The organism is Sabulibacter ruber, from assembly GCF_017355955.1.
In the GTDB taxonomy this organism is placed as follows: domain Bacteria; phylum Bacteroidota; class Bacteroidia; order Cytophagales; family Hymenobacteraceae; genus Nibribacter; species Nibribacter ruber_A.
Genome location: NZ_JAFFID010000001.1, coordinates 115,343 through 230,685, shown reverse-complemented (window position 1 = coordinate 230,685; position 115,343 = coordinate 115,343). Strand labels below are relative to the sequence as shown.

Annotated in this window: 93 protein-coding genes (2 of these 93 running past the window's edge); 39 read left to right on the top strand and 54 right to left on the bottom strand. The window is 51.6% G+C overall.

Translation table 11 applies throughout. From position 1 onward, the window contains the following. Window positions 1-1,152, bottom strand: partial view of an alpha-amylase family protein gene (locus JT719_RS00935; protein WP_207430189.1) — the 5' portion only. 498 nt of this gene lie to the left of the window's left edge; only the first 1,152 of its 1,650 coding nucleotides appear in the window; it begins with the start codon at window positions 1,150-1,152; the stop codon falls past the left edge of the window. A gap of 236 nt (window positions 1,153-1,388) precedes the next feature. Here JT719_RS00935 and JT719_RS00930 point away from each other — a divergent pair, with 236 nt between their 5' ends. Continuing rightward, window positions 1,389-2,285: an aldo/keto reductase gene (locus JT719_RS00930; RefSeq protein ID WP_207430187.1), complete on the top strand. Its 897-nt coding sequence runs from the start codon at window positions 1,389-1,391 to the stop codon at window positions 2,283-2,285. A gap of 102 nt (window positions 2,286-2,387) precedes the next feature. Here the strand turns inward: JT719_RS00930 and msrA are convergent, their stop codons facing one another. Both msrA and JT719_RS00920 read right to left on the bottom strand, forming a co-directional pair. Further along, window positions 2,388-2,939 (bottom strand): peptide-methionine (S)-S-oxide reductase MsrA, encoded by a 552-nt coding sequence (msrA, locus tag JT719_RS00925; protein ID WP_207430185.1) that lies wholly within the window; start codon window positions 2,937-2,939, stop codon window positions 2,388-2,390. 169 nt (window positions 2,940-3,108) lie between these two features. Continuing rightward, window positions 3,109-4,959 (bottom strand): serine hydrolase domain-containing protein, encoded by a 1,851-nt coding sequence (locus JT719_RS00920; RefSeq protein ID WP_207430183.1) that lies wholly within the window; start codon window positions 4,957-4,959, stop codon window positions 3,109-3,111. A 280-nt stretch (window positions 4,960-5,239) separates the two neighbouring features. Between JT719_RS00920 and JT719_RS00915 the strand changes: the two genes are divergently transcribed. Beyond that, window positions 5,240-5,725, top strand: coding sequence for a DUF4126 family protein (locus tag JT719_RS00915; RefSeq protein ID WP_207430181.1), 486 nt, complete (start codon window positions 5,240-5,242; stop codon window positions 5,723-5,725). 50 nt (window positions 5,726-5,775) lie between these two features. Here the strand turns inward: JT719_RS00915 and JT719_RS00910 are convergent, their stop codons facing one another. The 5 genes from JT719_RS00910 to JT719_RS00890 all read right to left on the bottom strand — a co-directional run bounded on the left by JT719_RS00910 (window position 5,776) and on the right by JT719_RS00890 (window position 9,904). Beyond that, window positions 5,776-6,633 (bottom strand): MBL fold metallo-hydrolase, encoded by an 858-nt coding sequence (locus JT719_RS00910; protein ID WP_207430179.1) that lies wholly within the window; start codon window positions 6,631-6,633, stop codon window positions 5,776-5,778. Window positions 6,634-6,773: 140 nt separating this feature from the next. Continuing rightward, a complete protein-coding gene (locus tag JT719_RS00905; RefSeq protein ID WP_207430177.1) occupies window positions 6,774-7,811 on the bottom strand; it encodes an SDR family oxidoreductase in 1,038 nt (345 codons plus the stop codon). Between the two features lie 154 nt (window positions 7,812-7,965). Further along, window positions 7,966-8,667, bottom strand: a complete 702-nt coding sequence (locus JT719_RS00900) for a LuxR C-terminal-related transcriptional regulator (protein WP_207430176.1) — start codon at window positions 8,665-8,667, stop codon at window positions 7,966-7,968. Window positions 8,668-8,944: 277 nt separating this feature from the next. Next, the gene (locus JT719_RS00895; protein ID WP_242693037.1) at window positions 8,945-9,577 is read right to left on the bottom strand and encodes a pseudouridine synthase; all 633 of its coding nucleotides are present in this window, start codon (window positions 9,575-9,577) and stop codon (window positions 8,945-8,947) included. A 126-nt stretch (window positions 9,578-9,703) separates the two neighbouring features. Continuing rightward, complete coding sequence (locus tag JT719_RS00890; protein WP_207430174.1) at window positions 9,704-9,904, bottom strand: hypothetical protein; 201 nt, start codon at window positions 9,902-9,904, stop codon at window positions 9,704-9,706. Between the two features lie 23 nt (window positions 9,905-9,927). On the opposite strand from JT719_RS00890, the gene JT719_RS25610 reads away from it, so the two are divergent. Continuing rightward, window positions 9,928-10,113: a DUF3667 domain-containing protein gene (locus tag JT719_RS25610; RefSeq protein ID WP_423227966.1), complete on the top strand. Its 186-nt coding sequence runs from the start codon at window positions 9,928-9,930 to the stop codon at window positions 10,111-10,113. 449 nt (window positions 10,114-10,562) lie between these two features. Here the strand turns inward: JT719_RS25610 and JT719_RS00880 are convergent, their stop codons facing one another. Together JT719_RS00880 and thpR are read right to left on the bottom strand one after the other, a co-directional pair. Beyond that, window positions 10,563-11,081: a hypothetical protein gene (locus JT719_RS00880; RefSeq protein WP_207430171.1), complete on the bottom strand. Its 519-nt coding sequence runs from the start codon at window positions 11,079-11,081 to the stop codon at window positions 10,563-10,565. An 86-nt stretch (window positions 11,082-11,167) separates the two neighbouring features. Further along, the gene (gene thpR, locus JT719_RS00875; protein WP_207430169.1) at window positions 11,168-11,719 is read right to left on the bottom strand and encodes an RNA 2',3'-cyclic phosphodiesterase; all 552 of its coding nucleotides are present in this window, start codon (window positions 11,717-11,719) and stop codon (window positions 11,168-11,170) included. A 522-nt stretch (window positions 11,720-12,241) separates the two neighbouring features. On the opposite strand from thpR, the gene JT719_RS00870 reads away from it, so the two are divergent. From JT719_RS00870 to JT719_RS00840, 7 genes are all read left to right on the top strand, one after another. After that, a complete protein-coding gene (locus JT719_RS00870; RefSeq protein ID WP_207430167.1) occupies window positions 12,242-14,332 on the top strand; it encodes a DUF4331 family protein in 2,091 nt (696 codons plus the stop codon). Window positions 14,333-14,402: 70 nt separating this feature from the next. Continuing rightward, on the top strand, window positions 14,403-15,743 hold the full coding sequence (locus JT719_RS00865; RefSeq protein WP_207430165.1) for a tetratricopeptide repeat protein: 1,341 nt from the start codon (window positions 14,403-14,405) through the stop codon (window positions 15,741-15,743). Between the two features lie 12 nt (window positions 15,744-15,755). Continuing rightward, window positions 15,756-18,029, top strand: coding sequence for a TonB-dependent receptor (locus JT719_RS00860; protein WP_207430163.1), 2,274 nt, complete (start codon window positions 15,756-15,758; stop codon window positions 18,027-18,029). A 274-nt stretch (window positions 18,030-18,303) separates the two neighbouring features. Further along, window positions 18,304-19,191, top strand: a complete 888-nt coding sequence (locus tag JT719_RS00855; RefSeq protein WP_207430161.1) for a helix-turn-helix domain-containing protein — start codon at window positions 18,304-18,306, stop codon at window positions 19,189-19,191. 75 nt (window positions 19,192-19,266) lie between these two features. Continuing rightward, window positions 19,267-20,034 (top strand): MBL fold metallo-hydrolase, encoded by a 768-nt coding sequence (locus JT719_RS00850; RefSeq protein ID WP_207430159.1) that lies wholly within the window; start codon window positions 19,267-19,269, stop codon window positions 20,032-20,034. Between the two features lie 171 nt (window positions 20,035-20,205). Continuing rightward, window positions 20,206-20,433, top strand: a complete 228-nt coding sequence (locus JT719_RS00845) for a hypothetical protein (protein ID WP_207430157.1) — start codon at window positions 20,206-20,208, stop codon at window positions 20,431-20,433. 239 nt (window positions 20,434-20,672) lie between these two features. Then, window positions 20,673-21,524 carry an SDR family oxidoreductase gene (locus tag JT719_RS00840; RefSeq protein ID WP_207430155.1) on the top strand — a complete coding sequence of 284 codons (852 nt, stop codon included), beginning with the start codon at window positions 20,673-20,675 and terminating at the stop codon, window positions 21,522-21,524. Between the two features lie 95 nt (window positions 21,525-21,619). Here JT719_RS00840 and JT719_RS00835 read toward each other — a convergent pair whose 3' ends face one another. The 5 genes from JT719_RS00835 to JT719_RS00815 form a co-directional block, all read right to left on the bottom strand. After that, window positions 21,620-22,156, bottom strand: coding sequence for a DUF2911 domain-containing protein (locus tag JT719_RS00835; protein ID WP_207430152.1), 537 nt, complete (start codon window positions 22,154-22,156; stop codon window positions 21,620-21,622). A gap of 92 nt (window positions 22,157-22,248) precedes the next feature. After that, entirely contained in the window at window positions 22,249-26,481 is a 4,233-nt protein-coding gene (gene treY, locus JT719_RS00830; protein ID WP_207430150.1) for a malto-oligosyltrehalose synthase, read from the bottom strand. A 618-nt stretch (window positions 26,482-27,099) separates the two neighbouring features. Then, window positions 27,100-28,938: a malto-oligosyltrehalose trehalohydrolase gene (treZ, locus tag JT719_RS00825; protein ID WP_207430149.1), complete on the bottom strand. Its 1,839-nt coding sequence runs from the start codon at window positions 28,936-28,938 to the stop codon at window positions 27,100-27,102. After that, window positions 28,935-31,085 carry a glycogen debranching protein GlgX gene (glgX, locus tag JT719_RS00820; RefSeq protein ID WP_207430147.1) on the bottom strand — a complete coding sequence of 717 codons (2,151 nt, stop codon included), beginning with the start codon at window positions 31,083-31,085 and terminating at the stop codon, window positions 28,935-28,937. Before glgX ends, treZ begins: the two co-directional genes overlap by 4 nt. Window positions 31,086-31,573: 488 nt before the next feature. Then, window positions 31,574-33,226, bottom strand: coding sequence for an NADP-dependent glyceraldehyde-3-phosphate dehydrogenase (locus JT719_RS00815; protein ID WP_207430145.1), 1,653 nt, complete (start codon window positions 33,224-33,226; stop codon window positions 31,574-31,576). A gap of 551 nt (window positions 33,227-33,777) precedes the next feature. Between JT719_RS00815 and JT719_RS00810 the strand changes: the two genes are divergently transcribed. Further along, window positions 33,778-35,064 carry a citrate synthase gene (locus JT719_RS00810; RefSeq protein WP_207430143.1) on the top strand — a complete coding sequence of 429 codons (1,287 nt, stop codon included), beginning with the start codon at window positions 33,778-33,780 and terminating at the stop codon, window positions 35,062-35,064. 122 nt (window positions 35,065-35,186) lie between these two features. Here JT719_RS00810 and JT719_RS00805 read toward each other — a convergent pair whose 3' ends face one another. Further along, the gene (locus JT719_RS00805; RefSeq protein ID WP_207430141.1) at window positions 35,187-35,672 is read right to left on the bottom strand and encodes a toxin-antitoxin system YwqK family antitoxin; all 486 of its coding nucleotides are present in this window, start codon (window positions 35,670-35,672) and stop codon (window positions 35,187-35,189) included. Between the two features lie 64 nt (window positions 35,673-35,736). Next, window positions 35,737-36,237 (bottom strand): toxin-antitoxin system YwqK family antitoxin, encoded by a 501-nt coding sequence (locus tag JT719_RS00800; RefSeq protein ID WP_207430139.1) that lies wholly within the window; start codon window positions 36,235-36,237, stop codon window positions 35,737-35,739. Window positions 36,238-36,393: 156 nt separating this feature from the next. Between JT719_RS00800 and JT719_RS00795 the strand changes: the two genes are divergently transcribed. Then, window positions 36,394-37,767: a PhoH family protein gene (locus tag JT719_RS00795; RefSeq protein WP_341350724.1), complete on the top strand. Its 1,374-nt coding sequence runs from the start codon at window positions 36,394-36,396 to the stop codon at window positions 37,765-37,767. Between the two features lie 255 nt (window positions 37,768-38,022). On the opposite strand, the gene JT719_RS00790 is transcribed toward JT719_RS00795, so the two are convergent. Continuing rightward, a complete protein-coding gene (locus JT719_RS00790) occupies window positions 38,023-38,547 on the bottom strand; it encodes a DinB family protein (RefSeq protein ID WP_242693036.1) in 525 nt (174 codons plus the stop codon). 84 nt (window positions 38,548-38,631) lie between these two features. Further along, on the bottom strand, window positions 38,632-39,312 hold the full coding sequence (locus tag JT719_RS00785; RefSeq protein WP_207430137.1) for a hypothetical protein: 681 nt from the start codon (window positions 39,310-39,312) through the stop codon (window positions 38,632-38,634). 420 nt (window positions 39,313-39,732) lie between these two features. On the opposite strand from JT719_RS00785, the gene JT719_RS00780 reads away from it, so the two are divergent. Beyond that, window positions 39,733-40,170, top strand: coding sequence for a YkvA family protein (locus JT719_RS00780; RefSeq protein ID WP_242693035.1), 438 nt, complete (start codon window positions 39,733-39,735; stop codon window positions 40,168-40,170). Window positions 40,171-40,391: 221 nt separating this feature from the next. Beyond that, the gene (locus tag JT719_RS00775) at window positions 40,392-42,665 is read left to right on the top strand and encodes a S46 family peptidase (RefSeq protein WP_207430133.1); all 2,274 of its coding nucleotides are present in this window, start codon (window positions 40,392-40,394) and stop codon (window positions 42,663-42,665) included. Window positions 42,666-42,719: 54 nt separating this feature from the next. On the opposite strand, the gene JT719_RS00770 is transcribed toward JT719_RS00775, so the two are convergent. Both JT719_RS00770 and JT719_RS00765 read right to left on the bottom strand, forming a co-directional pair. Next, window positions 42,720-43,181: a type II toxin-antitoxin system RatA family toxin gene (locus JT719_RS00770; protein WP_207430131.1), complete on the bottom strand. Its 462-nt coding sequence runs from the start codon at window positions 43,179-43,181 to the stop codon at window positions 42,720-42,722. A gap of 3 nt (window positions 43,182-43,184) precedes the next feature. Continuing rightward, window positions 43,185-44,075, bottom strand: coding sequence for an SDR family oxidoreductase (locus JT719_RS00765; RefSeq protein WP_207430129.1), 891 nt, complete (start codon window positions 44,073-44,075; stop codon window positions 43,185-43,187). Between the two features lie 212 nt (window positions 44,076-44,287). Here JT719_RS00765 and JT719_RS00760 point away from each other — a divergent pair, with 212 nt between their 5' ends. Then, window positions 44,288-46,255, top strand: coding sequence for a tetratricopeptide repeat-containing sensor histidine kinase (locus tag JT719_RS00760; protein ID WP_207430127.1), 1,968 nt, complete (start codon window positions 44,288-44,290; stop codon window positions 46,253-46,255). Here the strand turns inward: JT719_RS00760 and JT719_RS00755 are convergent. Continuing rightward, on the bottom strand, window positions 46,244-47,740 hold the full coding sequence (locus JT719_RS00755; RefSeq protein ID WP_207430125.1) for a phytoene desaturase family protein: 1,497 nt from the start codon (window positions 47,738-47,740) through the stop codon (window positions 46,244-46,246). The two genes, JT719_RS00760 and JT719_RS00755, sit on opposite strands and share 12 nt — an antisense overlap. A 66-nt stretch (window positions 47,741-47,806) precedes the next feature. Here JT719_RS00755 and JT719_RS00750 point away from each other — a divergent pair, with 66 nt between their 5' ends. The 3 genes from JT719_RS00750 (at window position 47,807) to JT719_RS00740 (ending at window position 50,534) form a co-directional block, all read left to right on the top strand. Then, window positions 47,807-48,634, top strand: a complete 828-nt coding sequence (locus JT719_RS00750) for an SDR family oxidoreductase (RefSeq protein WP_207430123.1) — start codon at window positions 47,807-47,809, stop codon at window positions 48,632-48,634. A gap of 55 nt (window positions 48,635-48,689) precedes the next feature. Next, window positions 48,690-49,934, top strand: a complete 1,245-nt coding sequence (locus JT719_RS00745) for a BaiN/RdsA family NAD(P)/FAD-dependent oxidoreductase (protein WP_242693034.1) — start codon at window positions 48,690-48,692, stop codon at window positions 49,932-49,934. Between the two features lie 234 nt (window positions 49,935-50,168). Continuing rightward, window positions 50,169-50,534, top strand: a complete 366-nt coding sequence (locus tag JT719_RS00740) for a hypothetical protein (protein WP_207430121.1) — start codon at window positions 50,169-50,171, stop codon at window positions 50,532-50,534. 61 nt (window positions 50,535-50,595) lie between these two features. Here the strand turns inward: JT719_RS00740 and JT719_RS00735 are convergent, their stop codons facing one another. Next, window positions 50,596-52,473, bottom strand: a complete 1,878-nt coding sequence (locus JT719_RS00735; protein WP_207430119.1) for a DEAD/DEAH box helicase — start codon at window positions 52,471-52,473, stop codon at window positions 50,596-50,598. Window positions 52,474-53,276: 803 nt separating this feature from the next. Between JT719_RS00735 and JT719_RS00730 the strand changes: the two genes are divergently transcribed. The 3 genes from JT719_RS00730 to JT719_RS00720 all read left to right on the top strand — a co-directional run bounded on the left by JT719_RS00730 (window position 53,277) and on the right by JT719_RS00720 (window position 58,320). Continuing rightward, window positions 53,277-56,642, top strand: a complete 3,366-nt coding sequence (locus tag JT719_RS00730) for a UvrD-helicase domain-containing protein (RefSeq protein WP_207430117.1) — start codon at window positions 53,277-53,279, stop codon at window positions 56,640-56,642. A 282-nt stretch (window positions 56,643-56,924) separates the two neighbouring features. Beyond that, complete coding sequence (locus JT719_RS00725) at window positions 56,925-57,755, top strand: hypothetical protein (protein ID WP_207430115.1); 831 nt, start codon at window positions 56,925-56,927, stop codon at window positions 57,753-57,755. 103 nt (window positions 57,756-57,858) lie between these two features. Then, on the top strand, window positions 57,859-58,320 hold the full coding sequence (locus tag JT719_RS00720; protein WP_207430113.1) for an HAD family hydrolase: 462 nt from the start codon (window positions 57,859-57,861) through the stop codon (window positions 58,318-58,320). A 9-nt stretch (window positions 58,321-58,329) separates the two neighbouring features. Here JT719_RS00720 and JT719_RS00715 read toward each other — a convergent pair whose 3' ends face one another. After that, window positions 58,330-58,683 carry a hypothetical protein gene (locus tag JT719_RS00715; protein ID WP_207430111.1) on the bottom strand — a complete coding sequence of 118 codons (354 nt, stop codon included), beginning with the start codon at window positions 58,681-58,683 and terminating at the stop codon, window positions 58,330-58,332. A gap of 478 nt (window positions 58,684-59,161) precedes the next feature. Between JT719_RS00715 and JT719_RS00710 the strand changes: the two genes are divergently transcribed. Together JT719_RS00710 and JT719_RS00705 are read left to right on the top strand one after the other, a co-directional pair. Next, on the top strand, window positions 59,162-60,523 hold the full coding sequence (locus JT719_RS00710; protein ID WP_207430109.1) for a T9SS type A sorting domain-containing protein: 1,362 nt from the start codon (window positions 59,162-59,164) through the stop codon (window positions 60,521-60,523). A 128-nt stretch (window positions 60,524-60,651) separates the two neighbouring features. Continuing rightward, window positions 60,652-62,160: a malate:quinone oxidoreductase gene (locus tag JT719_RS00705; protein WP_207430107.1), complete on the top strand. Its 1,509-nt coding sequence runs from the start codon at window positions 60,652-60,654 to the stop codon at window positions 62,158-62,160. A gap of 50 nt (window positions 62,161-62,210) precedes the next feature. Here the strand turns inward: JT719_RS00705 and JT719_RS00700 are convergent, their stop codons facing one another. From JT719_RS00700 to JT719_RS00690, 3 genes are all read right to left on the bottom strand, one after another. Continuing rightward, the gene (locus JT719_RS00700) at window positions 62,211-62,876 is read right to left on the bottom strand and encodes a metallophosphoesterase family protein (protein WP_207430105.1); all 666 of its coding nucleotides are present in this window, start codon (window positions 62,874-62,876) and stop codon (window positions 62,211-62,213) included. A 171-nt stretch (window positions 62,877-63,047) separates the two neighbouring features. Beyond that, entirely contained in the window at window positions 63,048-63,713 is a 666-nt protein-coding gene (locus JT719_RS00695) for a metallophosphoesterase (RefSeq protein ID WP_207430103.1), read from the bottom strand. Window positions 63,714-63,742: 29 nt separating this feature from the next. Further along, entirely contained in the window at window positions 63,743-64,414 is a 672-nt protein-coding gene (locus JT719_RS00690) for a metallophosphoesterase (RefSeq protein ID WP_207430101.1), read from the bottom strand. Window positions 64,415-64,591: 177 nt separating this feature from the next. Here JT719_RS00690 and JT719_RS00685 point away from each other — a divergent pair, with 177 nt between their 5' ends. Beyond that, window positions 64,592-67,507, top strand: coding sequence for a PD-(D/E)XK nuclease family protein (locus tag JT719_RS00685; protein ID WP_207430099.1), 2,916 nt, complete (start codon window positions 64,592-64,594; stop codon window positions 67,505-67,507). Window positions 67,508-67,686: 179 nt separating this feature from the next. Here the strand turns inward: JT719_RS00685 and JT719_RS00680 are convergent, their stop codons facing one another. From JT719_RS00680 to JT719_RS00665, 4 genes are all read right to left on the bottom strand, one after another. Beyond that, window positions 67,687-68,322 (bottom strand): hypothetical protein, encoded by a 636-nt coding sequence (locus tag JT719_RS00680; protein ID WP_207430097.1) that lies wholly within the window; start codon window positions 68,320-68,322, stop codon window positions 67,687-67,689. A gap of 61 nt (window positions 68,323-68,383) precedes the next feature. Beyond that, window positions 68,384-68,857, bottom strand: a complete 474-nt coding sequence (locus tag JT719_RS00675; RefSeq protein WP_207430095.1) for a DUF4920 domain-containing protein — start codon at window positions 68,855-68,857, stop codon at window positions 68,384-68,386. Window positions 68,858-69,133: 276 nt separating this feature from the next. Further along, complete coding sequence (gene cypC / locus JT719_RS00670) at window positions 69,134-70,438, bottom strand: CYP152 family fatty-acid peroxygenase CypC (protein ID WP_207430093.1); 1,305 nt, start codon at window positions 70,436-70,438, stop codon at window positions 69,134-69,136. A 224-nt stretch (window positions 70,439-70,662) separates the two neighbouring features. Then, window positions 70,663-71,163 carry a DUF2062 domain-containing protein gene (locus tag JT719_RS00665; protein WP_207430091.1) on the bottom strand — a complete coding sequence of 167 codons (501 nt, stop codon included), beginning with the start codon at window positions 71,161-71,163 and terminating at the stop codon, window positions 70,663-70,665. A 377-nt stretch (window positions 71,164-71,540) separates the two neighbouring features. On the opposite strand from JT719_RS00665, the gene JT719_RS00660 reads away from it, so the two are divergent. Then, a complete protein-coding gene (locus JT719_RS00660) occupies window positions 71,541-72,908 on the top strand; it encodes a DNA recombination protein RmuC (protein WP_207430089.1) in 1,368 nt (455 codons plus the stop codon). A gap of 120 nt (window positions 72,909-73,028) precedes the next feature. On the opposite strand, the gene JT719_RS00655 is transcribed toward JT719_RS00660, so the two are convergent. The 4 genes from JT719_RS00655 to JT719_RS00640 form a co-directional block, all read right to left on the bottom strand. Continuing rightward, entirely contained in the window at window positions 73,029-73,826 is a 798-nt protein-coding gene (locus JT719_RS00655) for a hypothetical protein (RefSeq protein ID WP_207430087.1), read from the bottom strand. 447 nt (window positions 73,827-74,273) lie between these two features. After that, entirely contained in the window at window positions 74,274-75,584 is a 1,311-nt protein-coding gene (locus JT719_RS00650) for a zinc dependent phospholipase C family protein (protein ID WP_242693030.1), read from the bottom strand. 179 nt (window positions 75,585-75,763) lie between these two features. Further along, window positions 75,764-76,480: a pirin family protein gene (locus JT719_RS00645; protein ID WP_207430085.1), complete on the bottom strand. Its 717-nt coding sequence runs from the start codon at window positions 76,478-76,480 to the stop codon at window positions 75,764-75,766. Between the two features lie 153 nt (window positions 76,481-76,633). Next, window positions 76,634-77,395: a LexA family transcriptional regulator gene (locus JT719_RS00640; RefSeq protein ID WP_207430083.1), complete on the bottom strand. Its 762-nt coding sequence runs from the start codon at window positions 77,393-77,395 to the stop codon at window positions 76,634-76,636. A 350-nt stretch (window positions 77,396-77,745) separates the two neighbouring features. On the opposite strand from JT719_RS00640, the gene JT719_RS00635 reads away from it, so the two are divergent. Further along, complete coding sequence (locus JT719_RS00635) at window positions 77,746-78,942, top strand: S8 family serine peptidase (RefSeq protein WP_207430081.1); 1,197 nt, start codon at window positions 77,746-77,748, stop codon at window positions 78,940-78,942. Between the two features lie 116 nt (window positions 78,943-79,058). Here JT719_RS00635 and recQ read toward each other — a convergent pair whose 3' ends face one another. The 12 genes from recQ to JT719_RS00575 form a co-directional block, all read right to left on the bottom strand. Next, entirely contained in the window at window positions 79,059-81,197 is a 2,139-nt protein-coding gene (recQ, locus tag JT719_RS00630) for a DNA helicase RecQ (protein ID WP_207430079.1), read from the bottom strand. Between the two features lie 128 nt (window positions 81,198-81,325). Then, entirely contained in the window at window positions 81,326-81,658 is a 333-nt protein-coding gene (locus tag JT719_RS00625) for a phage holin family protein (RefSeq protein WP_207430077.1), read from the bottom strand. Window positions 81,659-81,679: 21 nt separating this feature from the next. After that, on the bottom strand, window positions 81,680-82,771 hold the full coding sequence (locus tag JT719_RS00620; protein WP_242693029.1) for an agmatinase family protein: 1,092 nt from the start codon (window positions 82,769-82,771) through the stop codon (window positions 81,680-81,682). 1 nt (window position 82,772) lies between these two features. Beyond that, window positions 82,773-84,059: a polyamine aminopropyltransferase gene (gene speE / locus JT719_RS00615; RefSeq protein WP_207430075.1), complete on the bottom strand. Its 1,287-nt coding sequence runs from the start codon at window positions 84,057-84,059 to the stop codon at window positions 82,773-82,775. Window positions 84,060-84,253: 194 nt separating this feature from the next. Next, window positions 84,254-84,877 carry a chemotaxis protein CheC gene (locus JT719_RS00610; RefSeq protein ID WP_207430073.1) on the bottom strand — a complete coding sequence of 208 codons (624 nt, stop codon included), beginning with the start codon at window positions 84,875-84,877 and terminating at the stop codon, window positions 84,254-84,256. A gap of 37 nt (window positions 84,878-84,914) precedes the next feature. Further along, complete coding sequence (locus tag JT719_RS00605; RefSeq protein WP_207430071.1) at window positions 84,915-86,546, bottom strand: chemotaxis protein CheA; 1,632 nt, start codon at window positions 86,544-86,546, stop codon at window positions 84,915-84,917. Then, window positions 86,543-87,676 (bottom strand): chemotaxis protein CheB, encoded by a 1,134-nt coding sequence (locus JT719_RS00600; protein WP_207430069.1) that lies wholly within the window; start codon window positions 87,674-87,676, stop codon window positions 86,543-86,545. Before JT719_RS00600 ends, JT719_RS00605 begins: the two co-directional genes overlap by 4 nt. A 33-nt stretch (window positions 87,677-87,709) precedes the next feature. After that, window positions 87,710-88,090, bottom strand: coding sequence for a response regulator (locus JT719_RS00595; protein WP_207430067.1), 381 nt, complete (start codon window positions 88,088-88,090; stop codon window positions 87,710-87,712). A 24-nt stretch (window positions 88,091-88,114) separates the two neighbouring features. Continuing rightward, entirely contained in the window at window positions 88,115-88,615 is a 501-nt protein-coding gene (locus tag JT719_RS00590) for a chemotaxis protein CheW (protein WP_207430065.1), read from the bottom strand. Then, window positions 88,615-93,774: a HAMP domain-containing protein gene (locus JT719_RS00585; protein ID WP_242693027.1), complete on the bottom strand. Its 5,160-nt coding sequence runs from the start codon at window positions 93,772-93,774 to the stop codon at window positions 88,615-88,617. The genes JT719_RS00590 and JT719_RS00585 overlap by 1 nt, the downstream gene beginning before the upstream one ends. Window positions 93,775-93,903: 129 nt before the next feature. Further along, window positions 93,904-94,653 carry a ParA family protein gene (locus tag JT719_RS00580; protein ID WP_207430064.1) on the bottom strand — a complete coding sequence of 250 codons (750 nt, stop codon included), beginning with the start codon at window positions 94,651-94,653 and terminating at the stop codon, window positions 93,904-93,906. 124 nt (window positions 94,654-94,777) lie between these two features. Continuing rightward, complete coding sequence (locus JT719_RS00575; RefSeq protein WP_207430062.1) at window positions 94,778-95,254, bottom strand: SixA phosphatase family protein; 477 nt, start codon at window positions 95,252-95,254, stop codon at window positions 94,778-94,780. 151 nt (window positions 95,255-95,405) lie between these two features. Here JT719_RS00575 and topA point away from each other — a divergent pair, with 151 nt between their 5' ends. Both topA and JT719_RS00565 read left to right on the top strand, forming a co-directional pair. Then, window positions 95,406-97,817, top strand: a complete 2,412-nt coding sequence (topA, locus tag JT719_RS00570) for a type I DNA topoisomerase (protein ID WP_207430060.1) — start codon at window positions 95,406-95,408, stop codon at window positions 97,815-97,817. Between the two features lie 164 nt (window positions 97,818-97,981). Next, window positions 97,982-98,671, top strand: a complete 690-nt coding sequence (locus tag JT719_RS00565; RefSeq protein WP_207430058.1) for an SIR2 family NAD-dependent protein deacylase — start codon at window positions 97,982-97,984, stop codon at window positions 98,669-98,671. Between the two features lie 136 nt (window positions 98,672-98,807). Here the strand turns inward: JT719_RS00565 and menC are convergent, their stop codons facing one another. Further along, the gene (gene menC / locus JT719_RS00560; protein ID WP_207430056.1) at window positions 98,808-99,884 is read right to left on the bottom strand and encodes an o-succinylbenzoate synthase; all 1,077 of its coding nucleotides are present in this window, start codon (window positions 99,882-99,884) and stop codon (window positions 98,808-98,810) included. A gap of 198 nt (window positions 99,885-100,082) precedes the next feature. Between menC and egtD the strand changes: the two genes are divergently transcribed. From egtD to JT719_RS00540, 4 genes are all read left to right on the top strand, one after another. Then, window positions 100,083-101,084 (top strand): L-histidine N(alpha)-methyltransferase, encoded by a 1,002-nt coding sequence (gene egtD / locus JT719_RS00555; RefSeq protein ID WP_207430054.1) that lies wholly within the window; start codon window positions 100,083-100,085, stop codon window positions 101,082-101,084. A gap of 139 nt (window positions 101,085-101,223) precedes the next feature. Next, on the top strand, window positions 101,224-102,318 hold the full coding sequence (locus tag JT719_RS00550) for a pyridoxal phosphate-dependent aminotransferase (protein ID WP_207430052.1): 1,095 nt from the start codon (window positions 101,224-101,226) through the stop codon (window positions 102,316-102,318). Window positions 102,319-102,588: 270 nt separating this feature from the next. Then, window positions 102,589-103,923, top strand: a complete 1,335-nt coding sequence (locus tag JT719_RS00545; RefSeq protein WP_341350723.1) for an MATE family efflux transporter — start codon at window positions 102,589-102,591, stop codon at window positions 103,921-103,923. A 134-nt stretch (window positions 103,924-104,057) separates the two neighbouring features. Next, window positions 104,058-104,534, top strand: coding sequence for a DUF922 domain-containing protein (locus JT719_RS00540; RefSeq protein ID WP_207430050.1), 477 nt, complete (start codon window positions 104,058-104,060; stop codon window positions 104,532-104,534). A 146-nt stretch (window positions 104,535-104,680) separates the two neighbouring features. Here the strand turns inward: JT719_RS00540 and JT719_RS00535 are convergent, their stop codons facing one another. After that, window positions 104,681-106,219: an FAD-dependent oxidoreductase gene (locus JT719_RS00535; RefSeq protein WP_207430048.1), complete on the bottom strand. Its 1,539-nt coding sequence runs from the start codon at window positions 106,217-106,219 to the stop codon at window positions 104,681-104,683. A gap of 140 nt (window positions 106,220-106,359) precedes the next feature. Here JT719_RS00535 and JT719_RS00530 point away from each other — a divergent pair, with 140 nt between their 5' ends. After that, window positions 106,360-106,698 carry a tRNA-binding protein gene (locus tag JT719_RS00530; protein ID WP_207430046.1) on the top strand — a complete coding sequence of 113 codons (339 nt, stop codon included), beginning with the start codon at window positions 106,360-106,362 and terminating at the stop codon, window positions 106,696-106,698. On the opposite strand, the gene JT719_RS00525 is transcribed toward JT719_RS00530, so the two are convergent. After that, on the bottom strand, window positions 106,695-107,099 hold the full coding sequence (locus JT719_RS00525; RefSeq protein WP_207430044.1) for a DUF4296 domain-containing protein: 405 nt from the start codon (window positions 107,097-107,099) through the stop codon (window positions 106,695-106,697). The two genes, JT719_RS00530 and JT719_RS00525, sit on opposite strands and share 4 nt — an antisense overlap. Before the next feature lie 54 nt (window positions 107,100-107,153). On the opposite strand from JT719_RS00525, the gene JT719_RS00520 reads away from it, so the two are divergent. From JT719_RS00520 to JT719_RS00500, 5 genes are all read left to right on the top strand, one after another. Then, window positions 107,154-108,035: a DUF58 domain-containing protein gene (locus JT719_RS00520; protein ID WP_207430041.1), complete on the top strand. Its 882-nt coding sequence runs from the start codon at window positions 107,154-107,156 to the stop codon at window positions 108,033-108,035. Between the two features lie 214 nt (window positions 108,036-108,249). Next, a complete protein-coding gene (locus JT719_RS00515) occupies window positions 108,250-109,098 on the top strand; it encodes a hypothetical protein (protein ID WP_207430039.1) in 849 nt (282 codons plus the stop codon). After that, window positions 109,079-110,128 (top strand): VWA domain-containing protein, encoded by a 1,050-nt coding sequence (locus tag JT719_RS00510; protein WP_207430037.1) that lies wholly within the window; start codon window positions 109,079-109,081, stop codon window positions 110,126-110,128. Before JT719_RS00515 ends, JT719_RS00510 begins: the two co-directional genes overlap by 20 nt. Next, the gene (locus JT719_RS00505; RefSeq protein WP_207430035.1) at window positions 110,128-110,814 is read left to right on the top strand and encodes a YggS family pyridoxal phosphate-dependent enzyme; all 687 of its coding nucleotides are present in this window, start codon (window positions 110,128-110,130) and stop codon (window positions 110,812-110,814) included. Before JT719_RS00510 ends, JT719_RS00505 begins: the two co-directional genes overlap by 1 nt. Window positions 110,815-110,830: 16 nt before the next feature. Further along, on the top strand, window positions 110,831-111,208 hold the full coding sequence (locus JT719_RS00500) for a DUF423 domain-containing protein (protein WP_423227973.1): 378 nt from the start codon (window positions 110,831-110,833) through the stop codon (window positions 111,206-111,208). Between the two features lie 89 nt (window positions 111,209-111,297). On the opposite strand, the gene JT719_RS00495 is transcribed toward JT719_RS00500, so the two are convergent. From JT719_RS00495 to JT719_RS00485, 3 genes are read right to left on the bottom strand one after another with little or no spacing between them, the layout of a single operon-like run. Next, a complete protein-coding gene (locus tag JT719_RS00495) occupies window positions 111,298-111,744 on the bottom strand; it encodes a DUF1573 domain-containing protein (RefSeq protein ID WP_207430031.1) in 447 nt (148 codons plus the stop codon). Between the two features lie 60 nt (window positions 111,745-111,804). Then, the gene (locus JT719_RS00490; protein ID WP_207430029.1) at window positions 111,805-113,232 is read right to left on the bottom strand and encodes an ATP-dependent DNA helicase; all 1,428 of its coding nucleotides are present in this window, start codon (window positions 113,230-113,232) and stop codon (window positions 111,805-111,807) included. Window positions 113,233-113,246: 14 nt separating this feature from the next. Continuing rightward, window positions 113,247-113,690: a PaaI family thioesterase gene (locus JT719_RS00485; protein WP_207430027.1), complete on the bottom strand. Its 444-nt coding sequence runs from the start codon at window positions 113,688-113,690 to the stop codon at window positions 113,247-113,249. 38 nt (window positions 113,691-113,728) lie between these two features. On the opposite strand from JT719_RS00485, the gene JT719_RS00480 reads away from it, so the two are divergent. Beyond that, the gene (locus JT719_RS00480) at window positions 113,729-114,214 is read left to right on the top strand and encodes an NUDIX domain-containing protein (protein WP_207430025.1); all 486 of its coding nucleotides are present in this window, start codon (window positions 113,729-113,731) and stop codon (window positions 114,212-114,214) included. Window positions 114,215-114,656: 442 nt separating this feature from the next. On the opposite strand, the gene JT719_RS00475 is transcribed toward JT719_RS00480, so the two are convergent. After that, a protein-coding gene (locus tag JT719_RS00475; RefSeq protein WP_207430023.1) for an aldo/keto reductase crosses the window boundary here: on the bottom strand, window positions 114,657-115,343 show its 3' portion. Its footprint extends 264 nt past the window's final position; the window shows 687 of its 951 coding nt (coding positions 265-951); its start codon lies off the right edge, out of view — the gene reads right to left on this strand; its stop codon occupies window positions 114,657-114,659.

Sequence of the window (115,343 nt, the reverse complement as noted above, 5' to 3'; positions counted from 1 at the left end):
CAGGTTCTCTCCCATCCCAATTTCGTCTCCGTACCTTATCACGGGCGTACCCGGCAAGGAGAACATGACACTATACGCCAGCTCCAGCTGCTGCCGGTTTCCCAGCATAGAGGGTAAGCGCCGCCGGATGCCCCGCTCGTACAGCTGCATGTTCTCCTCGGGACCAAACCGGGCGAATACTTTCTGGCGTTCTTCCTCGGTTAAACGGCCTAAGTCCAGCTCGTCATGGTTGCGCAGGAAAACGGCCCATTGCGAGGTGGGGAATTTGATACGGGTGGCTTCCAGCGCTTCCTGTAGCTTCTGGGTTTCGCCTGTGGCTAAGGCATAAAAGAGGTATTGATTCACGTAGAAGTTGAACATCAGGTGAATGCCCTCGCCGCTTTCGCCAAAGTAAGGCTGGGTCTCCTCGGGCAGCACGTTGGCTTCTCCCAGCATGATGGCATCGCCCCTACGCCATTGCAGAAAACGGCGCATTTCTTCCAGAATCTCGTAGCGCTGCACCTTCTGTTTATCGCCTGGTTTCTGGGTTTCTATCACAAACGGAACGGCATCTACCCTGAACCCCGCCACCCCCAAGGCCAGCCAATACCCCATGATGCGCTTGATTTCTTCCCGCACATCGGGGTTGTCTATGTTCAGATCTGGCTGGTGGGAATAGAACCGATGGAAATAGTACGCTTTGGCTTGCTTGTCATAGGTCCAGGTGGCTTTCTGCACGCCCGGGAAAACCATCCCTTCGTCCCAGTCAGAAGGTTTTTTCTGGGACCAGACGTACCAGTCGTGGTACGGGGCATCCTTGCCGAAGCGGGCACTCTGAAACCACGGGTGCTGGTCTGAGGTATGGTTCACCACCAGGTCAATGATCACCTTTATGCCCCGTTTGTTGGCGATGTGCATGAACTCCACAAAGTTGCCGCTGGAGCCGTGCCGCGGGTCTACCCCATAGAAGTCTTTGATGTCATATCCATTGTCTTTGTTGGGCGTGGGCTGAAAAGGGGCCAGCCACACAGTATCCACGCCCAGGGCATGCAGGTAATCCAGCCGTTGCGTGAGGCCCTCAAAATCGCCTACGCCATCGCCGTTCAGGTCCATGAAAGTTTCCAGGTCAAGTGAGTAGATGACGGCATTTTTGTACCAGAGTTCTTCTATCATGGGTAAGCTAGTGAAGGAGTGAATACGTATTAACGTCCGCAGGACCAGGTAACAAATACGGGTATTTTGATATTATGGTGCAACCGGAAACGCTGGGTCTAGTGAAAGAACTGTCACACCAGTTTTTCGGCTGGTTCTTCCATAATAGGCCAAAAGCGGTTTCCCTGAAGAAAGAGGCTTTTCACAACTTCTCAGAGCTAAACCGGTACAAGTGAGAACCATCAAATCAGAAAACCATGGCAGATACACCAAAAACATTCCACCCGACCTTTAGCATTGGCGGAGACCTTACGGTAAACCGGATGGGCTACGGGGCCATGCGCATCACGGGCGAAGGCATCTGGGGACCACCCAAAGACCGTGAGGAAGCCATCAGGGTGCTGCAAAGAACCGTGGAACTGGGCATCAACTTCATTGACACCGCCGACTCTTACGGGCCCTTTATCTCAGAGGAACTCATTGCCGAGGCACTGTATCCCTACCCAAAGGAACTGGTAATTGCCACCAAAGGCGGCTTGTTGCGCACCGGCCCAAACCAATGGCCCATCAATTCTAAGCCAGATCACCTGAAGGAAGCCCTAGAAGGCAGCTTGCAACGCCTGAAACTGGATCGCATTGATTTGTACCAGTTGCACCGGGTTGATCCTGAGATTCCGTTTGAGCAAACGCTGGAGTTCCTGCAGGATGCCCAGGAACAAGGCCTGATCAAGCACATCGGCTTGTCTGAGGTGACCATTGAGCAGATTCAGATGGCGCAGAAGTATGTAGAGATTGTATCGGTGCAGAACATGTACAGCTTTGACAACCGCAAATGGGAAGCCGAACTCATGTACTGCGAAGACAATGCAATGGCGTTTATTCCGTGGTACCCCTTGGGTGGCGGAAACCTGAAAGCCCAGGAAATTATTGAGCAGGTAGCCCAAAAATACGAAGCCACCCCTCACCAGGTGGCCCTGAGTTGGTTGCTGCACCGTTCACCCTGTATTTTGCTCATACCGGGTACGTCAAAGGTGAAACACCTGGAAGAAAACTACCAGGCGGCCTCTATTCCGCTTACCGAGGAAGACTACGTGACCTTAGACCAGGTAGGCGCCAGCACCTTCACCAAGGGAGATTCCTCAGCCTCCGGGTAAGTTAAAGCTGTATTTGAGCTGAAATCAGAAAATCACTTCTAAAACAGAATCTTAATCCGTAACAAATAAAAGAGGAGCCTGCCGGGGCTCCTCTTTTGCTTGTTACGCTTGATTCCAATGCCGCTCCAGGAAACCAGCCCTGCCCGACCCAACAAAGTACCGGTTGTAATGGCCAGGGTTCTTTTTGTAGTAGTCCTGGTGGTAGGCCTCGGCGGGGTAAAAAGGTGCCGCCGGAATGATGGGCGTGATGACAGGCGTTTCAAACGGACCCGACCGCTGCAATTCTTCCTTAGATTTCTGGGCCTGTTCTTTCTGTTCCTCGGTATGGTAGAAGATAGCCGTTCTGTAAGAAGAGCCTCGGTCGCCAAACTGCCCACCGGCATCAGTAGGGTCAATGGATTGCCAGAAAATAGTCAGGAGTTCTGGGTAGGAAATCACACTTGGATCATACGTAACCTGTACGGCCTCATAGTGGCCGGTGGTTTCTGAGCAAACCTGCTCATAGGTAGGGTTGGGCACATGGCCGCCGGTATACCCAGATACCACGCTGATGACGCCATCATACTTATGAAATGGTTTTACCATGCACCAAAAGCAACCGCCCGCAAAGGTGGCTACTTCATATTTATCGTTGGGTTGAGTGGTCTCTTCCATAACTCAATTGAGGAATATCAGGATTTATACCTAGTGTAAACTCTTTCTGTGGGGTTTTGTTTCAGGCTCCGTTTTGGTCAGCCATTTCTAGTAATGGCTTAGGAGGCTAATTTCATTTCACCTCCGTTTACCGCCCAACTAGCTAAAACAAGTCATAATCGGTGGTACTTTAGTTGCCTTTAACCGCCGCTACTTTCTCTGACTGCATAGAGGAATACACCGCATCTAAAACACGCTGGCGGGTTCTGAGCGAAAGCAATTTGTTTGAAACCTTGGGATGCACCCGGTTTGAGAGGAATACGAATACCAACTTGCTTTTAGGGTCTACCCACACGCAGGTTCCGGTGTAGCCTGTATGCCCGTAGGTCTCAGGTGAAGCAAGTTTAGCCGGATATCCTTTCACACTGTCGGCGTCCCAGCCGTCAAAGCCCAGTCTTCTCCTGCTCACCGCCGACTGTTTAGAAGTAAACAACTGCACCGTCTGCGGCTGAATGTATTGTTTACCGCCATAGCTGCCGCCGTTGAGCATCATCTGGTACAGAATAGCCAGGTCATTGGCGGTGGCAAACAACCCGGCGTGCCCAGAAACGCCTCCCATGCGGGCAGCGCCCCCATCATGCACGTATCCTCTGAGCAGGGATTTCCGGAACGTACCGTCAAACTCGGTGGGTACAATGCGGCTCTGCGGGAAGCGGTTCAGGGGCAGGAAACCGGCCGTCTGCATACCCAAAGGCAGGTAGAACTGGGAGGAAACAAATGAATCAAGGGGAACCTTGGCCTGGCGCTCTACGGCTTCTTTCAGGTAATACATGCTCACATCGGCGTACACGTACTTGTTTTTATCGCCCATTTTGGCGTTCAGCATACGGGGCCAGATCACATCCTGAAAGTAATCGCTGCGCAGGTACGCGCTGTCTGATACTTTAATGGTGTATTTAGGGGTTGAAACCAAACTCACATCTTCTTTCTGCAAGGGCAGGAACACGCCGGCCGGTAAACCAGATTGATGCAGCAGCAGATCCTTTACCTTTATATCGGCTTTGTTGGTGTTCCTGGCCGATGGCACGTACTGCCCGAAGGTAGAATCCAAGCCAATTTTATGCTGGTCATACAGGTTCATCACCGCCATGGTGGTAGCGGAAACCTTCGTCACAGAAGCCAGATCAAAGATATCGGTGATCTGGGTAGCCTGGGTTTTGTCATAGGTATGCGATCCGTAGGCTTTGTTGAACACCACTTTGCCGTCTTTGGCCACCAACACCACCGCGCCCGGTGTGGCCTGCTGTTGAATGGCCTCGTTCACAATGGCGTCCACGGATTGGTGCAAGGTCTCGCTTTTGATGCCTACTTCCTCGGGCACGGTGTACTTCAGCCGGGTAGGGGCCGTCTTGAAACCTGTTCCTGTGGTGTATTTGGCAGACAAGGCTTTGTCTAAGGTAGCCGTAGCCGGAACCCCGCCAAACACCAGCTGCGCCGCGTAGTTAGCGGTAACGGGCGTTTCTTTCTCAGACCAAATGATCGGCATAGTCAAGGCATCGGCAAACTCCAGGTTTGACACGTTCCCGAAAGCGGCCACAATTACCTGCTTGGTATGTTGCAGGTTTTCCAGAAAAGCAATGGTACGATGGTCTTTCAAAGCCGATGTCTTCACCTGAACAATCACCGTGGAGAAAGACGCAAGGTCCTGGGCCAGGCGGCTGTAGGTAGCTTTCTGGTCGTACACCGAGGCCGGGAACGCGGTCACGCTGGTGTATTTGTTCAGCAAACTGTCAAACTGGGCAGCATGCTCCACTTCAATAGAAACGCTGGCAATTTTCTGTTGCAGATCCTGCAATGGCACTAAACCAGACTGGTTGTTCAGCAAAACAATGCTTTTACCTGCTTCTTTATGCTGCTGCAGCCAGGACTGGTTTTGTTTGTTTTCGTTTCTCTGCGCAAAAGTGCTGCAGGAGAAGGCGGTTAAAACTCCCAGGCACAGGCAAAGCTGCACCATTTTAAGTTTAATTTCCGAGGAAGACATGCGGGCGGAGGATAATATAAAAGACTTGACCATTGTTCAGAAACAAATAGCCCGGGCGTTAATAAAACCCATGGCTACTTTGGAAACGTCAAGTTAAGCAAAAATCGTTCTTGGGAACACCATTTGCCCTGAATTGCCCTATCCGGAACCTCTCCCATCTCACCCTTCCTGTACAGCAATAAGCGCGGACTTACCACAAATTAGCGGCGAACCCGATTTTATTCCTGTACTTTTTACGTATGTAGTATATGTGACAAACAACAGACAAACAGAAGACACTATGAACCTGACAAGCACCTCCACTACCCATCAGAAAGCGCTGGCTTTGGGAGCCATTGCCGGCATGCGGGCCATGACCGCCCCCGCCCTGGTCACCGATCATTACGCCAAATCGCCTACCTTTTTCCTGGAAGGTACCGGCCTTAACTTCCTGCAAAACAAAAATGTATCTACCAGTTTAAAGATACTGGCGGTAGCGGAGTTGATTGGCGATAAATTTCCGCAACTGCCTAACCGGATAGCTCCGCTTCAGTTGCTCCCCCGGGTGGTCTCTGGCGCCCTGGTGGGTGCTACCGTGGCCGAAGCGGAAGGCGAAAGCAAAGTCACGGGTGGTTTGCTGGGGGTAGTGGGTGCCCTGGTCTCTTCTTATGCGTTCTATTTCCTCCGGCAGAAACTTGGCAAACTCACCGGTTTACCAGATGCCACCTTTGCGGTGATGGAAGACGCGTTGGCCCTGAAGGTAGGAACCGCCGTTCTAAAACAATAACTTGGGATAAAGGAAAAGGGAGCGCAGTTGATGGCTGCCCTCCCTTTTCTTTATTTTTTGCCTTGCACAAATTTACCGTGGTCTGGTATGGCAATGATTTGAAACTCTTCTACCAGCCTGCGCAGGCCTCTGGTTAACGCCTCGCCCTGCATATACTGCCCGTGGCCCGGAACAATCAGATCCGGCCTTAGGGCTTCCAGTTTTCTCACCGATTCCCAGGCCGCCTGCCAGTCGGTGGTGAGGTAGCGGGGTGGCCCCTGTACTTCCTCGGTTTGCATCAGAACCTTATAAAAAGAGTCCTGCTTAACGGTAATCACCGCATCGCCGGAAATGAGGGTGCGGTCGGCCTCCCGGAAAAGTGCCACGTGCCCCGGTGAGTGGCCCGGAGTAAACACCCAGCCCCAGCCCGGCATGCCGGGTACGGAGCCGTCTTCGGGCAGCAACTGTAAATTAGCGGAGCTGATGTCAATGGGTTCATGCGGGTAAATGGAAGAAATCTTGGCCAGCATGCCACCCTCTACCGTCACATCTGGCTCCGGGTAGGCCATTTTGCCCGTAAGGAAAGGAAACTCCAGCGGGTGTGCGTACACCGGCACGTGCCAGGCCTCCAGAATACCGGCCAGGCCACCCACGTGGTCAAAGTGCCCGTGCGTCAAAATAATGGCCGCTGGTCGCGCCATGCTCCCGAAGACACCTTTGGCAACGTCCATGATTTCCTGCGCCGATTTTGGCATGCCCGCATCTACCAGCACCCAGTGTGAGGCATTCCCTACCAGGGCAAAGTTCACGATCTGGTTTGTGTAATAGTAGACATCTGGCCGTACCTGTTTGATCTGGCCGGTGGAGATGGACGTCATCGGGATGAACTTGTCATCTTTGCTTTGGTGTAAATGCGGGTTAGTTGCCATAGCCTTCAGTATTTCTTCTATGCTTAGCACGAAAACTTTAAAAGAAAGTTACCTATGACCGGCAGACCGAAGATGGGAAGGTCCTGTTTTGGGGCCGATTCCTGGAAAACAGCCCCGAAACAGGAAGCTAAAAATGTACTTTAAGCAACACCTGGTTTGGCGTTCACTTTGCGGTTGGCGTTCCAGGCGGCAGCCGCTAGGCCTATTCCGGCAATGGTAATCCACCAGGTAAGCGCCGGATGCTTCTGTACTTTCACGTATAGGCTGCGCGGGCGTTTCCAACCGGCGTTAGTGCCCCGCTCCTGCAACCCGTAACCGGCATGGTACAGCGCGTTGTCTTCCACGTCTCTGGAGGGGCGCTCGTCATGCTGGGTGGGGTAATCTACTTTTTCCATCAGCTTATCGGTGAACCGCGGGGCAATGCCGGCCAGTTTCACAAAGAATTTCGCCTGGAAACCCACGTACATTTCGCGTTTGGGATGGGCGGCACAAAACAAAATGGACTCGGCCACCGAGGCGGGCGGGTACACCATTCCCTGGTGCGACGGCTGCTTATCTAAGTAGCTGCGGGCGTGTTCATTGTAAGGCGTGTCTATGCGGCCGGGTTTGATGAGCGATACTGTGATGGGGTCTCCGGCGGCTTCCAGCTCCATGCGCAGCATGTCATTGTAACCGTGTACCGCATGTTTTGCCGCGGCGTAGGTGCCCTGCACCATAGGCGCCCGGTCCCCGAACAAAGTACCCACGTTCACAATGGCTCCCGGTCCGCCCCGCTCCCTGAAGTGCGCTACCGCCGTGCGGCAGCCGTACACCACTCCCCAGAAGTTGGTGTCAAACATGCGCTTCATGTCTGGGATGCTCACCTCCAAAGCCGACCCGAAGATGGAGATTCCGGCATTGTTCACCCAGGTGTCAAAGCCCCCGAAGGCTGCCACTGCCGCTTCCCCTATGCGTTTTACGTCTTCCTCTACCCCCACATCGGCCACTACAAACTCGGCCCGCCCCCCGCTAGCATTGATCTCGTTCACTAAATTATGCAGAGCCTCCCGGTTGCGGGCGGCTACCACTACTTTGGCTCCCTTTTTGGCGGCCATGCGGGCGGTAGGCAGCCCAATGCCGCTGGAGGCGCCCGTGATTACAATAACCTGTTCTGAAAGGGGTTTCAGTTTTACTGCCATAAACTTTGCTGGTTAAATGAGAAACGTTTCTGCGGTGTTTTTCAGAAAAGAGCCCAAGCCCAGGTTGTTTTAACGACTAGTAAACCGTACCGTTCAGCAGGAGTTGGAATTAAGACGGATTACCACGGAAAAACCGTATTTACCCGGAAATGGATCAGCCCAGGCCGGCCTCTTTGGCCAGGGCCACCATATCGGCCACGTTGCTGGTGCCCAGGCGGGTTTGGATGTTGCGCCGGTGGGTGGTGATGGTATGGAAGCTCAGGAACAGCTTGCCGGCAATCTGCTTGGAGCTCATGCCTTGGCACACCATGGTAAGAATCTCCAGTTCGCGTTTGCTCAGGCTGTTGATGAGCAAGCGGTTTTTCTGTTTCAGGTTCTCTTGCAGGGCGGTAATCAACTGCTTCTCAGTGTTCATGCGCGGACTCATGTCTACATCCACGCAGAGCAGTTCCTTCACCTCTCCGGCGTCTGATTTGGAAAAGGCTTTGGCCCAGCCCATGAACCACTTATAGTCTGGCTGGTCTTTGTGCCTGGCCCGGAAAATGCCGCCGTATTCGGGTCCGGTGAACTCCTGGTAATGGGTAATGCTGTCATCCTGTACGCAATGGTCCTCGGGGTGCACAATCTTCCGAAGATACTCCAGGCCGCCCATTTCCTGGATTTCCTCCAGAGAATAGCCCAGGGTTTCTTCGTTGGTTCGGTTGCACCACACCACCCCTTCCTGCAGGTCAGATATATAGATATTGGCGGGCACCTCTTGCACTACTTTCTCCAGAAAGGCACACTTCTCTTTCAATGCCTCCAACTGCCGCTGCAGCTTCTCCACTTCTTCTGTTTGGGTAGAGATCACCTCCATAATATTTCTTTAGGTAATTACCTGATGCAGGAAGATACTGAAAAAGAACTGAATTTTACCTTGGTTTGCCCTAAAAACAAGCTCATCCAGGGGATTTCAGGTGTAAAATAAACCACCTGTTTCTGTTTTCAGGCTCCTTTTTAGGAATGTAGATTGAAAACAGTCAAGCCCTCTTCAACATCGCTACCCTCATTTGAGATAACTTGGGGAGTACTGTCACTTAGAAAAGCTGTTGGATGCTGCTTACCTGCAAAAGAGGATTAGAGCCTTAAGGTGACTACTCAACCGAAACCTCAGCCGGGGACAGGGTAAATTCCTTTACTTCTCTTACTTCGCCGGGTGCCATTTCCCCTAAATAGATCTCCCCAATGCGCACCCTGATCAGGCGGAGCGTAGGAAAACCCACGGCGGCGGTCATTTTCCTGACCTGGCGGTTCTTGCCTTCGGTGAGGGTGATGGAAACCCAACTGGTGGGGCCGTGCCGGTCATCGCGGACCCGTCGTGACCTTTCCGGGAAAGCGGGCGCGGGATCTAAAGCGGTGGCTTGGCAGGGCAAAGTTCTGTAGATCTGCTTCTCGTGGGCAATTTCAATACCGCCCTGCCGCAACCGGTCTATTGCCTCCTGGGTGATGATACCATCTACCTGGGCGTAATACTCCTTTTCTACCTTGCGGCCGCGTACGTACTCGCTCATCTTCCCATCGGTGGTCAGCAGCAGAATGCCCTCACTGTCCTGGTCCAGCCGCCCGATGGCCATGGTTCCGGCCGGGAAATCGTACAGATCGCCCAGCAGCTTCTTTTTGCGAGCATCGGTGATGAACTGGCTGAGGTAGCCGAAGGGCTTGTGCAGAATAAAATGGCGGTGCGGAACGGCTGGGCTGGTCAACGGAATACGGGTGTTTTGGGGCAAATTTCCGGAAAAGGGAACAGAAATGGAAATCAGACTTCCTGGTATTCTCCGCCTTCCTTTTTGGGCCTCTCAGACCTTTAAGGTTTATCCTCTTTCCGCTTAGCTATAGCATCTACTTTGTAATACTTAACCCATATTATGTTTTTTTCCTTCTTCAACGCAGGAAAGATGGAAACGCTCACCACTTCGGTCACCAAAACATGCCTGAACTGTTCTGCGCAGTACCAGGAACATCAGCAATTCTGCCCTACCTGCGGACAAAGCACGCACACGCATCAGCTTAGCATAGAGCACATTCTGCATGAGCTCTTCCATGCCTTCACGCATATACAGACAAGAGTGTTTTCGGGTTGATCGGGAGCCTCCTTACCCGCCCAGGCTACGTGGCGCGGGCTTATGCAGAGGGTAAACGGAAAAGCCTATACAACCCCTTCAACTTCCTGGTAGTGATGGTAGCGCTCTCCATTATCTTGCTGAATCTCTCTGGAGTGGATTTGTTTCAGGCTAAATCTGCAACCCTATTGCGGCCCAGATGACGAAACACTTTAATTTGGTCATCTTCTTTACCGTGCCTCTCAGTGCTTTATACACGTTCCTGCTTTTAAAAAAAAAGGAGTAAACTTTCTGAGTGCGGCGTTCTGTCCTCCTATACTGCCGGGGAACGGACCGTTTTCTTTCTGGTGCTGATCATTCCCTGCCTGATGCTTTTTCCGCAGCTTCACCTTTGGATCATTCAGGGTTATCTGCTGCTTTACGCGCTATATTTCGCCATGGCCTGCTTGCAGTTCACGGGCCAGAAGACCGTCTAGGGCTTTGTGAAGGGTCTGCTTTCCACGGTGTTCCTGCAAGCCACCTTCTGTGCTGGTGTTCCTGGGCATAATGCTGTATTACGCCTTGAAATAGGCAATTACAGGTTTTAGGGCAAGAGCCGTTTTACGCCTTTCTTCCGCAAACCAAGCCTAAAACAGCAAACTTGTTTTGCTGCCTACTCTTTCTGCCGCCTGAAGACAATTGCCCCACCTCTTCCTAACTCCCTAAAAGATAGGTTTTCCTCAGAAAGCCCGTTGATCTCATAGCAGGTTTTCTCCTGATCGGCTTGATTGGAAAGTTGTAGGTAGCTGGTGTTTTCCTGAACGGTGACCGGCAACTCACACTGAGGCGAGGTGTTGGATAAGGTGAAGGCATCTGTCTCAGTAAGCTCGGCTTCGTAGTACTGCAGGCATTGATGATCTTGGGTGAACACCATTTTCCATTTTGGATCTTCCTCAGAAACCCAGGTTCCTATGATGCTCGCCTCTTCTTCCACAACAGGTACAACCGGATTTCCTGCCTCTTTCTGGGTTGAAGTTGGAAGATGTTGTACGGCTTCCTTCTGAGGTACTGCTTGAGGTGTGACTTCTGAAACTGTTGTCTTAGAAGCGATTTCCTCTGATTGCTGGTTCTGGCAGGAATACCAGCACAGGCTACTGCCAACTAGCGCGGCAATCAAAAATTTTCTGAGCATAAAAATGGAGGGTCTGACTGGTCTAAAATACAGCCAAAACTAACTCCCACCATAAGCTACTTCTAAATACTCCAAAAATTAAGGTACTACTGACTGCCCAAGGGGAATTCCTCCACCACCGTGTAGATGGGGTGCGGCGAGGCCAATTGCGATTGCCACAAGGCAATAGACTGCACCGGGTAAAGAATTTCTTCTTCTGGCGTAATGACCGACAGGTTAAACCTAGCCCTGACGTCTTGCCGGAAACGGCTCACGGTAACATGCGGAATAAACTTCTCCTGCTTGGGTGGTGCCGGTGCCAGGGCCTGGGTCAGTGCTTGGCTGAGTTGATTGAACGCTTGGTGCTGCTCAAAGCGGGCCCAGATTAAGCGGGGCGAGCTGGGTTTGGGTCCGGGTTCCAGTTGTGCTAAGGTCAGGGTGAACGGCTGATGCTGCTGCGCCACCTGCGCCAGTGTCTGCCGGATGTAGGTATCCTCGGTGGCAGGTACGTTCCCGATAAAGTACAGCGTAAGGTGCAGGTTTTGCTCTGGTACCGGCCGGATATTTGGGTCCCCATAAGCCTCCCGCGCCTGTACCAGGTAGCGTTTCAGTTCCTCAGGCAAAGCTGCCGCCACAAATAAACGGATGCTGTCTTTCATTGCTCTGTTCCAGAAGTTATTTCTAGCTTACTAGCAACGGGCCAAAGTTGTTTTGCCTTACTCCCTTCTTCGTGTGGTTCGATGAACGAAAACCTTTCTCTATGTATCGGGCCAATTCGTTTAAAAGGATCAAGAAGTAACTACCTATTTTCTATTTTCCTTGATCGTTAAGCCTTGATAGCGAATCTGATTTAAGCCCCCATATTGCCACTATCTCTGCAGGAAAACCTTCATCATGGCTTCGCCTAAGCTATTCCGGCTCACTACGTCTCAATGGTTTAATCCTATTCTGGCAAATTCAGGTTGTAAACGGGAAGATCTATAATCTTTTAGAAACAGGTGCTTGCTATTTACGCCTTCAGCAATATAAGCAGCTAAATACAACATAAACTTTCAAATATCTTCATTTAAACACCTTATCTATTAACATTTTCAAAATCCGGTTAACATAAGCTTGTCGTAGGTTTTGGTCTAAAGCTTACTGGGTAGTAAGTGGTTTTCATCACCTAACATTTCAAGCTTATGAAAATTTTTACCGGATTAAGACCAAAGATTTGGGTAGTAGGCCTGGTAATAGCTGGCCTATATGCCGCAGGTGTCACCAGCAATTACCTGGAGTCCTCCAGTCACCGGGAAGCTCCTATTATTGCGAACGATCCACTGGCCGATAACACCGATGTGTACGCCTTCCGGAGCCCTACCAACCCGGAAAACATGGTGATCATTGCCAACTATGTTCCGTTTCAGCTGCCGCACGGCGGACCTAACTACTACAACTTCGGGGAGGATATTGCCTATGATATCCATATCAAGAACAACGCCCGCACCATGCATGATGACATCATTTACCGGTTCGAATTCAAGAAGGTGAATGAAGACCCCAGCACCTTCTTCAAGATCAGGTTAGGCAAAGAAAACCAGAAAGCCACTTACACGGTGAAGAAAAGCCTTGATGGCGGAAACACCTGGGAAACGATTCTGGGCAATGGCAAGGTGGCGCCTTACAACGTTGGTCCCCGGTCTATTGAAGGAGCAGTTGGGTTAAACTCAAACTATGATGCCCTGATGAGAGCCTCCATCATGAATACCTCTGATAACTCCAAGGTGTTCTGCGGACCGGTAGACGATCCCTTCTTTGTAGACGCGGGCGGAATCTTTGACCTGGGCAACATCAGGGCACAGGCTGCCCCAGATGGCTTAGCCAAGCTGAATGTGCATACCATCGCCATGGAGATTCCCTCCTATCGCTTAGCCGATTACAAAAGAAGCGTGAACCGGGCCTTCAACATCCTGGATCAAAGGTTCATCATTGGAGTCTGGGCCTCTGCCAGCCGCCGGCAGATGACGGTACGGGAAGCCAATGGTACCGTGACCAGCTCAGGACCGTACGTGCAGGTTTCCCGCCTGGGTATGCCGCTGACCAACGAGGTGATTATTCCCATTGGCCGCAAAGACGAGTGGAACGCCACCCCTTCTACCATGGACAAGAAGGATTTTGAGCAGTATTTCGTGAACCCAGAGCTGGCCCTGTACATGGACGACTCTAAGTTTGGAGCCGCCGTACCGGGCTTCGCCCAACTGCGAATCCAGTCTAATTCACTGGGCCAATTTGACTTCCGGAACGGCAGACCGGGGTTATATCCGCTGTTGGGCAATCCGGCTACTAAAGGCACCGCTCTGGACCCTAAACTGTTCGGGAATTACCTGCTGCGGCCCAACCAACCCCGTTCGGTTGACTTGCTGCCAATTTTCATGACCGGGGTTCCTAACCTGCCACCATACCAGTTGGCCACCGGTAAAGGCGGTAATCCACTGGCTAAAGGCAAACCCTTCATCAACAATTTTCTGCCTACTTTTGGCGACATGCTGCGGGTGAACATGGCCGTACCTCCTACCCCACGCAATTCCCCGGATTTCAGCAGCCTGGGATTGGTGCAGGCCGCCGTGCTGGGGTTAACAGATCCACGGTTCAATCAGAACACCAACCTGGAGTTCATTCCCAACATGGATGGTTTCCCCAATGGCCGTCGGTTAGAGGATGACGTTACCCGCATTGAATTGCAAGCGGTGAGCGGCGTTGTGTTAGCAGCCATTGGTTTGTGGTACGATGACTATGTACCGGGCGGCAGCCCAGTCACCCAGGACCTGGTAGACGTGCTCAGCTTTACCACCGGCGTTGAGAAAAACGACAAGCCGTTCCAAACTACGTTCCCGTATGTGGCAGAACCCTGGAATGGCTTCTCAGACGGGCACATTGCCATCAACTGCGACATAAACGGCAACCCCATGCCCACCTCGCTTAACACCCAGAGCCTGGGTAGCCTGAACCTGGGTGCTCCGGAAAACATACTGCAACGGGTAGAGAACTTCCCGAACCCCGCCAAAGACGTAACTACTTTCCGGTACCGAGTGGGGCAACCCGGTGAAGTAAGCCTGCAGATCTACAATGAAACCGGTGTGCTGATGGCCAATCCGCTTAAGAAAGAGTACCGGGCCGCTGGCACCCACGAGACGGTAGTGGATGTGAAAGGGCTTAAAAACGGCTTGTACTTCGCGCGCCTCCAGACTGGTGAGAATTCTTACCAAACCATCAAATTCATTGTCAATAAATAAGGATTGCAAAAGGCCGGCAGCACGGTTGCCGGCCCTTTTCCCTTCAGTTTCACCCTCAACCATCAAGACCATGAAAAAAATTTACCTATACACTTTTGTCCTGGCGGCATCATTTCTGGGAGCGTATGGTTTTTTCCATGTACAAAAAGGAACGCCGGAAGCATTTCCGCCGCTCAAGGAACGTCATGGGCCTATTTCCACCTCCAGTGAGTGGCTAAACACCAAAGCGGCCATCCATGGCTTGCAGAGAAAACTGCGCGAAAACCCCGATGACCTTAGGAGCAAACTGTTCATGGCACTGGCCTACATGCAGGAAGCCCGCGTGACCGGGGACCACCCCTATTATTTTCCGGCCGCCCTTCAATTAGTAGACGAGATCTTGGACGAGGAACCAGAAGACCAGGTTCTGCTCTATGAAACCACCGTGGCCAAAGCTTCTATTCAGCTCTCCCTGCATCAGTTTGACAAAGCTTTGGAAACCGGCCAGGCTGCTCTGGCCATTAACAACCGGGGAGCGGCGGTGTACGGGGTGCTCTGCGATGCGTACGTGGAACTGGGCCAGTACGAGGAAGCCATTGCCATGGCCGACCAGATGACCGCCCTGCGCCCCGATCTGAAATCTTATTCCCGTATTTCGTACCTGCGCGAAATACACGGTGATTTACCCGGGGCCATAGAAGCCATGCACGCGGCCGTGAAAGCAGGATTCCCCGGCCTGGAGCAAACCGCCTGGAGCCAGGTGACCCTGGGTTCTCTGTATGAAAAGACCGGAGATTTAACAAAGGCTGCCTACTACTATCAACAAGCCTTAACGGAGTACAGGCAGTATGCCTTTGCGGTAGGTGGCATGGGCCGCTTGGCTTTAAAGAAAAATCAGGTAAAAGAGGCCCAAAACCTGTTCACGCAAGCCGCCAACACTATGCCGGAGTTGTCCTTCCAGGAAGAATTGGTGCGGATTTACCAGAAACAGGGCCAAAACGCAAAAGCAGAAGCAGCCCTGGAAGACTTACTGGAAGGCATGGAAGAAGACCAGGATGCCGGGCACATCATGGACCTGGAACTCGCCAACATACATCTGGAACTGAAGAAGGACTATCCCAGAGCTCTCAAGTACGCCCTGAAAGAATATGAGCGGCGGCCCGATAATATTGACGTGAACAAAACCCTGGCTAACATCTATTACCACCAGCAGAACTACCAAAAAGCCGCCGCCCACATCCAGAAAGCTAGCCGCACCAACAGCCAGGACGCTGATCTGCTTTGCCTGCGTGGTCTGATTGATTACCGCTTAGGGAAACTGGCCGATGGTCAGAATCTGATTAAGAAATCATTCACCATTAACCCATATCAGAACACCTCCCTTAGCTTTGAAGGAAAAAGTCTCTTAGGTTCTTCTATCTCCAAAATATAAGAACCCGTTCCTATGAAAAAGCTTTGGTTGCTCCTGCTGCTTTGCCTGCATCTGGTAGAGGTGGCGCACGGCCATGAGGTGTCCATCAAGGGGGTGGTGTACAGCCAAGGCACCAACACGCCCTTGGAGGGAGCGGTGGTTTCCATCCCTCTTCTGGAGAAAATCTCCATTACTGACCGGTTTGGGAAGTACGCCTTTCACAACCTGAAAGAAGGCCAGTATGAGTTAAGAGTTTCTTACCTGGGCTTTCTGCAGGAGGTGAAAACCGTATCGGTGAGCAAGGGCATTCCGGCTACATTGACCTCGCACCTGGAGACCAGTAACCTGGAACTGCAGGAAGTGTCGGTGACGGCACGCAGGGAGAACCCGCTGCACCTGATCAGCGCCGTAGATGCCCAGTTGAGGCCCATCCATAATGCCCAGGAGATGCTGCGCATGATTCCGGGGCTGGTGATTGCGCAGCACGCGGGCGGCGGCAAGGCTGAACAGATTTTCCTGCGCGGCTTTGACATAGACCACGGCACCGACATCAGCTTAACCGCCGACGGGGTTCCGGTAAACATGGTCTCGCACGCGCACGGTCAGGGGTATTCTGATCTGCATTTCCTCATTCCCGAGACCATTGAAACCGTAGATTTAGGGAAAGGACCTTATAAGGCGGAACGGGGAAACTTTGCCACGGCCGGCTACGCCGATTTTAAGACGAAGACCGCGCTGGACAAAAACCTGCTAAAACTGGAAGCCGGACGGTTTGATACATACCGTGCCGTAGGCATGGTGAACCTCTTGGGACAAAACGCCCGCAGCAGGCAGCAGAACGCCTACCTGGCAACGGAGTACCTTTTCAGCAACGGCTATTTTGAATCGCCGCAGGGGCTGAACCGGTTCAACGCAATGGGCCGCTACCAAGGCCTTTTCGGGAACAATACAATTCTACAAGCCTCGGTGGCGGCGTTCCGGAGCAACTGGGATGCCTCCGGCCAGATTCCCGAAAGAGCCGTATCCGATGGCAGCATCAGCCGGTTCGGGGCCATTGATGACACCGAAGGCGGCTACACCTCGCGCTACAGCGCCAACGTCAGTCTGGACAAAACTTTTGAAAACGGGGCCATTTTCCGGAACCAGGCCTACGCCGTAGATTATAGCTTTGAGCTGTACTCCAACTTCACCTTTTTCCTGAATGACCCGGCGAACGGCGACCAGATCCGGCAAAAAGAAAACCGCCAGATCTACGGCTACCAGGGCAGCTATGAGCAGAACCAAACGTTTCTTGGTTTGCCGCTGCGCCACAAAATAGGCCTCGGATTCCGTTATGATGACATCCATGATTCGGAGCTCTCGCGCACCAAAAACCGGAGTACCACCTTAACGCAGGTGCAGTTAGGCAACATAGACGAGCTGAACGCTTTTGCCTACCTGGACGAAACCTGGGAGCTGTCCTCCCGCTTTACCGTGAACGCCGCCCTGCGCGCCGATCGCCTGTTCTTCACCTACCACAATGCCTTAGCCGGGGAAGGTTCCGTTATCCGGCAGAGAAATGCGCAGACCCGCCTGAGCCCCAAGCTGAATTTTTCTTACGCCCTGTCGCCTGTGTTGCAGGTATATCTGAACTCCGGACTGGGCTACCACTCCAATGATACCCGCGTCTCGGCGGGGACTACCGGCCGGGAAGCACTGCCCGTAGCACGGGGCACTGACATGGGCTTTACCTTTAAACCCGGCAACCGCTGGCTGGTGAATACGGCCTTCTGGTATCTGGACCTGGATCAGGAATTGGTGTACGTGGGCGACGAAGGCGTGGTGGAACCCTCGGGCAAATCGCGCCGGGTGGGGGTAGATGTCTCAGTCCGGGGGCAGTTGTCTAACTCCCTGTACCTGGATACCGATGTGAACTTGGCCCGGCCCCGCGCCCGGGAAGAAGAAAGCGGCCAGAACTACATTCCCCTGGCGCCCACGTTCACCAGCACCGGCGGCCTGAGCTACCAGGGCGGCAAAGGCCTGCGGGGAAGCCTGCGCTACCGTTTCCTGGCTGACCGCGCCGCCAATGAAGACTACAGCCTCACGGCAGACGGGTACTTCCTGCTGGATGCCGTGGTAAGCTATACCCACAAAAACCTAGAGTTTAAACTCAGTGGCGAAAACCTGCTCAACAGCAACTGGAAAGAAGCCCAGTTTGAAACCGAGTCCAGGTTAGCCCATGAAGTAGACCCCGTTTCTGAGATCCATTTCACGCCTGGTACGCCTTTCTTCGTCAAGTTTGGATTGGCGTACACCTTCGGTCAATAGCCATAACAACTTACACGTTTCAGAGCCATTTTCCCGTAAATGGCTCTGAAACGCATTCTTCCTGGTTTCAGGTCAACGCCTCTCTACTTCAACAGCTCAACCCAACATAAACTCTTAAAATGCTGTTGACAAAGCTTTGGAAAAAGGTTAATCCTTAACTTGAATCTTTTTAGAAAGACAGTGGCGGCTTCTAAAAACAAACAAGCTTAGCTGAGGAAGCGCTAAAACCTGCTAGCTTTGGGGCATCATCCAAAGGTTTCAACCTGAAGCTGGCTTGAAAAACATCAGATTCAATAAAACGGAGTGCGGAGTTGAGTTACTGCTCAATGTGGTAACTGGGCAGGAGCTGCTGGCAATTCACCCGGGCTTCAAGGACCAGGATACCAGCGTGTATACCACTGACTCCTTTGAAATCTACTTTTTCAAAAAGGCGAGCGGATCCCTGGTCTTAAACCAAAGGAAAATTCAGGTAACGGATAACACCATCCTGTTTCTATCTCCTTTTCAGAAAAGACAGTGGAAACTGGAGGCTGATCCTTTGGAGTACACGCTTCTGATCTTCCAGGAAGATTTCCTGAATGACTTCTTCGCCGACAAATTATTCACCTACCGTTTGCTTTACTTCTACCAACTGGATTATCCGCTGAACCTGGCGGTGCAAAGCGAGGAAATGGATAGTCTCTGCGAAAAGCTGACCGAGATCAAAGCAGAACTGGTACATCCTAAATTAGACAGTGAGCACATAGTCCGGTCCCTGTTGTATTACCTGCTCCTGAAACTCAACCGGAGGTATGCCACCCAGAACCAGCTGCCCCTGGAAAAACCCGAAAACAACTATGCCTACCAGTTCAAGAAACTGATAGAACAGCACGTAAAGGAAAAGCAGCGGATCAACGAGTATGCCACCCTGTTGGGCATCAGCAGGGTTACTTTGAACAAAGCGGTGCAGGCGCAATTCAATGTCACGGCCACGCATTTGCTTAAACAGCGGTTGGTTTTTGAAGTCAAGAATTACCTCATCCATGAAAACCTTACCGTTCAGGAGATAGCAGACAGGCTTCATTTTTCAGAGGCCAACCACCTCGTGCGGTTTTTCAAATCCCAGACCGGCCTCACTACCACTGAGTTTCTCCATGCTTATCAAAATGGTAGCAGTTCCTGACCTTTTGGTAGCTAACTGCTGCGCCCCTGCTTCTACTTTTGTGCCCGATGTTCAACATTGCACCATAAGAAACAAATGGAAACAAACGCCACCATACAGTTAGTCAGAAACGCTACCCTGGTTTTGAATTATGCCGGCCATCGGCTATTAGTAGACCCTATGTTTATGCCCAAGGGAGCGATGGACCCGTTCGTGGGGAAAGAGAGAAACCCCACTGTGGAGTTACCCATGGCAGTAGAAGACCTAACCCAAGGCATTGAAGCGGTGTTGGTCACGCATACCCACCCAGACCATTTTGATCCGGTGGCTAGTGAGGTGTTAGATAAATCCATCAAACTGTTCCAACAACCGGCAGACGAAGCCTACTTCCAGAATGCCCATTTCACCAATACCGAAACGGTACAGGATTCCACGGTTTGGCTCAACATTACCATTCACAGAACGGGTGGCCAACACGGCAGCGGTGAGATCCTGAAGCGAATGGGAACCGTCTCCGGCTTTGTATTACAGGCTGAAAACCAACCCACCGTGTACCTTGTAGGCGACTGCATCTGGACCGAAGAAATTGAGCAAACCATCCAGCGCTTTCAGCCCGATGTGATTGTGACCAACTCGGGCGGCGCGGCTTTCCCGGGATTTGAAGCCACCCCCATATTGATGGATGAAGCGCAAACCATTGCCTTGATACACCAGAGCGGGAATGCCAAAGTCATTGCGGTACACATGGATGCCCTGGACCACTGCCTTACCACCCGGGCAAGCTTGAGGCAAGCGGCGGATGAAAAGAATATCAGCAGGGAGCAACTTGTCATTCCTCAGGACGGCGAGACAATCGTTTTGTAGGAATAGGTAATCACAAGTAAAGAAGAGGCTGGCAGGAGCACGCACAAGGGCGCTTCCGCCGGCCTCTTCTTTTTGCTGGATCGGTTGGTTTCGTGCAATCCTAACTACTGGCTTTCTCTGCCGTAGAAAGAGAATCCTTTCAGGAAAACACATAATAAACCGACTTGAACCATGGAACAGGAAAATAAAAATAACCAGGACCCCAACCCAACCACCGGCAAGAAAAGCGAGGCAGATCCGCATGCCACGTACCAACCAGATTCTGAAGAACTGAGAAACAGCGCCTCCACGTCTACTTACGATGCGGGTTCATCGGGCAACACCGGGCATGAGGGCTTCCTATCCCGCCAGGACGAGGATGATCTGAAAAGCCGCACCAATGAGCCTGAGAACAGATAAGCCGCTTTAGTAAATGGCTACTATTTGAAGTACCTAATTGACCCCAGGAGCAACCGTTGCCCTGCCGGTGAGTTAGGTACTTTCTTTTTAGCGCCTCTTTGTTTGAATGTATCCGCTTTCCTGAGTGAAACCAGTACGGGTGAGCGGTTCATCCGTAAAAACTCTACCTTACCGCGGAAAAGAAATTGTTTTCAGCCTCAAAATCCTAAAACGACCCTAAAACACTAAAGAACCACAGCATGAACATAGGAATCTCAGCCGCTACCGGCCAACTGGGCCGCATTGTGGTAAGCAAACTCAAAGCCAAAGGAACAGAGCACAACATTGTGGCGCTGGTACGCAATACGCAGAAAGCGTCTGACCTGGGCGTGGAAACCCGGGAAGCCGATTACAGCAAACCAGAAACCCTGGAGGCCGCTCTGCCCGGCATTGACACACTGCTGCTCATCTCGTCCAGCGAGGTAGGCCAACGCGCTACCCAGCACCAGAACGTGATCGCCGCCGCTAAAAAAGCGGGCGTTAAACACATTGTGTACACCAGCCTGCTGCACGCCGATACCTCCTCGCTTAGTCTGGCCGAGGAGCACCTGGCCACCGAGGCTGCCCTAAAGGACTCGGGCATCCCGTACACCCTGCTGCGAAACGGCTGGTACACCGAGAACTACACCGGTTCTATTGGCGGAGCTTTGGCCGGAGGTGCATTCATTGGCAGTGCCGGTGAAGGCAAAATCTCAGGCGCTACCCGCGAAGACTACGCCGAAGCCGCCGTGGCCGTATTGACCTCCAGCGGGCACGAAGGCAAGGTCTACGAACTGGCCGGTGATGAAGCGTTTACCTTACAGGACCTGGCCGCCGAAATCTCCCGCCAGACCGGCAAAGACATTCCCTACAAAAACTTACCGGAAGCAGATTACGCCGCGGCACTGGCCAGTTTCGGAGTACCAGAAGGCTTCGCCCACGCCATTGCCGGCTGGGATGTGTCTGCTTCTTCCGGCGACTTATTCGATGACAGCCACCAACTCTCTGGCTTAATAGGCCGGCCAACCACTCCCCTTTCCAAGGCGGTGTCGCAGGCCCTACAGGGAGCTTAATCTGTTTCAAGCTTCCTTTCCCGAGAATTGCCCTAAAACAGAAAAGCCTGCCCCAATTATCTAGGGCAGGCTTTTCTGTGTAAGATAGAGTCTGGCTACTTGATAGCTACCGGCACTTCCAGGTTCTCCCACAGCAGCGAGAAACCTTTGTTGTTGATGGCGTACTTCAGGCTTTCATTCATCTGGGCAGATTTCTTAGGCTTCACGTTCACGGTAAGCACGTTGTTAGCCGGATCAAAGTTGGCTCCCTCGCGGTTGGTGCCCCACTGGCCGGTCTGTGAGTTGAAGATGATTTGCCATTGTGCCTCACCAGGCACCATGAACACGCTGTACTTGCCCGCCTTCAGGGTTTTGCCCTCTACGGTAATGTCTTTGTCGGTGGTGAAGGTAGTAGCCTCGTTGGCTCCTGCTCTCCAGGCTTTGCCATACGGCACCAGACCACCCCAAATGGTACGGCCTTTCACTGATGGGCTGCTGTAAGCAATAGAAATGTTAGCGGCCCCTACTTTTCCTGTTGCCGTTTGCGCCGGGCTAGCTTTCGGTTTAGGAGCATCTTGCGCGAAGACTGAAGTGGTGAGGGTGAGCAGGAAAAGCACTGCTACCAGTAAGAAGTTGTTTTTAGGAGTGTTCATATGAAGTTCTGATTTGTTTATAGTGTTAAATATATAAAAAGCCATGGAAGCATCGCTCCCATGGCTTTACTTTTTATAGACTAATCAAAAGCTTAATCCCGGTTATACAACTTCGTCCATTCCCGCAACTGATCCTCGGTTTGCTTGTTGATCTGACCGGGCATCAAGCGCCAGCCCCAGTTGCCTTCGCCTTTGCCGGGGGTGTTCATGCGGCCCAGTTCGTCAATGCCCAGCACGTCTTGCAGCGGCAGAATGGCCGTTTTAGCTACGGAGGCGTAGGCCAGGCGGGCGAAAACCCACCAAATATCGTCTTCGCTCAGTTCGCGGCCCACGTAGTGCTCAATCTGCTGGTGGTACTCCTTGCCTTCGTTGCGGTACCAACCCAGGGTGGTGTTATTGTCGTGGGTACCAGTGTAGGCGATGAAGTTACGGGCGTAGTTGTGCGGCATATAGGCGTTCTGCGGCATCTCATCGCCCCACGCAAACTGCAGGATCTTCATTCCCGGCAGGTTGAAATCATCGCGCAGTTTCAGCACCAGATCATTGATCTCGCCCAGGTCCTCGGCAATGAACGGCAGGCTGCCCAGCTCCTTCTGCACAAAGGTGAAGAAATCGGCGCCCGGTCCCAGTTTCCACTCGCCTTGCTTGGCCGTGGTTTCGCCGGCGGGTACTTCCCAGAAATCGGCGAAGGCCCGGAAGTGATCCAGACGCACCAGGTCAAACAGCTCCATGTTCTTGCGCAAACGCCCGATCCACCAGCTGTAGTCCTGCTCTTTAAGCACATCCCACTTGAACACCGGCATGCCCCAGAGCTGCCCATCTTCTGAGAAATCATCGGGTGGTACACCCGCCACGCCCGTCATCTGGCCTTCCTCATCAATGGCGAAGATCTCGCGGTTGCCCCACACGTCTACGCTGTCATAGCTGATGTAGAACGGCATGTCGCCAAACATCTGGATGCCGCGGTTGTTGCAGTACGTGCGCAGGCGTTTCCACTGTTTGTTGAAGATGAACTGCACCCACTTGATCTTGTCTACCGCATCGGCGTTGTCTTGGGCCAGTTTCTCCAAGGCCGCAGGGTCGCGTTGCTTGTATTCCTCGGCCCACTGGAACCAGGCGCTGCCGCCGTTCTGCTCTTTCAGGAGCACATACAACGCGAAGTCATGGAGCCAGCTTGCCTCGGTGCCGCAATAGTCAATGAACTGCTGCTGCAGCGTTGGGAAATCGCCGGACTTGAAGGTCTGCCAGGCTTGCTCCAGCAATTCATCTTTCACGCGCTGAGCCTGCACATAGTCCACGTTGCCGGTTTGCGGCAGATGATGTTGGCTCAGGTCTGCCTCGTTCAGCAAGCCTTCTTTGGCCAGCAGCACCGGACTGATGAGCAATGGATTACCCGCCCGGCTGGAGATGGAACTGTACGGCGAGTAGCCCTGCCCCGCCTCAATGGGGTTGAGCGGCAACAGCTGCCAATATTTCTGGTTGCTGGCCTGCAGGAAATCAGCGAATTTACGCGCCTCCGGTCCCATGTCGCCAATCCCGAACGCCGAGGGCAACGAGGTGATGTGCAACAGGATACCCGCGCCGCGCTCGTTCTGCGCCTGAAGTTTTAATAAGGCCAGCGGGAAAATCCCGAACAGATCGGCCACGCTCAGTTCATGCGCGTAGTTGCCGTCGTTTTTGATGAAGGTGTCCTGCCAGTCTTTGGGCGCATCTTCCGGAATAATCACCTTGGTGTCTTTCCAGTCAATGTCCTGCAGGGTTTCTACGCCTTGTTTCTTGGCTAGGGCTGCCAGGTGCAACGGCACCGCCACTACGTACCAGGTGCGCAGGTGCTGCCGCGCGAAGGCCAGCACGTGGTCTTTGTGTTCGCCCTCTATGGCCAGCGGCAGGTATTTGCCCTTGGCGAAAAGATCAGCGTTGTTCTTGCGCTCAGTGAAGAGCGTACGGGTAAGCCAAAGCTTGATGCGGGCATCATAGCGGTTCTCCCACAGGTCTTCCCAAAGAGCTTCCAGGCGACGAAGATCGGTGCTGTCCAGGTCTTCTAGCCAGGCCTGACGCTTCTCGTAGTCTACCGGACGGCGGTTATCTGGGTCTACCAGACTGAAGTCCCACAGTTCGGTGCCTTGGTACACATCCGGAATGCCCGGCGCGGTGAACTTGAGCAGCACCTGGCTCAGCGAGTTCACAATGCCGAAGTCGGTGGTTTTAGTTCTGAATTTCTCAAAACTGGCCCAAAACGGACGGCTCTTGTCCAGCAGCTTCACGGCGAAAGCCTTGGTTGCGGCTTCGTATTCTTCGTTAGGGGTGGTCCAGTTGGAGTTGATCTTGGCTTCGCGCAGCGCTTTCTGCAAGTACTCCTGCACGCGGTTCTCAAAGTCATCTTCGTCCTGGCCCGGCATAGGGTACGCGCCCAGCAGGGTCTGGTAGATGAGGTATTCGTCGTTTACCGTAGGCGCATCGTTCTTCTTTAGGTCGGCGTTGAGTTCACGCCACTCCTGCACGGCGGTGGTCCAGTCCTCGGCCAGTTCGGTGAGCACATTCAGGCGGGCCCGCACGTCTTCGCCGCGCTTGGTGTCATGGGTAGAGGTTCCGTTCATAGACAGCGGCCAGTTGGCCTGGCGGTCCTGCATGATCTGGTGGAACTCCTCAGGGCTGGTACCGAAAGCCTCCGGCGAATCTCCCACCTCATTGTGCCCGATGAAGCGGTTGAAGGTGTACATGATGGTGTCTTCCACCCCCTTGGCCATGAGCGGTCCACTGAACTGCATCAGGCGCTGGTAAAATTTCTGCGCCCGTTCCAGGTAGGTGTCGTCTTCGCCCTCGGGGGCGGCGCCCAGCAAAGCTCTTTCCAACAGCTCCACGGCCCCTACCATTTCCGGCTTACTTTCCCTGATGCGGTTAAAAATCAGCTGTACCGCCTCGGCCTCTTCGCCGTCCAGCGGCATCTGGTTTCCGTAGTAGCGGTACACCGGGCACTGGATCAGGAACTCCCCAATGGCGCTTTTAAGGGTTTCCGGCTCTACGCTGCTCAAAACCTCTTCGTCTACCAGGCGCTGCTCCAAGAAGTACCTGTACAGGTTCTCGCGCTCGCCGCGCATGTTCTCGTTCAGGATGTAGGCTTTCTTCTCATGGATCTGCTCCTGCACCTCGGCTCCCTCGCCCACCAATTGGTGGTACAGGTGGTCAAAGGCTTCCTGGCCGGGTTTGTAGGTGAACAGGTTGTTCACAAACGACAGGAAATCATAGCCGGTGTTCCCCTGGATGGGCCACTGCTTGGGCATGGGTTCGCCGGGCTCCAGGATCTTCTCCACGGCAATATAGGTTTCCTCGCCGGCCAGTTCGCGCAATTGCTGCAGGTACCCGGTGGGGTCATACAAGCCGTCTACGTGGTCAATGCGCAGCCCCTGGAAAACGCCCTCGTCCTGCAGTTGCTTGATGTACTGGTGGTAGGTAGTGAAGACGTCGGGGTCCTGGATGTTGAGGCAGATGAGCCCGTTCACCGTAAAGAACCGCCGGAAGTTGATTTGGTAATCGGTTTCCTGCCAGTGGCACAGCTGGTACACCTGCTCTTCGGCCAACTGCTGCACGCGCTCCGGTTTCTCATTGATGGCCTGCAGGCTTGCCTCTACCGATGCCTGCACCACGTCGTTCTTCATCAGAGACACCAATTGCTGACGGAACTCCTCCCACTTCAAGGCCAGGCTAACCGGCTCTTCGGTCTGGTGAATCTGCTCCAGTTTGTCCAGCAACTGCGAGATGGCCTGGTTGGGCTCGCCTTCTCCGCGCAGGATGGTCTCATAGGATTTCAGGTTCAGCGGATAGGCGCTGTCATAGTATTTGAACACCAGCCGCTGCTGCTCCTCGTCAAAGGCTACTTTCAGCTCACCGTTCTGGATCACTTCTTCCAGCTTGCCGCCCAGGAACGGTACCATCACGCGCCCGTTGTACACTGAGCTGGTCCAGCCGATGTCAAAGAATTTATGGTACTGGCTTAAAGGGCCTTTCTCCAGCACATCCATGAGCCAGGGATTGTTGGGATGGAAGGCCATGTGGTTGGGCACGATGTCCTGCAGCCAGCTCACCCCTTGCTCTTTCAAGGCCCCGGCCAGCGTTTTCAGCTCTTCCTCGGTCCCAATCTCAGGGTTGATACGGTGCGGATTCACCCCATCATACCCGTGGGTACTACCCGGAGTAGCCTCAAAAATGGGCGAAGCATAGATGGTGCTTACCCCCAGTTTCTGCAGATATGGTATAATGCGCTCAAAGTCCTGAAAGGTAAACTCCTTATGAAACTGCAAGCGATACGTCGCGACAGGGTTATGCATAGTTTTATGTTGTTTGTAGAGGTGGTATAGGAATAGGGTTGTAGTTGTTTCCTCTTGTTCTTCTTATATCAATGAGTGAAGCGTACAGGTTGTGTTTTAGGCCGTTTCTACGGAAAACCGGCAGAAAACGTGGTACTATAAAGGTGATTATTTATTCTTTTAGAAACTCCTTTCGCTGGCGCGAGCTTCCAGCTCGTGTCCGCACGCATTCCTGAACCGGCATTGCAGTAAAGGTTAATTCACCTTGAGAAGGCACGAGCTGGAAGCTCGCGCCAGCGGTGGGCATTACCACCTGGAAGATACCGTTGCAAACGTGGAGACAAGGCAATGCCTTGTCTCTACATTCCTTTGTTTTTGGATTCATTTCTAGCCTGTTTTTGAGAAATCAGGCTGGAAACAACTTTATGCCCGGTATACACAGACATGCCGCAAGTTTGAGCGCAGCGGTAACTTGTGGCTGCCTATGATGCCAGTTTGTAACTGGCCTGGTGCAATACCTGGTCACGTGTTTCGCCAGTTACAAACTGGCGGTCATTTGTACTCCAAGTTACCGCTGCGCTCAAACTTGAAGTAGGTTTTATTTCAGGCCTGTTTCAAAGAAAACATGCCTGAAATGATTTATGCTTGGTACACTACAATACTCTCCGGCTGCAGGGTCACTTCTGCTCCACCGGCTACCGATGTTTCAGCGGCTTGCGGGCCTTTCCATTCCGGGGAGGCGGAGTCCAGCACCAGTTGCAGGTTTTTGGCTCCTATGGGTAGGGTCACTTTCTGTGGCTGCTGGGAGAAGTTCATCAAGGCGATAACCTGCTGGTTTCCTTGACCGCGCTGGAGGATCAGGGTTTTCTGGGATTCGTTGGCCTCGGCTTGCACGGCTTTGCGGTCCAGGTTTTTGAGGGCGGGCAGTTCGCGACGCAGGCGCAGGAGGGTCTGGTAGTAGCGGAACAGGGTCTGGTGTGGCTCCTGCTGTACCAGGTCCCATTGCAGCTTGGAGTTGTTGAACGTCGTCTCGGCCATGGGGTCCGGGGCTTCGCCTTCCGCGTGGAAAGCGGCGAACTCTGCTTTGCGGCCCTTGCGCACGGCTTCGGCCAGGTCCGGATCGGTGTGGCTCACGAAGTACTGGAACGGGTTGGGTTCGGCGTACTCCTCGCCCATCCAGAGCATAGGCAGGTACGGGCTCAGGAGCACAGCTCCGGCGGCTAGTTTCTGCATTTCAAAGCTCACTAAAGCCCCCAGTCGCTCGCCCATCATGCGGTTGCCCACGTGGTCGTGGTTCTGGGTGAACACCACGAACTGCTTGCCGGGGTTATTCTCGGCCTTGATCCCGAAGACCTTTTTGCGGTGTTCTGAGAACTGGCCGTCAAAAACGTAGGCGTCCTGGTAGGCTTTGGCCAGGTGGCTGATGCCCGAGAAGTCTGAGTAATAGCCGGTCTGCTCACCGGTGATGGTCACGCGCAGGGCGTGGTGGAACTCGTCAATCCACTGGGCGTCCATGCCGTAGCCTTGTTGTTCCAGCGGATTGATGAAGCGGGTGTCGTTGAGGTCCAGTTCCACGATCATGTAATGGTTGCGGCCGGTTTCCTCCATGAGTTGGTTGACGTGCTGCTTCATCTCCCGCAGAATGTGGTTGGGGCTGAAGTCTTTGATGGCATGCACGGCATCCATGCGTACGGCATCAATGTGGAAGTCCCGGAACCACATCAAGAGGTTCTCCGTGAAGTAGCGGCGTACGCCATCGCACCAGACATCGTCAAAGTTGAGGGCCGGTCCCCACGGGGTGTTGTATTTGTCAGTGAAGTAGTGGCCGTAGACACCAAGGTAATTGCCCTCGGGGCCCATGTGGTTGTACACCACGTCCAGCACCACGCCAAAGCCTTTCTGGTGGCAAACGTCTACCAGGTGCTGCAAGCCCTTAGGACCGCCGTAGGTGTTTTGCGCCGCATACGGGAAAACCCCGTCATAGCCCCAGTTACGGTCTCCGGGGAACTGCGCCACCGGCATGATCTCAATGGCGTTCACGCCCAGTTCTTTGAGGTAGTCCAGCTTCTGCTCCAGACCGGCAAAGGTGCCGTCTGGCGAGAAGGTGCCCGTGTGCAGTTCGTACATGACGTACTCTTCCAGGGGCAGGTTCTTCCAGTGGTCATCCGTCCACTTGAATTTGTCTACATCAATGGCCTGGGACGGACCGTGCACGCTTTCGGGTTGGGACAAAGAGGCCGGGTCTGGGTATTCCTGGTCTTCGTCTATCCTGAATTTATAGGTGTCGCCGGGCTCCACCTGGTCGGTGGTTTCGTGCCAGTAGCCAAATTCGCCTTTGCGCAGCGGAATGATGGTGTTTCCGTTGTTCAGGCAGATCTCCACCTGCTCGGCTTTGGGTGCCCACACCAGTATTTCGGCGAGCCCTTGGGTGTTAAAGGTAACGCCCAGGGTTCTTTTGCTGACGTCTATTTTATTCATTCGGGATTATGAAAAATAGGGTTCTTCAATACTAAAACGGAGCGACCCTCCACGTGGAAGGATTCACCGGGTTTGTACTTGGTAGGGTTTTCAGGCTCCACCAAATCACGGAAGGTATCTACCACTACCTGCCACTCCTCCCCGTACTTGGCGGGCGGAGCGTTGAAGATGAGGGAATCATGGTAGGCGTTGAAGATCACGTAGAACGAATCATCCAGTACCACTTCACCCTGCGGACCGCGGGAATGTACCCCACGCCCGTTCAGGAAGATGGCCAGTGATTTGGCGTGGTCCTGCTCCCAGTGTTCGTATTCCATTTCAGTGCCGTCTGGCAGGAACCACTGGATGTCTTCCAGTCCGTGCCCTTTGATGGGCTGGCCCTGGAACCAGCGGCGGCGGCGGAATACCGGGTGGTTTCTGCGGAAGTGCACCAATCGTTTGGTGAACTCCATCAGGCCCTGGTCAGCGCCCGGCCAGTTGATCCAGGAAATCTCGTTGTCCTGGCAGTAGGCGTTGTTGTTTCCATTTTGGGTGCGGCTCATTTCATCGCCGGCCACCATCATCGGTACGCCCTGCGACAGGAATAAGGTTGCCAGGAAGTTGCGTTTCTGGCGGTTACGCAAGTCAATGATCCACTGGTCATCAGTGGGGCCTTCAGCTCCGCAGTTCCAGGAACGGTTGTGGTCATCGCCGTCTTTGTTGTCCTCGCCGTTGGCCTCGTTGTGCTTCTCGTTGTAGGAAACCAGGTCATGCAGGGTGAAGCCGTCATGGGCGGTAATGAAGTTGATACTGGCCGTAGGGCGGCGGAAGTCATCAAAATACAGGTCTGAGGAACCAGTGAAGCGGTTGGCAAACTCTGCAAGCATGCTGTCCTCCCCGCGCCAGAAATCACGCATGCAGTCGCGGTACTTTCCGTTCCACTCGGTCCAGCCCGGAGGGAAGTTCCCCACCTGGTAGCCGCCCTCTCCCACATCCCAGGGCTCGGCAATGAGTTTCACCTGGGAGATGATAGGGTCCTGGTGGATGATGTCAAAGAAAGAACTCAACCGGTCTACGGCGTGCAACTCGCGGGCCAGGGCCGAGGCCAGATCGAACCGGAAACCGTCTACGTGCATCTCCAGAATCCAGTAGCGGAGGCTGTCCATGATGAGGCGGAGCACGCTGGGCAGGTTGGCGTTCAGGGTATTTCCCGTGCCGGTATAGTCCATGTAGTAGCGCTTGTCATCTTCTACCAGGCGGTAGTAAGAGGCGTTGTCTACTCCTTTGAAAGACAAGGTCGGGCCTTTTTCGTTTCCTTCGCCGGTGTGGTTGTACACTACGTCCAGGATCACCTCAATACCGGCTTTGTGCAGTTGCTTCACCATGTTCTTGAACTCAGTGACCTGCTCGCCCAACACGCCGGTGCTGGAGTAGCGCACATCCGGGGCAAAGAACCCGATGGAATTGTAGCCCCAGTAATTGGTGAGGCCTTTGTCCTGCAGGTACCAGTCTGTAATGAAATGATGCACTGGCAGCAACTCAATGGCGGTAATGCCCAGGTCTTTCAGGTACTGAATGGTGGTAGGGTGCGCAATACCGGCATAGGTTCCCCTGATTTCTTCGGGAATATCCGGGTGAAGCATGGTAAAGCCTTTCACGTGCGCCTCGTAGATGATGGACTTATGGTAAGGGATTTTAGGGGCCTTGTCTCCTTCCCAGTCAAAAGTAGGATCAATCACCACCGATTTAGGGATGAACGGGGCACTGTCCATCTCAGAGAAGCTAAGGTCGCCGTCTTCGTGGCCAAACTGGTACCCGAACAGGGACTCATGCCATTTAATGGTACCCGAGATGGCCTTGGCGTAAGGATCAATCAATAACTTGTTGTGGTTGTACCGATGGCCGTTCTCTGGTTCATAAGGCCCATACACCCGATAACCATACAATTGGCCGGGCTCCAGTTCAGGCACGTAGGTGTGCCACACCTGGTAAGACCGTTCGGTCATTTCAATGCGGGCCGTTTCAACTTCATCGGTGGCTTGGGAAAAGAGGCATAACTCCACTTTGGTCGCATTATCGGCAAACAGGGCGAAATTCACCCCATTGCCATCCCAGGTGGCACCCAAAGGGAAAGGACTGCCCGGATAGGTAATTACTGTAGTAGTCATTTGTTTCAGTAGAGCGTCTAGCTAAATAGTTTCTGTTGTTTGCGTGCGTCCCCTATACGGTGAAATTGTACAGAGGTCTAGATTTTGTGATAGACTCCTTGGAAAAGAAATATTGGCTAGGACGAATTTTAGGGAGGAGCGGTTACATAAGTTTATCTGAGAGGTGCATTTTCCTCCTTTTCACCGGAATATAGAAGCATTCAAAGAGAAAACCGGTAGTTGGCCTTTTCCGGATACCAGGGTTCTGTCAACTAAAAAATACAGGAAAGACAGCCGGATAGACCGGCGTTTATGGGGTATTTTCCTTAAGAAGAGACAAAAACAGGTAAAGAGTTTGAACGGGGTTTCCCTAAACCGGACTGAAAACAGGTCGCCCCAGAAGGTATTATGGAAAGATGATCATGTTAGTAAACCTTACCTGCTAAGAAAGAAAAAAGCCGCCCGGGCATTCACCCAGGCGGCTTTGTATTGGCATAAAAAAGACTCTTCTAGAAAATGAATTTGGTGCTCAGGAAGTTTGACTGCCCCTCTGAGACAATCTGGTTCAGGAGCTGCTTGTTGTTCTCGTTCATCTTGGTGGCTACCAGCGAGCGGATAGAGAACGAACGCAGGGCATCCACTACCGAGAGGGTTCCTTCGGCGCTGTCTTTACGACCGGTGAACGGGAACACGTCTGGCCCGCGCTGGCACTGGCAGTTGATGTTCACGCGGCTCACCTGGTTCACCAACGGATCAATGAGCGATGCCACCTCGGCGGCATCCTGGCTGAAGATGCTCACCTGCTGCCCGTGGGTAGACTCTATTAAATATTGGATAGGCTCCTCCAGGTCATCATACGCCACCACCGGGATGATGGGCCCGAACTGCTCCTCGCGGTACAGCTTCATTTTCTCGTTCACAGGGTAAAGCACAGCCGGGTACACAAATGATTCAAAAGCGGTTCCGCCTCCGGGGTTCACCACCTGCGCGCCGTGAGCCAGGGCATCGTCAATGCACTCTTTCAGGTAGGCCGGTTTGTGCGGCTCGGGCAGCGGGGTCAAAGACACGCCTTTCTCCCACGGCATCCCGAATTTCAGTTTGCCCACTGCCTCCGTTAAATTCTCCAGGAAGGCGTCTACTTTGCTGCGGTGCACGAAGATGATCTTGAGCGCCGTGCAGCGCTGTCCGTTAAAAGACAAGGCACCTAACACCGTCTCCTCTACCGAGAGTTTCAGGTCGGCGTTCTGGGTGATGATGGCGGCGTTTTTGGCGTCTAATCCTAGAATGGCACGCAAACGGTTCACCTTGGGGTGCAGCTTCTTCAGCTCGTCGGCCACCTTGCTGGACCCGATGAGGGTGAGCACGTTCACTTGCCCGGATTTCATCAAGGCCGGCACAATGGCGTGGCCCCGGCCGTAAATAGTGTTCACCACCCCTTCGGGGAAGGAATCGCGGAAAGCCTCCAGCAAGGGGTAGAACAGAAGAGTACCGTGCTTAGGCGGCTTGAACAGGATGGTGTTGCCCATGATGAGCGCCGGGATGAGCGTGGTGAAGGTCTCGTTCAGCGGGTAGTTGAAGGGACCCATGCAGAGCACCACGCCCAGCGGCGAACGCCGAACCTGCGCCACGATGCCCTGCTCAATCTCAAAGCGGGAACTCTGGCGGTCCAGGTTCTTAAGGGCGTCAATGGTGGCGTAAATGTACTCCACGGTGCGGTCAAACTCCTTCACCGAGTCGGCCCAGGATTTGCCTATTTCCCACATGATGAGTTTCACCACCAGGTCTTTCTGGGCGATCATCTTCTGGGTGAACTGCTCCACGCATCGGATGCGGCCGTCCACGCCCATGGTGGGCCAGGCTCCGCGCCCGTTATCATAGGCAGCAACGGCGGCCTCCAGGGCTTCCAGCGCTTCTTTCTCGGTACACACCGGGTACGTCCCGATGAGTTGGCGATGGTAAGTGCCGTCTGGCTGGGCCACGGCCACCGGTGAGTACACCTCATGCGAGGCGCCGGACCACTCCTTCAGGAACCCATTGGAAAGGTATTCCCGCTGGTGCACCGCTCCGGGCAAGGCAACTTCTGCCGGAATCTGTTCCTGGGTTGGGAATATGGTGCGCAAAATTTCGGTGGTCACCGGTGCCTTTTGATCTTTTACTTCCATAAATCTCTATATGAATAATGAACTTAACTACATGGAGTTCACCAATCTTAAAGATTATTATCAAACTCTCAAAATACTTTTTCTTCAATTAGTAAAATTTCATTTAAACAACTATTATTTTAAACAATAACTTTTAAAAATACTTTTATTGTGAAATTTTCAAACATTATTCTACTAACAGATGTTTGTTTATCAGAATTGCAAAACCAGAAAGGAAACTACCTGATAGTAAGCCGATAGGAAACACGGGCGGAAAAAAAGGAAAAAAATTGTTGGTACAGAAAAGATAGCCTGTCTATATTAACAACCAATTTAGCGGCAGGAGAGTTAGTATTTATTCAGGAGGCGTTCATGCAACAGGTACAAATTGCCTCTCAGTGATGGCACTCCTCAAAGCCAGCGGAACGTATTGTGCAACTTTTGGGCAAATGCTGTGCAACAGCAGGCGCCAGGGCCATTCAGTATGTCTGCCTAACACTTTTAATATTATAGCTCTTTTGGCTAACTTCGCCGCGAGGCGCTACAACCCATAAACACACTTAAAGAACAATATGTCTGATTTTGCTGAACTAACTCTGGAAGGCAAATCGCTCCAGCTCCCGGTAGTAACGGGTTCTGAGAACGAGAAAGCCATTGATATTAATGCTTTACGCGCACAAACCGGTTACATCACCTTAGACTCCGGGTACAAAAACACCGGTGCTACCACCAGCGCCATCACGTACCTTGACGGGGAGCAAGGGATTTTGCGCTACCGCGGATATCCTATTGAGCAATTAGCGGAAAGATCAAACTTCATTGAAGTAGCCTTTCTTCTGATCTACGGCCACCTGCCTAGCCAGGCCGAGTTAGACAACTTCAGCTACCAGATCAAAATGCACTCGCTGGTAAATGAAGACATGCGCAAGATCCTGGATGGTTTCCCTTCTGCGGCGCACCCCATGGGAATTCTTTCTTCCCTGGTAAGCTCCCTGACAGCGTTCTACCCAGACTCTCTGCACCCTAACCCTACCAAGGAGGAAGTTGATCTGACCATTATCCGTCTGATCTCTAAACTGTCTACCATTGCGGCCTGGGCGCACAAGAACTCCCAGGGTCACCCTAAAAACTACCCAGACAACAGCTTAGACTATTGCTCTAACTTCCTGTACATGATGTTCGCCTACCCTACTGAAAAGTACCAGGTGAACCCGGTGGTAGTAGATGCCCTGAACAAACTCCTGATCCTGCACGCCGACCATGAGCAAAACTGCTCTACCTCTACCGTGCGTCTGGTAGGTTCTTCGCACGCCAGCTTGTATTCTTCCGTTTCTGCGGGTATCAACGCCTTGTGGGGACCTCTGCACGGTGGCGCTAACCAGGCGGTGATTGAGATGCTGGAAGCCATTAAAGCCGATGGTGGTGACTCTAAAAAATACATTGAGAAAGCGAAAGACAAGAACGATCCGTTCCGTCTGATGGGCTTCGGGCACCGCGTGTACAAAAACTTTGACCCACGAGCTACCATCATCAAGAAAACCGCCGATGACGTGTTGGGTGCCCTGGGCATCAACGATCCGGTATTGAACATTGCCAAAGAACTGGAGCAAGCCGCCCTCACAGATCCTTACTTTGTGGAGCGCAAGCTGTACCCTAACGTAGACTTCTACTCTGGTATCATCTACCGTGCCATCGGTATCCCAACCGAGATGTTCACTGTGATGTTCGCCCTGGGTCGTCTGCCCGGCTGGATTGCCCAGTGGAAAGAGATGCGCGAGCAGAAAGAGCCAATCGGTCGTCCGCGCCAAATCTACACCGGCGAAACCACCCGCGACTACACTCCTATCAACGAGCGCTAGGAAACAAGTCATAAAAGCAAAAGCGAAGGTCAGGTTGAAAAGCCTGACCTTCGCTTTTTTCTGATTTACCCTTACTTTCCTGTAAATAGGGCAGATACAGAAACGCTCCCGCTTGCTGAAAACTACTTCTTGCCTTCAGGGGCTCGGTTGGTTTTTATAGGCTCCGGTGACATGGACAAACCCCGGCTGAAGGATTTCCATCCGCGCCACACGCCAGTTGAGTCATAGTAGTGCCAGTCGCCGTGCCACTTGTACATCAACAGGTTCTTCTCCTGGAACAGATAAGCCATGCCCTGGTGCGAGACCTTGCCGTTGGGGTGGTAAAAGGTGGTTTTGATGCGGTTGAGCCTGGGTTCATACTTTTCCAGGCGCTCCAGCTTACCGTTTTCAGAGTAGGTCTTCCAGGTACCGGTTTCCTTGCCTTTTTTGAACCGGCCTGTGTACATTAGCTGGCCGGGTTTATGGTCATAGTAAGCGCGCCACCTTCCCTTTCGGTTTCCGTCTTTGTCTACCTGGTTCCACTTCCAGGGCCAGACAGCCCCACCACTCTGGTGCGGAGCCACAAACCATAAAGCTATCAGTAAAGAGAGCAATTCTTTTCTACCCATAAGCAAGGAGTTTCTGTTTATGGGCTAATTATAAGGAATTGCCATCAAACCAAATGGGCTTGGCTTATTTTTTTCTGTTGCTGCTTAGCACCGGGGTATTGGTTACCGGGTCTCCCTTCACAAAGGTCTTCACGCCCAGCGGTTTCCCTTCCTGGTCAAAGTATTCCCAGTCACCGTCCCAGAAGTATTTCACGCCCCCGTTCTCGGCATCGCGCAGGTACGCCAATCCTTTGTGCGATACTTTTCCGTTGGGGTGGTAATACACCGTTTTGATGTCCTTTTTCAAAGGCCTGATCCGCTCCCTGAAGTACAGTTTGCCATCTGGGGTGTAGGTTTTCCAGATGCCTCGCTCCTTCCCGTGCTTGTAGCGGCCCTGGTAATGCACCACTTTCATGTCGGCGTCATGGAACACGCGCCAGCGGCCGTTTCTGAGTTCTTTTTTATCGTAGCGGTTCCACTGCCAGGGCCAGGCATTGCTGGGTTGGCTCAGCATCAGAAAGGAAAGCAGCAGGAAAGCGGCTCCCGTTCTCTGCAGCTTTTTGGAGGAGGTATATGCCTTATCCATGGTATTGCCTCATTTAAATGGATGAATGATAGGTTAGTTTGGGGTGAAAAATATTCGTCTTAATTTTCTATTTCAGAACGAAATATTCCCCATATTAGGTACACCGGTGCGTGGTCTTTGCGCGCGGCTTTCTATTCACTCTCAACCCTTTTTCCTGTGCTGAAAACCCCAACCCGCAAGCGGGCAGCCAAAGCGGTAGCTGAAGCGCCTAAAGTAAAGAAAGCCTTTGTGCTGGATACCTCTGTCATTCTCTATGACCACAGCGCCGTAGAGCATTTTGGGGAACATGACGTGGCCATTCCCATTACCGTACTGGAGGAGCTGGACAACTTCAAGAAGGGCAACGACATCAAGAACTTTGAGGCCCGTGAGTTCATCCGGTACATAGACAACTTGTCTTCTGAGCACATGCTGCAAACCTGGATTCCGTTGAAGGGCAGCAACAAAGGCCGTTTCAAGGTGCTGATGGGCAACGGAACGCCCATTGATGCCGAAAAAATCTTCAACGAAGACAAAGCCGACCACAAGATCCTGAACGCCACCCTGGCCCTGCAGCACGAGATGCCCGACCACAAGGTAACGCTGGTCACCAAAGACATCAACCTTCGGCTGAAAGCCCGGGCGCTGAACCTCTCGGCGGAGGATTACGAGACCGGCAAGATCCAGAACGTGACCAACCTGTACCGTGGCAATGACCTGGTAGAAGACATTCCCCAAGCGGTGATCACCAAGCTGTACGACGAAGGCGAATGCCCGGTAGAAGAAGCGCTCTCCAATCCGCCGTCAGACAACCATTACTTTATCCTGCGCAGCAATAAATCCTCTGCCTTAGCCTATTATAATCCGCAGGACCGTATTCTGGAGCGGGTAGACAAGCCGCACGCGGTAGGCATCAAGCCCCGCAACGCCGAGCAGACGTTTGCCCTGCATGCCATTTTGCACCCCGATATCAAACTGGTTTCCATCCAAGGCGTGGCGGGGACCGGCAAAACCTTGCTGGCCTTGGCCGGAGCTTTGGAGCAGCGCGAGGTGTACCGGCAGATTTACCTGGCCCGGCCCATCGTGCCCCTGAGCAACCGCGATCTGGGCTTCCTGCCTGGTGACGTAAATTCTAAGATTGGGCCTTACATGGAGCCGTTGTGGGATAACCTGAAATTCATCCAGAACCAGTTCCCCGAGCACAGCCGCGAAAGCAACCGGATCAAGGAAATGGTAGAAGATGATAGATTAGTAATCACTCCCCTGGCCTACATCCGGGGACGCAGCTTGTCTAACATCATCTTCATCGTAGACGAGGCCCAGAACCTGACGCCGCACGAGATAAAAACCATCATTTCAAGGGCGGGCGAAAACACCAAAATCATCTTCACCGGCGATATTTACCAGATAGACACCCCCTACCTGGATACCCAAAGCAACGGCCTTTCTTACCTTATTGACAAGGTAAAAAACCACCCCTTGTATGCCCACGTGACCCTGCAGAAAGGCGAACGCTCTGAACTAGCCAACCTGGCAAACCAGCTTCTTTAAAATTGCTGATTGTTTATTGTTGGCTTACAATAAAAGCGCCCGTTTTGAGGCTGTTTCTACAAAACAGCTTCAAAACGGGCGCTTAGTGTTTTATCTATTTTTAGCAGTTTCAGAGTAAAACATGCTGTAAATACATAGTGTCAGGTGTTTTCACCAGACCAAATATTTTGGCTATGCCTCTCACAAAAAAGGCTGGGGCTAACTAATGCATCAATTAGCAACTAGCAATCAACAATCATACATCCAGCAACTAAATCAAAGCTTAACCAGGTACCGTTCCTTCAAGATATTGAGGTGGTGCCGTTCATGGCCAGCAATGATAAAGGCCAGGGCTGCCACGGAGATGGGGCTTCCGTTAGCGTTCCCTACTCTTGGGTAGGCAGCGGCAGGCAAGGTATCAAACAGCGCAATGGTGGCCTCTCTTACCACCTGGTGCTCCTGCAGAAGCCCCGCCAGGGTGCGTTCCTCAAAGCCGGCGTTGGTTACGTATTCGTTTTCATCAAAGCCCGGCAATGGGCTCTGCTCGCCTCTGGCAATACACAGGGCCCGGTAGGTCATGATGCGCTCGGTATCGTTCATGTGCCCCAGCAGTTGCTTGATGGACCACTTGCCGGGGGCATAGGCAAAATTAGCTTCTGCTTCGCTTACCCTCCCAAAAAGCTGGGCTACATCATACCGCTGCTGGTGCAGTACATCCAGGACATCGGCCTGGTCAGAGATACCTTGGATGTACTTCTGGTAATACTCATGGTACTCTCCGGGTTGGGGCTTTGGAATCATAAGGATACAAACTGTTGCGGGGACCAAGTACGCAAGCGCTTCGCTCAAATGCAAATGCCACTGTTGCGGAGAAACTATAGCTTCTTATTTGTCCTGGGAGGTAGTGAACAGGTCATAGGACTTGTTCTCGGTTTCCTTTTCTTTAGAGAACTTGTCTTTTTTGGCCAGAATGTCTAACCGCAGTTTCTCCTGTTTGTCAAGGTACACTTTCAGCTCTTTGCTGGGTTTGAAAGAAATCTGCTGCACCACAGAAGCACCGTCTGATACGTCTACTTTCTCTATTTCACAGCGTATTGCTTTCAGTTCGCGCAATACGGCGTCAAACTTACTGAGCGAGTTGGTGAACTTGATGGTGTAAAGTTCTTCCTCTCTGGAGCCGTAGCGCACATAGGCCCCGGCTATGAACGAGTACTTTTCTACGTCTTCCTTAAATACCTTGGGCTTTAAGGTTCCTACGTAAACCTTGTTTCCTTTGGGGTCGGTTTCTTTGTTCCACTTGAACTCATAGGCTTCATTCACCTTCTCAGAAAGCCGGGTAGACAGCAGCCGCTTAAACTCGTGGCAGTAAAAACAGTTGGGCTTTTCCCATTTCACGAAAGTGGTTTGCACTTTGTCATAGGAGCGCCTGTTTTCTTCCTTGATAAGCAGATCCAGGTACGTGTACAGGATGTTTTCGGTGGCATGGAACTTATCAATGAAAGTACTTTCATTAGGATCATCTTTAATCCATTTCCGGCCCTGGTAATCATCTACTAATCCTATCACGTAGGATTCTACATTGATTTTTTGACAGAAACCAGAAAAACACGAGCACAAAAAAACAATCAGGAGTAACAGTTTTTTCATAGAAGAGCCTGAAGAATAAATTTTAACGGTTTATGAATGGAATGTTCTGATTAAAAGGAACAGATCAAACAAACAAGCTGAAAGCATTAACACATAATCACTTATCAAAATAATGCGTGTAAGAGTCTTAAAGCTTGGTGGCTTACTCGTTTTCTTTGGTTTAGATATAATTTAAAATCCTTTTCAAGTTAATATATAATTTTAATATATTCCAATAGCACTATTAATGTGTTTACAACCTCTATTTCAGAAAACAGGGCAAAAACAAAGAAGGGCTTATCCGCAAGTACTCAGGAAACGTATATGCTGCATGAATCACGGACTAAACGTACCAAGCATATGAGCTCACTTGCAGATAAAGGATTAAACATCTCAAAGAACGCGTTCTTCAATTTCATGATCTCCAAAGCCTCGGGGCTCATGAAAAAACCAGTCAAAATTGGTTTGCTGCTCACCACCGCCTATGAAAAGTTACAGGATGCCAACAGCAGCGAAAGCGGACTGGACCAATTGAAAGATATCATGTTCCGGTTCATCAGACTGGTGAAGGCGTATTACAACGGCACCTACCGCCAGGTCAATACCAAATCTATGCTGCTAGGCATAGCGGTACTGCTCTACATTGTTACTCCCCTGGACATAGTTCCGGACTTTATTCCTATTCTTGGCTTCGCCGATGACCTCAGCCTGATGGCCTGGTTCATCAATGCCTTCCAGGAAGAACTCCACAAGTTCCAGGTGTGGGAAGAATCCTCAGTGGCGGTGGGCCATTCGTGAGGCGAATCCCCTAGCACCTAGTAAGTAGCACGACTTAAGAGAACCGCTGGGTTTCGGGCCTGTTTACAGAAAAACAGCCCCGAAACCCAGCGGTTCATTTTTTGTTAGTACGGGATCAGTTTGCGCCCTTACGTGCCCTGTGTCTTGCTACCTGCTACCATATACGTGATACTGAATACCATAAATTTGTACTTTTGGGATTCACAAACCAAAACGAACATATGTTTAACAGCAAACAACTCTGTCTTTGGGTGTTGCTGGCCATCAGTTCTTTCAAAGCCTCAGCCGATGAGGGCATGTGGCTTCCGATGCTGCTCAAGCAGCTCAACGAAGCCGACATGCAGAAAAAAGGGATGCGCCTCTCCGCCGAAGACATTTACAGTGTCAATAAATCTAGTCTGAAAGATGCCATAGTGCAGTTTGGGGCGGGCTGCACCGGCGAGATCATCTCCAATCAAGGCTTGCTGCTCACCAACCACCACTGTGGCTACGGCCAGATCCAGTCCCACAGCTCCGTAGAGAACGATCTGCTCACCAACGGCTTCTGGGCCATGACCCGTGAGCAGGAGAAACCCAATCCGGGGTTGACCGCCACCTTCATTGTGCGCATGGAAGACGTGACCAAGCAGATTCTGGGCGATATTCCGGCTGGATTACCGGAGGCGGAACGCGAAAGCCGCGTGCAGGCCAACATCAAGAAGGTACAGGCGCAGGCCACCGCCGGTACGCACTACGGCGCCATCATCCGCCCGTTCTTCTACGGCAACGAGTACTACATGTACGTGACCGAAACCTTCAGAGACATCCGCCTGGTAGGCGCTCCGCCGGAAAGCATCGGGAAGTTTGGGGGCGATACTGATAACTGGATGTGGCCGCGCCACACGGGAGATTTCTCTTTGTTCCGTATCTACGCCGGCCCGGACAACAAACCCGCCGACTACTCTCCTAACAACAAGCCCTACACCCCTAAACACCACCTGCCAATCTCCTTATCGGGCATTAACCAGGGCGATTTCACCATGGTGTTCGGGTTTCCGGGCCGCACCACTGAGTATCTGCCCTCGCAAGCCGTACGCGAGATTGCCGAGATTTCAGACCCCGCCAAGGTGAAAATCAGAACCATGCGCCTGAACCTGCTTGACCAGGACATGAAAGCCGACCCGAAAGTGCGCATCCAGTATGCGGCCAAGTACGCCAGCGTGAGCAACGCCCACAAGAAATGGATTGGTGAGATGCGCGGCCTCCGCAAGTTAGATGCCATCACCAAAAAGCAGGAACAGGAAAGACAGTTTGCCGCCTGGGTGGCGCAGGAAACCGGCCGTAAGAGCCTCTACGGACAGGTAATGCCCCAATTTGAGCAGAACTATGGGCAGTTGGCCAACGGCATCACCCTGGCCCGCGATTACTACATGGAAGCTGTTTTAGGCGTGGAATTGCTAAACCAAGCCCAAAACTATATGGCGCTGTCTGAACTCCTGCAGAAAGGCACCGAAACGCAGCAGAACCAAGCCGACATTCAGGCCCAGGTTAAAAAACTGAGCGCCGCTGCCCCGGGTTTCTTCAAGAACTACAACCTGGCCACCGATAAGAAGGTCTTTGCCGCTTTGCTGGAGATGTACTATAAAGACGTAGACCCTAAATTCCACCCGGCTGCCTTTGCGCGGGTAACCAAAGACAAGAACTTCAGCTGGAAAGCCTATGCCGAAGAGGTGTACGCCAACTCCAACCTGGTGTCTGAAGAGAAAGTACAGGCTTTGCTGAAACTGGCACCGGCAGCGCTAAAAGTAAAATTACTGACTGACCCTGCCGTGACCTTGATGCAGAGCTTTATGAACACCTACCGCCATCAGGTGCTGCCGGTGTACACGTCTCTGAACGACCAGAACACCTTGCTGAACCGCACCTACCTGCAAGGCCTGCGCGAGATGCAGAAAGACCGCAAGTTCTATCCAGACGCTAATCTTACCTTACGCGTTTCCTACGGCCAGGTAGACACCTACAAACCCGCCGATGGCGTGACTTATGACTACTACACCACCCTGGAAGGCATCATGGAGAAGGAAGACCCCACCATACCTGACTACAAGGTGCCGGCCAAACTGAAGGAACTGTACCTGAAAAAGGACTACGGACCTTACGGGGTAAACGGTACCATGCCGGTGGCCTTTATCGCATCTAACCACACTACGGGTGGTAACTCCGGCTCGCCGGTGATCAACGCCCGCGGCGAACTCATCGGGACCAACTTTGACCGCAACTGGGAAGGCACCATGTCAGACATCATGTATGACCCGGAGCGCGTACGCAACATCAGCATGGATTCCCGCTATTTCCTGTTTATCGTAGACAAATTTGCCGGGGCCGGTCACCTGGTGAAGGAGATGACCCTGGTGAACAACGGTCCGCAGCAAGCGGCTACTCCTGCCACTAACGTGAAGAAAGCAGAAGTGAAGGTGAAGAAAAACAAAGCTAAAATGGAAGTGAAAGCAGACTAAGGCTGTTTTAGTCCTGTTTTAAAGAAAAAGGTCCGGAAACGCTCCGGGCTTTTTTTATGCCTTGATCCTACCTGTTTCTACGGCATCCTTGAAGTACCTGAGCCGGTTGGAGATATCCGCCTGCAGCAACCAACGGATGATAGGAGTAAGCACCAAAGCGCCTACTTTCCCAAACTTTACCTGAAAGTTGTACCGGAAGTAAACCCGGGTAAGTTCCTTTTCTTCAGCCTTAAACCGCCAACTCCCGGAGAACTTCTGGAATACCCAGGGGCCCTGCGTCATCTCCATGGCTACCTGCGTGGGCGGATGAAAACTGATGTAGCGAACGGTCATGCCTATGCCTTTCTTGCTCTCACAGTAGGCCTCCACTCCTTTGGCTGCCTGCGTGGCGCCATGTTCCAGCCGGGCTACTGCCAGGTAGTTGTCCCAGTGCAGCCGTTGGGTATAATCCTGGGAGAACCAGAACAGGTCCTCGGGGGTGCCTTTCACCAGTAAAGAGCCTTCCAGCGTTGGCATAGGCTATTCTTTTTTGTCTTTGCCCTTACCCCGCACCGCTTGCTCAATGGAATCCCACATCTCGTGCGGCACCTGGTCCAGGTAATTGAATTCGCCGCCGCCGTAAAGCCACTCACCGCCGTCTATGGTAATGACCTCGCCGTTCACGTAAGCCGAATAGTCTGAGATAAGGTAAGCCGCCAGATTGGCCAGTTCCTGATGCTCCCCGTAGCGCTTCACCGGAATGCGGTTCAAAGGGTCCAGTTTCTTAGCCAGATTTTCCGGGAACAACCGGCTCCAGGCACCCTCGGTGGGGAACGGTCCCGGGGCAATGGCGTTGGACCTGATGCCGTATTTGGCCCATTCAGAAGCCAGAGAACGCGTCATGGCCAGTACCCCCGCTTTAGCCGTAGCAGAAGGCACCACGTAGCCAGAACCGGTCCAGGCGTAGGTGGTCACAATGTTCAGGATGGTGCCGGGCTGCTGGTTATCAATCCATTGTTTCCCTAAGGTAAGCGTACAGTTGTAGCTGCCTTTCAGGACGATATCCACGATCACGTCAAACGCTTTGGGCGAAAGCCGCTCGGTGGGGCTGATGAAATTTCCGGCCGCGTTGTTCACCAGGCCGTGCACGGCTCCAAACCTTTCCAGGGTTGCTTGCACCATGGCCTCTACCTCCAAGGGTTTGCGCACATCACAGGCAACGGGCAGTACCTGACCGCCTGTCTGCTCCGCCATTTCCTGGGCCGTTTTCTCCAGAACCTCCATCTTGCGGCTGGTGATGACCAGATTGGCCCCAAGTTGCAGGAAGTACAGGCCCATGGATTTGCCTAAGCCGGTTCCGCCCCCGGTTATGATGATGGTTCTTCCGTTCAGGGCGCCGTCGCGCAGCATGGGTTCTGAATAGTGTGGCATAGTATGGGTTTTCTTTGCCTGAAAGATAGGGTTTCTAGCTTATTTTTTAGAAAAAGGCAGAAAAACAATATATTTAGGTGTTTATCTAAAATTGAATAAGAAAAAGCAAAAACGCCCAGCAAAATACCTACAAGTAGGTATTCCGGAAATCGCCTGATTTCGCTAATCTGACCCCGTAGCCCCCGTGAGAGTTTTTTGCCAATCTTGACTGTATGAAAAAGCTATTTTTTCTGTTTCTCTACTTCAGTCTGGCAGCCTTCCCCCTCTTCGGACGCTCCCCTGTGGTGTTAATGCAGGAGCTCAAACGGGCCACCTCTCCCCACAGGCAGGTAGAGCTGTATAACCTCATCAGTGAATATTACCGTGAGGTGGATCCTAAGCAGGCAGTGTTGTACGGGCAAAAAGCCGCCCAGGTAGCTGTCAGAATCAATGACCGGAAACAACTGGGTGCGGCGTATAACAACATCAGCATAGGGCACTACTGGCTCAATAACCTGACCGAAGCGTCTGCCTATACCTACAAAGCCCTGAAGATACGCGAGGAGCTGCATGATTCCATCGGGATGGCCTCCAGCTACAATGCGTTGGGCAACATCCACCGGGGCCAGGAGAACTTTGCGCAGTCTATTTCCTTCTTCCAGAAAGCACTGGCCATTGGGCAGAAGATCAAACGCAAAAAGACCATCAGTACCTCGCTTAACAACCTTGGCGCTACCTATGAGTTGATGAACCAGCCCGAGAAAGCCCTGAACTACTATCTGCAGGTACGGGAGCTGACCAAAAACGAAAACGACCAGTATGACCAGGCCCTCAACGACCTGAACATTGGAAACGTCTATTTTCTGCTGGGTCAGAAACAGAAAGCCTTGACTTACCTGCACCGGGCCCTTTCTACCAGTGAAGAGATCAGAAACGAGATCAACAAGATTTACATTTACCGGGCGCTCGCCAACATCCATCTAAAAGACAAGGAATACGCTAAGGCGGCCCAGCTGGCCTTGCAAAGCCTCCGGATCTCGCTTAAGGTGCCGTCACCGGAGGGTGTGAAAGAAGCCTCCATGCAGTTGAATGAAATCTACCTGGCTCAGAAGAACTACCAGCTGGCGCATAAATACCTCATGCTGCATACGGCTTACAAAGACAGCCTGCAGAACCGCCAGCAAGCCGAGGCTCAGGCCGAGATGCACGCTAAATATGAGTTAGAAAAAAAAGAAGCCGAAAACCACCGGCTGCGGGTAGAGAAAGAACTGCAAAAAGAGAAACTGTGGCAAAAAGAACTCATTCAATATGCTACGGGTATCTTGCTGTTTATGGCTTTGGTGCTGGCCTATGTTTTCTTCAAAGGTCGGCGGCGCGCCAAACTGGCCCATGAACAATTGTCTGAATACAATCAGGTGATTCTGGAGAAGAACGAGGACATTCAGGACCAGAAGGAGGAACTGGAGAAACTCAACCACCAGAAAGACCTGCTGTTCTCCATTATTGCGCATGATCTGAGAAGCCCATTGATCTCGTTGCAGTCTTTGCTCCAGCTTCTGGCTATGGGTAAAGTTCCGCAGGAGAAACTGGAAAGGTTTGTGAAAGAACTGGATACGCAGCAGCAGAACACCTTAAGCTTGTTAGACAATCTGCTGGTTTGGGCTAAAATCCAGATGAAAGGCGTGAAACTGGAACCTGAGCCCCACCTCTTACGCGATCTGGTAGAAGTGAATTTCAATCTGCTGATGCCTCAGGCCCGCAAGAAAGGGATCATCCTGGAGAACAACGTGTCGGAGGACCTGTGTGCCCTGGTGGACGGCGAAACCATTAAACTGGTTTTCCGGAACCTGCTTTCCAATGCCATCAAATTCTGCAATGAAGGTGACGTGGTGTATGTACTGGCTGAACCCTTTGACGATGACCAATTGGTGGTGACGGTGAAAGACTGCGGAGTGGGCATCAGCCCGCAGAACCAACTGAAACTGTTCGGGCCAAATAACTTCAAGGAAAAAGGCACGGCCAATGAGAAAGGCAACGGGCTTGGCCTGATGCTCTGCAAAGAGTTTATTGAGAAAAACGGCGGTGATATATGGGTAGACAGCGAAGTTGGAGTAGGAACCCAGTTCCACTTCTCGGTGCCTAGCTACCATGTACCTGAATCAACCCGAGCTTATTCCCCTGAAAAAGAATCATTGGTGTAGTACGTTTACTTTCTCTTTGAAGTGATCTCTCAGGAGTTTATGGGCGGCAATGATCCCGCTCAGGCACACTCCCGGAATTCCCTGGCCGGGATACACCGTATCACCACACAGGTAGGCTTTGTGCCCGTCTAAACGGGCATCTTTCATCTGCCACGGTTTAATGCCCTGGTATTGCGGATAGCCGCCCACCTGCCCCCATTCCCTGCCGGTCCATTCAATCCAGGCTCCGGGTGTGGCAGCCTGCACAAATTTCACCTGATCTTCCAGAAAGAAGCCCTGAGAAGCCAGAAACTGCACTACCCATTGCTCCAGCTCTTTCTTTTCCTCAATCCATTGTTCTTTGGGCCGGGCTACGTGGGTACTCACCGAGGCCACACACATGTCAGGAGCCGCTCGTTGATGGTCCTGCGGGTGACTCAGGCTAACAAAGATACTCTCGCTTCCAATGAAAGGCACTTTACCCGGAACATGGATCTGATGGTGCAGCACTTGGGGTGTTGAAGAAGAACGTTCAAAAACCAGGCCCCAGGTAAGGGCACCGTTCACGTCCTCGGGAGGCAAGAGGTACCTTTCCAGCTTCTTCTTAGTATCCGTGCTTTGAAACAATTGGTGCACATTGTTCAGAGGTAAGCCACAAACTACGAACTCCGCCTCTACTAATCCTTTTTCGGTGTCAATGAGGTAATTACCGCTTTCTGCAGGGGTGATCTGTTTCACAAACCGGCGGTACAGCATCTGCCCGTGGTGTTGCTCTAGGTACTCCACCAGGCTTTCGCTCAGCTTCCGCAAACCACCCAGCACATAATAGTTTCCATACAGCGTGTAACAAAGCGCAGTAGCCCCGAACAAAACATTGACTTCCTGGTGGTGATTCTGCGCCGTAATCAGGAGTTGCTGGTCTACAAAGGACACAAAACGCTTATTGTGCAGTAAACCATGCTGCGCCAGAAGATCCTTTACCGTCTGGAAAGCCTTAGGTACTAGCCCAAGCTGTTCCCAGCGCACAGCGGTGGCCGCTTGCCACAGGTCACCCAAAGAACCGAACGGAAAGCTTAGTTGCTTCAGAGACGTGCGCCACACCTTTTGGCTGATCTGGAAACAGGTTTCCCAGAATGGTCGTTGCCCCTGCCCACCAAACACCCGTTCCGCTTCCCGTATCCAGTCTTCCAGATCAGGATAGCGGGTGAGAAGCGTCCCGTCTGAGAGCCGCACCTGCATGGGTGTGTCCAGGTGTAGAAGGGGCAGTTGAATACCGGTTTGCTCCAGCAGGTAGTGCAAGGGCATTTCCTCATCCAACCCCACCAGAGTGGTAGCCCCGGTTTCAAACCAATAGCCCTTACGTTTGTAAGAAGAAGCGCATCCGCCTGGGTAGTTGTTCTGTTCCAGCACCGCCATCTGTAAACCCGTCTTGGCCAGCAAAGAGGCTGCTGTTAATCCCCCAAACCCAGACCCGATGACGGCTACCTGTACCTTCTGTGTTTCCATGTACTGCTTGAACCATTTCAAGGGGCTTTTGTTGCGGCTCACTTCTTTTAGGGCGTTCTTTGCGGCATGGGTACTAAAACGATAAGCGTAATGGGCTGCGGCTGGCTGGGTTTGCCGCTGGCTGAGGAATTGGTGCGGCTAGGCTACCGGGTGAAAGGCTCCACCACTACTCCCGGCAAACTACCTCTGCTGCAGGAAAAGGGAATTGAACCGTTTCTGATCTCTTTCCCCGAAAACAGGTCAGAATCAAAGCTGCAAGAGTTCTTAGACGCGGAGGTGCTCCTATTCAATCTTCCTCCTTCCAGATCCTCCACAGACACAAACTCTTATGAGGAAGTTCTTCAGAAAGTACTTGAAGCAGCCCCTGCTCGCCTGAAAAATGCGGTGTTTGTCTCGTCCACCTCGGTTTACCCAGACCTGAACCGTGACGTGACCGAAGAAGATGCTATCCCTGCTGCAGAGGCGTCTTCGTTATTGCTCCGCTGTGAGTTCTTAGTCCAGCAGACTTTTCCCGATGCGTCCACCATCGTTCGGTTTGGGGGGTTGATGGGCGGCAACCGAAAACCCGGCCGTTTTCTGGCGGGGAAGACTGATGTACCTCAGCCCGAGGCCCCCGTCAACATGATTCACCTGACCGATGCAGTGCAGGTCATCACCCAGATTCTGGAACAGGAGAAATGGGGATTTGTCTTCAACGCCTGCGCCCCAAATCATCCCTCCCGAAAGGAATTCTATACCAAAGCCGCCCAATTATTAGAGCTTACCCCACCCCAATTCCAGGAGCAAGGAGAACTCACCTTTAAGCGCATCAACAGTGATTTCCTGCGGCAGGAACTGGGTTTTACTTTCCGGTTCCCTGACCCTCTAGTGTGTCTTTCTGCTCCTGAGTTTTAGGCTATCTAGGCAGTGAGCCAAAGGAAGGCTGCTGTTTTTTGCGTATTTTTGTAAAATGATGGGAAATCAGAAGAGAGAAACGGTAGTGGTAATTGGTGGTGGGGCGGCCGGATTTTTTGGGGCAATTACCTGCGCGGAGGCTAACCCCGGTAAAAAGGTTCTTCTACTGGAAAAAACCTCTAAACTGCTTTCTAAGGTTCGTGTTTCGGGCGGCGGACGCTGCAACGTAACGCACGCCTGCTTCCAGGCATCGGCTTTCGCTCAGAACTATCCCAGAGGACAAAAAGCGTTGAAGAAACTGTTGCCGCTTTTCGGGGCGCAGGATACGGTGGAATGGTTTGAGAAAAGGGGCGTCAAACTTAAGACCGAAGCCGATGGCCGTATGTTCCCGCAGTCAAACTCCTCTGAAACCATAATTGACTGCCTGATGCAGGCGGCCAGAAAAGCGGGCGTGGAAATAAGAACCAGCCTGGGAGTAAACCAGATCACCGTTCAGGACGGAACCGATGAGCGATTTGTCTTAACCTTAACCAACGGAGACAAACTTTCTGCGTCAAAGGTGCTGGTGGCTACCGGTGGCAATCCCAAAACCGAGAGTTATCATTGGCTGAAGCAATTAGGCCATACCCTGGAGGACCCAATCCCTTCCCTTTTCACCCTGAATGTCCCCCACTCTCCTTTTAAAGACCTGCAAGGCGTAGCCGTGCCCAAAGCCAGGGTGAAACTGACGGGCCAGAAACTAGAAACCGAAGGCCCCTTACTCATCACGCACTGGGGATTAAGCGGTCCGGCTGTGCTGCGTTTCTCTGCCTGGGGTGCCAAGCTGATGTTCGGGTTAAATTATACGGGCACTGCTTTAGTGAACTGGGTACCTGATACCTCCGAGGAACAGGTTCGTCAGCAACTCATGCAAACAAGGCAAACCTCGCCGCGCAAAACCGTCTTCACCAATCCTCTCTTCCAATTGCCCAACCGGCTCTGGCAGCGCCTCTGCGAACTGGCCGAAGTGCCTGATGGAGTTAAGTGGGCCGAGTTAGCCGGCAAAGCCCAGAACAAATTAATTGAGCTGCTTATCAGGACCCCGTTTGAGGTGAAAGGCAAAACCACCTTCAAGGAAGAATTTGTCACCTGCGGCGGTATAAAATTAGACGAGCTGCAGTTGGAGCGCATGGAAAGCCGTTTGGTTCCTGGTTTGTTCTTCGCGGGTGAAGTGGTAGACATTGACGGCATTACCGGTGGTTTCAACTTCCAGGCCGCCTGGACGGGCGGTTACCTGGCCGGGAAAGCCATGGCCGAGTAAAGTCAGGATATTTTTCCCTCTATTTAATAGAAACGCAATTACCCATTTCTGGCTCCCACCGCTGGCGCGAGCGTCCCGCTCGTGTCCGCAAGCATTCCTGTAGATATTTTACACTTTCTCTTTTTTGTTATCCTGAAAGGATCTTGGGCACGAACGGCATATTCGTTTTTTCAAAGCTTTTCTAGTCCGCCCACAAGATCTTTCCAAGATGACAGGATGATGGGTTGTTAAGCAATGGGAAGAAGCCAGAAAACAAAGTTCAAAAAAGTAAGGCAAATCAAACTCAGCCATGCGTGCGGACACGAGCAGGACGCTCGCGCCAGCAATCTTCAATCATGGCTTACTATGCCAAGGTTAACTTCCCGACTTTCACTAATGTTTGGAGGCAAGAATAAGGATGAAAATCCGATAACTGCCATAAAAGCCAAACCTGTTTTTAAGCTTTCTTTAAGAAATCAAGCAGTAAAAGCCAATTATGTATTTAGGCTACTTTTCAAAAATCAGGTGGGAATCGGATGGAGTAGGTACCAAAAAAAATCGCAGTCTCTTCTGGACCGCGATTTTTTTAAAACAGATACTAAACCCTTTATTAACTTTTAAGCTCTGTCCCTCATTTAAACGGGGACTTCAGGAGCAGGGTTACGTTTTTCTGAAAAATATTTTAGAAATCTCTTCTTTTTCTTTCCCGGAAGCCACCGCCACCGCTGTTTCTGTCACGGTCACCACGTCCGCCGCCGAAGCTTCTGCCTCCACGGTCGCCGCCCCGGTCTCTGTCCCCGAAAGAACGTCCACCTCTGTCGCCACCACGGTCACGGTCTCCGTAACCGCCGCTGCGGCTGCCACGACCTCTGTCGCCACCGGCACCACCACCACGGTTGAAAGCTCCTTCATAGAACTTCTTGCGTGGGCGCTCTTCCAGTTCATCCAGTTCACGGCCACCGTTTGCTGGGTCTAGTGACTTCTTCTCAGCTTTCTGGAACTTCACGGTCATGCCGTTGATCTCAGTAACCGCTAAGCGGTCCAGGATCTCAGCAGTGTACTCAGTAGGTACTTCCACAAAGCTAAATCTGTCATAGAGATCAATGTCTCCCACTTTACCCGCCGGAATGCTGGTGTAGTCGGTCATGATGTCAACCAGGTCTTTCGGGTGCAGACGGTCTTTTTTGCCTAAAGTCACGAAAAGACGGTCAAAACCTGCTTTAGGGCCACCTTTGCCTTCAGCGGCTTCGGCGCTCTTCTCTTTGTTTTTGGTGTCTTTCATCACCAGTTTCAACAAAGCCGCAGCAATGTCAATGGTAGTGAAATCCTGGTCTACCAGACGCTCAATCTTCAAGATGTGCTTAGACAAACCACCTTTTTGGATTACTTCTTTCACCTGATCTAATACCAGGGTAGTGCGTACTTCGGCCACGTCTTCATAGGTAGGCACGTTCTGACGAACGATCTTGGCCTTGGTGAAGCGCTCAATGTCACGAAGTTTATATAAGTCTCTACCAGCTACAAACGAGAACGCTTTACCAGACTTACCAGCCCGACCGGTACGGCCGATGCGGTGTACGTAGTTTTCTTCGTCCTGTGGCAGATCATAGTTGATCACGGCTTCCACGTTGTCCACGTCAATCCCGCGGGCGGCTACGTCAGTGGCTACCAGGATCTCCAGGGTACCGGCTTTGAACTTGTTCATCACGTTGTTCCGCTGGTTCTGGTTCAGGTCACCGTGCAGACCATCGGCAAAGTAACCGCGGGCTTGCAGGTTGCTCACCAGCTCGTCTACCATGCGTTTGGTGTTACAGAAGATGATCACCACTTTAAAATTGTACATGTCAATCAGGCGGGTGGTCACTTCCATCTTGCCTGAGCTGCGTACCTCAAAGTAGATCTGCTCAATGTTGGTCACGGTCAACTGCTGCTGCGTTACCTTCACAATCTCAGGATTGGTCTGGTACTTGCGCGTCAGCTCCATGATGGGCTTGCTCATGGTAGCCGAGAAGAAGATGGTTTGTCTGTCTTCCGGCATGTGGCTCAGCACGAACTCAATGTCCTCTCTGAAGCCCATGTCCAACATTTCGTCGGCTTCATCCAGGATAATTTTCTTCGTGTTCTCCAGTTGGAGGGTTCCTCTCTCAATGTGGTCCATCACGCGGCCGGGCGTCCCGATCACGATCTGTACCCCTTGTTTAAGGGCGCGTAACTGGCGCTCATACGGCTGACCACCATAGATAGGCACTACACTGATGCCTTTTTTGTATTTTACTAGTTTCTGAATCTCTTCAGCCACCTGAATAGCCAACTCACGAGTGGGGCACAGGATCAACGCCTGCACGTCGCGGTTGTTGGGGTCAATGGCTTCAATGGTTGGGATAGAGAAGGCAGCGGTTTTACCGGTACCCGTTTGGGCCTGGCCGATCACATCACGGCCTTCCAGCAACACCGGAATAGCGGCGGTCTGGATTGGAGAAGCTTCTTCGTAACCTAAATCCACGATCGCACGCTGGATTTCTTCCGACAGAGGAAGCTCCTGGAATTTAATTCTTTCCATCAATTATGTATGTATGATATATAAAGACAATACACCTGCCCTAGGGTATTCGTCATTTATCAAGATTTCGTTGCGGAGAAAGCCGCACAGAGGATTGCTTGAGAAGTGCCTTTGCCAAAAATGAGACCAACTCGGGGCCTCGGCGTGTATTGTAGTACAAAGGTACGGAAAATTATAGAAGAGTCCTAATATAGAAAAGTAACTAACGTAATAATGGGTAAATTAATTGTATAATTCTGGATGGTGTCGGAATGATGGTGACTGGAGTATTAAAGTAGCTTAAAGTTTACTGCTGATGCTGGCGATTTGACCGCTGATCCAATGACTCATGAGCTTAGTTGTTTCATAGGTAGCGATATGCGCTCACGGCCGCGGGGCCCAGTCTTCCGCGCTCGCGCTGTGCCAGCTTCCTTTGCTCCCTGGCGGTCGCAATGCCTGTCGGCACCGGAACCTGCTAAGGCGCTCGCCCGAAAGACTGGAATCGGGGAAAGTAGCGGAATTGGTGATGGTGATGATGGAATCGTGGGATGGTGGAACCCTGTAGAGACAAGGCACCGCCTTGTCTCCTGCACGCCATTGCCTTTGCATGGTTCAAGTCTGTGACTTGGACCTACCATGATGGCAGTTTGTAACTGCCGAGAGATAGAAGCTTTGTTGAGGGCATTGGGAACCAAGATTACTCCTTAAGCTCACCCACTCTCCTGTTTTTTGTCTATTTTCGTGGAAACTGCCCAAAAACAGAAAAGCATTTCGGCCTTGCCGAATTCCTAATTCTTAATTCCCAATTCTTAATTAAAAAGAGAGTGCCTGCTTCCTTTAAAATATACTCCTCCTCTGCCGGATCTGGTAAGACGTATCAGTTAACCAAAGAGTACCTGAAACTGGCGCTCCAGAGCGAAGACGCCTCTTACTACAAGAACATCCTGGCCATTACGTTCACCAATGATGCTGCGCAGGAGATGAAGACGCGCATTGTGGAAGCACTTCGCGGTTTCAATGATGGTCACCTCCCTGAGAAGGAGAAAGCAAAGAGCGACCTGCTTTTACTTAACATATTAGAAGAGATTAGAGAAGACTATGACCAACCTCTGTTAACCGAAGAGCAGTTGCGGGCACGGGCTTCCAGAGTGTTTGACCATCTGCTTTTCCACTACTCTGAGTTTGCCGTGAGCACCATTGACTCGTTCGTGAACCGGGTAGTGAGCGCCTTTACCACTGAGCTCAAGCTGCCCCACAAATTTGAAGTGGACATGGATGCTCAGACCCTTCTGAGCACCGCCGTAAGTCTGCTTTTGAACAAAGTAAATACCCAACAAGAGAACCGCCTGCTGGCCGAAACCCTGCAACAGTACGCCCTAGACAAAGCCGAGGAAGGCAAAAGCTGGAATGTGCTGCCCGATGAACTCGCTGATTTTGCCCGCAACCTCCTGAATGAGCAGACCTATGAACATCTCCTTGACATTGGCCAGCTTACCTTGCAAGATTTTAAGAAGATACGCTCTGAGCTATACACCCAAAAGGTGGACGTAGAAAAGCAGATACAGACGCTGGCGCAGGAGGCCTCTGACTTGATAGATCGGCACGGCATTATGCCCGAGGAGATGTCTTACGGTAAGAACGGCATCTACTCTTATTTTAGAAAATGGAACAGCGGCTTTGACATTACTATCGCCAACAGCAACGCCGCCAAAACGGTGAACGATGACAAATGGGCGAGTGCCAAAGCTAGCACCGGTGCCAAGGTAGCGCTGGACCAGATCAAACCCCGACTGGCGCAGATATACCGCGCCATTGAGGAGCTGAAAGAACGCGAGACGCAGAACCACATCCTCATCTCAGCCATGCTGCCGCACCTATATAAGTTGAGCGTGCTGAGTGAGCTGGACCGCTGTATCCAGGAAATTAAGCTGGACAAGAACCTGGTGCACATCTCTGAGTTTAACAAGCGCATCACAGAGATTGTGCTGCAGGAGCCCATTCCGTTTATCTATGAGCGGTTGGGCGAGCGGTACCAGCACATCCTCATTGACGAGTTTCAGGATACCTCGGTGCTGCAGTGGAACAACCTCTTGCCGCTGGTAGAAAACGCCCTGGCCAGCGACAACTTCAACATGGTGGTGGGCGATGCCAAGCAGGCCATCTACGGTTGGCGCGGCGGCGAGATGGAGCAGATCCTGCACCTGCACCGCAACCAGACGCACCACCTGTACCAGAACTCCCGCTTTGAGGAGAACGTGGCTCCGCGCTATGACACCCTGCGCTGGACCCTCACCCCGGATAACCTGAACACCAACTATCGCAGCGCTCCGGAGATCATCCAGTTCAACAATGAGTTGTTTGAGTTCATCAGTCAGGCCAATCCGCAGTTCCCGCTGTTGCAGGCCATCTACGATGCTGATTTCAAGCAGAATTCGCCAGAAGGCAAAGAAAACGGGAAGGCTCACTTACAAGTGCTGTTCACGCAGGATGAGGTGCCGCCTTACCAATTCGATTTAGACACCTGCCGCCCGACAGAGGAAATCTACGAGGGCTACGTTCAGGACGACCTCCTCTCCTACCAGGAAAGCACCTTGCAGCTGGTGTTGCAGATGGTACAGCAGGCCCAGGCAGATGGCTACGCGCCGCGCGACATTGCCATCCTGAGCCGCACCAACCGCAACAGCAAGCTGGTGGCCAATTTTCTGAAGCAGAAGAAATACGATATCATCTCGCAGGATTCGCTTTCGTTGCAGTTTGCCGAGGTCATCAACCTCATCATCGCCTTTTTCCGGATTCTGAACCAGCCCGCCAACAGCCTGGCGCGGTCCCAGGCCTTGTACCTGGTCTACAAAGTGGTGCACCAGGAGCTGCCCGACAATGCGACCACGGGCAAGATAGCCGCCTTGGCGGTAGAGCCCAGCATTGATCCGTTCTTCAGGTTTTTGCAGGAGCAGGGTTTTGATCTGGCGTACCGCGATGCGGGGAACCTCTCTATCTACGAACTCACTGAGAAACTGATAAGGGTGTTTGATCTGTTAGGCAAGAACAACGAATGCGAATACCTGTTCCGCTTCCTGGATCTGGTGCTGGAGTACACGCTCAAGTACAGCAACAACCTCAATAACTTCTTGCAGTATTGGGATTTGCATAAGGAGAACTTAAGCATTAATACCCCTAAGGATCGGGATGCCATTACCATCACCAGCATCCACAAAAGCAAGGGGCTGGACTACCCCGTGGTGATTGTGCCGTTCTGCGACTGGAGCCTGGAACCGCAGACTTCGTCGTTGCTCTGGGGCACACTGCCGGAGAGTGTGGCCGCGGGCGGAAAACTGCGCACGGCAGTAGTCACGTTGAACAAAAAGCTGGAGCAGACCGCCCTGCACGAGCAATACGCCCAGAAACTGGAGAAGACCTTTATTGAGAACCTGAACATGCTGTACGTGGCCCTCACCCGCCCCGTGGACCGTTTGTACCTCATCGGTAAGGCGCAGGATTTCAAAAAAGCCAATTCCCAGAAAAACGTGAGCTACTGGCTGTACCGCTACCTGGAGAGCAAAGAACTCTGGCAAGAAGGACAGTTTTGCTACCAACTGGCCAAAGGCGCACCACAGGCGGTGAGCCATAAAGCTATCACAGAGGATATCTACGTACTGGACAAATTCACCTCAGCGGACTGGGCCCAGAACCTGAAACTGAAGCAGCACGCCAACAACGTCTTCGATTTTGAGACTCAGCAGGAACACCGCCGCTGGAACCGCAAACTACATTACGCCCTCGCCCGCATCACCTACGCCGAGGAAGCGCCCAAAGCCCTCCGGCAATTGGTGCACCAAGGCATCATCTCGCAGCGCGAACTGCCCATCTTAAAAGAGATGGTAGACCATGTACTCCACCACCCGCAGATGCAGCGCTACTTCAGCAGTGCCGTGACCGTGGAGAACGAGCGCGAGGTGCTGGACGTGCGTACCAACCGCTACAAACCAGACCGAATCGTATTCGGGGGAACCGGCGACGTGACGCTGATTGACTTCAAACTCCCTCCTGCCAAGGAAGAATACCGGGATAACCTGAACTCCTATGCCGCGCTGTTCCGGGAGCTGGTATTCAGCAAGATTACGTGCGTGGTGTACTATTTTGAAGAGGAACGCGTGGAGGAGTGGGAGTATGTTGGTGAGACAATAAATTAGCCACCAAAATAGGTGCTGGGTGTTTTAACCTGTTTTAGTGAAAATGAGCTAAAAACACTCAGCAACTGAAATATTCACTTCTGGCAACCCATCAGTTTACTCAATAAAAGTTTATACTTTACTTTTCTATCATTATATTCATTAAAATAATTGAATATAATGATGTTCTTGAGAAGACTACTCCCTCTGCTTGTTTTTATCTTTTGCTTTCAGCTTTCGGCAGTTGCTGAGACGTGGGACGAACCTTGGCAGAAAGAAATCCTGCAAAAGGCTGACTTTTTCGTGTTAGTCAAAGCTCTGACCGAAGAAGACACGCCAGTAGCAGAGGTAGAAATACTCAAAAGCTTTGGGGAGAGCAATCTTTCGGGAAAAATTGATATCAATGGGTTTTACATGCTGGATTTAACCAGTTCCTCGGGGCATGGCCTGCATCTGCCTTTTGAGAAAGACAATCTGTATTACCTCTTCCTAAAGAAGAATGAAAAAGGCGGCTACAGTTTACCTACCCCTACTTCTGGTTACGCCAAGGTTGAAGATGGCAACGTATCTGCTACCTACCGTCACAGTTACCACCAAGCTTTGTTGCCCCAGGAAATATATGAGCAAACTTTCACGGAGATCTGGAGCTTCTTTAAAACAGGCAAATACAATGAGTCAGCAGTAGTTAATTTCATTAATGCTAATTTATCCAAGGCACCCGCAGGCTTTGGGGAAAATGAAATTGCTACATTCTTCCTTCAGCATGCCGCCCTGGAAACCGCTTATTTGTTGAACCGAAAAGTAGAACTTTCCACCCTGAAAAAGTTCGTGGAGACCGATAACTTCCATTCAACTGTTTCTGCCTTGCGATTACTTGGGAATAACAACTCTAAAGAAGTAGCAACTTACCTGCTTCAATTTATTTCTCAGAAAGACAAAGACAACTTTACAAAAGTCATTGCCATTAAAGCGCTTTGGGCTACTGGTGATACGGAACACCAACAGAAACTTTTGAGCATGAAAGGAAAGCTCTCTGAGAAATCTGAAGGATTTGGCGGGAACATCATGGATCCAAGAGTAGGAACGCACTTTCCCAGCCCCAGACAGGCCGTAGAGGAATTAAGTAAACAATAGGCACTTTTCACTAGTATCAATCTGCATTGCTATAAACGCTTATGAAGTTTCACTGTTTTCTACCTAATTTTAGGAAAACAGGCCTGAAACAACCCATTTCTGCATGACCATCTCCTTTGATCTGGATGATACTCTGATTCCCGGCACCAAGCGCTTTCCTGCTGAGAAGCAGAACCTACTCCAAAAAGCGTTTGGCATGGAGAAAATCAGGTTAGGCACGGTGCCGTTGATGAAGAGACTGAAAGCGGAGGGGCATCAGGTCTTCGTGTATACCACTTCTTTCCGATCGGCCAGTTACATCAGGTGGCTTTTTCTATCTTATGGTATCTGGATTGACGGCATCGTTAACCAGCGGCGCCATGACCGTACGTTACTGGCAGAGGGCACAAGGTATTCCAAATATCCTCCCGCCTTTGGCATTGATGTGCACGTGGATGATTCCAGAGGAGTAGAAATGGAAGGACAGCGGTTTGGCTTCAGAACCATCATTATTGAGGAAAAAGACGAAAACTGGACCCAAACCCTGCTCATCACCCTGCAATCTGCTTTCACCTCAAGGAAGTAATTTACTTCCTTATCTCTCCACTTTCCGCTTCAGCAGGTAATGTCGGTTATCAACCCTCTGAGTGGGGTCCATGTATCTTTCTACCAGTTCCCACCCCTGGGCATTCATGTAATGCAGCACCTCAATGGGTGAGTTAAAAAGCATAGGCTTGCCCTTATCATCCTTCACACTTTCACGGGCAATCTTGGGGTCTTGCCCATAATCAATGCTGATGGCAACTTTATGGCCCATTCTGTCAATGATAGTAACATCGCAATACTCTTCGGTTCGCTTCACCGGTGAGTTTTGGGTAGGTAAATCCTGGGCATAAGTGGTAATACAGATCAGGCCGGTGAGCAGCAGAGCAGACAATATCTTTTTCATAGGGCTGTTAATTTAAGTGGTCCAAAAAACCAGAGAAGAAAATAGAGACTTCTATTATTAGTGGAGTGCACAATAATTAAGCCGACTTAGAAACCCTAATCTAAGCACCAAGGCCTATCTACCGAATGGATGGCTTTAACAACCCGCGTATTGGTTCATATATCGCAGGCATATTCCTTTTGACCTTTCACTGAGTTTTTGGCTTTGGCTAAGAAAAGCACCAACTCCATTTTCCTGGTAATTGGCTTCTAAGTGTGAATAGCTTCTCCGGACGTATTAGAATATCACCACCTTTTCTCCTACCATTCATCGGGCAAAATCCCGAATTCACGGTTTAATAGGGTTCGTTCCTCCCCTTTTGGCACCTGTTCGTCCCTCAGAAGTTTCGCTTTATCGAATCTCCCCATTTATACATGTAGGTACATCTACCTTTGCATTGTCATACAACACAGAGATTAAAGCATACCGAGTACCAAAAATGAGAACTTTTCAACCCGCCACTTGCACTTTTCCAATCTACCAACAATTCACCCAAGGTGCTAACCGGATCGTTCTTCATTTAACCTTTTTGTTCCTGATTTCGGTTCTGGTTAGTTCTTCTGCATTTGGGCAAACCATTACGTTAGATTGCGAACGTACCAGCCAGGACTTTGACATCACCTACGTCAATTTTTCTAAAAACAGCAACAACACCGTTACCCTGACTTTTACACTACAAACCAACGGGAACAGAGCCTTGAGCCACGTAGCTTTTGAACTACCAGCCGGGGCCAAAGCCACTAATCCAAAGCATACTAATACCAAATTCTCCTACTCCACCGAGAATGGCACTAATACCCCATTCTATGCCCTGAAATTTGAGGCAATCAACGCAGAGGGGTTCAAGAACGGAGTTTCTGAGAGTTTCTCTTATACCCTTTCCTGGGCTGAATTTTCCAAAATGACCACCATCCGGGTAGAAGCCAAAGCCTCTACTACCGTGGGCTTGGTGTCCTTTAAAGCCCAATCTTGCCAGCCAGAGGTACTGGTCATCAATGGTCCGTCAATGATTGAACTGAACAGCACCGCGGTGTACACTGTACCAGCCACCGGTGACAATACCTTTGCCTATGAATGGTCTGCTCCTGCCGGCTGGGAGATCATCAAAGGGCAAGGCACCAACATGGTTACCGTAAAGCCAAACCGTAAAGGTGGCTTTATGACCGTGAAAAAAGGAAACCAAAGCGCGGGTATGCTTGCCGTGGAAAGCTATGAATTATCGCCTATCACCCTGCCTGTTTCCTTGACCTCCTTTGAAGCGAAAGTAAAAACCACCGGACAGGTACAGCTTACCTGGGCTACCGCTTCAGAGAAAGACAACAAAGAATTTGTTGTGGAGCGCAGCACAGATGGCAAGAACTTCACTCCTGTGCAGTCAGTTGCCGGGGCGGGCAACAGCAATGTACTCCTGAATTACACGTTCCAGGATGCTCAACCAGTAGGCGGGGTTTCTTATTACCGCCTTAAGCAGGTTGATTATGACGGCACCACAGAATACTCAAAAGTAGTAGCGGTTAAAAACCAGTCTGCCGCCGCCAAAACCACATTGAAGACTACTGCCTTCCCTAACCCGTTCCAGGGCATGGTTTCGTTGCAGGTAACCCAGGCCCAGGCAGCCGAGATACGGGTGAACCTGGTGGATCTGGCAGGAAACGTACTTCAAACCAAAGCGGTACAGGGCCAGCTGGGAGAGCAAACCATTTCCCTGGAGAACCTGCAAAACATGCCCGCAGGTATCTACTTTCTGCGAGTATACCAGGGAAATGAGGTATCGGTGCATAAACTGGTGAAAAACAGCTAAAAAGAAGAAAAAAGCCCCAAAAAAGCCAATGCACCGCCATTGGCTTTTTTCATTAAATATTCTTGGAATTTGGGCAAAACACTTTCTGTTGGTTTATTCGTACTCTAGGAAGTATCTAAAAGTAAATCATGGACAAAATAGTAACTGAACCTGATGTTGTGCTGATAGGTGCAGGTATCATGAGCGCCACCTTAGGCGTGATGCTGAAGCAGCTGCAACCAGATCTAACCATTGAGATATATGAGCGCTTGGATGAAGTGGCCGCCGAGAGTTCCGATGCCTGGAACAATGCCGGTACCGGCCACTCTGCCTTTTGCGAACTGAACTATACCCCAGAGAAACCAGACGGTTCCATTGATATTTCCAAAGCCGATGTCATTGCCGAGTGGTTTGAGCAGTCGCGCCAGTTTTGGGCGTTTTTGGTAGAAAGAGGCATCATTAAAGATCCTAAGGACTTCATCCGCAGCGTACCGCACATGAGCTTTGTGTGGGGCGATAAAAACGTGAACTTCCTGCAGAAGCGCTACAAGGCCATGACCAACTCCCCGCTCTTCCAGGGCATGGAGTATTCAGAAGACGTGGACCAACTCACCCAATGGATGCCTCTGATCATGGAAGGCCGCGATGACCAGTGCAAAGTGGCCGCCACCCGCATGGAAGTAGGTACCGATGTGAACTTCGGTTGCCTTACGCGCCACTTGTTTGATTACCTCAAAAAAATGGGCGGCGTGGAAATGCACCTGAATCATGAGGTACGCTCTTTCCGCCGCAAAGCCGATGGCTTATGGCGCGTTCGGGTGAAAAACATAACCACTGGTCAGAAGCGCACCGCCCGTACCAAGTTTGTTTTCATTGGCGCCGGTGGAGGCTCCTTGCCCCTGTTGCTGGCCTCTGGAATACCAGAAGGCAAAGGCTTTGGCGGTTTCCCGGTAAGTGGTCAGTGGTTGAAGTGCACCAACCCAGACGTAATCGCGCGGCACCAAGCCAAGGTGTACGGAAAAGCTGCTGTAGGTTCGCCGCCCATGTCGGTACCGCACCTTGATACGCGCGTGATCAACGGAGAGAAAGCGCTTCTGTTTGGGCCTTATGCGGGTTTTACGACTAAATTCCTGAAAAAAGGTTCTTTCTTTGACCTGCCTTTATCCATTAAGGTAAACAACCTGCGCCCTATGCTGGCCGCCGGGTACACCAATATTCCGTTGACCAAGTACCTCATCAACCAGGTATTGCAGTCGCCGGAAGACCGTATGGCCGCCTTGCGCGAGTACGTGCCTACAGCCCGTGCCGAGGATTGGGAGCTGGAGATTGCCGGTCAGCGTGTACAGGTGATCAAGAAAGACCCTAAACGCGGGGGTGTGCTGGAGTTTGGAACCGAAGTGGTAAGCTCCGCCGATGGTACCATTGCCGCCTTGCTTGGAGCATCTCCTGGTGCCTCAACCGCGGTATCCATCATGGTAGGCCTCATCCATAAGTGCTTCCCAGAAAAGGCGGCTACCTCAGAGTGGCAGAACAAGATCAAGGAAATGATCCCGTCTTACGGTTTGTCACTAGCCAAGAACCCGCAACTCTGCGAAGAAACCCGGGCCTATACCGGCCGCGTGCTGCAATTGCACGAGCCGCATCCGGTGCAACGCTAGCCTATAAAAAAAGCCTCAGAAGTAATTCTGGGGCTTTTTTGTGGCTGTTGCTACTCCATGTACTTGACGGTATGCAACTCCAGGGTGTCTAGATTCAAAGCGGTGAGGTAACCAAACTTATCCTTGAAGACGCAACCGCCGTCAATGTTGATCACCAAGGCAGTAGGGTCTTTGATGGCAGCCCTCATGCGCTCCAGCGGAATGGGGGTATGCCCGTGCACAATCTTGCGCCTCCCCAACTTGCTCTTGTCAACTTCAAACGTGCGCGACCACATAAGCGTGTGCCTATCTGCGGCCGGGTCTGGGGCGGCAAAGTTAAAGCCGGCGTGCACCAGCAGGTAATCGTCCAGTTCTATAAAGGGCTCCAGTTCTTCCATAAAGTCCCAGTAAGTGAACCGCACGTCTTTGATGGTCTCTGCCCTAAAGCTTTTGAGGGCTTCTTTGCCTCCGTTGAACATCCAGGAAGTATGGTAAATAGAGTTGTCTCGGGCCTTCATCATCATGTCCTCATGGTTTCCGCACAGGGTATACACCCGGTAACTGTCTTTCTTAAGTTTCATGATGTAGTCCAGCACGCCTTTAGAATCGGGGCCCCGGTCAATATAATCGCCCAGCAGGTAAAGCCTGTCGCGGTACTTTAGCTTGATTACCTCTTCTACCATGTATCTGAAGGTTTTAAGGCACCCGTGAATGTCTGAAATGGCGTAGCGACTCATGTATGGATCTTAGCTTAAAAGCGCCTTATACGGCTTGGGTGAATATGGATCTGAATAGCTGATGGAAGTTAATTGATTCTCTTTTTTCTCCTACCATTTTTGGGGTGATTTCTGAAAAACAGCCTAAAATCAACCCCAAGGTTAGTTTGCAGAAGTATTTCAAGAAAGCTGCTACTCCATGTTCCGGAGGGTGTGCAGTTCCAGGGTATCTAGGTTAAGAGCGGTGAGGTACCCTAACCGCTGTTTGAAAACACAACCTCCATCAATGTTAATGTCTTTTATTCCTTCCCCTTGGAGCGAGCTGTAGATTTCATCCAGGGGCGTAGGCGTATGCCCGTGCACCAGGCTCCGGTTGCCTAAAACGCTTTCGTCAAGGTCAAAGTCTCTGATCCAGATCATGCTTTCAGTGTCAGTGAAGGGATCTGGGGCGGCGAAGTTAAACCCGGCGTGTACCAGAATGTAGTCTTCCAGTTCAATGTAGAACTCCAGTTCACTGATGAACTCCCAGTACTTATCTTCAATCTGGTCTAGGTCTGCCGCCTTGAAACTCTCCAGGGCGGCATCGCCTCCGTTCACAAGCCATAGGATAAGACTTTCAGGATCGGCTTTCGCGGCCATGAGCATGTCTTCATGGTTGCCGTACAGCGCCCTAAGGTTAAAACCTCTTTGTCTTAAATCCAGGATGAAATCCAACACTCCTTTAGAGTCGGGCCCACGGTCTATGTAGTCGCCCAGCAGGTACAGTTCGTCATCGGGCTGCAAACGGATTACCTCCTCCACCATATGCCGGAAAGTTTTAAGGCACCCGTGAATATCTGAGATGGCGTAGCGGCTCATGGGAAATAATTATATCGTTTAGTGGCGGTTTAGTAGTCTTCTCTGTTCCGTAAAGCATGCAGTTCAAAGGTGTCCAGGTTCAGGGCGGTCAGGTATCCTAACTGCTGGGTGAAAACGCAGCCCCCGTCAATGTTGATGACAGAGGAAACCGGGTCTTCCAGAAAGAACCCGATCTGGCCCAGAGGAATGGGCGTATGGCCGTGCACAATTCTTCGGGTTCCCAGCACGGTTTTATCTACCTCAAAATCCCTGATCCAGAGCATAGACTCCCTGTCAGCAAATGGATCTGGGGCCGCAAAATTGAAACCGGCATGCACCAGCAGGTAATCGTCCAACGCAAAATACCATTTCAGGTCCTCCAGAAAGGTCCAGTACTTGACCGGGATCCCAAACAGATTTTCCACCCCAAAACTCTTGAGCGTGGCTTTGCCGCCGTTCAGAAGCCAGTTCATGTTGTAGGCTGAGTTATCACGGGCGTGCAGCATCAGGTCCTCGTGGTTGCCGCAAAGGGTATGCACCTGAAAGCCCTTCTCCCGCAGTTCCATGATAAAGTCCAGCACGCCTTTGGAATCGGGGCCGCGGTCAATGTAGTCGCCCAGCAGATACAAGGTGTCTGAAGGTTCCAGTTTTATCTCTTTCTCTACCATAAACCGAAAGGTTTTACAGCATCCATGAATATCTGAAATAGCGTACCGGCTCATAATCCCCACCTGAAGTTAAAATTTCTTATTACGGTTGTAAAAAGATTATTACCAACGCATTACACAGAAAAACATCTGCTTAAACAGCCTTTACAGCAGTTTTAGGCTCCTTTTCCTGAAAACAGCCCCAAAACGTAGTATCTTGCTATTCTTTTTCGCGCTACTTGACCCTGAATCATGCAATCCTTTCTTCGGCAAACCGCTGAACATATCTACCAAACCTACGCTGAGCGCCTGAGCGATCTGTGCATAGTGCTACCAACCCGCCGGGCTACTTTGTATTTCAAGAATGCCCTGGCCCAGGTGGCGCCTACGGGTATCTGGTCGCCGCAGATTTACTCCATGGAGGACTTTGTCTGCAACATGGCCAGCGTGGAGGTGTTGGAGCCGCTGCACCTGCAACTGGATCTGTATGACCTCATGCTGCAGTATGATCCGCACCTGGATTTTGACCATTTTGTAGGCTGGAGCGCCACGTTGCTGGAAGATTTCAGCCGCATGGACATGGAGTTGGTGAACGCCCACGAGGTGTTTGACTACGTGAGCGAAGCCAAGGCCCTGGAGCGCTGGGACCCTGCCAAACCCGGCAGCAGCGTGCCCACGCCCAACGTGAAGCAGTACTTCCAGCTCTGGGCCAACCTGGAACGCACCTACCACGCCCTGCAGAAGAAACTGAAGAAAAACCATCAGGCGTATACAGGGATGGCCTTCAGGATGGTAGCTGACCGCATCAAAGACATTGCTAGAAGCGAGGAAGGTTGTTATAAATACATTTTCATCGGGTTGAACGCCTTGTCCCGGGCCGAGCAGAAGATCATCCAGACCTTGCTGGAGGCCGGCAAAGCCGAGGTGTTCTTTGACTCCGATGACTATTACATGGCCTCTGATTCTGACAAGCGCGCCGGGCACTTCCTAAAACGGTACAAAGCCAAGTGGCCCCTACCTGAGTGGAACTGGCAACAGAACCTGCTGCTTACTTCTGAAAAGGAGGTCAACGCTATTGGCGTGGCCAACGCCAGCATGCAGGGCAAGATTGCCGGTCAGCTGTTGCGTGAAATCCGGCAAAAAGACCCTGCTGCGGAGATTGCCATTGTACTCCCCGATGAGACCCTGCTCCTGCCCGTGCTGCACTCCATCTCAGACGAGGTATCAGATTACAACGTGACCATGGGTCTGTCGTTTAAGGGCACTCCCCTGTTCAACCTCATTGATCTGCTATTTGAGGTGCACCTCACGGGCGTGGTGCAACCCACCGACACCGGGTACAAAGTGAACCGTTACCATCACCTGGCGGTCACCAAATTGCTGCAACACCCCTTTCTGCGCCGCTACGAGCAGTACCTGAACGACATCGCCGAACGCGAGGCCGACCTGGACCTGTTTCAGCACGTACTGGACGAGATGGTGGCCCGCAACAGCGTGTTGCTCACCGCCGAGGAGATCATCCAGCTGGGCCGGGAGCATCCTATGTTCATCACGCTCTTCCGTACCTGGAACGACTGCACTGATCTCATTGACACGCTCTACCAGCTGGTAGATGCCCTGGGCCGCATTTACCGGGTAGAATCTGAAAATCCCATTGAAACCGAGTACCTCTACATCCTCTACACCATTGTTAAGCGGCTGGACACTTTGTTCGATTGCCGGGAGCACAAGATCTCGGTGCGGAGTTTCAAGAAGTTCCTGTACGAGCAGATAGGCAATACCAAGCTACCGTTCAGCGGGGAGCCGATCTCTCCCACGCAGGTGATGGGGATGCTGGAGACCCGCGCTCTTGACTTCGAGAATCTCATCATCCTGAGCGTAAACGAAAACGTGCTACCCCAGCCCAAGAAGCAGCACTCCATGTTCCCGTATGATGTGCTGCGCACCTTTGGCTTGCCTACCTACGCTGAACAAGAGAGCATTACCTCTTACTACTTCTACCGTTTGTTGCAGCGGGCCAAACGCGTGAACCTGCTGTACGTGCTGCCATCAGACACCTACGGGTCAGGGGAGAAAAGCCGCTTTATCCTGCAGATTCAGCATGATTTGGCCATGCGCAACCCCAACCTCAGGTTCCGGGAACTCACGGCGGTGGTGGAGCAATTGGACACCAAGGAGTACGAGCCCGACATCATCATCCAGAAAGACGAGGAGGTGCTGGGCAAAATCAAGGAGCAGCTGCGGCGCGGTCTGTACCCTTCGCACCTGAACCAGTACGTAAACTGCACCCTGCAATATTACTTCAGCCGCATTGCCAAGCTGGAGGAAGTAGACGAGATAGACGAAACCGTGGGCGCCGATACCTTCGGGACCATTGTACACCAGGTGCTGGAAGACTATTTCAAGCCGTTCGCCGAGGAAGGTCGGCCCATTGAGAAACATGATGTAGAGAAGATGCTCGCCGGTCTGCCGCAGAAAGTGCAGCAGGAGTTCAAGCGCGGCACCCTGGGCAACTTGCCGGAGCAAGGCATGAACCTGATCCTCTACAAAGTGGCGGTGCAACTGCTCACCCGCTACCTGGAGAGCCTGCTCACCTCAGAGGAACTGCCGCTGTACATTCTGCAACTGGAGGAAACGCTGCTCACCGACTTGGACGTGAAGCTGCCCTCCGGCGAAAAGGTGCCCGTGCGCATCGCCGGTAAAGCTGACCGCATAGACCTGAGCGGCCGAACCCTGCGCGTGATCGACTACAAAACTGGTAAAGTAGAAGCCCGCCACCTGAAGGTGAACCCCGAGGAACTGGAAACCACCCTCCTGCACGACCGTCACCTGGACAAAGTGCGCCAGCTCTGGATGTACCGCTACATCCTGGCCAAGGAGATTCAGAAAGGCAGTCTGCTGGAAAGTAAGGTGCTCAACCTGCCCAAAGCCATGTATGATTTTGAGGCGGGCATTATCTCGTTCCGCAACCTGGGGGCCGGCGTGCTTACCTCAGAGCTCCCCTTCGTGGAGGCAGATGGCCAACCCGCCGATTTCACCAAAACCTCTGAACGGCTTTTGAAAGACCTGGTGCTGCACATGCTCAACCCCGAGGAACCCATCCGGAAAACGAATGATCTGGAAACCTGCCAGTACTGTCCTTACAAGAGTATTTGCGCCAGAGGTTAAGCAAAACCCCGTTTACCGGCTGAATTCCAGAAAACAGGCGGTAAACGGGGTTTCTCTTAAAGTGCTTCTTGAAATGAATTAGCTGAATTGTTTTCACTCAGCCATAGTATGCTGGGGTAAAAGGAGCCTCATCAAGGCAATTGAATACACTATCAGACGCCTGATGTGAAGGAACCAACCTACTGCGCTGCCAAAACCTTAAGAGCTTCTACTGTGGAGGTTTCTTTCCGGAAGTACTGTGCCATAGCTACTCCCATGCACACCCAAAGGATGGCCGGAAACATGAAGTGCATCTCAAACAAGGCGTACTCGGGTAGCAAGGGTTTCAGTTTGGGCAAGGCAAACCCCAACGGAGCCGTAAACAGCCCAAAGGCCAGAAAGCCTAACCGCACCCACATCGGCAAAAGTCGCGCCCGCAGGGTAGCCACACTCAACAGAATGGCACTGATAAACATAGAAAGGCAGGCCACCGGCATCACGTACGGCACCATGTTCCCAATCAGAATGGCTACAAACCCGGTCATGGCGCACAGGAACGCCACTACCCCAAAGAATAGGACCCCGAATTTGATGGCATTCAGTTGCCGGTAATAGGCCATGGCTATCGCAATCAGCGTAAGGTCTATGGTGGCGAAAGAGGCCGTGAAGACCGGTCCGTCAATGCGCCCCAGCGGACTACCCATGGCATCCCACAGGATTTTGCCGGTTTGCAGGCCAAAGGCCAGGTGAAGAAAGTAATGGATTGCCAGAAGTGCTCCTCCCAACATAGCGGTAACCGGAATTACCCTCAACAATTTAAAATTCTGTGCTTGCATATAGATAGAAATAATAAGGACATTTCATCTCCACAGAACACTTGCCAGCACCCCTGGGCACTTACTTCACTACCAGCACGCCATCGGCCACTATCTCAATGTCTCTTTTGGGCTGGGTGATCTTGGCAATTTCCTCTTTGCTTTTACCGGCGTCTTCGGCGAAGTGCTGCAGCCGCTCCACCGATGTTTCTTTCACCTTAGCAGTACCTTCCACCACCACTGTTTTCCCTACAATATCCTGGGGCATGAAAAAGGCGTAATCGGTGAATTTAACCATAATGGGGTCGCCATTCTCCCGGGCCAGTTTCATGAAGCAGCCCTTCTTTTTGCAGACCTCTACCACTTTTCCTTCAATTTTGCCGGAAAAGGCAGAATCTGCACTTAGCTTTTTGGTGAGAGCCGGTAACTGAACCGCTTTTTGGGCGGTTACTTTCTTACCGTAGGTGGCGCCAGGCTTGGCAGAGGGGATTGTGTTTTGAGCGAAAGCAACGGTACTAGTGGCTACTACCACTGCCAGAACTGCAAAAATTTTCATAGAGTTGGTTTAACAATCGTAATGAAACATGAGGTCTAAATCTGACCTCAATATACAGGAGAGTGAATACTTTGTTTTATAATTCTGATGTCTTTTCTTCTTAACTGACATTCATTTAGGCCTTTTACCCTATGCCTCCTGATAATTTTTCAGCTTACGCAGTTGAGCGGCCTGGCCAGAAAACGTTTCGGGCCTGATTTCAAGAAACCAGGCCCGAAACAAACAAAAACTATGAAAGTAGCTTACAACAGGGTAGAAAATGGTAGGCTCAGCTTTTTAAGCGTGATGGAACGGGCATTTAGACAAGGCATTGACATCGGCCTCCACCGGCTGTTCGGTCCCTTTTACATGGCGCATAATGAACTTGCTTCTGGGGTACGTAGGCATGCGTACCAGGCTGAAACCTAAATCCTGCGGCGGCACCTCGTACTCCATGTACCGGGAAAGAAACACCATAGAGACTTTCATGGCTTCAATGGTCACCCACTCGCCGGCGCAACGGTGACCCGTGAAATGGTCGCCTCCGCCCTGCGGGATGAAGTTGTAAGGGCTGCCGTCCCAGTTGCGGAAGCGGTAAGGGTAAAATTCATTAGGGTGCTCCCAGATCTGCGGATCATGCATGGTGCCGTACATATCCAGAAACACCAGCGTGCCTTTCTTGAAGTGGTGCCCGCCCCAATGGAAATCGTTTTTCACCCGGTTTCCCAAAAACGGCCCGAAAGGATAATACCGCCGCACCTCCTGCACAAACAGCTCCACGTAGCCTTCCTCGCCCTTGGCGATTTTCTGGCGGGCTACCGGGTGCTCATGCAGCGCCACAGCCCCAAAGGTGATGTACCAGGCAATGGCCACAATGGGCCGCAAGAGATTGATCAGTTCCACCGCGGCCATGTGCACGTCCAGCAGTTCGCCTTCCACATCGCGGTGAAAGGCGATGACGTGGGCCGGGGAGTTTTCCTGTACCTGCAGCTTCCCTTTCCTGATCTTCCTGATGATTTTGCCAATCCATTTCTCGGCGCGCTTACGGGCTTTTCTGCCGCGCCAGTGCCGGGGCCCTACCGCGCCAAAGGCATCTACCATGGCGGCGAAATCCTGGGCCCTGAGGCGTACTTCCTTTTCTTTCAGGGGAACTCCGGTCCAGGCGCAGGCCACCCGGCAAAGCAAATCCTGGCTTTCCTCAAAGAGCACCACTTCCTCCATCTGCTCCCACTTCTTAATGTAGGCGTGCCATTGCTGGGTCAGTAAATGGTTCAGCTTGTATAGCATACTGGGGGTCATGAGCGACATGAACATGGCTTTGCGGTGCCGGTGCCCTTCGCCGTCCATGGTCTGGATGGCGTCTTTGCCCATGAGCGTGCGCTGAATTCTGTTAGGAATGGCCTGCCAGCGCATGAATTTATCGGGGTCATAGAAGATCTTGGTAGCTTCTTCCCCGTGCATGCAGATCACGTTCTGAAACATGATCCTGGTCTTGAAGATATTGGATTTGAAGCGCTCCACCCGGTTCTGGATAAAGGGAAACCCTTCCAACAGCAGGCGAATAGAATTGTCCAGTACTTTTTCCTGTGGGATAGTAGACATGGCGAATAGGATTACGGATGATGGTGCCCTTACCGCCACTGAGTGACCGCGTTTAAGGCAGGTGGTTCATTCAGGTAATCCGTACGCACATAAGGAGCTGGCGTTTAGCCCAGCTTTCCTTTTGAGGCAAATTGGGTATTAACCACAGGTACTATCAGGAATTGCGCATTGAAAAGAAGAAAAGAGAGTTTCAGGGCCGTTTTACCAGAAACAGCCCTGAAACATCAGGCTAACTGCCGAACAGGAAGCACCCGGTGCAATACCTTCCGGCTGGAGAAATACATGACCAACCCGAACGGAACGAAGCAGAGCATCCAGGCCACAATGCCCAGCAGATTGGCGAACCCCAGTTGCTGAAGGGCATTCAGCCAATCGGTTTTGAACATATTGGTTAGTTGATCCAGCGAGAACGGGATGGGCTTCACCGGGAACATATTCTGCCCCAGATCCACAAATGGCACGTACAAGGCCAGTTGAACCGGCTGCATCAAATACCCGATGAGAATGGTGAAGGCCACGTTCAGCCGCAGGCGGAGGGCCCAGAAGGTACAAAGCACCGTGGTCAGGCCGATGAAAGGAATCATCCCAAAACCGGCACCCAGGGTGATGGTAAGCGCTAACTGGTGCGGCGTTAACCCTTGTTTGGCCATTTCCAGAACCGGTTCTACCAGTTTGCGGCGCAAATAAGATTTAAATCCTTTATTTTTAAGTAAAAACACGTTCATAGTATCATTGTCAACTTTGGGGGTTCCAGGCAGAACCTTACCTAAGGAACGCCAAAAGTTGGTATAAAATCCACTCCCGCAAAGGAATTTCACTTTCCTTCAGGAAACCCAGGTTTGCTGTTTTCGGGCTTGTTTTCGCAGAGGACGTTTCATCCGCTAAAATTCACCCAACTTTAAGAACACCAAGGTATTCCTTAATACTGAAAACACGCAGAAGTAACCATAGGCTTTGGTTAATATTGTGTTACTTCTTCTGCTTCCGCTCTAAAGACAGGAAAACCACTTGCTAACCCTATTACTAATTGCGAAAATTTTTAGGAAAGGGCACTTAATTTGTACCTTTAGGTGTTCCTTCTCCTGATTCACACTACTTGCTTATGGATATCACGTTCGCCCTTCTGGCTTTTCTGGTGGGAGCCATTCTTTCCTACTTCCTGGTTCAGGCCAAGCTCTCCTCTTTGCGTTCCGTTTTACAGCAGCAGGAAGGAGAGAAAGCGTTTGCCCTGAAACAACAGGAAGCCGCCCAAGCCGAAATGCAAAAGCTGCAGGAGCAGTTGCGCCGGGAAAACAGCAAGGTGATGGAACTGCACGCCGAAGTTACCCGCGCCGAGAATGACATCTACCACCTGAAGCAAAAGCTGTCTGATGAACGGGCAGAGCTTTCCCATCTCCGGGAAACCTTCATGCAGCAGTTCACCCAGGTATCTAACCAGGTGCTGGTAAACAATGCCGAACACTTCCGGAAAACCTCGGCCGAAAACCTGGAGCAGGTGCTTTTCCCTTTAAAGGAGCGCATCAAGGAATTTGAATCAAAGGTGGAGCAAACCTACGAGAAAACGCTGAAAGACACCACTTCTTTGAAGGAGCAGATTGCCTACATGGCCAACCTGAACCAGCAGATGAGCCAGGATGCCCTTAACCTGACCAAAGCCTTGCGCGGCGAGAAAAAAGCCCAGGGCAACTGGGGCGAATACCTGCTGGAAAACCTGCTGGAGAAATCGGGCCTGGAGCGCGATGTACACTACCGTCGCGAGCAGGTGTTGCAGCACGATGATGCCAAGATTTTCCGCCCGGACGTGATCATTGACCTACCTGACAACAAGCACCTCATCATTGACTCCAAAGTGAGTTTGGTAGCCTATGACGCGTATTGCAACTGCGAGGATGAACTTCAGCAGCAGATCCACCTCAAAAGCCACATTCAGTCTTTGCGGACGCACTACACCGACCTAAGCCGCAAGAACTACCAATACCTGCACGGCATCAACTCCCCGGATTTCGTGCTGATGTACATTCCCATTGAACCAGCCTTTAACTTGGCCATTCAGCAGGACCGTGATCTATTCCTGGAGGCTCTGGACCGCAACATTGTCTTTGTGACCACTTCTACTCTTCTGGCCACCCTGCGCACCGTAGCCAGTGTCTGGAAACAGGAAAACCAGAAAAGAAACGTTCTGCGCATTGCCGAGGAAAGCGGAAAACTGTACGACAAGTTTGCCAATTTCCTGGAGGACCTGAAGGACATTGGCGTAAACCTTGACCGCAGCCAACAAAAGTACCATGCGGCCATGAACAAGCTGTCTGAGGGCAACGGAAACCTTCTGAAGAAAGTAGAACTCCTCAAACAACTGGGTGCCCGCACCAGCAAAACCCTGGAAACCCAGTGGTTGCAAAACACTCCAACTGTAGCTGGCACCTTAACTGAGGCGCAATTCAGAGAAGCCGAAAACCTGGAGGAATATTAGAAAAAGGCTTAAAGGGTGAATTCACCTTAGACAAACTGGTACAACGTTAATCTATCATCATAAAAAAAGAGGCAGCCAAGATCATTTGACTGCCTCTTTTTTTATGAAAAAATGGATTTATCAGCCGCCAGTGGTGCCGCCAGTTGTTCCACCGGTTGTACCAGTTGTGGTTCCGGTAGTTCCAGCAGTTGTGCCGGTAGTAGTTCCGGTTGTTCCAGCTGTAGTACCAGTTGTGGTGCCAGTAGTTCCCGCGGTAGTACCAGTCGTTGTACCGGTAGTACCGGCTGTGGTGCCAGTAGTGGTTCCTGCGGTAGTAGTACCGGTGGTTCCAGCGGTAGTTCCGGTTGTGGTACCAGTAGTTCCTGCGGTGGTACCGGTAGTGGTGCCCGCAGTAGTAGTTCCGGTTGTACCGGCGGTGGTACCTGTGGTAGTGCCGGCAGTGGTTGTACCAGTTGTGCCTGCAGTTGTACCAGTAGTGGTGCCGGCAGTTGTAGTACCGGTGGTTCCAGCAGTAGTGCCGGTAGTAGTTCCGGTTGTACCAGCGGTGGTACCGGTAGTAGTACCGCTAGTTGTTCCAGTGGTAGTACCAGTAGTTGTTCCAGTGGTTGTTCCGGTGGTAGTACCAGTAGTTGTTCCGGTTGTTGTACCAGTAGTAGTTCCTGTGGTGGTACCAGTTGTACCAGCCGTAGTGCCAGTAGTTCCGGTTGTGGTGCCCGTTGTAGTTCCGGTGGTGGTACCGGTAGTAGTTCCAGTCGTTGTGCCGGTAGTGGTACCGGTTGTACTAGTTGTTCCCGTTGTTGTTCCTGTAGTGGATCCTGATGGGTTCGCAGTCGCGTCATCATCGTCGTCGCAAGACACCAATGATACACCGGCTACGAAAACGGGGGCCACCAGCAGTGATATCCATTTCTTTTTCATAGTCTTTTAAAATTAATATTTTAAAAAGTGATAACAGTCTCTTTATACGGGCTCAAAAAATTAAGTATCAGATATGAACAAAAATTTAATACTAATTTTCATCCGTATTAAACCAACTTCAAGCATCAGAATAGTTACATACCACTATACTTTATAACCTTAATATTTTAATATTCCTATTCAAAAAACCTGGATTTACCACAGGTATAGATTACTCATATCGGTAACTTTAAGACATTGGAATACACCTCCAAACCCCATGAAAACTCATTAATTATTAGAGGTGGGAAGACACAAAAACAACCAGAATAGCTTAAAGCCTAGCAATTGTCAAGTCATATTCAGGTAGTATTTTTTTGAGCGGAATTACTCAGATCTATAATAGAGAGTTACTACAAGAACTCTTTAGAGAGAGGATAACATCAAGAACGGTATAAAGGGCACTAATTAGCCATTGACTTTTAGTTTAGCTAGCAACTCCTTGGTCTTCTCCCACTCTTCCCTTGCTTTTGCATCCTCGGTTTTGGGTGGTTTGGCTTTCTGGTAGAAAGACAAAATGTTTTGCCTAATCTTAGGGTCTATCTGATTTACTTCCTGCTTAGACAGCTTTTCCAGCCACTGCGCATAGGTTTTATCGGCTTTGCCGTAATTTCCTGGTTCGGTAAGGTGCCCGGTATCCAGATCCCGGTTAGAGATAGTATCCAGCAGTACCGTCAACCCTTTGATGCCCTCGGCATATTTCTGGGAAGTCACGTTGAAGCTTTCCATGAAGAACTTCTCGGCCTCAGGGGTTGGTGGCTTGAACGCGAACGTCCGATTAGGACCTATTTTTGGTAAAACGCGCAATAACCAGCTTAAGCTTTTTTGAAAAAGGGTGGGTCTCTGGTACTCCCTTCCCCACTGCTGATGGTACTCGGTTCTCCTGATCTTATATAGATATTGTCTGCGCGTTACACTTGGCCTGGCGGCTTTGATCTCAGAAGCCTTTAGATTCCAGGCTGCTTTGGTCAAACTAGGCAGAAGCGTGCTCACTGATCTCCTGAAAGACCCGATGGTGAGTTTCAGATTCAGGAACAGGCTACCCAGTTCCAGGCCATACGTCTTCTTGAAAGCCCGCTCTAACACCTCCTGACTGACCTCAAACCCGATAAAGTTGCGGTAAGCCTCTGGGGCGTAATTGCCTCTGGCCACCTGCAGTACATCAAACCCAAACTCCATCTTTATATGCGCCACGGGGTTTTCTTCATAGGTCACGGTAGGCCCGTGCTCTGCTTTCAACTCTGGGTACACCAAGGGCACCGAACGGTTGGTCCCAATGGGGTGCCCATAATTATCGGCGTAGTAATGCGCCAAAGCACCAATCGCGAAGGCATACTCATCCAGGGTTTCAGACTCTGCCACCAGGGCAGCGATAAAATCCCCGCTTCGCACATAATGCGTCAGGTCCGTGAAAAAGGTGTTTCCGAAGGGATAATAGCCCATGTCCTGAATGATGGCTCCTCCGTAGGCATGGGCATGGGCTTTGATCAGGTCAGCCTCTGAAGCTCTGGGAAATCTCTTCTTCAGGGTCGGTTTAAGGTAAGGCTCCCAGGCAACATCAATGATGGCCTGGTGCGTAAGCACTCCATATGCTTTCCCGCATAGCGGAAACAAGAGTAATAACAACCAAACCGCTCCAGCCAGCAAAACTGCATTTCTTCTATTAAACTCCCGTGTGTTCCGGTTCAGCCAGGTCTTGTTCATAGGGGTGCCATTCATAGTTTTCTCATACGGTTTATACGGATGATTGATCTAGCCCCTTTTTGTCTTACTAGGAGATGCGCCAAAGCCAAGGCCCTTCCTGAAGCGTTTCTGGCTTAAAAACTCAAAAACCGCCTGAAAACAAAACAGGCACGTTTACCACGTGCCTGTACCTATATAGATGAGTGTGAGGGTAATCAATAATTAGCTTCCACGCCGGGCAAATCAATCAAAATAAAGGTACTGTCGGCGGTGGCGCTGATGCGGAGGGCGTCCACATCGGCGGATCTTACCTGATCGTTCTTCTGCACCTGTATCCCGTTCACGAACAACTCACCGGTGGTAACATACAGGAGCCCTTTCCGGATAGGGAACGTTTTGAAGTCTATTTCTTTTCCTTCCTTCAGGTTGGCGTAGTAAATAGTAGAATTAGAATTGATGTACACCACATCTTCCAGTACTTTCTGACCTGTGACAATAGGAATCAGTTCGTTTTTATCGTCCAGGAAATCGATGGCTTTTTGCTCGTAGCTGGGCTGCAACCCTTGTTTGTTTGGTAAAAACCAAAGTTGGTATAAATGCAGGTCCTGGTCTGAATGGTTGTGCTCAGAATGCCGAACGCCGGTACCGGTACTCATCCGTTGCACCTCACCTGCTTTAATGGTGGTATTGTTGCCCAAGCTATCTGTATGCGTTACCTCTCCCTCCAGCACAATGGTCACAATCTCCATTTCAGAATGTGCATGCTCCGGGAAACCGCTGTTCCCTTTAATGTAGTCATCGTTAAAGACGCGGAGAGGTCCCCACTGCACATTATTGTGGTCAAAATAATCTGCGAAGGAAAACAGGAAATATGAATCAAGCCACCCGTGTGAGGCATGATGTCTATCTGAAGCTGGAATCACATTGATCATGGGAAAGGGCTTTGTTGGTTAAGGGTAAATACGTACCTGCGCCACTTGGGTTTATTACGGCTTTCCCAACAAAACATAAGGCCCGATTCTGACCTGTTTACGGGAAAACAGGTCAGAATCGGGCCCGAATGATAAATGCCTAAGTGGCGGCTTTTATTTAGCGGTCTTCAGTTTTTTCACTTCCTGCTGCAGATCCAACACCAACGAGGTGAGTTTATCCAGTGAAATCTCTGCCATAGGAAAGGTGGTGCTGATGTAGGCTTTTGCCTCCCAGATCTCTACCACATCCTCCAGGGAAACCTCGTACGGCTCATAGCTAGGGTTGTCTGAGTGCAGGCGCAACGCAGACTGCCGCTGTTGCTGGTATACGCGCTTAAAGACAATCCCTTCCTGCAGGCTCACCACAATGCAGGGTGTTCCGTCTTTTATATCCTGCCAGCGCTCTACATACCTACCCACAATCACCGTTCCCGAGGGAATGGGCAACATGGAATCTCCTTTGATTTCAAAGGCGCGGTATGTGCCCGGCGTCTGGATCATAGGTAATCTGAACTTCGGAAGCTCTTCCATGAACTCAGGGTCAGCGTACCCGTTTAGGTAACCGGCACTGGCTTTATACGGCACCAACTCTATGTTCTCACGGTTCTGGGCATCCACAGTGATGGAAAGCACCTTCACGTTGGATTGCTTTTTAGCCGCCCCGGCTTTCAGGGTATTAGGCAGATCTGGGTTGATCAACTCATCTACTGAAAGCCCGAAAACCTGTGCCATCTTCATGAGAGTGGCCAATTTAGGCTCAGCCCTCCCCTCTTCGTAGGCACCAATCAAGGATCGCTTAATCTCCAGCTTTTCGGCCAACTGCACTTGCGTAAGATTGAGTTGCTTTCTTAGATATTTTAGGTTGGTACTAAGCATAGAATTGTCTGTTGAATGTATTACTTAGTAAAAGTACTAATTCTTTAGCAAACAACTAACATTATTGGCATTCTAAATTTATTTTTTCTTCTTTTTCTTACATTAAAACCATTCTTGTTTAGCAAAGCCTTGTATAACAGCTAGATACCTTTTTAAATATATTTATAAATACATTCATATAATTATATATAACTACCTTTTATTCAACAACTTATTTATAAATCCTTTTGCAGATCAATTGTATTTTTCATTACATTTGGAAAGATATCTGCTCTAATTGCCTTTGTATAAAGAAGAGATATCAGGCTAATTATTAATGGTATGATTAACTTTTACTAACCCATTTGCCTATGAATACAGCTACGTTCAAGAAAGCCGTGTCTTTCTTTGCCTTGGCCTCTGTGTTTTCCATGTCTGGTTGCCAGAAAGAAGAATTGGTAGAGGAAACACCTGCTCTTCCTTTAGAGCCCACCTCCTCGGCTAAATCCATTGAAGGAAAATTCATTGTGGTGCTAAAGGACAGCAACCCCTTAAATGGAAACTCATTACGCGAGCGCATCCTTAAAAGAAACGGTTTTGAGAGCAGCCGGATTAGGGATATCTTCCAGGGTGCCTTCAATGGTTTCTCAGGCACTTTCAGCAAAGAAGAAATTGCCCGTTTAAGAGAAGACGAGAACGTAGCCTCCATTGAACCAGACCAGGCAGTCATGCTGGGCAGTGTTCAGAAAAGCGGCACAAAAACGCCTACCACCTCTTCCACTACTACCACCACCACTTCCACTACCTCCACCCAAACCCTTCCGTGGGGAGTAACCCGCGTGGGTTACGGTGACGGAACCGGGAAAACCGTTTGGGTCATTGACTCAGGGGTGAACTCCACCCACCCAGACCTGAACGTAGATAAGGTGAGAAGTAAGTCTTTCATCTCTGGGGTTACTTCCTGGGAAGACGGGTACGGCCACGGTACAGGTGTAGCAGGTATCATTGGTGCTAAAAACAACAATATTGGAGTTGTGGGAGTAGCCGCAAACGCCACCATTGTAGCTTTGCGCGTGTTTGACGATACCGGTTACGGTACCCTTACCCGTATTTACTCTGCTTTGAACCACGTGTTCCAGAACGGCAAGCCTGGCGATGTGGTGAACATGAGCCTTAGAGTGAATGGCTCCACCATGCTGGATGACCTGGTGAAGAAAACCGCTGCTCGTGGGATCTTCATTGCGGTGGCCGCCGGAAACAGCTACATTGACTGCAAAAACGACTCTCCTGCCCGCGTAATTGCGCCTAACGTATTTGTGGTGTCTAACATGGATTCTTACGGAAAATTCAGCTCCAGCTCTAACTTTGGTGCTTCCGTGAGATTCGCAGCTCCAGGCACCAATGTGTACACCACCTGGAAAGGCGGTGGGTACGCAAGTGGAAGTGGCACCTCTTACGCCGCTCCGCACGTAGCCGGAATCCTGGCCTTAACTGGAGGCAAGGTGAACTCCCAGGGTCTGGTAGTGGGTGACCCAGATGGCAAAACTGATCCAATCGCCTTGAAATAAGGTGTCTATCAATAAAAAGAGAGGGCCGGTCAATCTGATCGGTCCTCTCTTTTTTTTATGGCTTTAGTATGAAGATTTTGATCCTGATTTCTGAAAAGTAACCTTAAAATAAACCTCTAAGCAATGTTGTTCTCGCGGTTGTATCGGCCAATCCCTAACCTTATCTTCAGGTAATCAATTTCACCCTCCAGGTACTCAAATATGGGTTTCATGGCGGCCGTTTGGTTGGTGCGCAGAATTCCTTCTTTTACCCGGCTGTACTCCCAATCTGATAGGTACGGCTTAAGGTCTACATCATACCCCTGCTGGTATAAGGTGGCAATGTGCGAGTAAACTGTATTGATCTGCACCTGGCGCTGTTCAGAAATTTCTTCAGGGGTTTTCCCTTGGCGCAGCAGTTCATAGGTAACCAAATGGGTAGTTCCCTTCAGACGGGCCTGGTTTTGATCAGCTTGCTGCGCCAGAAACGTCAGGATGGAGTTGATGAAGATTTCCCCGTATTGTTCGTATTTTGCCTGCGCCACCCCCGAAATAGCCAGAAAAGCAGGCCTGTTGGTGGGCCGCTGTTCGGCAATTTCCTGCAAGGTACTATCAGTGAAAACCACATAAGGCGGAATGTTGCGCTCATTGGCCAGCTGCTTACGTAACTGCCGCAAGTGTTCAAACAAGGCCGTTTCTACGCCGCTTCTGGTTTTCTTCTGCTTTTTCTCTTTCTCCTCTTTGGGGCTCAGCTGCTGGAATTTCACCAGCTCCACCTTTCTCCCTTTGAACAGCACATCCTGGCTGGAGTTGGTGAGTTTAAGGGCACCATGCTCGTCATACGCCACCTCCAGAATTCCCTGGTTGATCAATTGGTGTATGTACCGCTGCCAATCCTGCGAGGGTACATCGCGGCCTGCCCCAAAGGTTTTCAATTGGTCATAGCCGCGGGACAAGGTCAACTGGTTACGGGAACCGCGCAGAATGTCCACTACCTGGGCCGAGGCCACGGTTTCTTTGGTTCTTGCTACCGCCGAAAGTATTTTCTGGGCATGTTCAGTGCCATTAAAAGAAGTGGGCGGATTATCGCAGATATCGCAGTTGCCGCAATCGGTGGGGTATTCCTCCCCGAAGTAGTGCATCAGGGTTTTGCGGCGGCAACTGGTGCTCTCGGCGTATTGTTGCATCCGGTCCAGCTTGGCTAAGGAAAGGTTCTGCTCTTTGGTGCTTTCTCCTTGTGTAATGATGTCCCGCAGGGTCATAACATCAGCCAGGCTGTAGAAAAGCAGCGCCTCGGCAGATGCTCCGTCCCGGCCGGCCCGCCCAATCTCCTGGTAGTAACTTTCCATGTTCTTGGGCAGATTGTAGTGGATGACCCAGCGCACGTTGGATTTGTCAATTCCCATCCCAAAGGCAATGGTGGCACACATAATCTGCACGTTGTCCTGCAGAAACCGTTCCTGTACCCGCTCCCGGTCCCGCGCCGACAAACCCGCATGATAAAAATCAGCGTTGTAGCCTTTCTCCTTCAGCTTGGTTGCCAGCGACTCCGTGGCTTTCCGGCTGAGGCAGTAGATGATGCCAGGTTTAAAAGGGCGTTCCTCCAGGAAATCCAGAATGGCTTCCATGCGCTTTTGGCCCGGTTGCACCTGCAGGTAAATATTGGGTCTATCAAAGGAGGAAATGAAAACCTTGGGATCTTGCAGATACAGTTGCGTGAGGATATCGCGCTGGGTGAGCCGGTCAGCAGTGGCGGTGAGGGCGATGATGGGCACCTCGGGGAACTGCAGTTTAAGGTTCTTCAGTTGCAGGTACTCTGGCCGGAAATCATGGCCCCACGCTGAAATACAATGCGCCTCGTCTATGGCGAACAGGTTAATCTGCAAACGCTTCAGGAAAGAGAAAAAGCCAGATGAAAGCAGCTTCTCCGGGGAAACATACAGCATCTTCAGCCTTCCGTCAAAGCACTGCTGCTCTATCAACTGCTGTTCTTTGGCAGATTGGGAGCTGTTCAGATACCCCGCATTCACGCCGTTGCCTAGTAGCGCCTCTACCTGGTCCTTCATCAAAGCAATCAGGGGAGATACCACCACGCTTAGGCCGGGCATGACTAACCCCGGCACCTGGTAACACACAGATTTACCGCCCCCGGTAGGCATGAGCACCACCGTGTCGCGTTTCTCCAGTACGTTTGTGATAATATCTTCTTGTCCCGGTCTGAACTGATCGTAGCCAAAATAAAGCTTCAGCGCTTCCCGTGCTTCCCTAATCCCCATTTTCTAATTCTTTTGACAAAAATACGCCAAAAACGTCTTTTTTCCTTTAACGCCTGAGCCTATAAACAAGAATAGCCCGGAAAAACTCCCGGGCTATCTAAAAAGATTAGCAATATTGCTAAAGAATACTAGAAAATTGCATCTATGATGGCCGTGGCCACCGCAAGAGCCAGGCTAAACAGAATAGCGGAAATTACGCTGGTCACGTCAAACCCATCCAGAATATAATCGGCCATGTACAGAATGATGGCATTGATGACCAACAGGAAAAGCCCCAAGGTCATGAAGGTAACCGGAATGGTCAGGAACACCAGAATGGGCCGAACTACCGCATTTAAGACGGCCAGCACCAAGGCGAGTAGAATTGCGCTGGTGATGCCGTCAATGGTAATACCCGGGAAGAACTGCGCCAGCACCAGGGCCACAATTCCGGTCACGATGATTTTCAGGATGAATCCCATAGTCTTCTTTTGTGTAGTTTTCTATAAAGCGGCTTCTAATCTTTTCTGCGATACGGCCATCCAGTTGCAGAGTTTATACAGCAGGCGGGCTCCAACGTTGCCGTTCCACTCGCTGTCACCGGGAGCTACCTCACAAAGGTCAAACCCGATGATCTCCCTGCCTGATTTCACCAACGCCTTGATCAGGTACACCGCTTCTTCAAACTCAAACCCACCGGGTACCGGCGTACCCGTGGCCGGGCAAAGCTTAGGGTCCAGTCCGTCAATGTCAAAGCTGATGTACACCTTCTGCGGTAGCTGCGCGATGATCTTCTTGCATTGCTTTCTCCAGGATGTGCCTTCAAACATCTTGGATTTGATCTTGCTGTCATAGAAGGTGGTAATGCGGCCGTTGGATTGATCCACCAACTCGGCCTCGGCCTGGCAAAGATCCCGGATGCCTACCTGCACCAGTTTCTTCACCTGCGGCAGTTTCAGTGCATTGAACATGATGGACGCGTGCGAATACGTGAAGCCTTCGTAGGCATTCCGTAAATCAGCGTGGGCGTCTACCTGCAGAATCCCGAACTCCTCGTGCTTTTCGGCCAGGGCGTGCATGAACCCGAGCGGGGTGCTGTGATCGCCGCCCAGAACGCCTACCAGTTTCCCTTTCTCCAGGTACGCCAACGTTTCTTTTTTAGACCACTGCAACAGCTCCTCGCCTTTTTGGTTTACTTCTGCCAAAGTAGCGTCAAACTGGGAGGCATCGCCCTGGCTGCCGCCCTCCAGCCACTCAATGTAGGCTTCGGTTTTCTCGCGCAGCCGCTCGCTTTCCCGGGCCCACTCCTCGGGAACCACCGGCATATGAATACCCAGGTGCCAGGCGTTGGGCAACTCCGGGTCAAACAGATCCAGCTGCGGGGAGGCATCGCGCACGGCGGCCGGACCTGCGGCGGTGCCGGCGTTATAGGACACGGTCACTTCCCACGGAATGGGGAAAATCACTACTTCGGACTCTTCCTCGGTAAACGGAAGCCCGAAAAGGCCACTGCCAACTTCTCCTACGCCATTCTGGTCAAACGACGCTATTTTCTTGTGCTTAGAATCGCACATGGTGGGCATGGTCATACTCATACTATAAAACTTTAGAGGCTAATAAATCTTTTACAAAGTTTGGTAAGGCAAAGGCGGCCACATGGATGTCTTCATTGTAGTACCGCAAGCCTTGTTCCCGGGAGAAAGCCGCGGCGACTTCCTGATTGAATTGTTTAGGATGCACGTTTCCTTTGGAGCAAAAGGAGAAACTCCAGGTGCCCGTTGGATAGGTAGGGATAGCCGCCAGGTAGCAATGCACCTTGTCTTGCCCGAAGATGCCTTTGTAGGTATCAAAAATCTCTACGAACACATCGGTGTTGAACCTGGGCGATTCACTCTGGGTGATCATCACTCCATCAGAAGTCAGGCAACGGTAGACCTGGCTGTAGAAATCGGCGGTGAACAGACCCTCGCCCGGGCCAACCGGATCAGCGGAATCTACAATGATCAAGTCGAAAGACCCATCGGGTGTATCCTGGATGTACTTAATGCCGTCTTCAATGAGCAGCTTCAGCTTCGGATGACCAAAGGCACTGGCGGTTTCCGGCAGATGCTGCTTGCAGGCTTCAATCACCAGTTCGTCAATTTCTACCAGCACCACTTCCTCAATGCTGTCGTGGCGCAGCAGCTCGCGCACCGTACCACCGTCGCCGCCGCCAATCACTAAGGCCCGCTTGACGTTTCCGTGGCTGAGCACCGGCACGTGCGTGATCATTTCGTGGTACACGTACTCGTCTTTCTGGGTACACATCACCATGCCGTCTAGGGTGAGCATGTTGCCGTAAGCCAAGGTCTCAAACACCTCTACTTTCTGGTACGGCGACTGCTTTTTGTAAAGTTGGTTTCCAGAGTGTTTTAACGAAAGGGCGATGTTTTCGTCGCGCTCGGTGAACCATACATCGCGGGTGATGGAGGGGATCGGTCTTACCGGCTGGCCTGAGTCGCGGGATTCTACAGTGAAATTGGTGCGCTTCAGCAGGCTTTGCTGGCCTCTACGGCACTCCATAGAAGAACCATGGCTGGCTTCAAAGGCTTCTTTCAAGTAATTGTAGGAAACCCACGGATCCACAGAATCACCGCAGGTGAAAAGGTCAACCGCCGCATACCCGTATTCTGGCCAGGTATGGATGGCCAGGTGGCTCTCCTGGATTACCACCACCCCAGATACGCCATAAGGAGAGAAGTGGTGAAACGTACTGTTGATGACCGTGGCACCGGCTGTCTCAGCGGCAGCCACCATGCTGTTCTCAATATGTACTACATCATTCATTAATTCTGGAGAACAGTTATAGAACTCCACCAGAATATGTCTTCCTAAAGCGTCCATAAGCGGGTATTTAAAATCGGTTTTTGTTTCAGACGCGCAAAACAACAAAAAAGATACTGTAATGGAAAGTTAAGCCTTGGTTCCGTTTTGAAGCTGTTTTGCAGAAATCTGCCTCAAAACGCCTTTTTGGCACCTCACATAAAGCAAAAGAGCCGCACGGGGCGGCTCTTTTGCTTTGAAAAAAGATGGTATTCTTATTTGGTAAGGAAATTATATGACCTGATGATTTCCAGAATTTTAATGAACGTAGAGGTATCAAAAAACAGGAGCAGCGGCAATTCCACCATTTTAGAGTTGTTGGTGAACTGCGTGATCACCGTAAATACCAGGGGCTGAAACAGCGGATGGTCTGTGAAAATACCTTTCAACGACTCAGCAATATCATGCTTGGGAGCTACCGGCGGTGAACCGTAGATGTTTGACTTGAGGATATTGGCCAGCTGAGTCACCAGAGCGCCCGTGATGATGTTACTCACCTCCAACAGCAAGGATTCCTGCATCTCAGTGAGCGGCTCGTTTCCTTTCACGGTCATGCGCAGACACACATGGGAAAGTTGCTCCACGTGCCGTTCAGAGAACAGCATGAGGGTGGAACCGTTTAATTCCCCTTTGATATCTGACTGTATGATCACGTGCGAGTTTTCGTAGGCTCTCACAATTTTCAGTAGCTCTTCGGCCTCCATTAGCTGCAGATCGGGTACTTTCAGCAGTACACGGTCCTTGGCAATGACAGCAAACGAGTCTGCTGCCCGGGCTAATCCTATATTCAGGATTTCCTTGATGATATCCCGCTCTAGTTCATTTACTTGAAGCTCCATGAATCAGGCATTAAAAGGTTTTCTTTCCTACCAGCACTTACCTTCTGGCTATAAAGTAGCGGGTAATGGCGGCCACATCCAGTACCAGGCATACTTTACCCGATCCCAGAAGGGTTACCCCCGCGTATATATCAATTGTGTTGACCGGCCGCGCCAGGGCTTTGATCACGATGTCTTGCTGTCTCAGCAATTTATCTACTATCAAACCTAACTTCCGGTTGTTGTAGCTCACAATGATGATGTTCTGCACATCATTATCTAAATCTTTTTTCTTGACGCTATACTCTCTTATGTCATTGTTGAAGAGCTCGCGCATAGATACAATGGTGATGGTTTCTCCATTAATATCGGCTACAAGCAAATCACCTACTTCATGTAACTCCTGTGTTGGCCAGGCCACTACAGAATCAGTATGCATCAACGGAATGGCATAGAAGTTTTCCTCTATCTGGCAGAGCAAAGCTCCTTTTACCGCGATAGACGTTGGCAGGAAAAGCGTGAAGGTAGTGCCTTCCCCTTTCTTTGAGTCTACCCGTATTCTTCCGCCAATGGAGTCAATGGCGTTTTTCACCACGTCCAGGCCAACGCCCCGGCCCGAAACTTCCGTTACTTCCTTGGCCAAGGAGAAACCCGGCTCAAACAAGTAAGAAAGTACCTCGGTCTCCCGTAGATCTTTTACGGCATCGGCCGTCAGGAATCCCCGCTGCACAATGGCCCGCTTCACTTCTTCCTGGTCAATCCCTTTGCCGTCATCGGTCAACCGAAGGATCACCGTATCCCGGTCATTCTGCGCCGAGAGCGTCACGTTGCCGTGGGGCGTTTTCTTTGCTTTTTTTCGAACATCGGCCTTTTCTATCCCGTGCGAAATAGCATTCCGCATGAGGTGAAGCAAAGAATCTGTGATGATCTGCAGAATGTTCCGGTCAATCTGGATATCCTGCCCGGAAATCTCCAGGTTGATCTCCTTCTTCTCGGTCACCGCAATGTCCCGCACAATACGCGGGAACTTGTTGAACAAGGAACCCACGTTTACCAGGCGGGCATCCATGACACTGTACTGCAACTCATCTGTGATGCGGTACAGGTGGGCGCTCACGTTCTTGAGATCATCGTTGTCCAGTTCTTTACTGATGGACAGAATGCGATCCCGGTCAATAATCAACTCCCCTACCAGGTTCAGCAGATGGTCCAATTTCTTGATCTGGATGTAAATCAGATCAGAAAGCGACAGGTTCTTAGAGGTATAATACTTCTGAACCTTTGACAGCTCAGTAGTATTATCAGATAAGGTATTGACAATGATGTCAAGGTTCCGCAGCAAGGCAGGACTTGGTTCCACTTCGTTAGGACCGTCTATGCCCGAGATCATCTCTCCCAGCATGTCAATCCCATCAAACAGAACCGTCACTACTTCATCTGTGAAGCTTAGTTCTTTGTTTCGGATCAGTCCAAAAGCCGTTTCCAGCTTGTGCGAGACGTCTCCAATGGTGGTATAGCCAATGGCTTTGGCATTGGCTTTCAGGTTATGGAGCAACCTGAAAATCTCCGCTAAAAGCTGTTCGTCTTCCGGGTTTTTCTCCAGTTCACTGATGTGCCGGTTCAGCGCATCAAAATACTCGAGAGCCTCGGCTATAAATATTTCTTTATATTCCTGATCTCTCGATTTCATCCTACGAATTTACGTTGGAGCGCATGGCTCATGTGTCGGTCTGCGGCAAACCGGTTTATGATGGAATTGATTTGGCCTAAGGCAAACACTCCATGGACTGCCCCATTTTCTATGGCCGATTTCGCCATCCCGAAAATGGTGGAAGATTCTTCATTCTGGGCTATTACTACTCCCCCTCGTTTCATGATCTCTCTGGCACCGGCAGTACCATCCTGGCCCATTCCGGTTAAGATGACTCCCAAAACCTGGGAGTTGGCACACTGGGCGGCAGACTCCATCAATATATCCACCGAGGGTGTATCCATGGCAAAAGAAGGTTCCAGGTCAAGGGTTAGCTGATCTGGTCGCAACGTCTTTTTTCTAACCCGCATGTTTTGTCCGCCGGGCGCTATCACTATGGTTCCGGCGCTCAGCTTCATACCTTTAAAACCTTCTTCCACACGCCACCTGGTCAATTTCTGTAGTCGGCGCGCCAACCGTTTGGTGAACTTATCGGGCATGTGTACCGCCACCAGAATCACTGTAGGATAGGGTACCGAGAGGCTTCTTACGATAACCTCAATGGCCGCAGAGCCCCCCGTAGAAGCACCAATCACCACTACGTTCAAAGGACCATCCTTTTGAGTAGGTGTACTAAGCAAGGCTCGGCTCCTTCTAACAGAGGTGTCTGTTATGACCTCCCTTCTCCTGATAGGCTGTGCCGTAGAAGAGGTGTCTGAGAACCTACCTACAAACTCCCGTAGGGTAGACATCAGCCCAGCCTTGGAAGCTACAACATTTGTGCTTCTTCTCTCTACAGAAGTGGTCTGCTGCCCCTGGCTTCTGTACCTCCGAGGGATATAAGAAATTCCTTCGGCCATTTCCTGGGAAACCATCAACAGCAAAGAAGAATCCTGTCCATACACAGGTTTGAACATGGGCAAAGAGCCACTCATGGTCAATCCCTGGTGGGCAACTATCAGGTCAGGTTTGGCAGACATGGCCTTGAAGATCAACTCTTCTCTGGATCGGGCAGTATCCACCACTTCCAGCTGGGGCTCGGCATCTATCAGGCCGGACAGCACCAACCGGGAGCGTACGGACGTATCTCCTATCAAAACCCTGATTTTAGCTTGCTGCGTCTGCTGCACTGGTGAAAGTGAGTGGCGGTAAATGTATTTGTTCTATTCTTCTTTGAAGGCGTTGTTCAACGCTTCCAGCACTTTGTCTTCTGAGAAAGGCTTGATGATGTACTGGAACGCCCCGTATTCAGCAGCCTCGTTCATGATTACCTCTTGCCCAACGGCACTTACAATCACTACTTTGATGCCTGGGTTGTCACCCTTGATTCCTTTCAGCACATCCAAACCGGTGTTGTCTGGCAGGATCACATCAAGCGTAACCAGGTCTGGAACCTTTTCTCTAGCCAGTTGCAAGGCGGTTTTGCCGTCCGGGGCTTCCCCCACCACGTCATACCCTGCATCCAGCAGCATGTTCTTCAACATAGTGCGCATGTAGAAGGAATCATCTACAATCAGTATTCTTTTTTTATCAGTAGTTTCCATAAGTAAAAAGGTCAATAATGAGCACTATGACTTCAACTGCAGAATCTCATCTGAGGTTAGTATTTTGTACATGTCCAGCACAATGATGAGCCGGTCTTCATGCTTGCCAATACCCTCAATGAAGTTCTCATTGATATTAAGATCCTGTATAAAAGATGGAGCCTTGTCTATACTGGAGACGGGCAGGGTAAGTGATTGAGGAACCTCTTTCACAATAAAGCCCATGGTATAGTCTTTGGCCTCCATCACCAGAGTATAGGTATGCTGTTCTGGGTTCCCGGAAGGGCGCTCAATTCTGAAACGCTCTTCCAGGTCCATGATAGCGATAATGTCTCCCCTGATGTTGGATACCCCTTTTATAAAGGAGGGCGTTTTGGGCATGCGGGTGATCTCTGGCGTGATGGTCACCTCTTTCACCTGATCAATGCGCACCCCGTACTCTTCACTGCCTAGTTTGAAGACAATCAAGTGTACTCTTTCCTCTACATTAGGCTCTTTTTTATCCCTAACACTCTGAGATTCCATTATTCCTGTCCTCTGGATTTAGTATTCTTTTTACCAGCAAGTTTCTTGAGGCCTTGATCATCGGTAAGGTCACCTCCCATGAACGAACGGTTACGGGACGAAATACCCGGGGTGAATCTGCGGTTGTTGCGGTTAGGGTACACGATGTTACCGTTAACCAGCTTGAAGGCCGAGATACTCACCTGCAGGTCTTCTGCAATGTCATTCAGGCTCTGGCTGGAAGAAGTCAATTCCTGCATGGAAGTGGAAAGCTGTTTAGCAGTTCCTGCTACCTGTTGCGTACCAGATGCCGTTTGCTCGGCAATGGCTACCACTTCTTCCACGTATTTCACCACGTCGCCGATGGAGGTTTTCTGAACTTCGGTAGACACCAGGATGTCTTGTGCACTGCGCAGTGTTTCCCCGCTGGAAGTCGCAATGTTTTTGAAGGCCCCGGAAGCCTCAAACGTGGCATTCTTTCCTTTCAATACACGGCCTTCCATGGTAGCAATCGCGGCAGCGGCAGAAGAAGTATCTTTCTTCACGTCTTCTACCAGGGTAGCGATCTCACTGGCTGATTTGCGAGACCCTTCGGCCAGTTTCCGGATTTCCTCGGCTACCACCGCGAAACCTCTACCCGCTTCACCAGCACGGGCCGCCTCAATGGCTGCGTTCAATGCCAGCAAGTTTGTCTGAGCCGCGATGTCGGTAATCACCCCAAGTGACTTTGAGATTTCCTGGCTACGGGTACTCAATACTTCAATGGTTTTAGCTGTTAGAGCCGCAGAAGAAGAAATCTCCTCCATGTTGCGCACCACCTCTGCCACTGTTTTAAGACCCAATTGAGAAGTTTCCTCCCCCATCACTGCTGAACGGTTCACCACATCGGCTTTGTTCGCAGTCTCTTTGGTAGCCTTCATGATTTCTTCAATCAGTTTGAAGGCCTGGTCTGTTTTCAAGGCTTGGTTCTGGGCACCTTCCGCCATTTGTTGCATGGCTAAGGCTACATCTACCGTAATGCGATTCATCTCCAATCCTTTGGCAGCCATTTCCTCAGAAGAGCTACCCACAATGAGTGAGGAATCGTTGATTTCACCTAATAGGGCATTCAGGTTATCTACCGCCAGGTTCAAGGCGTTAGACATAGCCAGAATATCACCGGCGGTCTGGATTTCTACTTTCTGGGTTAGGTCACCTTCGGAAATAGAGCGTACTACGCGAGACACTTCCAACACCGGAGTTACGATGGACTCTAACAAGTCATTCAGCGTATCTACCAGTTCTTTCCAGCTTCCGCTTACACCTGGTACTGAGGCACGTTCGGTCAGTTTTCCTTCCACCCCGGCTACTCTGGCTACCCGGCTTACCTCACCCGCTAAGCGGTTCAGGTCTTCCACCATGCTGTTGATCGTGTCTGCCAGATCTGCTAATTCTCCTTTTGCCTGTAATGTCAGTTTTTGGGTCAAGTCACCTTTAGATACCGCGGTTACTACCTTCACGATACCACGCACCTGAGTGGTAAGGTTAGACGCCATCACGTTCACATTGTCGGTGAGGTCTTTCCATACCCCGGCTACGTTTGGCACTTTGGCCTGGCCACCCAGTCTACCTTCGGTACCTACCTCGAGCGCCACACGGGTTACCTCGCCGGCGAAGATGTTCAAGGAGTCCACCATCTGGTTGAGGTTGTCCTTCAGCTCGGCTAATTCGCCACGTACCCCAACGGTCACTTTCTGAGTCAAATCCCCTTTAGCTACCGCAGTCGCTACGTTGGCGATGTCACGTACTTGCAGGGTAAGATTGGAGGCCATGGTATTTACATTGTCAGTCAATGCTTTCCAAACCCCACCTACATTCGGCACAGCCGCCTGGCCACCAAGTTTACCCTCAGTACCTACTTCCAATGCCACTCTGGTTACCTCGCCAGCAAAGATGTTAAGCGAGTCCACCATTTGGTTTAATATATCTTTCAGTTGAAGGATTTCACCCTTCACATTTACTGTCATTTTCTGGCTCAAGTCACCCTTCGCTACCGCAGTTGCAACGTTGGCGATGTCACGTACCTGCGAGGTGAGGTTAGACGCCATGGAGTTCACGTTGTCAGTGAGCATCTTCCAGGTACCGGCCACATTTGGCACTGCCGCCTGTCCGCCCAGTTTACCCTCAGTACCCACTTCAAGCGCCACCCGGGTTACCTCACCAGCGAAAACGTTTAGTGAGTCCACCATCTGGTTTAAGATGTTTTTCAACTCCAGGAGCTCTCCGTTAACATTCACCGAGATCTTCTGGGTCAGGTCACCTTTCGCTACGGCAGTCGCTACATTCGCAATATCGCGTACTTGCAGCGTCAGGTTAGAGGCCATTGAGTTTACATTGTCGGTCAACTCTTTCCAGGTACCACGTACTTTTGGCACGTTGGCCTGGCCGCCCAGTTTTCCTTCGGTTCCCACCTCTCTTGCTACCCGAGTTACCTCGTCTGCGAAGATGTTCAGGGAATCCACCATCTGGTTCAGGTTGTTTTTCAGCTCTAAGAGCTCACCTTTTACATCTACCGTGATCTTCTGGCTCAGGTCCCCTCTCGCAACCGCGGTCGCCACATTCGCAATGTCGCGTACCTGCGAGGTCAGGTTACCAGCCATGAAGTTCACGTTGTCAGTAAGGTCTTTCCATACTCCGCCAACGTTTGGTACATTGGCCTGACCACCCAGGATACCTTCGGTTCCTACCTCACGAGCCACCCGGGTTACCTCACCCGCGAAGATGTTCAGGGAGTCCACCATCTGGTTCAGGTTGTCCTTTAATTGGAGGAGCTCGCCTTTAACATCCACGGTGATTTTTTGAGTCAAATCACCTTTCGCTACCGCAGTCGCCACATTCGCAATGTCACGTACTTGCAGCGTCAGGTTGGAGGCCATGAAGTTCACGTTGTCGGTAAGGTCTTTCCATACCCCACCTACATTAGGCACAGACGCCTGGCCGCCCAGTTTACCCTCGGTACCCACTTCACGGGCTACCCGGGTTACCTCACCGGCAAAGATGTTGAGAGAGTCCACCATCTGGTTGAGGTTGTCTTTCAGCTCGGCTAATTCTCCACGTACCCCAACGGTGATTTTCTGGCTCAGGTCACCTCTTGCTACCGCAGTCGCAACATTTGCGATGTCCCGCACCTGCAGCGTCAGGTTGGAGGCCATTGAGTTTACGTTGTCAGTAAGGGCTTTCCAGGTACCAGCCACATTTGGCACAGCGGCCTGACCGCCCAGTTTACCTTCTGTTCCCACTTCCAATGCCACTCTGGTTACCTCACCGGCGAAGATGTTCAGGGAGTCCACCATCTGGTTGAGGTTATCCTTCAGCTCGGCCAATTCGCCTTTCACACCAACGGTTACCTTCTGGCTCAGGTCACCACGGGCAACGGCAGTTGCCACATTGGCAATATCACGTACCTGAGAAGTCAGGTTACCCGCCATGAAGTTCACGTTGTCGGTGAGGTCTTTCCAAACCCCGCCTACGTTCGGTACAGAAGCCTGGCCGCCCAGTTTACCTTCGGTACCCACTTCGCGGGCCACCCGGGTTACCTCACCGGCGAAAATATTGAGCGAGTCCACCATCTGGTTCAGGTTGTCTTTCAATTCAGAAAGCTCGCCTTTTACCCCAACAGTGATTTTCTGGCTCAAATCTCCTCTCGCTACCGCGGTCGCTACGTTGGCGATGTCCCGCACTTGCAGCGTCAGGTTAGACGCCATGTAGTTTACGTTGTCGGTAAGGGCCTTCCAAACCCCGGCCACATTTGGCACGGCAGCTTGTCCGCCCAAGATACCCTCGGTACCCACCTCAAGCGCCACGCGGGTTACCTCGCCGGCGAAGATATTGAGGGAGTCCACCATTTGGTTAAGGTTATCCTTCAGCTCTGCTAATTCGCCTTTCACATTTACTGTGATTTTCTGAGTCAGGTCACCTTTCGCTACCGCAGTCGCTACGTTGGCGATGTCGCGGAGCTGAGAGGTAAGGTTGCTGGCCATGGTGTTCACGTTGTCGGTAAGGTCTTTCCAAACCCCACCCACGTTAGGCACTTTCGCCTGGCCACCCAGTTTACCCTCGGTACCCACTTCACGGGCCACCCGGGTTACCTCATCCCCGAAGATGTTCAAAGAGTCCACCATTTGGTTGATATTCTCTTTGAGCTGGAGCATTTCCCCTTTCAGGTCCACCGTTACTTTCTGGTCCAGGTTCCCCTGGGCAACGGCAGTGGTAACTTTGGCAATGTCCCGTACCTGAGAAGTCAGGTTAGAGGCCATCGCGTTTACGTTATCGGTGAGTTCTTTCCAGATACCGGCTACGTTTGGCACAGAGGCCTGTCCGCCCAGCTTCCCTTCCGTACCTACTTCCAAGGCCACCCTGGTTACCTCACCGGCAAACAGGTTCAGGTTGTCAATGGTGCGGTTGATAGTTTCGGCCATCACCTTGAAGTCACCGGACACGGGAATCTGGAACGTCTCGTCCAGGTTACCCCGGGAGATGTTCTTCAATACCTTGCCTACTTCCAATACCGGTACGGCGATGGAATCTACCAGGCCGTTGATATTGTTGATCATGTCTTTCCAGAAACCAGAGGCGTTCTCTGCTGAGGCACGGGCTTTCAGGTTACCCTCTACCCCGGCAACTTTAGAGATACGTGATACCTCGCCTCCTACCCCCCCAATCATCTCCACCATGGAGTTGTAGGCTTCGGCTATTTCTGAGAAGATATCGTTGTTCTGCTTGGTCAAACGCACAGAGACGTCTCCTTTTTTGAAGGCGTCTAGCGCGTAGAGCACGCGGTTCAGCTGCTCATTGATATAGTCTGAGTTGTCTGACTGAATCTGGCGGGGCGAATTGCTTCTTCTAGCCTGATCTTCCTCCACCAGGGTTACTGATTTTCCGCCTTTATCGGCTTGCTTCTCCAATGTCTTTCCTCCTGCACGGGCTTTTGTAGCAGTTTGTCTTCCGTTAGACTCTGCCAGTGTAGTTTCTACAACAGGGGTGGTGGGTTCCGGGGCCGGCGTCTCCTGAGGCGGTTCTGCCGGAGTCAACTCTGCCGAAGGAGTGGCAGCGGCATCCGAAGGTTGTTCAGGGGGCGTACCCGCCTCCGTCTTCCCAATCAGCTTGTCCTTGTTGAGTTTTAAGTTTTTACCTAAAGCCATCTTATCTATGATTGAAGAGCGTTTTATCTGCTATGGCAAAAAGATGCCAATTTATTTATACTTTGAAAGTCTCCCTGGAGAGACAAACCGCAATTTACTAACGAAACAAGAATTTATAAAGCTTGTTTGCTAAGAAACTGATACAAATTCCCGGGCAAGGCCCAAATAATCTTTGGCTCCGTAAGAGGAGGCGTCATAATCAATGACACTTTGCCCAAAGGAAGGAGCCTCGGCTAATTTTACATTAAGGCGTATTCTTTGCTGAAAAATATATTCGTCCACGTTTTCTTTTAGGTAATCTTCTATCTCGGTACTCAGTTTCCGGCGCTTGTCATACATTACCACCACAATGCCTTTCACCTTCAGTTTTGGATTTAAGGCGTTTTTGATCTGCTGCACGGTGTTCAGGATTTGCCCCAATCCCTGTAGGGTGAGCACTTCCATCTGCAAAGGAATCAACACTTCATCAGACGCGGCCAGCGCATTCACGGTGAGCAATGACAGAGACGGGGGACAGTCTATCAGAATATAGTCAAAGCCTTCCACCTCACCTAAGAGTTGTTGCAGGAACCGCTCCCGGCTTTCATGGGTCACCAGGGAAATCTCCACATCCACCAGTTCATTGGAGCCGGGTGCTACGTACAGCCCGTTCCGCTCCTGGATGCAGGTTTCCAGCTTCTGCTGCCCACCGAAAACATCGGCCAGGGTGCAGGCAGGCTCCGTGATTCCTAACGAATAAGAAAGGTTAGCTTGTGGGTCCAGATCGATCAATAACACGCGTTTGCCCAGTTTCTGCAGGGCGCTCCCCAGGTTGATGGTAGTGGTGGTTTTACCCGTACCCCCCTTTTGGTTGATGACCGATACGATTGTTGTTGCCATAGGTTACAGAAAATTGAAAAAAATTTTCCTCTTGCGTGGACGAGGCGCTAAACTACAAATTATTCAATGCTGGATTGCTGTTTAGGGCGTATTTTACTTAAATGAGGCAAAAAAACGGCAAACACTACTCCTTATATATGGTGTGTAATTTGCAGGTGCCGTTACGCAAGTTTTCCCAGGAATAACCGTTGAAATGTAAGTGGGCAATAGTGGCCGGGCTGAACGACACCTCCTCATGGGCGAGTTGTGAAGCGAAGAAAGAGATAGTGGGATTATGGCCTACCACCAGTAACATATCTACCTCATCATCCACGCCGTGGAGCAGGTTCAGCAGGTCTCGCTCTGAGCCGTAGTAAATGTCTCTTTCCAGTTGCACCGGCACCTGATGCTCCATCTGCTCCAGCATACTCTGCAGGGTCATCTGGGTTCTTACCGATGGGCTGCACAGGATCAGCTCGGGCAACAAGGGCTGATTTTTCAGCCAAAGACCGGCCTCACCCGCCTGCCGCTCGCCGTAGAGGGTGATCTCCCGGTCAAAGTCAGTCTGGCCAATTTGTTTTTCCGCCGCGGTGGCGTGTCGCATCAATAAGAGATTCTTCATGCCTAAGTATACTAAAAAAAACCTTTTTATTGCCCTCGGGTATATTCTTTTACCTCTTTGAAGCAGCCGGCATAAAGATAGTGGTTGGATTGTCTCAAAAAATTACTACATCTTTGAAAAATTTTTGGGCGCAGCCCTCCTCTATTCCCATATGATAAAGAACCTAGTGATTGTGGAGTCGCCGGCTAAGGCCAAGACCATTGAAGGGTACCTGGGCAAAGATTTCGTGGTGAAGTCTAGCTTCGGGCACGTGCGCGACCTCCCCAAAGACAATAACGCCATAGACATCCAGAACGGCTTCAAACCCACGTACGTGGTTTCTGCCGATAAACGGGAGGTGATCTCCCAACTGAAGAAATTAGCCAAGGAAGCCGAAACGGTTTGGTTAGCTTCCGATGAGGACCGCGAGGGAGAAGCCATTTCCTGGCACCTTTCTGAGGCCCTGAACCTGAACGAGGCCAAGACGCGCCGCATCGTGTTCCGGGAAATCACCAAGAACGCCATCCTCAACGCCATTGAGAACCCACGCTCCATTGACATCAACCTGGTGAACGCCCAGCAGGCCCGCCGCGTGCTGGACCGTCTGGTGGGGTTTGAATTAAGCCCCGTTCTCTGGAAAAAGATTAAAACCGGGCTTTCGGCCGGACGTGTGCAGTCTGTAGCCGTGCGGCTGGTGGTGGAGCGCGAACGCGAGATTGAGCGTCACAAAGCAGTTTCTGCCTACAAAGTGGTGGCCCAGTTTGATGCCGGCGGCAAACGCCTGGAGGCCGAGCTGAACACCCGTTTCAAAACCCGCGAGGAGGCTGAAAACTTTCTGCAGCGTTGCCTGGGCGCTTCCTTCTCCATTGAAAGTATGGAGAAAAAGCCTACCAAACGCACACCTGCGCCGCCGTTCACTACTTCTACCCTGCAGCAGGAAGCCAGCCGCAAGCTGTCTTTCTCAGTAGCGCAGACCATGACCGTAGCGCAGCGCCTCTACGAAGCCGGTAAGATCTCCTACATGCGTACTGACTCAGTGAACCTGTCCCAGGACGCCATCAACGCGGCTGCGCTGGAGATTTCGAGGTCTTTTGGCGAAAACTACGTGAAAACGCGGCAGTACAAAACCAAATCAAAGCAGGCCCAGGAAGCGCACGAATCCATCCGGCCCACTGATTTCTCAGCCATTCAGGTGAGTGCTGACCGCAACGAGCAGCGCCTGTATGATCTAATCCGCAAGCGTGCCATTGCCTCGCAGATGGCCGACGCCGAGATTGAGAAGACCACCGCTACCATTGCCATCAGCGGCCAGCCCGAACGGTTGATCGCCACCGGCGAAGTAGTTCGCTTTGAAGGTTTCCTGAAAGTGTACACCGAGTCTACCGATGACGAGGAACTAGCCGATGACGACGTGAAAGGCATGCTGCCCCCGTTGCAGGAAGGCCAGACCTTAGCCTTGCAGCGCCTGCAGGCTACTGAGCGGTTCAGCCGTCCGGCTCCGCGCTACACCGAGGCCAGTTTGGTGAAGAAACTGGAGGAAATGGGCATCGGCCGTCCGTCTACCTACGCGCCTACTATCTCTACCATCCAGAAACGAGGCTACGTGGAAAAAGACAATCGGGAGGGGAAAGAACGGGCCTACTCGGTACTCACGTTAGAGAACGGCCAAATCACGTCTCAGCAGAAAACCGAGATGGCCGGAGCCGAGAAAGCCAAGCTCTTCCCCACGGATATTGCCATGGTGGTGACTGACTTTCTGGTGTCTCACTTCGAAAGCGTGATTGACTATTCTTTCACCGCCAAAGTAGAAGAAGAATTTGATGAGATTGCCGCCGGTAAGAAACAGTGGGACAAGATGATAGACACATTCTACTCTAGTTTCCATCAAACCATTGAAACCAGCGCCACCGTGGAGCGCTCTACCGTAAGCGGCGCCCGTGAACTGGGCCTTGACCCCATCTCCGGTCAGAAAGTGATTGCCAAGTTAGGCCGCTTTGGGCCATACGTGCAGTTGGGCGAAGAAGTGGAAGGCACCGATGCCAAACCCGCTTATGCCAGCCTGCGCAAAGGCCAGTTCCTGGAGTCTATCACGCTGGAGCAGGCCCTGGAATTATTCAAACTGCCGCGCGTGGTGGGCGAGTACGAAGGCAAGGAAATGAAAGCCGCTATCGGGCGTTTCGGGCCATATATCCAGCACAACAGCAAGTTCTACTCCCTGCCGAAGGACCTGGATCCGCTGCTGGTGACCGAGGAGCAAGCCATCATCATCATTGAGGCCAAGCGCAAAGCCGATGCGGAGAAACTGATCAAATCGTTCCCGGAAAACCCAGAGGTGCAAGTGCTGAACGGGCGTTTCGGGCCGTACATTGTGGTAGGCAAAAAGAACGTGAAGATCCCGAAAGGCCAGGAACCGGCGGAACTTACCTTAGAGCAGTGTCTTGAACTGGCGGAGCAAACCCCAGACAAGCCAGCCCGTGGCGGGTTCAAGAAAAAAGCAGCTGCCGAACCAGCCGCTACCAAGAAGGCTCCGGCCAAAAAAGCACCCGCCAAAAAGGCCAGCACTACCAAGAAGAAGTCCAGCTAAGTTGAAAATACCAGAAGCTAAATTTTAGGCTTCCTACTTTTACCTCCGTTTCGGGGCTTGTTTCTGAAAATAAGCCCCGAAACGGAGGTATTTTTTTCTGGTTCTTTCCCGTATCTTACCCTTTATCTAAGTTTGGTTTCTAACTTCCAGATTCTACCCTTTGTATGAAGCAGAAAGTAGTTGTATTAACCGGAGCCGGAATTAGTGCCGAAAGTGGCCTGGCTACCTTCAGAGACGCCAATGGACTTTGGGAAGGTCATGATGTAATGGAAGTTGCCTCGCCCGAAGGCTGGAAAAAGAACCCCGAACTGGTACTGGAGTTTTACAACCAGCGCCGGAAAAGTGCTTTGGGCGTGGAGCCTAATGCCGCCCACAAAGCTTTGGTAAAGCTGGAGCAGAAATTTGACGTGCGCATCATCACCCAGAACGTTGACAACCTGCACGAGCGCGCCGGCTCCAAACACGTGCTGCACCTGCACGGCAAGCTGTTTGAAAGCCGCAGCACCAAAGATGAGCGTTTGATTTACCCTATGGAAGGCTGGGAACTGAAACTGGGCGACCTATGCGAGAAAGGCTCTCAGTTACGGCCTAACATTGTGTGGTTTGGCGAGCCCGTTCCCCTGATTGAGGAAGCCGCCGAGGAAACCATGACTGCCGATTACCTCCTGGTCATAGGTACCTCCCTGCAAGTCTACCCTGCCGCCGGGCTGCTTTCCTTTGCCCCGCATGACACGCCTATTTACCTCATAGATCCCAACGCACCTGCTGTCCAGCACCGGAGAAACTTGACCATTATTCAGGAAAAAGCCACCGTAGGCGTACCCAGATTAGTTGAGCAGCTGATGGCTGAGTAGGGGCAGGTCCATTCCTCCTTCAATGAAAACCCACCCCGTTTCATTTTTGATGGAACTTCCAAAAAGAAACCAGGCGCCACTCACTCACTCACTCACTCACTCACTCACTCACTCACTCACTCACTCACTCACTCACTCACGACGGCAATTCCCATGGTTTGTCGGCATTATACCAGAGCTCCTCGCCCCTGATTTCTAGCGGTGAGCTGAAATTGTTGTGGTACAGTTGTCCGGTGCCCAGGCCCTGCGGCAAAGTGCTGCCCAGATCAGCGGCAAACTGTGCAATGGCATTCAACCCGATGTTGGATTCCAAGGCCGAGGTAAGCCACCAGTCAATGCCTAAGGTTTGGGTCACCTGAATCCACTCGCGGCTGCTGTACAGGCCTCCTACCAGGGTTGGCTTAATGATGATGTACTGCGGGCGTATCTGGTCCAGCAGCTTCCATTTATTTTCTTTGCCGCTCACGCCAATCAGTTCCTCGTCCAGGGCAATAGGAATTGGCGATACCACGCAAAGCTCCTGCATGGCATCCGGCTGGCCCTGTTTGATGGGTTGCTCAATGGAATGGATTTGGAAACGGGCCAATTGCCGAAGCTTCTCCTCGGCATCAGAAAGGGCGAAGGCTCCGTTCGCATCAAGCCTCAGTTCCAGCACATCGGGGCCCGCTATGCTCCTGATTTCGTTCAGAATTCTGAGTTCCTGGGCAAAATCAAGTCCGCCGATCTTCATTTTGAGGCACTTGAAACCCTGGTCCAGCTTCTTTTGGATCTGTTCCCGCATGAAAGCGGCATCGCCCATCCAGATAAGCCCGTTGATCCGGATGCCCTGCTGGGAGCGCGAGAAAGGCGTGTCGTACAGGATGCGTTTGGCTCCGCGCATGTAATCAACCCAGGCGGTTTCGGCGGCAAAGCAGATAGACGGCCATTGGTCCAGTGATTTCCAGAAAGCCTGTCCTTCCTCAGTTCCGGTGGTTTCTATTTGCAGACTGTTGAAACGGTTGCAAATACTCTGGAGGGTTTGGGGGAAATGCGGGGAATAATCGGGACTTAACCCCGGCAGCGGCGAGCACTCGCCCCACCCATGTACCTCAGGGGCATCGGTATGGTGCAGCCGCAGATACGCCGCCTGGTGCGTTTTCATGGCCCCACGGGAGGTACGGGCATCAAACTTAAAAGACAATTCCCGGTAAAAAGGGGTCAGAATAAAAGGCATAGGTACTGAAGCGCTAAGGTGAGGTAAACCTTTCTCCCAAAATTAAGTTTAGAAAAGGAATCTACGTATAAACCGAATGGCATTTACTACCACGGCCATAAACGGGCTCGTATAGCCCAGAATTTACTAGATACGGGAGCAGGCAGAAAATATTTGCACAACCCTCACCCGGTACCTACGACAAAACCACCCAAGCATATGACGCTACCCTCTACGCAAAGCACCCTTGTTAACCTGCTGCCCAGCCACTCCGCTGACGAAAACAGCCTGGCACAGGATGTAATGCAAGGCTTGAACCAAAGCCCTAAAAAGCTCTCATCTAAATTCTTTTATGATGCCAAGGGCAGCCAATTGTTCCAGCAGATCATGCAACTGCCGGAGTACTATCTCACCAAACTGGAGCACCAGATTCTGTCTCGCCAACGCAAGGAGATTCTGTACGCCTTCGGGATTCAAGAACCTTTTCAGGTGGTAGATTTAGGGGCTGGCGACGCGTACAAAACCAAGCTGCTGCTGACAGAACTGATGGCCTCCAAGGCCGAAGTATCCTACATTCCGCTGGATATCTCCGAAGATCAGTTAAACCTGTTGCTGGAAGACCTGCAGCTCCGCTGGCCCCAGCTCCCGGTCACCGCCCTGGCCGCCGAATATTTCCAGGGATTGGAGTGGCTGAACCAAAACCAGCGCCTGCGCAAATTGGTCTTGTTTCTGGGATCAAACATCGGGAATTTTGACTTGCCGGAAGCCCAGAACTTTCTCTGCGCCGTTCGGCAGACCCTCAACCCCGAGGATGCGTTCCTTTTAGGCCTGGATTTGCGAAAAGACCCCGAAAAGATGCGCCGCGCCTACGCCGATGCTGCCGGGGTCACCTCAGCCTTCAACCTGAACTTGCTGCACCGCATCAACAAAGAACTGCAGGGAAATTTTGACCTGGATCAGTTCCAGCACTTTGCGGAGTACGATCCGCTGGAAGGCACCATGCGGAGCTTCCTCATCAGCAAGGCCAACCAGGAAGTGCACATCGGGGCTTTGAACCAAACCTTCCAGTTTGAGGCCTGGGAAGCCATCCATACCGAGAACTCCTACAAATTCTCCTTGAAACAGGTAGAAGCAATGGCCCATGCCTGCGGGTTCACCGTGCAGGACATCTTCACCGATTCCAGCCACGGCTTCGCCGATGTGTTGCTCCGGCCCAGATAGTTTTGCCTGATGCAGTAGAAAGCCGCAGACAAATGGAGGACTGTTTTCGTTCTATTGTCAGCAAAAAAGCCCTGAAACGCACATCAAATCAAACCTGTTTGTAGCTTAGGCCCTAAAAAGCCCCACAACCCCTACGCACATGGACATCATTCCGCTGCACTTAGGCGTGAGCCACTTCCACAGCCCGGCTGTTGCCACGCAGGCCATGCAAGAAGCCGTCTCCCAGCATAATACCTATTACGGACCAAACGAGGGCCTATCTGAGTTGCGCCTGGCCCTTGCCCAACGGTACCTGGAAGACGCCGGTTTGCCCATCCCCGCAGAACAGATCATGATCACCCACGGCGCAAAACATGCCATCCATCTGTACCTGGAAAGCCTGCTGCAGCCCAACGAGGAAGTGGTAATGCTGGCGCCCTATTGGTTTGCCTTTCCGGAATTGATCAGGCAAAGCGGCTGCCGGTTGGTTTCAGTGCCTGCCAACCCAGAGCAGGAATATAGAATTGATGCAGAGCAACTCCGGCAGAAACTCTCCCCCGCCACCAGACTCCTCATCCTCTCCAACCCGGGAAACCCCACCGGAAAAGTCTACACCAGGGAGGAACTGGAGGAAGTAGCCAGGCTGATGGAGGAGTTCCCCAACCTGCATGTCTTGTCTGACGAAATCTATGATGGCTTAAGCTTTTCTGTCCCGGTTACCACCTTTTTAAGCTTTGAGCATCTGCGAGATAGAATAGCCGTGGTCAATGGATTCTCTAAGTCCTTTGCCATGTCGGGCTGGCGCATTGGGTATCTGATTGCGCCTTTCCCTATCCTGCAGAAAGCCATGGATCTGCAGCACAAGTTAATTTCTGGAGTATCCCCTTTTCTGCAAGCGGGTGCGGCGGCGGCCGTTCAACACCGGCATAGCATCTGGCAGGAGTTCAAAGCTGACTTAGAACCGAAAAGACAGCGCGTGGTGGAGGCCCTTAAGAAGATGCCTAAACTGAAATTCACAGTTCCGCAGGCCGGGTACTACGTGACCCTGCAGGTGGACGGCTGCCTCCAACCCCAAAATACCTCCTCTCCTTTTCGATTGGTGGAGGAATGGGCCGCAGCCCTGAAAGACCAGGTAGGCCTGGAGGTATTACCTGCCACCAACATGGGAATGCCCGGGGCTCTGAGGATGTCCTATGCCCTACCCGACGAGGTGCTGGAGAGCGCCCTGCCCCGCCTCAAAGCGTTTGTTTCTTAATCCAGGTTTTCGCCCTGATATTCTGAAACCAACCCGAAAAACAGACTGCCCTCCAAGTTTTGCGCAGTACAGGCAGAGGGCTTGTTTTAAGGCTATTTTCCTGAAATCAGGCTTAAAAGGAATGATTTTTCTTACTAACCATTCATTTCCCCTTCACTCAATCCATCATTCAACCTCTCCATCTCTCAATAAACCCAAAAGGACAATTGTCCGGCCTTGGTTAGGGAAAATAGCTGTACCTTTGCGGCCTCTTTCTTAAAACCGAAGCCTGTGATTTTCTCTGCCCAATACCGCCAGCATTATAAAAGCACCTTTCTGTTAGCGTACCCCGTGGTTCTAAGCCAACTGGGGCATATTTTGGTGACGGTGGTAGACAGCATTATGGCCGGCCGCATTGGAACCGCCCAATTAGCGGCAGCCTCCTTGGGGAACAGCATTTTTACCATCACGCTGGTATTTGGGCTGGGCATTTCATACAGCATTACGCCGCTGGTAGCCCGCGCCGACGGACGTAAAAACCATACCCGCATCGCGCTGGTGCTGTTGAACGGCCTGTTTTTGAACATGGGCATGGGCATCCTGCTTTTCCTGGCGTTTTGGGGCCTTTCACCCATGATTGCCTATCTGAACCAACCTGAGGAAGTGGTGCGGCTGGCTATTCCGTACGTGAACATCCTGTTCCTATCCATGGTGCCGCTCATGATCTTCCAGGCATTCAAGCAGTTCGCCGAGGGCTTGTCGCTCACCAAGCAGTCTATGTACATCTCCATTCTGGCCAACCTGGTGAACGTAGCGCTGAATTACGTGCTCATTTACGGTAAATTTGGGCTACCTGCTTTGGGGTTGAACGGGGCCGCCTGGGCCACCTTGATCTCCCGGGTACTCATGGCCATTATGATGGGTACTTTTGTGCTCACTGCCCGCCGCTTTACCCGTTACCGCAAGTACCTGCGTTGGCAAAGCATTTCCTGGACCCACATGACCCGCATGTTTAAAATAGGGTTCCCTATCTCGCTGCAGATGATCTTTGAAATGGGGGCCTTCAGCTTTTCGGCAGTGATGATTGGCTGGGTAGGTGCCCGTGACTTGGCGGCCCACCAGATTGCCCTGAACGTGGCCTCGGTGACGTACATGATGGCCAGCGGCATCTCCTCGGCGGCAACTATCAGGGTGGGGAAACTACGAGGGGCCGGAGATACGCACGGCGTGCACATAGCCGGGTACAGCAGTCTGGTGATGGGGGCTTTGTTCATGGCTACCAGCGCCTTGCTCATCATCCTCTGCAAAGACCTGATTCCCGCCTTGTACGTGAAAGACGTGGCCGTACAGCAGCTTGCGGCCAAACTGCTCATTATTGCGGCCATTTTCCAGCTTTCAGATGGGGTGCAGGTAGTGGGATTGGGCGCGTTGCGCGGTCTGGAAGACGTGCGGGTTCCCAGTATGATCTCGCTGTTCTCTTACTGGCTCATTGCCCTGCCCATAGGCTATGCCTTAGGATTTGTGGTAAACCTGGCCGCTACGGGCATTTGGCTGGGGCTTTTCACCGGGCTTACCATTGCGGCAATCCTGCTGTTTTTCCGGTTCAGGAAGTTCAGCCCACAATAATTTCGTAACTTCTGCGTGAAAAGGAAACTCCCTTTCACCTGAAGCGTGTTACGGAACCGATTATGCCATTCTCCTTTTTACTTCTCTGGGTGAGCAGCCTGTTTTTAGCTTCTTTTCCAGAAACTAAACCCGAAATGACTGCCGTAGCGGCTGATATTCCCTGGAATCCGCAGAAACGCCTTTCCTGGGATGATTTCGCCGGCACGCCTGCGCCTAACAACCACCACCACGCGCTCACCTCCACCAACATGGAAATGAAGGTGAAATGCGAAAACAACCAGCTCAAGTTTAAAGTAGAGGCGGTGTTCAACCCCAAAGAATCCTGGACCCGCAACAAGTCTTCTGCCATGCTGCTGGCCCACGAGCAACTGCATTTTGATTTAACCGAACTGCACGCCCGTATGCTGCGCAAACGCCTGGCCGAGCTTCCTAACCCCTGCAGCCGCGGGGCCGCCGACCTGAACAAATACGCCAGCGAAGCCTTCAACAACTGGCACAAAGAACAGGACCTCTATGACACCGAAAGCCGTCACGGCCTGGACAAAGAGAAACAAATGGATTGGATTGCCTCTGTAGAGATAAGGCTGAAACGATTAGAAGCTTATAAGTAGTTGGTAGATTTTATTATCCAGCAAAAAGGAAAGCGTGGTAAGAGATAATCTTGCCACGCTTTCCTTTTTGCCAGAGCTTTTAATTGTTTATGACCTATTTCCCAGAGAAAAGGGTCAAAACGCACATTCCCCCTATTTGCAACCGACTAAAGCTTCTCTAAATCTTTTATCGCTGGTCCGGCCACTACTTTTCCGTAGGGGTCAAAGCGAGAGCCGTGGCAAGGGCAATCCCAGGAATTCTCCAGGTTGTTCCACTGCACCACGCAGCCCAGGTGGGTACACACGGCTGAACACTCATGCCGGTTGCCCTGGGCATCGCAATATACCGCCACTTTGGCCATCCCCTTCTGTACTATAGCTCCCGTGCCAGGGGCAATAACGTCTGCTTCCTTGTCGGCGGGTTTCACCCAATCCAGGTACTGGCCGGCCACGTTCAGGTTTTCTTTCAGGAACTCCTTGGCTGAATCAGTGGAGAAAGTCACCCGTCCTGGGTCATACAAAGTCGCCCAAGGGTTGGTACGTTCCAGAATCAAGTCAGTAATCAGAATACCGGCAATGGTGCCGTGCGTCATGCCGTGACCGGAATCACCGGTGGCTATGTACACGTTTTTGTTGTCACCAGGATTCCGGCCGATGAAGCCCATGAAGTCTACCGGCTCCATCACCTGCCCTGACCACCGGAACACCACGTCCTGCACCATGGGGTATTTCTTGCGGGTCCATTCCTCCAGGCAGTCAAAGCGCTCGGCTTCGTTTCCGTTGCTTTGCCCGGTTTTATGGTCTTCGCCCCCTACAATCAAAATCTCTGAATCAAGGTGCTCTTCCCCGGCAATGGTCCCCAACCGAACATAGTGGTAGGGATCTGAATCGTCCCAATACAGAGCGGTTGGAATTGCTCCTTTGGGCACCCGGGCCCCGATCACATACGTGCGGTAAGGTGCCTGTTTGGTATGCATGGTTACCTTATCATTCACGGGTGTGTTGGTACATACCACCAAATGATTGCTGGTCACGGAGAATCCTGCATCGGTAATGGCCCGGTGTACCAATCCAGAATCAAATTCCTTTACGTGGCTGTTGGTATAGATCTCGCCCCCGTGGTCAAGAATGTAGCGGCTTAAGGCAGAAAGGTACTTCACCGGGTGGAACTGGGCCTGATCTGGGAACAGCAGACAAGGTCCTTCACTTACGCTGGGCAAAGGACACTGCTTCAGCTTGACCACCTCCGTAATGCCCAGTTCCCGGCAGGCCGCCAGTTCCTGATCCAGCTGGTCCTCGGTATCAGTGGCACCCAGGAAAAGGTAGCCGGGGAGTCTTTGGAAATCACACTGGATCTTCTCATCCCGTATGATCTGCTCTATCCGATGGATTGCTTCGCGGTGGCTTTCATAGGCCAGCAGCGCCTGTGCTTTGCCAAAGACTTTAATCAGGGTAGAATATCGGTCATCCAAAGCCCAGGACAGGTGCGCAGTGGTACGGCTAGTTTCCCCGCCGCAGATCTCGCCCGCATCCAGCACCACTACTTTCTTGCCTTCTTTGGCCAGCAGATAAGCGGTTGTTAGGCCAGAGATACCCGCACCTACCACGCAGACATCGGTGGTGATGTTGGTAGTTAAGCTTTGGGTAACCGGCATCTCCACACCCGGCTGCCAGACCGATAAAGTTGTACCTGTGTTGTTTTTCATAGCTGGAAAGATAAAGTTGGACGCACATCCTAGACAGAAATGCTTTAGAGGATACGCTTGCCCTTGGGAGAGGTTTCTACGGATATAACTCCGTATTTGCCTCTTCTGAGCAGACTCGTTATCTTGGGCGCCAAAAAACTATGGAAAACACCATCACGTGGGAGCAGTTCACGGCCGTTGATTTACGGACCGGCACCATTGTACAAGCCGAAGAATTCCCGGAGGCACGCAAACCCGCTTACAAACTTTGGGTAGATTTAGGAGAACTGGGCATTAAGAAATCCAGCGCGCAGATCACCAAACGGTACACGCTGGAGGAACTGGTAGGGAAACAGGTCATCTGTGTCACCAACTTTCCGGCTAAGCAGATTGGTCCCTGGCGATCTGAGGTACTGGTAACCGGCTTTGAAGACGAAGAAGGCAATATTGTGCTTGCCCAACCGCAGGCTCAGGTCCCCAACGGTAAACGGCTGATCTAAATACTCTTTTTCCTGAATGCCTTGGGGTCAATCTCAGTAGGAACCTCCGCCGGTACTGACTTAGGGGTCAGCTTGGCTTCCCGGGCGCTGAGGCTATCCAATACTACCTCGTATAGTTTGTCCATCTTCTCCGGTACAGAGAGATAGTAGTCATAGCTGTGCTTAAAGGCACTATCTGAGACGGCGTGCCGTTTTAAGATAAGTTTGTGCGCTTCTCTGTAGGCTACCCTGGAGGTGTCATAATTACGCACCGTGCGGCCAATGGCGGCCTCAGTGAGGTGGATGTCCAGCATGATTCGGGTCATCTTCTCCTCCGGAATCAGGTCTTGGGGTTTCTCGGGCTCAGGGGTACAGGAGAACAGCGCCAGGGGCAATAAAAAGAGACACAAACGTTTTTTCACGCGGTTGTTCGTAAGTTTCGGTAATTTTAGACGCTGCAAAAACCTTTAGCAGGCATGAAAGACTTAGTCAGGAAGCTACGAAAGTACGAGATACAGATAAGAAAGGCAATTGACGCCCAGATGCAGGGCGACTTCAAATCTGTATTCAAGAGCTCTGGACTGGAGTTTGACGATGTGCGCGCCTACCAGTACGGAGACGATGTGCGTTCCATTGACTGGAACGTATCAGCGAAGGGGCATGGTACATTTGTGAAGACCTATCGCGAGGAAAAAGAGCAGAACGTGTTTCTGTTGCTGGATGTGAGCGGTTCCCACGCTTTAGGCACCCCAGGTTCCCAGAAACTGGACATGGGCAAGGAGATTGGCGGAATTCTGGCGCTTTCGGCCTTAAAACAGGGCAGCCAATTGGGCATGATCTGCTTTACCGATGGCAAAGAACGCTACCTGAAACCCGGCAAAGGCAACGACCACGCCTATTCCCTGATCAAAACCCTGGCCGAGCTGAAGCCGCAGTCGCTGAAGACCAACATTGGAGCGGGCATCAAGCTTTGTCTCAACGTGGTGAAACGCAAAAGCATCATCATCCTGATCTCCGATTTCATTGACCTGAACTACGAGCGGGAACTGATCATGCTGGCCAAAAAGCACGATCTCATTGTCTTGCAGCTGGTAGACAAACGCGAGGTGAATTTCCCTAAGCTGGGCATTGTACCGCTGCTTGACAAGGAAACCGGCAAAACCATCTGGATCAATACCTCTTCCAAGGAGTTTAGGGAGCGGTATTTGGTGCCTTATGCCCAAAACCAGGAAAAACTGGCCAGGCTCTGCCGGCAGTACCAGGCCGATTTCCTGCCCATTTACGTGGAGCAGGACTACGTGCCGCAACTGGTTAACCTGTTTAGGGCCAGAAACAAAATCATGAAACGTAGCGCCTGATCTGTCCCGTTTCGGCATTTCAGGCCTGGTTTTAGAAAACCGCCCCTAAAACAAGGGTACCTAAAACCCGCAAAAAGCAGAACCACAACTTAAATGAAAGCTGGGGAACATGCCACCAGCCCCAAGTAGAAACCAGAATTTGTCTCCTTTCAAAAAATATCTTTGGCTTTTCCTTTGGCTAGGGCCGCTCCTCTCCTGGGCTCAGCTTCCTTCTGTGAAGGTAGACGGGTACTTTCTTCAGGACTCGGTTGAGCTGGGGAAGTCTTTGAAGTACGTGCTTCGGTCTAAACACGCGCCGCAGGCCGAGGTGGTTTTTCCCGATTCCACCTTCAACTTCGCTCCTTTTGAGCTGGTGAGAAAGGATTTTTACCCTACCCGCACGGTAAAAGGCGTGAGCACCGACAGCACCATTTACACGCTTCGTACCTTCAACCTGAAACCCGTACAGGCCCTGCAACTCACGGCCCGTCTCTTCTACAGCGGAGACACGCTGCTTTTGCAGGCAGACCGGGATTCTGTGGTGTTGATCCAGAACGTCACTACCGTGTCAGATGACCTGCCGCTGAAATCTGCCACCCCGCTCATGCCCGTCATTGAGCAGTTCAATTACATTTACTGGGGAATGGGAGCCGTAGCGGCAGCAATTTTAATTGGCGGAGTCTGGGTGTTGTTTGGCAAGAGCATTAACACGCGGTACAAGCTGTATGTGCTGCAGAAAGACCAGAACCAGTTCCAGTCCAGATTGCAGACTACCCGAGACCGGTTTAAACGACTTAAAACCCTGGATCACCTGGAACGGGCTATTATACTCTGGAAGAACTATTTAACCAAACTGGAAGACACCGAAATCAACTCGTTCACTACTAAAGAAATCACTACGTACTACGAGGAAGACGAACGCGTGAGTAACGCCCTGCGGGTCTGTGACCGGGCCATTTACGGCAACATCATCTCAGACGACGAAACCGAGGTAGCCGATTCCCTGACCCAATTAGCCGAATTTGCGGCCCAACGATACGTTTTAATCCGAGACAACCTCCGCAATGTGGCAAGCACCCGCTGATTTCTCCTGGCTTAACTTCAGCTGGTTTTACTGGCGCACCTGGCAGTCCTTTGACTGGGCCAACCCGGGCTATCTGTACGCCCTGCTGGCCGTTCCCCTGCTGTTTTTACTGCGTTGGCTCCTGCACGTGCGGTTCCGCAAAAAACTGGACGTAGCGCTTTTTGAAGGCAACGCTACCTGGCACTGGACCAGTATTCTGCGTTATTTTCCAGATGTGGTGTTCGGATTGTTCCTGATGCTGGTGCTGGTGGCCTTGGCGCGTCCGCAGAAAACCGATGAAACCGTAGAGCTTTCCGCCGAGGGCATTGACATAGTGCTGGTCATGGACGTTTCCGGCTCCATGGAACTCACCGATTTTCAGCCCAACCGCCTGGAAGCTGCCAAAGAGGTGGCCCTGCAGTTTGTGAATGGGCGCGTGCAGGACCGCATCGGGGTGGTGGTGTTCGCCGGTCACGCCTACTCCCTCACCCCGCTCACCACCGACTACGAACTGGTGCGGGAAAGCATCCGGAGCATCCACCTGAACATGATTGCTGAGGATGGTACCGCCATTGGCAGCGCCCTTGCCGTGGCCATCAATCGTTTGCGGGAGTCAAAAGCCAAATCAAAGGTGTGCATCCTCATTAGTGACGGCGAGAATACCGCCGGGAGCCTGGACCCTGAGTTGGCTGCCCAATTAGCCCATGCGTTTCAGCTAAAACTCTACACGGTAGGCATTGGCAAAGAAGGTACTGTGCAAATGCCGGATGATTCCACGGGCAGACAAGTCACGGTGCAGACCGGCCTGGAAGAGAAAACGTTACGCCAGTTAGCCTCTTTGGCTGAAGGTCAGTTCTTCCGGGCCGAGGGAGCCAATGCCCTTTCCCAGATCTTCCGGCGCATCAATACCCTGGAGAAAACCGAGATAAAAGAAACCCGCTACCGCGATACGCGTGATTATTACCAGATATATTTGCGCTGGGCAATAGTGCTGCTGCTGCTGTGGCTGCTGCTCAAAAACACCTTTTTCACCAACGCGTTAGAAGATTGATGAGGACTATCCAGGATAATATCCATGATTTCCAGCAAAAGTTAGCCGGTACCAACTGCCGCCTGATTGCCGTTTCCAAAACCCACCCGGTAGAACTGATCCGGGAGGCGTACGAGGGCGGGCAACGGGCTTTCGGGGAGAACAAGGCGCAGGAAATGATGCTGAAACAACCACAGCTTCCCGCTGATGTGGAATGGCACATGATCGGGCACCTGCAAACCAATAAGGTGAAGTACATCGCGCCTTTTGTGCACCTGATCCAATCGGTAGACAGCCTGCGTTTGCTGCTTGAAATTGAGAAACAAGCCCAGAAACACAACCGGGTTATTGACTGCCTGCTGCAGTTCTACATCGCCGAGGAGGAAACCAAATTCGGGCTTGACCTGGAAGAGGCTCAGGAAATCCTTCGGTCTGAAGAATTCAGGAATCTAAAGCACGTGCGCATCTGCGGCGTGATGGGCGTGGCTACTAACACCGATGACGAACAGCATCTGCAACGCGAATTCTCCCGTTTGCGCGGCTACTTTGAGGCGCTAAAAGCTGAGTTTTTCCCGGAGGCGCCGTATTACAAAGAGATTTCCATGGGCATGAGCTCAGATTACCAATTAGCCATTGCCGAGGGCAGCACCATGATTAGGGTGGGCAGCGCTATCTTCGGCAACCGTAACTATTCTGTTTCACACTGATTTTCCAAAAATGAGCATTAAAACCATATTGATCCTGGGGGCCCTGCTGAGCGGGTTAGGCGTAATGATTGGCGCGTTTGGAGCCCACGGCTTGTCCAAGATGCTAACCGAGACCGGCCGCACCGAGACCTTTGAGACAGCCGTAAAATACCAGATGTACCACGCGTTGGGCCTGTTGCTGGTGGGCGTGCTGATGTCGCAATTTCCCGGCGCTACCGGCATGCGCATCTCGGGCCTTTGTTTCCTGCTGGGCATCCTGATTTTCTCTGGTTCACTGTACATCCTTTGCCTCACCGGCATTAAGTGGATGGGCGCCATCACTCCTATTGGCGGGCTGTTCATGATTGCCGGGTGGCTGAACCTGGTGTGGGCACTGGCCAAAAACCTGCCCTAAGCACTATAAAACCCATAAAGCCAAAACGCCTCTCCTGCTATGCAAGAGAGGCGTTTTGGCTTTATTTTCTGTAATACAACGCGTAAACGCTAGTTGGCAGAAGCGATGGTGGAAGAAAAAACTACCTGCGCGTTGCCCTGAATGGCGTTGGATTCTACAATCAGTACTTTATTCTGCTGACCGCGTTTGCCGGCGCTGTTGAAGCGGGCTTTGATCACCGCCGTCTCGCCGGGCATCACGGGAGCTTCGGGGTATTCCGATACGGTGCAGCCACACGTGGTTTTCACGTTGTAGATGATTAGGGGCAGCGTGCCGTTGTTCGTGAATTTGAACGCATGCTCAATGACATCGCCAGGCTTGATCTCGCCGTAGTTGAACTTGGGCTCATCAAACAAAATGGAGGGACCAACCGGAGCAGGTGCCGGAGCGGCAATAGGAGCAACAGCCGTTTGCGTTTGCGCCGCCGGATTGGTTTGCGCCATGGCCGCTGAGCCGCCAAACAACAGGAACAGTGCCCCTAAAAGTAATTTCTTCATTTCTGCTATGATTGGTAACGAAGCCGATAATTGGTAAAGATACGTATTCTTCAGAAATGATTAGTCCTCTACGGTTGCCGCAGCATTTTCAATCAGCTTTTCATTGAAGTTCACCAAAAACAACTGCTCTGAAGCCCGGGTAGCCGCGGTATACAGCCAGCGGGCAAAATCCTGCGTGACCGTATCTTCTTTCAGGAAACCATGGTCCACAAACACCGCCTGCCACTGCCCGCCCTGCGCCTTGTGGCAGGTGAGCGCATAGGCAAACTTCACCTGCAAAGCGTTCAGGTATTTGTCTTGCCGCATCTCCTGGGCTCGCTGGCGTTTGCTGGTGATGTGCTGGTAATCCAGGAGCACCTGCTGGTACAGTTCCTTGTTCTTGTCGGCGGGCAAAGCCGGGGCCTCTGAGTAAAGCGTGTCCAGCATGATTTTGGTTTCCAGTTCTTCCTCATTGGGATAATCCACAAACCTGATGCGCACATCCGCGAAGCGCATGCCGTACATTTCTTCGTAGCGGATGATTTTGGTCACCTCCACAAAGTCGCCGTTGGCCATGAACCCGATGCTGGAGTCTTTGGGCAGCCAGGTGTAGTTGTTGCGCACGATCATGAGGTAATCGCCCACGCCAATCTCGTCCTCGGCAAAGAAAATCTGCCGCCGGATGTGCTGGTTGTAGAGGTTAGCGGTTTTGTTGGAGCGGCAGATGACGGTGGTATTGTCAATCCCGAACTTGTCATAAGCATACCGCAGACCGTCTTCCAACTTGTCGCCGCGCATGGAGAAGATATCCCGGTAGCCTTTGGTTTTGAACGCCAGCTCCGGTTGCTCTTTCACCAGCTCGTTCCGCAGGCGGGTAGCGTTCATCAGAATCCCTGATTCCTCGGCCTGGCGCATTACCTGGCGCATCTCCATCTCATGCACGTGGCACTGGAAATTACGCTGCAGGTAAGAGGCATCCAGAGACGGACTGATGGTCTGGTTCACGGGCGGCAACTGAGCGGTATCGCCAATGAGCAGCAGTTTGTTGCTGGGCTTCTCAAACACATAGCCCAGCAAGTCCTGCAGCAAACCATTGTCGCCAAAGGCTTTGTCATCAGAGATCATGGAGGCCTCGTCTACGATGTAGACCACCTGCTCACTCTTGTTGGGTTGCCGCGCAAAAGCCAGCCCGTCTGAGTACGGATTGTTCGTTTGCTTATAGATCTTTTTATGGATGGTGGACGCCGGCTTGGCCGAGTACGTGGACATCACCTTGGCCGCCCGCCCGGTAGGTGCCAGCAGCACATATTTGTAGCCAAACTTGTTCAGGATTTTCACCAGCGCGCTCACCACCGTGGTTTTACCGGTACCCGCAAAGCCCTTGAGCAGAAACACCTCCTTCAGGCCTGTGCGGCGCATGATGAACTGATCCAGCTTCTGAAAAAGCTGGGCCTGGTCTGGGGTGGGTTCAAACGGAAAATTCTGGCGGAGTGCTTCTGCGGGAGTCATTCTATCTTCTGAGTTTAGGAGGCTTGCGGCGCTAACGTAGCCATGGTAGCCGAGGCCTTCGCGATCAAAGTTTTCTCGCCCTGGCCATCTATTGTAAAGATTTCTGCCTCACAAAAGTTCAACCTTTTGCCTTGTTTTAAGACCCAACCTTTGGCAAAAAGCGCCGTTCCTACGCCTGGGTTCAGGTAAGAGACTTTCAGGTCGGCGGTGACCACGTGCTGGTCGGCGGGCACCAAGGTGACGGCGGCAAAGCCCATCACAATGTCAGCCAGGGTGGCAATAACTCCGCCGTGCGCGAATCCTTTGTGCTGTTTGTGCTTTTCTTCCAGTTGCAGTTGGCCTTCTACCAGCCCTATTTCAATGGTTTCTATTTCAAAACCCAGCAAATGCATGTAAAATTGCCGCTGAAGTTTTTCTTTTACCGTATCTCTAAACTCAGGATTGAACGTCTTTAACATCTAACAAAAGTACAGCCTTCAACCCTCCCCCACAACCTATGGAGAACATTCACCCGTTCGCGGAGACTTACTCACAAAAGACAAGAATTAGGGTCTGCGGACTTCTGGTACAGGACGATAAATTACTGCTTGCCCGCCACAAAGCCGCCTTCGGAGAGGGCGCTTTCTGGATTCCCCCCGGTGGTGGCCTGAACTACGGCGAGACTGTAAAAGCGTGTCTCAAACGGGAGTTTGTGGAAGAAACCGGGCTTGAAGTGGAAGTGGGTAGATTCCTGTATATGAATGAGTTTCTGCGCCCACCCCTGCACGCGCTTGAGTTGTTTTTTGAGGTAAAACTTGTGAACGGCACTTTAGCCCTAGGCTCTGACCCGGAGTTAGAACGGCACGCGCAGCTTTTGGAGGAGGTAAAGTTTATGAGCATCCGGGAGTTGTTCAAACTCAAACGGGAAGAATTGCATCCTATACTGCATGCGTTGGTGAACATGGATGATTTGTTTATTCCAAGGCTGAATTTTCTGGAGTAGTTACCTTCTGAAGAGGGCATGAAGTGCCTTGTTCTTATGGGCAAGTGGTGACAATTCTTTTCTTACCGATTCTTGCTGCGGGCACCTGAAGAGCACCCCCTCGCTCGCCTCTGGCGAGTGTGAGTCATGGGGCGGCCTCTGGCCGCAATGGTAGAAAGGTAAGGTTGCTGTCTCCCGCAACGAGGCCAGAGGCCTCGTAAAAGCTCACACTCGCCAGAGGCGAGCGAGGGAGTTACTTAATTTGAAAATCCGGTACACTGTTGAAAAACTCTGGCGCGAGTTTCCAAACTCGTGACTTAGGATGAAGCGAGCCTCCAGACTCGCTAAAATTCCATAATAACAAAAACACCCGCTACCTGTTTCGGGGCCATTTTCTTGAAAATAGCCCCGAAACAGGTAGCGGGTTTTTCAGGGGAGGCGTGCTCCTATCCTACCCTATATATTAATAAGCACTGGCTTGATCCAGGGCAGCAATATCTTCCTGGCTTAGTTCCAGTTGGGCGGCTTTGGTTAGATCTGCTAATTGCTCCAGGCTGGTGGCGCTGGCGATGGGGGCTGTGATGCTGGGCCTTGCCATGAGCCAGGCTAAGGATATCTGTGCTGGGTTGGCGTTGTGTTTGGCGGCAATCTCGTCCAGGGCATGGAGGATGTTAAAGCCGCGTTCGTTCAGGAAGCGTTTTACGCCACCGCCGCGTTGACTCTTGTTCAAATCTTCTTCTGAGCGGTATTTACCAGTCAGGAAACCACTGGCCAGGGCGTAGTAGTTGATCACGCCAATGCCGGCTTCCAGGCAAAGCGGCTCCAGGTCAGTTTCAAATTCCTGGCGGCTGTAAAGGTTGTACTCGGGTTGCAGGCTCTGGTAGATGGGCAGGTTGTGCTGTTGGCTGATTTCAAGTGCCTGACGCAAACGGCCGGCTTTGATGTTGGAGGCACCAATGGCGCGAATTTTCCCGGCTTTGATCAAGCGGTCGTAGGCTTCCACGGTTTCTTCAAACGGGGTGCTGGTGTCGTCCACGTGTGACTGGTAGAGGTCAATGTAATCGGTTTGCAGGCGGCGCAAGGATTCTTCTACCCGCTCAAAGATGTAGTCTCGTTTGAGGCCTTTTTTATCGGGGGCAATCTCCCACCC

What these genes read in the sequence shown, in the direction of transcription:
- JT719_RS00715 (WP_207430111.1), bottom strand. Translation starts at nt 58,683, where the DNA reads ATGAAAAAGATATTGTCTGCTCTGCTGCTCACCGGCCTGATCTGTATT.
- JT719_RS00860 (WP_207430163.1), top strand. Translation starts at nt 15,756, where the DNA reads ATGAAAAAGCTTTGGTTGCTCCTGCTGCTTTGCCTGCATCTGGTAGAG.
- JT719_RS00480 (WP_207430025.1), top strand. Translation starts at nt 113,729, where the DNA reads ATGGAGAACATTCACCCGTTCGCGGAGACTTACTCACAAAAGACAAGA.
- JT719_RS00655 (WP_207430087.1), bottom strand. Translation starts at nt 73,826, where the DNA reads ATGAAAAAGAAATGGATATCACTGCTGGTGGCCCCCGTTTTCGTAGCC.
- JT719_RS00890 (WP_207430174.1), bottom strand. Translation starts at nt 9,904, where the DNA reads ATGCGTGAAGGCATGGAAGAGCTCATGCAGAATGTGCTCTATGCTAAG.
- JT719_RS00750 (WP_207430123.1), top strand. Translation starts at nt 47,807, where the DNA reads ATGGGTACTAAAACGATAAGCGTAATGGGCTGCGGCTGGCTGGGTTTG.
- JT719_RS00565 (WP_207430058.1), top strand. Translation starts at nt 97,982, where the DNA reads ATGAAGCAGAAAGTAGTTGTATTAACCGGAGCCGGAATTAGTGCCGAA.
- JT719_RS00675 (WP_207430095.1), bottom strand. Translation starts at nt 68,857, where the DNA reads ATGAAAATTTTTGCAGTTCTGGCAGTGGTAGTAGCCACTAGTACCGTT.
- JT719_RS00745 (WP_242693034.1), top strand. Translation starts at nt 48,690, where the DNA reads ATGATGGGAAATCAGAAGAGAGAAACGGTAGTGGTAATTGGTGGTGGG.
- JT719_RS00805 (WP_207430141.1), bottom strand. Translation starts at nt 35,672, where the DNA reads ATGGGTAGAAAAGAATTGCTCTCTTTACTGATAGCTTTATGGTTTGTG.
- JT719_RS00585 (WP_242693027.1), bottom strand. Translation starts at nt 93,774, where the DNA reads ATGGCTTTAGGTAAAAACTTAAAACTCAACAAGGACAAGCTGATTGGG.
- JT719_RS00685 (WP_207430099.1), top strand. Translation starts at nt 64,592, where the DNA reads ATGCAATCCTTTCTTCGGCAAACCGCTGAACATATCTACCAAACCTAC.
- JT719_RS00490 (WP_207430029.1), bottom strand. Translation starts at nt 113,232, where the DNA reads ATGACTCCCGCAGAAGCACTCCGCCAGAATTTTCCGTTTGAACCCACC.
- JT719_RS00770 (WP_207430131.1), bottom strand. Translation starts at nt 43,181, where the DNA reads ATGCCAACGCTGGAAGGCTCTTTACTGGTGAAAGGCACCCCCGAGGAC.
- JT719_RS00690 (WP_207430101.1), bottom strand. Translation starts at nt 64,414, where the DNA reads ATGAGCCGGTACGCTATTTCAGATATTCATGGATGCTGTAAAACCTTT.
- JT719_RS00595 (WP_207430067.1), bottom strand. Translation starts at nt 88,090, where the DNA reads ATGGAAACTACTGATAAAAAAAGAATACTGATTGTAGATGATTCCTTC.
- JT719_RS00755 (WP_207430125.1), bottom strand. Translation starts at nt 47,740, where the DNA reads ATGGAAACACAGAAGGTACAGGTAGCCGTCATCGGGTCTGGGTTTGGG.
- JT719_RS00505 (WP_207430035.1), top strand. Translation starts at nt 110,128, where the DNA reads ATGAGGACTATCCAGGATAATATCCATGATTTCCAGCAAAAGTTAGCC.
- JT719_RS00610 (WP_207430073.1), bottom strand. Translation starts at nt 84,877, where the DNA reads ATGGAGCTTCAAGTAAATGAACTAGAGCGGGATATCATCAAGGAAATC.
- JT719_RS00640 (WP_207430083.1), bottom strand. Translation starts at nt 77,395, where the DNA reads ATGCTTAGTACCAACCTAAAATATCTAAGAAAGCAACTCAATCTTACG.
- JT719_RS00575 (WP_207430062.1), bottom strand. Translation starts at nt 95,254, where the DNA reads ATGAAGAATCTCTTATTGATGCGACACGCCACCGCGGCGGAAAAACAA.
- JT719_RS00865 (WP_207430165.1), top strand. Translation starts at nt 14,403, where the DNA reads ATGAAAAAAATTTACCTATACACTTTTGTCCTGGCGGCATCATTTCTG.
- JT719_RS00650 (WP_242693030.1), bottom strand. Translation starts at nt 75,584, where the DNA reads ATGAATGGCACCCCTATGAACAAGACCTGGCTGAACCGGAACACACGG.
- JT719_RS00840 (WP_207430155.1), top strand. Translation starts at nt 20,673, where the DNA reads ATGAACATAGGAATCTCAGCCGCTACCGGCCAACTGGGCCGCATTGTG.
- JT719_RS00625 (WP_207430077.1), bottom strand. Translation starts at nt 81,658, where the DNA reads ATGGGATTCATCCTGAAAATCATCGTGACCGGAATTGTGGCCCTGGTG.
- JT719_RS00810 (WP_207430143.1), top strand. Translation starts at nt 33,778, where the DNA reads ATGTCTGATTTTGCTGAACTAACTCTGGAAGGCAAATCGCTCCAGCTC.
- JT719_RS00845 (WP_207430157.1), top strand. Translation starts at nt 20,206, where the DNA reads ATGGAACAGGAAAATAAAAATAACCAGGACCCCAACCCAACCACCGGC.
- msrA (WP_207430185.1), bottom strand. Translation starts at nt 2,939, where the DNA reads ATGGAAGAGACCACTCAACCCAACGATAAATATGAAGTAGCCACCTTT.
- JT719_RS00920 (WP_207430183.1), bottom strand. Translation starts at nt 4,959, where the DNA reads ATGTCTTCCTCGGAAATTAAACTTAAAATGGTGCAGCTTTGCCTGTGC.
- JT719_RS00735 (WP_207430119.1), bottom strand. Translation starts at nt 52,473, where the DNA reads ATGGAAAGAATTAAATTCCAGGAGCTTCCTCTGTCGGAAGAAATCCAG.
- JT719_RS00930 (WP_207430187.1), top strand. Translation starts at nt 1,389, where the DNA reads ATGGCAGATACACCAAAAACATTCCACCCGACCTTTAGCATTGGCGGA.
- topA (WP_207430060.1), top strand. Translation starts at nt 95,406, where the DNA reads ATGATAAAGAACCTAGTGATTGTGGAGTCGCCGGCTAAGGCCAAGACC.
- JT719_RS00720 (WP_207430113.1), top strand. Translation starts at nt 57,859, where the DNA reads ATGACCATCTCCTTTGATCTGGATGATACTCTGATTCCCGGCACCAAG.
- JT719_RS00710 (WP_207430109.1), top strand. Translation starts at nt 59,162, where the DNA reads ATGAGAACTTTTCAACCCGCCACTTGCACTTTTCCAATCTACCAACAA.
- treZ (WP_207430149.1), bottom strand. Translation starts at nt 28,938, where the DNA reads ATGAATAAAATAGACGTCAGCAAAAGAACCCTGGGCGTTACCTTTAAC.
- JT719_RS00760 (WP_207430127.1), top strand. Translation starts at nt 44,288, where the DNA reads ATGAAAAAGCTATTTTTTCTGTTTCTCTACTTCAGTCTGGCAGCCTTC.
- JT719_RS00695 (WP_207430103.1), bottom strand. Translation starts at nt 63,713, where the DNA reads ATGAGCCGCTACGCCATCTCAGATATTCACGGGTGCCTTAAAACTTTC.
- JT719_RS00800 (WP_207430139.1), bottom strand. Translation starts at nt 36,237, where the DNA reads ATGGATAAGGCATATACCTCCTCCAAAAAGCTGCAGAGAACGGGAGCC.
- JT719_RS00580 (WP_207430064.1), bottom strand. Translation starts at nt 94,653, where the DNA reads ATGGCAACAACAATCGTATCGGTCATCAACCAAAAGGGGGGTACGGGT.
- JT719_RS00870 (WP_207430167.1), top strand. Translation starts at nt 12,242, where the DNA reads ATGAAAATTTTTACCGGATTAAGACCAAAGATTTGGGTAGTAGGCCTG.
- JT719_RS00740 (WP_207430121.1), top strand. Translation starts at nt 50,169, where the DNA reads ATGGGAAGAAGCCAGAAAACAAAGTTCAAAAAAGTAAGGCAAATCAAA.
- treY (WP_207430150.1), bottom strand. Translation starts at nt 26,481, where the DNA reads ATGCATAACCCTGTCGCGACGTATCGCTTGCAGTTTCATAAGGAGTTT.
- JT719_RS00645 (WP_207430085.1), bottom strand. Translation starts at nt 76,480, where the DNA reads ATGATCAATGTGATTCCAGCTTCAGATAGACATCATGCCTCACACGGG.
- JT719_RS00550 (WP_207430052.1), top strand. Translation starts at nt 101,224, where the DNA reads ATGGACATCATTCCGCTGCACTTAGGCGTGAGCCACTTCCACAGCCCG.
- JT719_RS00765 (WP_207430129.1), bottom strand. Translation starts at nt 44,075, where the DNA reads ATGCCACACTATTCAGAACCCATGCTGCGCGACGGCGCCCTGAACGGA.
- JT719_RS00660 (WP_207430089.1), top strand. Translation starts at nt 71,541, where the DNA reads ATGGATATCACGTTCGCCCTTCTGGCTTTTCTGGTGGGAGCCATTCTT.
- JT719_RS00495 (WP_207430031.1), bottom strand. Translation starts at nt 111,744, where the DNA reads ATGAAGAAATTACTTTTAGGGGCACTGTTCCTGTTGTTTGGCGGCTCA.
- JT719_RS00635 (WP_207430081.1), top strand. Translation starts at nt 77,746, where the DNA reads ATGAATACAGCTACGTTCAAGAAAGCCGTGTCTTTCTTTGCCTTGGCC.
- JT719_RS00620 (WP_242693029.1), bottom strand. Translation starts at nt 82,771, where the DNA reads ATGAGTATGACCATGCCCACCATGTGCGATTCTAAGCACAAGAAAATA.
- speE (WP_207430075.1), bottom strand. Translation starts at nt 84,059, where the DNA reads ATGGACGCTTTAGGAAGACATATTCTGGTGGAGTTCTATAACTGTTCT.
- JT719_RS00540 (WP_207430050.1), top strand. Translation starts at nt 104,058, where the DNA reads ATGACTGCCGTAGCGGCTGATATTCCCTGGAATCCGCAGAAACGCCTT.
- JT719_RS00535 (WP_207430048.1), bottom strand. Translation starts at nt 106,219, where the DNA reads ATGAAAAACAACACAGGTACAACTTTATCGGTCTGGCAGCCGGGTGTG.
- JT719_RS00605 (WP_207430071.1), bottom strand. Translation starts at nt 86,546, where the DNA reads ATGAAATCGAGAGATCAGGAATATAAAGAAATATTTATAGCCGAGGCT.
- cypC (WP_207430093.1), bottom strand. Translation starts at nt 70,438, where the DNA reads ATGTCTACTATCCCACAGGAAAAAGTACTGGACAATTCTATTCGCCTG.
- JT719_RS00520 (WP_207430041.1), top strand. Translation starts at nt 107,154, where the DNA reads ATGAAAGACTTAGTCAGGAAGCTACGAAAGTACGAGATACAGATAAGA.
- JT719_RS00880 (WP_207430171.1), bottom strand. Translation starts at nt 11,081, where the DNA reads ATGCTCAGAAAATTTTTGATTGCCGCGCTAGTTGGCAGTAGCCTGTGC.
- glgX (WP_207430147.1), bottom strand. Translation starts at nt 31,085, where the DNA reads ATGACTACTACAGTAATTACCTATCCGGGCAGTCCTTTCCCTTTGGGT.
- JT719_RS00900 (WP_207430176.1), bottom strand. Translation starts at nt 8,667, where the DNA reads ATGGAGGTGATCTCTACCCAAACAGAAGAAGTGGAGAAGCTGCAGCGG.
- JT719_RS00665 (WP_207430091.1), bottom strand. Translation starts at nt 71,163, where the DNA reads ATGAACGTGTTTTTACTTAAAAATAAAGGATTTAAATCTTATTTGCGC.
- JT719_RS00910 (WP_207430179.1), bottom strand. Translation starts at nt 6,633, where the DNA reads ATGGCAACTAACCCGCATTTACACCAAAGCAAAGATGACAAGTTCATC.
- JT719_RS00485 (WP_207430027.1), bottom strand. Translation starts at nt 113,690, where the DNA reads ATGTTAAAGACGTTCAATCCTGAGTTTAGAGATACGGTAAAAGAAAAA.
- JT719_RS00780 (WP_242693035.1), top strand. Translation starts at nt 39,733, where the DNA reads ATGAGCTCACTTGCAGATAAAGGATTAAACATCTCAAAGAACGCGTTC.
- JT719_RS00590 (WP_207430065.1), bottom strand. Translation starts at nt 88,615, where the DNA reads ATGGAATCTCAGAGTGTTAGGGATAAAAAAGAGCCTAATGTAGAGGAA.
- menC (WP_207430056.1), bottom strand. Translation starts at nt 99,884, where the DNA reads ATGCCTTTTATTCTGACCCCTTTTTACCGGGAATTGTCTTTTAAGTTT.
- JT719_RS00700 (WP_207430105.1), bottom strand. Translation starts at nt 62,876, where the DNA reads ATGAGTCGCTACGCCATTTCAGACATTCACGGGTGCCTTAAAACCTTC.
- JT719_RS00775 (WP_207430133.1), top strand. Translation starts at nt 40,392, where the DNA reads ATGTTTAACAGCAAACAACTCTGTCTTTGGGTGTTGCTGGCCATCAGT.
- recQ (WP_207430079.1), bottom strand. Translation starts at nt 81,197, where the DNA reads ATGGGGATTAGGGAAGCACGGGAAGCGCTGAAGCTTTATTTTGGCTAC.
- JT719_RS00530 (WP_207430046.1), top strand. Translation starts at nt 106,360, where the DNA reads ATGGAAAACACCATCACGTGGGAGCAGTTCACGGCCGTTGATTTACGG.
- egtD (WP_207430054.1), top strand. Translation starts at nt 100,083, where the DNA reads ATGACGCTACCCTCTACGCAAAGCACCCTTGTTAACCTGCTGCCCAGC.
- JT719_RS00680 (WP_207430097.1), bottom strand. Translation starts at nt 68,322, where the DNA reads ATGCAAGCACAGAATTTTAAATTGTTGAGGGTAATTCCGGTTACCGCT.
- JT719_RS00835 (WP_207430152.1), bottom strand. Translation starts at nt 22,156, where the DNA reads ATGAACACTCCTAAAAACAACTTCTTACTGGTAGCAGTGCTTTTCCTG.
- JT719_RS00850 (WP_207430159.1), top strand. Translation starts at nt 19,267, where the DNA reads ATGGAAACAAACGCCACCATACAGTTAGTCAGAAACGCTACCCTGGTT.
- JT719_RS00705 (WP_207430107.1), top strand. Translation starts at nt 60,652, where the DNA reads ATGGACAAAATAGTAACTGAACCTGATGTTGTGCTGATAGGTGCAGGT.
- JT719_RS00815 (WP_207430145.1), bottom strand. Translation starts at nt 33,226, where the DNA reads ATGGAAGTAAAAGATCAAAAGGCACCGGTGACCACCGAAATTTTGCGC.
- JT719_RS00790 (WP_242693036.1), bottom strand. Translation starts at nt 38,547, where the DNA reads ATGATTCCAAAGCCCCAACCCGGAGAGTACCATGAGTATTACCAGAAG.
- JT719_RS00915 (WP_207430181.1), top strand. Translation starts at nt 5,240, where the DNA reads ATGAACCTGACAAGCACCTCCACTACCCATCAGAAAGCGCTGGCTTTG.
- JT719_RS00510 (WP_207430037.1), top strand. Translation starts at nt 109,079, where the DNA reads ATGTGGCAAGCACCCGCTGATTTCTCCTGGCTTAACTTCAGCTGGTTT.
- JT719_RS00905 (WP_207430177.1), bottom strand. Translation starts at nt 7,811, where the DNA reads ATGGCAGTAAAACTGAAACCCCTTTCAGAACAGGTTATTGTAATCACG.
- thpR (WP_207430169.1), bottom strand. Translation starts at nt 11,719, where the DNA reads ATGAAAGACAGCATCCGTTTATTTGTGGCGGCAGCTTTGCCTGAGGAA.